99 protein-coding genes and 4 tRNA genes (2 of these 103 cut by a window edge) are annotated in these 114,120 nt (G+C 69.8%); 51 read left to right on the top strand and 52 right to left on the bottom strand.

Going from position 1 to position 114,120, the window contains the following annotated elements; genetic code table 11:
- Nucleotides 1–510 carry the 5' portion of an ABC transporter ATP-binding protein gene (locus tag AB0F17_RS40465; protein ID WP_358034280.1) on the bottom strand. The gene continues 297 nt to the left of window position 1, outside the view, so the window shows 510 of its 807 coding nt (coding positions 1–510); its start codon is at nt 508–510; its stop codon lies off the left edge, out of view.
- A 57-nt stretch (nt 511–567) separates the two neighbouring features.
- Between AB0F17_RS40465 and AB0F17_RS40460 the strand changes: the two genes are divergently transcribed.
- The 6 genes from AB0F17_RS40460 (at nt 568) to AB0F17_RS40435 (ending at nt 3,939) form a co-directional block, all read left to right on the top strand.
- Nucleotides 568–1,182: a TetR/AcrR family transcriptional regulator gene (locus AB0F17_RS40460; RefSeq protein ID WP_358034277.1), complete on the top strand. Its 615-nt coding sequence runs from the start codon at nt 568–570 to the stop codon at nt 1,180–1,182.
- A 207-nt stretch (nt 1,183–1,389) separates the two neighbouring features.
- The gene (locus AB0F17_RS40455) at nt 1,390–3,471 is read left to right on the top strand and encodes an N-acetylmuramoyl-L-alanine amidase (RefSeq protein WP_358034273.1); all 2,082 of its coding nucleotides are present in this window, start codon (nt 1,390–1,392) and stop codon (nt 3,469–3,471) included.
- 85 nt (nt 3,472–3,556) lie between these two features.
- A tRNA-Gly gene (locus tag AB0F17_RS40450) sits at nt 3,557–3,628 on the top strand.
- Between the two features lie 16 nt (nt 3,629–3,644).
- A tRNA-Cys gene (locus AB0F17_RS40445) sits at nt 3,645–3,715 on the top strand.
- Between the two features lie 55 nt (nt 3,716–3,770).
- A tRNA-Gly gene (locus AB0F17_RS40440) sits at nt 3,771–3,842 on the top strand.
- A 22-nt stretch (nt 3,843–3,864) separates the two neighbouring features.
- Nucleotides 3,865–3,939 (top strand) — tRNA-Val (locus AB0F17_RS40435).
- A gap of 48 nt (nt 3,940–3,987) precedes the next feature.
- Here the strand turns inward: AB0F17_RS40435 and AB0F17_RS40430 are convergent.
- Complete coding sequence (locus AB0F17_RS40430) at nt 3,988–4,944, bottom strand: amino acid permease (RefSeq protein ID WP_358034271.1); 957 nt, start codon at nt 4,942–4,944, stop codon at nt 3,988–3,990.
- Nucleotides 4,860–5,378: an amino acid permease gene (locus tag AB0F17_RS40425; protein WP_358034269.1), complete on the bottom strand. Its 519-nt coding sequence runs from the start codon at nt 5,376–5,378 to the stop codon at nt 4,860–4,862. The genes AB0F17_RS40430 and AB0F17_RS40425 overlap by 85 nt, the downstream gene beginning before the upstream one ends.
- Nucleotides 5,379–5,607: 229 nt before the next feature.
- On the opposite strand from AB0F17_RS40425, the gene AB0F17_RS40420 reads away from it, so the two are divergent.
- Complete coding sequence (locus AB0F17_RS40420; RefSeq protein ID WP_358034266.1) at nt 5,608–6,780, top strand: cytochrome P450; 1,173 nt, start codon at nt 5,608–5,610, stop codon at nt 6,778–6,780.
- Nucleotide 6,781: 1 nt separating this feature from the next.
- Here the strand turns inward: AB0F17_RS40420 and AB0F17_RS40415 are convergent, their stop codons facing one another.
- Together AB0F17_RS40415 and AB0F17_RS40410 are read right to left on the bottom strand one after the other, a co-directional pair.
- A complete protein-coding gene (locus tag AB0F17_RS40415; RefSeq protein WP_358034264.1) occupies nt 6,782–7,609 on the bottom strand; it encodes an SAM-dependent methyltransferase in 828 nt (275 codons plus the stop codon).
- 124 nt (nt 7,610–7,733) lie between these two features.
- The gene (locus AB0F17_RS40410; protein ID WP_358034262.1) at nt 7,734–10,097 is read right to left on the bottom strand and encodes a LuxR C-terminal-related transcriptional regulator; all 2,364 of its coding nucleotides are present in this window, start codon (nt 10,095–10,097) and stop codon (nt 7,734–7,736) included.
- A 225-nt stretch (nt 10,098–10,322) separates the two neighbouring features.
- Between AB0F17_RS40410 and AB0F17_RS40405 the strand changes: the two genes are divergently transcribed.
- Nucleotides 10,323–12,386 carry an NB-ARC domain-containing protein gene (locus AB0F17_RS40405; RefSeq protein ID WP_358034260.1) on the top strand — a complete coding sequence of 688 codons (2,064 nt, stop codon included), beginning with the start codon at nt 10,323–10,325 and terminating at the stop codon, nt 12,384–12,386.
- A 231-nt stretch (nt 12,387–12,617) separates the two neighbouring features.
- On the opposite strand, the gene AB0F17_RS40400 is transcribed toward AB0F17_RS40405, so the two are convergent.
- Nucleotides 12,618–13,088 carry an ATP-binding protein gene (locus AB0F17_RS40400; protein ID WP_358034257.1) on the bottom strand — a complete coding sequence of 157 codons (471 nt, stop codon included), beginning with the start codon at nt 13,086–13,088 and terminating at the stop codon, nt 12,618–12,620.
- A gap of 341 nt (nt 13,089–13,429) precedes the next feature.
- On the opposite strand from AB0F17_RS40400, the gene AB0F17_RS40395 reads away from it, so the two are divergent.
- From AB0F17_RS40395 to AB0F17_RS40360, 8 genes are all read left to right on the top strand, one after another.
- On the top strand, nt 13,430–13,696 hold the full coding sequence (locus AB0F17_RS40395) for a hypothetical protein (protein WP_358034255.1): 267 nt from the start codon (nt 13,430–13,432) through the stop codon (nt 13,694–13,696).
- A gap of 446 nt (nt 13,697–14,142) precedes the next feature.
- Nucleotides 14,143–15,288 (top strand): FAD-binding oxidoreductase, encoded by a 1,146-nt coding sequence (locus AB0F17_RS40390; RefSeq protein WP_358034252.1) that lies wholly within the window; start codon nt 14,143–14,145, stop codon nt 15,286–15,288.
- 82 nt (nt 15,289–15,370) lie between these two features.
- Nucleotides 15,371–18,424, top strand: coding sequence for an amino acid adenylation domain-containing protein (locus AB0F17_RS40385; RefSeq protein WP_358034249.1), 3,054 nt, complete (start codon nt 15,371–15,373; stop codon nt 18,422–18,424).
- Nucleotides 18,425–18,447: 23 nt separating this feature from the next.
- A complete protein-coding gene (locus tag AB0F17_RS40380; protein ID WP_358034246.1) occupies nt 18,448–19,431 on the top strand; it encodes an aldo/keto reductase in 984 nt (327 codons plus the stop codon).
- Complete coding sequence (locus AB0F17_RS40375) at nt 19,428–20,138, top strand: hypothetical protein (RefSeq protein WP_358034243.1); 711 nt, start codon at nt 19,428–19,430, stop codon at nt 20,136–20,138. Before AB0F17_RS40380 ends, AB0F17_RS40375 begins: the two co-directional genes overlap by 4 nt.
- A gap of 12 nt (nt 20,139–20,150) precedes the next feature.
- Nucleotides 20,151–21,011 (top strand): family 3 encapsulin nanocompartment shell protein, encoded by an 861-nt coding sequence (locus AB0F17_RS40370; RefSeq protein ID WP_358034239.1) that lies wholly within the window; start codon nt 20,151–20,153, stop codon nt 21,009–21,011.
- A 99-nt stretch (nt 21,012–21,110) separates the two neighbouring features.
- The gene (locus AB0F17_RS40365; RefSeq protein ID WP_358034236.1) at nt 21,111–22,736 is read left to right on the top strand and encodes an AMP-binding protein; all 1,626 of its coding nucleotides are present in this window, start codon (nt 21,111–21,113) and stop codon (nt 22,734–22,736) included.
- Between the two features lies 1 nt (nt 22,737).
- Nucleotides 22,738–24,144 (top strand): DHA2 family efflux MFS transporter permease subunit, encoded by a 1,407-nt coding sequence (locus AB0F17_RS40360; protein ID WP_358034234.1) that lies wholly within the window; start codon nt 22,738–22,740, stop codon nt 24,142–24,144.
- A gap of 249 nt (nt 24,145–24,393) precedes the next feature.
- Here AB0F17_RS40360 and AB0F17_RS40355 read toward each other — a convergent pair whose 3' ends face one another.
- From AB0F17_RS40355 to AB0F17_RS40320, 8 genes are all read right to left on the bottom strand, one after another.
- The gene (locus AB0F17_RS40355; protein ID WP_358034231.1) at nt 24,394–24,558 is read right to left on the bottom strand and encodes a hypothetical protein; all 165 of its coding nucleotides are present in this window, start codon (nt 24,556–24,558) and stop codon (nt 24,394–24,396) included.
- 70 nt (nt 24,559–24,628) lie between these two features.
- A complete protein-coding gene (locus AB0F17_RS40350) occupies nt 24,629–25,420 on the bottom strand; it encodes a hypothetical protein (RefSeq protein ID WP_358034229.1) in 792 nt (263 codons plus the stop codon).
- 252 nt (nt 25,421–25,672) lie between these two features.
- The gene (locus AB0F17_RS40345) at nt 25,673–26,710 is read right to left on the bottom strand and encodes a hypothetical protein (protein ID WP_358034226.1); all 1,038 of its coding nucleotides are present in this window, start codon (nt 26,708–26,710) and stop codon (nt 25,673–25,675) included.
- A gap of 5 nt (nt 26,711–26,715) precedes the next feature.
- Nucleotides 26,716–27,294, bottom strand: coding sequence for a hypothetical protein (locus AB0F17_RS40340; RefSeq protein WP_358034223.1), 579 nt, complete (start codon nt 27,292–27,294; stop codon nt 26,716–26,718).
- A 194-nt stretch (nt 27,295–27,488) separates the two neighbouring features.
- Nucleotides 27,489–28,319 carry an ACT domain-containing protein gene (locus tag AB0F17_RS40335; protein WP_358034221.1) on the bottom strand — a complete coding sequence of 277 codons (831 nt, stop codon included), beginning with the start codon at nt 28,317–28,319 and terminating at the stop codon, nt 27,489–27,491.
- A 169-nt stretch (nt 28,320–28,488) separates the two neighbouring features.
- On the bottom strand, nt 28,489–28,692 hold the full coding sequence (locus tag AB0F17_RS40330; RefSeq protein WP_030475722.1) for a cold-shock protein: 204 nt from the start codon (nt 28,690–28,692) through the stop codon (nt 28,489–28,491).
- A gap of 210 nt (nt 28,693–28,902) precedes the next feature.
- A complete protein-coding gene (locus AB0F17_RS40325) occupies nt 28,903–29,364 on the bottom strand; it encodes a MarR family transcriptional regulator (RefSeq protein WP_358034219.1) in 462 nt (153 codons plus the stop codon).
- 65 nt (nt 29,365–29,429) lie between these two features.
- Complete coding sequence (locus AB0F17_RS40320) at nt 29,430–30,233, bottom strand: SAM-dependent methyltransferase (RefSeq protein WP_358034216.1); 804 nt, start codon at nt 30,231–30,233, stop codon at nt 29,430–29,432.
- Nucleotides 30,234–30,439: 206 nt separating this feature from the next.
- Between AB0F17_RS40320 and AB0F17_RS40315 the strand changes: the two genes are divergently transcribed.
- A complete protein-coding gene (locus AB0F17_RS40315; RefSeq protein ID WP_214638979.1) occupies nt 30,440–30,688 on the top strand; it encodes an SCO4226 family nickel-binding protein in 249 nt (82 codons plus the stop codon).
- Here AB0F17_RS40315 and AB0F17_RS40310 read toward each other — a convergent pair.
- The gene (locus tag AB0F17_RS40310) at nt 30,664–31,581 is read right to left on the bottom strand and encodes a LysR family transcriptional regulator (RefSeq protein WP_358034213.1); all 918 of its coding nucleotides are present in this window, start codon (nt 31,579–31,581) and stop codon (nt 30,664–30,666) included. The genes AB0F17_RS40315 and AB0F17_RS40310 overlap by 25 nt on opposite strands.
- Nucleotides 31,582–31,657: 76 nt before the next feature.
- On the opposite strand from AB0F17_RS40310, the gene AB0F17_RS40305 reads away from it, so the two are divergent.
- The 4 genes from AB0F17_RS40305 to AB0F17_RS40290 all read left to right on the top strand — a co-directional run bounded on the left by AB0F17_RS40305 (nt 31,658) and on the right by AB0F17_RS40290 (nt 37,677).
- Nucleotides 31,658–32,785 (top strand): aminotransferase class V-fold PLP-dependent enzyme, encoded by a 1,128-nt coding sequence (locus AB0F17_RS40305; protein WP_358034210.1) that lies wholly within the window; start codon nt 31,658–31,660, stop codon nt 32,783–32,785.
- A gap of 42 nt (nt 32,786–32,827) precedes the next feature.
- Entirely contained in the window at nt 32,828–34,543 is a 1,716-nt protein-coding gene (locus AB0F17_RS40300; RefSeq protein ID WP_358034207.1) for an APC family permease, read from the top strand.
- 30 nt (nt 34,544–34,573) lie between these two features.
- A complete protein-coding gene (locus AB0F17_RS40295) occupies nt 34,574–35,644 on the top strand; it encodes a Glu/Leu/Phe/Val dehydrogenase dimerization domain-containing protein (protein ID WP_358034205.1) in 1,071 nt (356 codons plus the stop codon).
- 77 nt (nt 35,645–35,721) lie between these two features.
- Complete coding sequence (locus tag AB0F17_RS40290) at nt 35,722–37,677, top strand: AAA family ATPase (protein WP_358034202.1); 1,956 nt, start codon at nt 35,722–35,724, stop codon at nt 37,675–37,677.
- Here the strand turns inward: AB0F17_RS40290 and AB0F17_RS40285 are convergent.
- The 8 genes from AB0F17_RS40285 to AB0F17_RS40250 all read right to left on the bottom strand — a co-directional run bounded on the left by AB0F17_RS40285 (nt 37,652) and on the right by AB0F17_RS40250 (nt 47,680).
- Nucleotides 37,652–39,565, bottom strand: coding sequence for an ABC transporter ATP-binding protein (locus tag AB0F17_RS40285; RefSeq protein ID WP_358034200.1), 1,914 nt, complete (start codon nt 39,563–39,565; stop codon nt 37,652–37,654). The two genes, AB0F17_RS40290 and AB0F17_RS40285, sit on opposite strands and share 26 nt — an antisense overlap.
- Nucleotides 39,562–42,459: a type 2 lanthipeptide synthetase LanM family protein gene (locus AB0F17_RS40280; protein ID WP_358034198.1), complete on the bottom strand. Its 2,898-nt coding sequence runs from the start codon at nt 42,457–42,459 to the stop codon at nt 39,562–39,564. The genes AB0F17_RS40285 and AB0F17_RS40280 overlap by 4 nt, the downstream gene beginning before the upstream one ends.
- Nucleotides 42,460–42,465: 6 nt before the next feature.
- A complete protein-coding gene (locus AB0F17_RS40275; protein ID WP_358034196.1) occupies nt 42,466–42,714 on the bottom strand; it encodes a DUF6229 family protein in 249 nt (82 codons plus the stop codon).
- 79 nt (nt 42,715–42,793) lie between these two features.
- Nucleotides 42,794–43,966, bottom strand: coding sequence for a 4-carboxymuconolactone decarboxylase (gene pcaC / locus AB0F17_RS40270; protein WP_358034193.1), 1,173 nt, complete (start codon nt 43,964–43,966; stop codon nt 42,794–42,796).
- Nucleotides 43,963–45,354, bottom strand: coding sequence for a lyase family protein (locus AB0F17_RS40265; protein ID WP_358034189.1), 1,392 nt, complete (start codon nt 45,352–45,354; stop codon nt 43,963–43,965). Before AB0F17_RS40265 ends, pcaC begins: the two co-directional genes overlap by 4 nt.
- On the bottom strand, nt 45,344–45,841 hold the full coding sequence (locus AB0F17_RS40260; protein ID WP_358034186.1) for a protocatechuate 3,4-dioxygenase subunit alpha: 498 nt from the start codon (nt 45,839–45,841) through the stop codon (nt 45,344–45,346). Before AB0F17_RS40260 ends, AB0F17_RS40265 begins: the two co-directional genes overlap by 11 nt.
- A complete protein-coding gene (gene pcaH, locus AB0F17_RS40255) occupies nt 45,838–46,506 on the bottom strand; it encodes a protocatechuate 3,4-dioxygenase subunit beta (protein ID WP_358034183.1) in 669 nt (222 codons plus the stop codon). Before pcaH ends, AB0F17_RS40260 begins: the two co-directional genes overlap by 4 nt.
- 19 nt (nt 46,507–46,525) lie before the next feature.
- Nucleotides 46,526–47,680, bottom strand: coding sequence for a 4-hydroxybenzoate 3-monooxygenase (locus AB0F17_RS40250; protein WP_358034180.1), 1,155 nt, complete (start codon nt 47,678–47,680; stop codon nt 46,526–46,528).
- 79 nt (nt 47,681–47,759) lie between these two features.
- Here AB0F17_RS40250 and AB0F17_RS40245 point away from each other — a divergent pair, with 79 nt between their 5' ends.
- From AB0F17_RS40245 to AB0F17_RS40230, 4 genes are all read left to right on the top strand, one after another.
- A complete protein-coding gene (locus tag AB0F17_RS40245; protein ID WP_358034177.1) occupies nt 47,760–48,515 on the top strand; it encodes an IclR family transcriptional regulator in 756 nt (251 codons plus the stop codon).
- 66 nt (nt 48,516–48,581) lie between these two features.
- Nucleotides 48,582–49,664 (top strand): Gfo/Idh/MocA family oxidoreductase, encoded by a 1,083-nt coding sequence (locus AB0F17_RS40240; protein ID WP_358034174.1) that lies wholly within the window; start codon nt 48,582–48,584, stop codon nt 49,662–49,664.
- Nucleotides 49,661–50,530, top strand: a complete 870-nt coding sequence (locus tag AB0F17_RS40235; protein WP_358034172.1) for a PmoA family protein — start codon at nt 49,661–49,663, stop codon at nt 50,528–50,530. Before AB0F17_RS40240 ends, AB0F17_RS40235 begins: the two co-directional genes overlap by 4 nt.
- Nucleotides 50,531–50,631: 101 nt before the next feature.
- Entirely contained in the window at nt 50,632–51,528 is an 897-nt protein-coding gene (locus AB0F17_RS40230; protein ID WP_358034169.1) for an NAD(P)H-binding protein, read from the top strand.
- On the opposite strand, the gene ligD is transcribed toward AB0F17_RS40230, so the two are convergent.
- Nucleotides 51,525–52,682 carry a non-homologous end-joining DNA ligase gene (gene ligD / locus AB0F17_RS40225; protein WP_358034167.1) on the bottom strand — a complete coding sequence of 386 codons (1,158 nt, stop codon included), beginning with the start codon at nt 52,680–52,682 and terminating at the stop codon, nt 51,525–51,527. The two genes, AB0F17_RS40230 and ligD, sit on opposite strands and share 4 nt — an antisense overlap.
- A 30-nt stretch (nt 52,683–52,712) precedes the next feature.
- Nucleotides 52,713–55,949: a BTAD domain-containing putative transcriptional regulator gene (locus tag AB0F17_RS40220; RefSeq protein ID WP_358034164.1), complete on the bottom strand. Its 3,237-nt coding sequence runs from the start codon at nt 55,947–55,949 to the stop codon at nt 52,713–52,715.
- A gap of 55 nt (nt 55,950–56,004) precedes the next feature.
- On the opposite strand from AB0F17_RS40220, the gene AB0F17_RS40215 reads away from it, so the two are divergent.
- Nucleotides 56,005–57,276: an FAD-binding protein gene (locus AB0F17_RS40215; RefSeq protein WP_358034161.1), complete on the top strand. Its 1,272-nt coding sequence runs from the start codon at nt 56,005–56,007 to the stop codon at nt 57,274–57,276.
- Between the two features lie 57 nt (nt 57,277–57,333).
- Here AB0F17_RS40215 and AB0F17_RS40210 read toward each other — a convergent pair whose 3' ends face one another.
- A complete protein-coding gene (locus AB0F17_RS40210) occupies nt 57,334–58,074 on the bottom strand; it encodes a crotonase/enoyl-CoA hydratase family protein (RefSeq protein WP_358034158.1) in 741 nt (246 codons plus the stop codon).
- Between the two features lie 122 nt (nt 58,075–58,196).
- On the opposite strand from AB0F17_RS40210, the gene AB0F17_RS40205 reads away from it, so the two are divergent.
- Nucleotides 58,197–59,426 (top strand): alpha/beta hydrolase, encoded by a 1,230-nt coding sequence (locus AB0F17_RS40205; RefSeq protein ID WP_358034155.1) that lies wholly within the window; start codon nt 58,197–58,199, stop codon nt 59,424–59,426.
- Nucleotides 59,427–59,481: 55 nt separating this feature from the next.
- On the opposite strand, the gene AB0F17_RS40200 is transcribed toward AB0F17_RS40205, so the two are convergent.
- The gene (locus AB0F17_RS40200) at nt 59,482–60,453 is read right to left on the bottom strand and encodes a GntR family transcriptional regulator (protein ID WP_358034153.1); all 972 of its coding nucleotides are present in this window, start codon (nt 60,451–60,453) and stop codon (nt 59,482–59,484) included.
- A 216-nt stretch (nt 60,454–60,669) separates the two neighbouring features.
- On the opposite strand from AB0F17_RS40200, the gene AB0F17_RS40195 reads away from it, so the two are divergent.
- The gene (locus tag AB0F17_RS40195) at nt 60,670–62,037 is read left to right on the top strand and encodes a carotenoid oxygenase family protein (RefSeq protein WP_358034150.1); all 1,368 of its coding nucleotides are present in this window, start codon (nt 60,670–60,672) and stop codon (nt 62,035–62,037) included.
- A gap of 386 nt (nt 62,038–62,423) precedes the next feature.
- On the opposite strand, the gene AB0F17_RS40190 is transcribed toward AB0F17_RS40195, so the two are convergent.
- Nucleotides 62,424–62,567, bottom strand: coding sequence for an SDR family NAD(P)-dependent oxidoreductase (locus tag AB0F17_RS40190; RefSeq protein ID WP_358034148.1), 144 nt, complete (start codon nt 62,565–62,567; stop codon nt 62,424–62,426).
- A gap of 196 nt (nt 62,568–62,763) precedes the next feature.
- Between AB0F17_RS40190 and AB0F17_RS40185 the strand changes: the two genes are divergently transcribed.
- Nucleotides 62,764–64,314 (top strand): LCCL domain-containing protein, encoded by a 1,551-nt coding sequence (locus AB0F17_RS40185; protein WP_358034146.1) that lies wholly within the window; start codon nt 62,764–62,766, stop codon nt 64,312–64,314.
- A gap of 252 nt (nt 64,315–64,566) precedes the next feature.
- On the top strand, nt 64,567–65,199 hold the full coding sequence (locus AB0F17_RS40180) for an IPT/TIG domain-containing protein (protein ID WP_358034144.1): 633 nt from the start codon (nt 64,567–64,569) through the stop codon (nt 65,197–65,199).
- Between the two features lie 83 nt (nt 65,200–65,282).
- On the opposite strand, the gene AB0F17_RS40175 is transcribed toward AB0F17_RS40180, so the two are convergent.
- From AB0F17_RS40175 to AB0F17_RS40165, 3 genes are all read right to left on the bottom strand, one after another.
- Nucleotides 65,283–65,831 carry an AbfB domain-containing protein gene (locus AB0F17_RS40175; protein WP_358034141.1) on the bottom strand — a complete coding sequence of 183 codons (549 nt, stop codon included), beginning with the start codon at nt 65,829–65,831 and terminating at the stop codon, nt 65,283–65,285.
- A gap of 87 nt (nt 65,832–65,918) precedes the next feature.
- Complete coding sequence (locus AB0F17_RS40170) at nt 65,919–66,530, bottom strand: DUF2637 domain-containing protein (protein ID WP_358034139.1); 612 nt, start codon at nt 66,528–66,530, stop codon at nt 65,919–65,921.
- Nucleotides 66,531–66,755: 225 nt separating this feature from the next.
- Nucleotides 66,756–68,453: an acyl-CoA dehydrogenase family protein gene (locus AB0F17_RS40165; protein WP_358034136.1), complete on the bottom strand. Its 1,698-nt coding sequence runs from the start codon at nt 68,451–68,453 to the stop codon at nt 66,756–66,758.
- A 30-nt stretch (nt 68,454–68,483) separates the two neighbouring features.
- Between AB0F17_RS40165 and AB0F17_RS40160 the strand changes: the two genes are divergently transcribed.
- Nucleotides 68,484–69,200 (top strand): PaaX family transcriptional regulator C-terminal domain-containing protein, encoded by a 717-nt coding sequence (locus AB0F17_RS40160; protein ID WP_358034133.1) that lies wholly within the window; start codon nt 68,484–68,486, stop codon nt 69,198–69,200.
- A 29-nt stretch (nt 69,201–69,229) separates the two neighbouring features.
- Here the strand turns inward: AB0F17_RS40160 and AB0F17_RS40155 are convergent, their stop codons facing one another.
- From AB0F17_RS40155 to AB0F17_RS40145, 3 genes are all read right to left on the bottom strand, one after another.
- Nucleotides 69,230–70,246, bottom strand: a complete 1,017-nt coding sequence (locus tag AB0F17_RS40155; RefSeq protein WP_358034130.1) for a hypothetical protein — start codon at nt 70,244–70,246, stop codon at nt 69,230–69,232.
- A gap of 78 nt (nt 70,247–70,324) precedes the next feature.
- Nucleotides 70,325–71,722 (bottom strand): glutamate--cysteine ligase, encoded by a 1,398-nt coding sequence (locus tag AB0F17_RS40150; RefSeq protein ID WP_358034128.1) that lies wholly within the window; start codon nt 71,720–71,722, stop codon nt 70,325–70,327.
- Between the two features lie 35 nt (nt 71,723–71,757).
- Nucleotides 71,758–72,468 carry an SDR family oxidoreductase gene (locus AB0F17_RS40145; protein ID WP_358034126.1) on the bottom strand — a complete coding sequence of 237 codons (711 nt, stop codon included), beginning with the start codon at nt 72,466–72,468 and terminating at the stop codon, nt 71,758–71,760.
- 112 nt (nt 72,469–72,580) lie between these two features.
- Between AB0F17_RS40145 and AB0F17_RS40140 the strand changes: the two genes are divergently transcribed.
- The 3 genes from AB0F17_RS40140 to AB0F17_RS40130 all read left to right on the top strand — a co-directional run bounded on the left by AB0F17_RS40140 (nt 72,581) and on the right by AB0F17_RS40130 (nt 75,169).
- Nucleotides 72,581–73,411 carry a helix-turn-helix transcriptional regulator gene (locus AB0F17_RS40140; protein ID WP_358034124.1) on the top strand — a complete coding sequence of 277 codons (831 nt, stop codon included), beginning with the start codon at nt 72,581–72,583 and terminating at the stop codon, nt 73,409–73,411.
- A 1-nt stretch (nt 73,412) separates the two neighbouring features.
- A complete protein-coding gene (locus AB0F17_RS40135; protein WP_214639523.1) occupies nt 73,413–74,450 on the top strand; it encodes a zinc-dependent alcohol dehydrogenase family protein in 1,038 nt (345 codons plus the stop codon).
- 113 nt (nt 74,451–74,563) lie between these two features.
- Complete coding sequence (locus tag AB0F17_RS40130; protein WP_358034121.1) at nt 74,564–75,169, top strand: response regulator transcription factor; 606 nt, start codon at nt 74,564–74,566, stop codon at nt 75,167–75,169.
- Between the two features lie 19 nt (nt 75,170–75,188).
- On the opposite strand, the gene AB0F17_RS40125 is transcribed toward AB0F17_RS40130, so the two are convergent.
- From AB0F17_RS40125 to AB0F17_RS40100, 6 genes are all read right to left on the bottom strand, one after another.
- The gene (locus AB0F17_RS40125; protein WP_358034118.1) at nt 75,189–77,180 is read right to left on the bottom strand and encodes a prolyl oligopeptidase family serine peptidase; all 1,992 of its coding nucleotides are present in this window, start codon (nt 77,178–77,180) and stop codon (nt 75,189–75,191) included.
- Nucleotides 77,177–79,003, bottom strand: a complete 1,827-nt coding sequence (locus AB0F17_RS40120) for an ABC transporter ATP-binding protein (protein ID WP_358034115.1) — start codon at nt 79,001–79,003, stop codon at nt 77,177–77,179. Before AB0F17_RS40120 ends, AB0F17_RS40125 begins: the two co-directional genes overlap by 4 nt.
- Nucleotides 79,000–80,721 (bottom strand): ABC transporter ATP-binding protein, encoded by a 1,722-nt coding sequence (locus tag AB0F17_RS40115; protein ID WP_358034113.1) that lies wholly within the window; start codon nt 80,719–80,721, stop codon nt 79,000–79,002. The genes AB0F17_RS40120 and AB0F17_RS40115 overlap by 4 nt, the downstream gene beginning before the upstream one ends.
- Before the next feature lie 107 nt (nt 80,722–80,828).
- Nucleotides 80,829–80,960, bottom strand: a complete 132-nt coding sequence (locus tag AB0F17_RS40110; RefSeq protein WP_214639519.1) for a SapB/AmfS family lanthipeptide — start codon at nt 80,958–80,960, stop codon at nt 80,829–80,831.
- Nucleotides 80,961–80,962: 2 nt separating this feature from the next.
- Nucleotides 80,963–83,521, bottom strand: coding sequence for a class III lanthionine synthetase LanKC (gene lanKC / locus AB0F17_RS40105; protein WP_358034109.1), 2,559 nt, complete (start codon nt 83,519–83,521; stop codon nt 80,963–80,965).
- Nucleotides 83,522–83,594: 73 nt separating this feature from the next.
- Nucleotides 83,595–84,698, bottom strand: a complete 1,104-nt coding sequence (locus tag AB0F17_RS40100) for a histidine kinase (protein WP_358034364.1) — start codon at nt 84,696–84,698, stop codon at nt 83,595–83,597.
- Nucleotides 84,699–84,921: 223 nt separating this feature from the next.
- Between AB0F17_RS40100 and AB0F17_RS40095 the strand changes: the two genes are divergently transcribed.
- Both AB0F17_RS40095 and polX read left to right on the top strand, forming a co-directional pair.
- On the top strand, nt 84,922–85,944 hold the full coding sequence (locus AB0F17_RS40095; RefSeq protein WP_358034107.1) for an aldo/keto reductase: 1,023 nt from the start codon (nt 84,922–84,924) through the stop codon (nt 85,942–85,944).
- A 369-nt stretch (nt 85,945–86,313) separates the two neighbouring features.
- Nucleotides 86,314–87,996 (top strand): DNA polymerase/3'-5' exonuclease PolX, encoded by a 1,683-nt coding sequence (gene polX, locus AB0F17_RS40090; RefSeq protein WP_358034104.1) that lies wholly within the window; start codon nt 86,314–86,316, stop codon nt 87,994–87,996.
- Between the two features lie 201 nt (nt 87,997–88,197).
- Here polX and AB0F17_RS40085 read toward each other — a convergent pair whose 3' ends face one another.
- Nucleotides 88,198–88,791 (bottom strand): dihydrofolate reductase family protein, encoded by a 594-nt coding sequence (locus AB0F17_RS40085; protein WP_358034101.1) that lies wholly within the window; start codon nt 88,789–88,791, stop codon nt 88,198–88,200.
- Nucleotides 88,792–89,161: 370 nt separating this feature from the next.
- Between AB0F17_RS40085 and AB0F17_RS40080 the strand changes: the two genes are divergently transcribed.
- Entirely contained in the window at nt 89,162–89,932 is a 771-nt protein-coding gene (locus AB0F17_RS40080) for a hypothetical protein (RefSeq protein WP_358034099.1), read from the top strand.
- 113 nt (nt 89,933–90,045) lie between these two features.
- Here the strand turns inward: AB0F17_RS40080 and AB0F17_RS40075 are convergent, their stop codons facing one another.
- Entirely contained in the window at nt 90,046–90,456 is a 411-nt protein-coding gene (locus AB0F17_RS40075; protein WP_358034096.1) for a hypothetical protein, read from the bottom strand.
- On the bottom strand, nt 90,453–91,655 hold the full coding sequence (locus AB0F17_RS40070; RefSeq protein WP_358034093.1) for a hypothetical protein: 1,203 nt from the start codon (nt 91,653–91,655) through the stop codon (nt 90,453–90,455). The genes AB0F17_RS40075 and AB0F17_RS40070 overlap by 4 nt, the downstream gene beginning before the upstream one ends.
- Nucleotides 91,656–91,857: 202 nt before the next feature.
- Here AB0F17_RS40070 and AB0F17_RS40065 point away from each other — a divergent pair, with 202 nt between their 5' ends.
- Nucleotides 91,858–92,952 (top strand): winged helix DNA-binding domain-containing protein, encoded by a 1,095-nt coding sequence (locus tag AB0F17_RS40065; RefSeq protein ID WP_358034091.1) that lies wholly within the window; start codon nt 91,858–91,860, stop codon nt 92,950–92,952.
- 264 nt (nt 92,953–93,216) lie between these two features.
- On the opposite strand, the gene AB0F17_RS40060 is transcribed toward AB0F17_RS40065, so the two are convergent.
- The gene (locus AB0F17_RS40060) at nt 93,217–93,807 is read right to left on the bottom strand and encodes a TetR/AcrR family transcriptional regulator (RefSeq protein WP_358034088.1); all 591 of its coding nucleotides are present in this window, start codon (nt 93,805–93,807) and stop codon (nt 93,217–93,219) included.
- 78 nt (nt 93,808–93,885) lie between these two features.
- Here AB0F17_RS40060 and AB0F17_RS40055 point away from each other — a divergent pair, with 78 nt between their 5' ends.
- Nucleotides 93,886–94,302: a VOC family protein gene (locus AB0F17_RS40055; RefSeq protein ID WP_358034085.1), complete on the top strand. Its 417-nt coding sequence runs from the start codon at nt 93,886–93,888 to the stop codon at nt 94,300–94,302.
- 33 nt (nt 94,303–94,335) lie between these two features.
- Here the strand turns inward: AB0F17_RS40055 and AB0F17_RS40050 are convergent, their stop codons facing one another.
- Nucleotides 94,336–94,536 (bottom strand): hypothetical protein, encoded by a 201-nt coding sequence (locus tag AB0F17_RS40050; protein WP_358034082.1) that lies wholly within the window; start codon nt 94,534–94,536, stop codon nt 94,336–94,338.
- Between the two features lie 54 nt (nt 94,537–94,590).
- Nucleotides 94,591–95,208, bottom strand: coding sequence for a hypothetical protein (locus AB0F17_RS40045; RefSeq protein WP_358034079.1), 618 nt, complete (start codon nt 95,206–95,208; stop codon nt 94,591–94,593).
- 511 nt (nt 95,209–95,719) lie between these two features.
- Here AB0F17_RS40045 and AB0F17_RS40040 point away from each other — a divergent pair.
- Nucleotides 95,720–96,766: a sulfite oxidase gene (locus AB0F17_RS40040; protein ID WP_358034076.1), complete on the top strand. Its 1,047-nt coding sequence runs from the start codon at nt 95,720–95,722 to the stop codon at nt 96,764–96,766.
- A 142-nt stretch (nt 96,767–96,908) separates the two neighbouring features.
- A complete protein-coding gene (locus tag AB0F17_RS40035) occupies nt 96,909–98,432 on the top strand; it encodes a wax ester/triacylglycerol synthase family O-acyltransferase (RefSeq protein WP_358034073.1) in 1,524 nt (507 codons plus the stop codon).
- On the opposite strand, the gene AB0F17_RS40030 is transcribed toward AB0F17_RS40035, so the two are convergent.
- Both AB0F17_RS40030 and AB0F17_RS40025 read right to left on the bottom strand, forming a co-directional pair.
- Nucleotides 98,370–98,915, bottom strand: coding sequence for a helix-turn-helix domain-containing protein (locus AB0F17_RS40030; RefSeq protein ID WP_358034070.1), 546 nt, complete (start codon nt 98,913–98,915; stop codon nt 98,370–98,372). The genes AB0F17_RS40035 and AB0F17_RS40030 overlap by 63 nt on opposite strands.
- A 224-nt stretch (nt 98,916–99,139) precedes the next feature.
- Entirely contained in the window at nt 99,140–99,322 is a 183-nt protein-coding gene (locus tag AB0F17_RS40025; RefSeq protein ID WP_358034068.1) for a hypothetical protein, read from the bottom strand.
- Between the two features lie 89 nt (nt 99,323–99,411).
- Between AB0F17_RS40025 and AB0F17_RS40020 the strand changes: the two genes are divergently transcribed.
- The 9 genes from AB0F17_RS40020 to AB0F17_RS39980 all read left to right on the top strand — a co-directional run bounded on the left by AB0F17_RS40020 (nt 99,412) and on the right by AB0F17_RS39980 (nt 109,680).
- Nucleotides 99,412–100,341 (top strand): aldo/keto reductase, encoded by a 930-nt coding sequence (locus AB0F17_RS40020; protein ID WP_358034065.1) that lies wholly within the window; start codon nt 99,412–99,414, stop codon nt 100,339–100,341.
- Nucleotides 100,342–100,482: 141 nt separating this feature from the next.
- Nucleotides 100,483–101,844, top strand: a complete 1,362-nt coding sequence (locus tag AB0F17_RS40015) for a cytochrome P450 (RefSeq protein WP_358034062.1) — start codon at nt 100,483–100,485, stop codon at nt 101,842–101,844.
- Nucleotides 101,841–102,731 (top strand): terpene synthase family protein, encoded by an 891-nt coding sequence (locus tag AB0F17_RS40010; RefSeq protein ID WP_358034059.1) that lies wholly within the window; start codon nt 101,841–101,843, stop codon nt 102,729–102,731. Before AB0F17_RS40015 ends, AB0F17_RS40010 begins: the two co-directional genes overlap by 4 nt.
- Nucleotides 102,728–104,269 carry a prenyltransferase/squalene oxidase repeat-containing protein gene (locus AB0F17_RS40005; protein ID WP_358034057.1) on the top strand — a complete coding sequence of 514 codons (1,542 nt, stop codon included), beginning with the start codon at nt 102,728–102,730 and terminating at the stop codon, nt 104,267–104,269. The genes AB0F17_RS40010 and AB0F17_RS40005 overlap by 4 nt, the downstream gene beginning before the upstream one ends.
- 191 nt (nt 104,270–104,460) lie before the next feature.
- On the top strand, nt 104,461–106,755 hold the full coding sequence (locus AB0F17_RS40000) for a nitrate- and nitrite sensing domain-containing protein (RefSeq protein WP_358034053.1): 2,295 nt from the start codon (nt 104,461–104,463) through the stop codon (nt 106,753–106,755).
- On the top strand, nt 106,752–107,168 hold the full coding sequence (locus tag AB0F17_RS39995; protein ID WP_358034050.1) for a roadblock/LC7 domain-containing protein: 417 nt from the start codon (nt 106,752–106,754) through the stop codon (nt 107,166–107,168). The genes AB0F17_RS40000 and AB0F17_RS39995 overlap by 4 nt, the downstream gene beginning before the upstream one ends.
- Nucleotides 107,165–107,557, top strand: a complete 393-nt coding sequence (locus tag AB0F17_RS39990) for a DUF742 domain-containing protein (protein WP_358034047.1) — start codon at nt 107,165–107,167, stop codon at nt 107,555–107,557. The genes AB0F17_RS39995 and AB0F17_RS39990 overlap by 4 nt, the downstream gene beginning before the upstream one ends.
- On the top strand, nt 107,538–108,125 hold the full coding sequence (locus AB0F17_RS39985) for an ATP/GTP-binding protein (RefSeq protein ID WP_358034043.1): 588 nt from the start codon (nt 107,538–107,540) through the stop codon (nt 108,123–108,125). The genes AB0F17_RS39990 and AB0F17_RS39985 overlap by 20 nt, the downstream gene beginning before the upstream one ends.
- A gap of 55 nt (nt 108,126–108,180) precedes the next feature.
- The gene (locus tag AB0F17_RS39980) at nt 108,181–109,680 is read left to right on the top strand and encodes an APC family permease (RefSeq protein WP_358034040.1); all 1,500 of its coding nucleotides are present in this window, start codon (nt 108,181–108,183) and stop codon (nt 109,678–109,680) included.
- Nucleotides 109,681–109,704: 24 nt separating this feature from the next.
- On the opposite strand, the gene AB0F17_RS39975 is transcribed toward AB0F17_RS39980, so the two are convergent.
- Entirely contained in the window at nt 109,705–111,315 is a 1,611-nt protein-coding gene (locus AB0F17_RS39975; RefSeq protein WP_358034036.1) for a cation acetate symporter, read from the bottom strand.
- The gene (locus AB0F17_RS39970) at nt 111,312–111,641 is read right to left on the bottom strand and encodes a DUF485 domain-containing protein (protein ID WP_358034033.1); all 330 of its coding nucleotides are present in this window, start codon (nt 111,639–111,641) and stop codon (nt 111,312–111,314) included. The genes AB0F17_RS39975 and AB0F17_RS39970 overlap by 4 nt, the downstream gene beginning before the upstream one ends.
- Nucleotides 111,642–111,910: 269 nt before the next feature.
- Between AB0F17_RS39970 and AB0F17_RS39965 the strand changes: the two genes are divergently transcribed.
- Nucleotides 111,911–113,005, top strand: coding sequence for a helix-turn-helix transcriptional regulator (locus AB0F17_RS39965; protein ID WP_358034030.1), 1,095 nt, complete (start codon nt 111,911–111,913; stop codon nt 113,003–113,005).
- A gap of 6 nt (nt 113,006–113,011) precedes the next feature.
- On the opposite strand, the gene AB0F17_RS39960 is transcribed toward AB0F17_RS39965, so the two are convergent.
- Nucleotides 113,012–113,827, bottom strand: coding sequence for a carbohydrate ABC transporter permease (locus AB0F17_RS39960; protein WP_358034027.1), 816 nt, complete (start codon nt 113,825–113,827; stop codon nt 113,012–113,014).
- A protein-coding gene (locus tag AB0F17_RS39955; RefSeq protein ID WP_358034024.1) for a sugar ABC transporter permease crosses the window boundary here: on the bottom strand, nt 113,824–114,120 show its final stretch. 606 nt of this gene lie beyond the right edge of the window; only the last 297 of its 903 coding nucleotides appear in the window; its start codon lies off the right edge, out of view; the stop codon is at nt 113,824–113,826. The genes AB0F17_RS39960 and AB0F17_RS39955 overlap by 4 nt, the downstream gene beginning before the upstream one ends.

Raw genomic sequence — 114,120 nt, 5'->3', positions numbered from 1 at the left:
GCCGTTCTTCGCCCGGCGGCGGACGGCCGCCAGCAGGGCGGCTCGCGTCTCGGGGTCGGCGCCGACCGTCGGCTCGTCCAGCAGCAGGACGGCGGGGTCGGCGACCAGCGCGGTGGCGGCCTGGGTGCGGCGCTGCTGGCCGCCGGACAGGATGCTCACCCGCCGATCGAGCTCGCCCGTCAGCAGCATCTCCTCGGCGATCCGGTCGATGGCCCCCTTGAGCGCCGTGCGGCGGAGCCCGGCCAGTCCACCGAAGAAGCGCAGCGTCTCGCGGACGGTGACGCCCGGGTAGAGCGCGAGCTGCTGCGGCGCCACCCCCACCTGACCCTTGATCACGATATTTCCGGCCTCGGGGCTGAGGAGACCCGAGGCGATCTCGAAGAACGTCGTCTTGCCCGCGCCGTTGTGGCCGACCAGGCCCGCGATCTCCCCCGGCGCGACGTCCAGGCAGAAGCCGTCCAGCGCGGTCACCTCATGGAAGCGCTTGACGAGTCCCGTCGCCTTGAGCATGTCCCCTGCCTCTCTCCGGTCTACGTTGTAGACTGCTCTACAGCGTAGACTGACGCGGTGCGGAAACTCAAGACCGAACGGCAACCGGAAATCCTCGACGCCGCCCTCGCGATCGCCGACGAGCACGGGCTCGACGCCCTGACCATGCGAGCGGTCGCCGAGCGCATGGGCGTGACACCCATGGCCATCTACGGATATTTCCGCAACAAGAATGAGTTGCTGGACGGGCTCGTCGGGCGGTTGCTGATGAGCCTCCCGCAGGCCCTGCCCGGCGAGTCGTGGGATCAGCGGCTCGGCGCGTTCGCCTGGGCCACCAGGCGGCTGGCCCGCGATCATCCCGGCGTCTTCCCGCTGCTGTTCGCCCGGCCCTCGGTCACGCCGGACGCGGTCGCGGTGGTGGACCTGATCTACCAGGCGCTGATCGACGCGGGTGTGCCCGACGCCGACGTGCCGAGGATCGAGCGCCTGATCACCACGTTCGTGCTCGGTTTCGCAACGTCCGAGGCCAACGGGCGGTTCTCGGCGTCCGGCGACGGCATCCGGTCACGCCGGGCCCGCAGCGACTTTCCCGCGCATCAGCGGCTGATGGCCCATCTCGACTCGCCGACCGACCTGGACGCCGAATTCGCCGCCGACCTCGACGACCTCGTCCGTATCATCCGCCCCGTCTGACACACCCCTATCAGGGAATGGTTACGGTGAGTAGCGTCGCCGTTCCTTTTCGTGGGGGTCGCCATGTTGCTGTGGGTCGTCGTCGGTCTCACCGCGTCCGCCGTCGCCGTTCCTGGACTGCCGAGCCAAGACGGCCGGGGGCCTCAGGCTGACGTGGGACATCGGACCGACTTGAGACGCCAGGCCGACGTGGGGGGTCAGGCCGACTTGAGGCGTCAGGAGGACTTCGCGGCGGCGGCGCGGGAGTTCGGGGTGCCGGAGAGCGTGCTGCTGGGCGTGTCGTACCTGGAGTCCCGGTGGGACGCGAACGCCGGGGCGCCCAGCGTGGCCGGAGGTTACGGGCCGATGCACCTCGTGGACGCGCCGCTGCGGCTCGCGCAGCGGCTCACCGGGCTGCCGCCCGCACGACTGCGTACCGACCCCGCCGCGAACATCCGAGGCGGCGCCGCCCTCCTCGCCTCTTACCAGCGACGGCCCAGCGCGAACCCCGCCGATTGGTACGACGCGGTCGCGCGCTACTCGGGCGCGCCCGGCCCGCACGCGGCTCGCGCCTTCGCCGACGAGGTGTTCGCGGTGCTCCGCACCGGAGCCGCCCGCCACACGGACGACGGACAGCCGGTACGACTGGCGGCCATCCCCGCCCTCTTCCCACCCACTCCCCCCAACCCTCTCCACCCCCGCCCTCTCGGCCCCAGCCTTCTCACCCCCAGCCCTCTCGACCCAGACGCGAGCTATTCGGCAGCCCGCGTAGCGGACAGAGCCCCTTCAACATCACCCGAAACCGATAGAGATCCCTCAGCCTCCGAAACCGACGCGCAGGACCCAGCGCAGCCCGTTCCCGACCAAACGCAGCCCGCAGCCAACCCGGCGCCGCCCCCGGCAGACCAGACACGCCCCGCAGCCGACCCGGCGCGACCCACGACCGACCCGGCGCGGCCCGCAGCCGACCAGACACGGCCCACGGCCGGCTCGGGGCGGTCCGCCGGTCTGACGCAGCTCGCATCCCAGGGAGACCCATCGCCGCCCCCCGAGACGGACGCGGACCGGCCGGCGGCACGCGATGGCCACGCGAGTTCCCCCACCCCGCCCAGAAACCCGAACATCGAATGCCCTGCCTCGCTGGCCTGCGAGTGGATGCCCGCCGCCTACAAACGCACCGACACGGGCGGCTACGGCAACCACGACACCCTGAACCACACCAGACGCATCGACTACATCGTGATCCACGACACCGAGGGCACCTACGCGGGCGTCCCGTCGATGGTGCACGACCCCAAGTACGTGAGCTGGCACTACACGATCCGCTCCAGCGACGGTCATGTCGCCCAGCACGTACGTACGAAGGACATCGCCTGGCACTCCGGCAACTGGGACGTCAACGCCCGCTCCATCGGCATCGAACACGAGGGCTACCTGGCCAAAGGCGGCACCTGGTACACCGAGGCCATGTACATCGCGTCGGCCAAACTCGTGAAATATCTGGCCGCCCAACACCACATTCCACTCGACCGCGCACACATCCTCGGCCACGACAACGTACCGGGCTCGAACCCGACAACCGTCGCGTCCATGCACGAGGACCCGGGCCCGTACTGGGACTGGGCACACTACTTCGACCTGCTGGGCAGCCCCCTCAAAGCGGCCAAGAAGGGCACGTCAGTCATCATCCGCCCCAGCTACGACGCCAATCAGCCGCAATTCACCGGCTGCACGGCCAAGTCCGGCAAGTCCGGTAAGTCCTGTCCCCCGCACGGAGCCTCCACGGTGTGGCTGCGCACGGAGCCCCGCGAAGACGCCCCGCTGGTCGACGACATCGGCAAACGCGTCGGCAAACCCAGCACGTACAGCGTCTACGACCACAGCGCCCGCGCCTCGACCGGCCAGCGATACGCCGTGGCGGGCAGGGCGGGCGACTGGACGGCCATCTGGTACCTGGGCAGCAAGGCCTGGTTCTACAACCCCGCCTCCGCCCCCACCGCCCTGCCGGCGAGAGGCCCGCTGGTCACTCCCCTCAGGAAGCACGTCAAGGTGTACGGCCTCGCCTACCCCGGACAACCCGCGTATCGCCGCAGGGGCGTCACCTACCAGGCCCCGACCCCGCTCGACTACGTCATCCAGCCCGGCCAGTACTACTCGCTCGGCCTCACGCTGCACGGCACCTACCAGGCGGCGGGCTCCTTCAACCCGGCCGGGCACGTCATGGTCAGGGGCAAGGCCCGCTACCACCAGATCCAGTTCGGCCACCGGGTCATGTACGTCATGGCCAAGGACGTCCGCGTGACCCGCTGAATCTCACCCGCACGTCCGCTCACCGCACACGTGCACTCTCCGAAGGCGATATGGTTTTCCCGTGGCCGGTCATCGCCGGAAACACGCGGAAGTGGCTCAGTGGTAGAGCATCACCTTGCCAAGGTGAGGGTCGCGGGTTCGAATCCCGTCTTCCGCTCGGAGTTCAATCTCCTGGTGGAGTGGCCGAGAGGCGAGGCAGCGGCCTGCAAAGCCGTCTACACGGGTTCAAATCCCGTCTCCACCTCGGTCGCCGGACAGCGGACCCTCCCGGGTCCGCTAAAGTTAAAACGTAGCGCCACGCGGAAGTGGCTCAGTGGTAGAGCATCACCTTGCCAAGGTGAGGGTCGCGGGTTCGAATCCCGTCTTCCGCTCGGAGTTTCTCCAACTCGACAAGGACGATTAGCTCAGCGGGAGAGCGCTTCCCTGACACGGAAGAGGTCACTGGTTCAATCCCAGTATCGTCCACCACCACAGCCCCAGCTCACCTGAGTCTGGGGCTGCTTGTTGTACCGGGTGCTATTGCGACTCCAGCACAGAGTGCCGACGGCTGTAACCGAAGTACACGATCAGCCCGAGCACGAACCAGACGACGAACCGCAGCCACGTGACCGGCTCCAGAAAAGTGATCAGCCAGAGGCTGAAGATCACCCCGACGGCCGGCACCACCGGCATTCCCGGCGTCCTGAACGAGCGGGGCAGGTCGGGCTGCCGGTAGCGGAGCACGATCACCGCCACGCAGACGACCACGAACGCCAGCAGGATCCCGATGTTCGTCAGCTCGGCCGCCTCCCGGATGGGCAGGAACCCGGCGATCGCCGCCGAGGCGACGCCCACGATCCAGGTGACCCGCGACGGCACCCGCCGCACCGGGTGCAGTTTGGCGAACCACTGCGGCAGCAGCCCGTCCCGGCTCATCGCGAACCAGACCCGGGTGACGCCGAGCATGAAGGTGAACATGACCGTGAGGATGCCCACGATCGCCCCCACCGCGATCACGGACGCCAGCCCGGACAGCCCGACCGAGGCGAACGCCGAGGAGAAGCCGCTCTCCGGGTCGATGTCCCGGTAGTTCTGCATGCCGGTGAGCACGAGTGTGGCCAGCACGTACAGCACCATGGAGATGATCAGCGAGTAGATGATCGCCTTCGGCATGTGCCGCCGCGCGTCCCGCGACTCCTCGGCCGCGGTGCTCATCGCGTCGTAGCCGAACACCGCGAAGAACACGGTGGCGGCCCCGGTGATCGCCCCGCTGATCCCGAACGGGAAGAAGGGGTGGTAGTTGGCGGGGTTGATGTGCAGGGAGCCGACCACGATCACCAGCAGCACGACGGCGATCTTGATGGCCACCACGAACGTCTCGAACCTGGCCGCGGCTTTGATGCCGAGGTTCAGCAGGAAGGCGATGAGCAGGCACAAGACCACCGCGAACAGGTCCACCACGTGCCCCGCGCCGGTGCCGGGCGAAGCATCCACGCGGGCAGCCGGAACCCGAACTCCTGGACGAGGAAGCCGAAGTAGCCGGAGATGCCGATGGCCACGACCGCGACGATCGCGGTGTACTCCAGCAGCAGGTCCCAGCCGATGAACCAGCCGACGATCTCCCCCAGGACCGCGTACCCGTAGGTGTAGGCGGATCCCGCCTTCGGGATCATTCCGGCGAACTCGGCGTACGAGAGCGCCGCGGCGGCGCTGGCGACCCCGGCGATGAGGAACGACACGAGCACGGCCGGTCCGGCGGTCTGGTTGGCGACCGCACCGGCCAGGGCGAAGATCCCCGCCCCGATGATGCCGCCCACGCCGATGGCGGTGAGCTGCCACAGACCGAGTGACCTGGACAGTTCGCCCTCGTGTTCGGTGGCGATCTGCTCCACCGGTTTACGCCTGAAGACGCCTCGCGAAGTGACCATGACGCCCCCCTTGACTGATTGTCGGCCCCGTGCGTCCGGTCTTCCCGCACAGGGCGTCCTTAAGCCCACGCGCCGAAGCCTTGGAGGTCGCCGGGCCGTACATGGTTGTCGATTCACGTACTGTCCGCGAGCGCTTGGTCAAATGGGCGCCACGCGGTCTAATGACGGGTGTGAGCTCTCGCGGAGTGGTGCCGCTGGAGCTTGATCGTTGGCGCCTTGTGGAGGACAGATGACCGCATCGGCGGTGGACATCCTGGCGAACATCGACTTATTCGCCGACGACCAGCGTGAGCATCTCCTCGCGGCGCTGGCCGTCGCGCGCGAGGAATGCCCGGTCGTGCACACGCACAGCGACGGTGGCTACTACCTGGTCACCCGCTACGAGGATGTCCGCACGGTCTGCCTGCGACCGGCGATCTTCAGTTCGGCGCAGCCGGGACTGCGCGGCGTACCGGTCCGCCTGATCCCGCTGGACGTCGACCCGCCGGATCACCGCCAGTACCGCAGGCTCCTCGACCGGTACTTCTCGCGCTCCTTCCTGCTCCGCTACGAGGAGCAGTTACGCGAGATCGCCCGGGACGCCATAGCGGGATTCATCGGCGACGGCCGGATGGAGATGGCGCGTGACTACTCGGTGCCCTTCATCGCCGGGTCACTGGCCCGCGTCGTCTTCGCCACCGACGATTTGGAGCTGATGAGCCGGGGGGTGGCGGCGGTCAAGCGGTGTGCGTTGGAGAGCACGCCCGAGACGTTCGAAGCGGTCGCCCTGCTCGCGATGGAGGCGGTCGCCAAGGCAGGCGACCGGCCGGCGGATGACCTGAATGTCCTCGGCGCCCTGGCCGGGGCGAGCATCGACGGGCGGCCCCTGACCGCCGGGGAACGAGTGGCGATCGTCACCACGCTGCTGCTCGGCGGCCTGGACACGACGCGCGGCGCGATCGTCAACATCGCCTACCATCTGGCCACCCGCGAGGATGTCGAGCCGGTCCTGCGGACCCCGGATTGGTGGCGCGGGCCGCTGGATGAGTTCCTGCGCTTCGAGACGACCGTGGCGTTCATGGCCCGTACGGTGACTCAGGACACCGAACTCGCCGGGACCCCGTTGAAACCGGGAGATCGGGTCGTCGTGCAGTTCTACTCGGGCAATCGCGATGCCGCGCGCTTCGACCGCCCCGACGAACTGGTCTTCGACCGGCACCTCAACCCGCACCTGACGTTCGGGGCGGGCGTGCATCGCTGCCTCGGCCAGCACTTCGCCCGGATCCAACTGATGATCGCCTTCGAGGAACTGCTCAAGCAGGCGACGAACTTCCGGCTCGAGGAGGGCGCCGACATCCCGCGTCAGGCCGGCGTGCCCTTCGGCAGTCCTGCCGAGCTGCACCTGACCTTCGACCGGCGCTGAGCTAAGGGCGAGGCGGTGGCCCGGCCTTGCGGCCGACGCCGACGATCACCCACGCCTTGTCCGGCCTCTCGGACAGGAACGGGCTCTCGGGCCGCCACTCACGGACGTACACCAGACCGGGCTCGACCAGTTCGAGTCCGTCGAAGAAGGGCAGCACCGTCTCGCGCGTACGGGCGCCGCCATCGGCCTGGCCCAGCATCTTCCGGTAGATGTTGACGATCGGCTCCGCGGCCTCCGGGCGGGAGTCGAAGACGACATGCGTGATGACGATGTGGCTGCCGGCCGGCAACGCGTCCCGCAGCTCGGCCACGCGCCGGAAAGGGTCACTGCCGTCCGGGATGTACTGCAGGACGCCGAACAGCAGCACCGCCACCGGCTGGTCGAGGTCGATCACCTCTCGCAGGTCGGGGTCGGCGAGCAGTTCGGCGGGGTGCATGATGCCGCCCTTGACGACGGCGGTCCTGGGCCCCTTGGCGAGGATCGCCCTGCCGTGAGTGAGCACCACCGGGTCGTTGTCGACATAGACCACGCGGGCGTCGGGGGTGCGGGATCGGGCCAGTTCGTGCGTGTTGAGGTCGCTGGGGAGCCCCGAGCCCAGGTTGATGAACTGGGTGAGGCCCTGCTCCACGAGAAACCGGATCACGCGGACGTGGAACGCCTGATGCTCCTGCGCCATGACGCGCACTTCCGGCGCGGTGGCCAGCACCGCCTCCGCCGCCTCTCGGTCGACGGCGAAGTTGTCCTTGCCACCGATGAAGTAGTCGTGCATCCGGGCGAGGTTTGGTGTGCTGGAATCGATACCTGCGGACCACCGGGCCTCGTCACTCATGCGTTGCACCCTCCACAGGTCGGATAGCTCCTTGATTATGCCCAACGACAGCAAGCTACGCCGCCGACAAGTGACCAGAAAAGCCCCAGAGGCCGATGAATCAGCAGGCAACCCCCGGATTCGGTCAGCCGCGCGCGTCCCCGGACTCTTCATCCGCGGCTCGGGCCTGTTCCCCGAACCACACGGCGATCTGGGCGCGTGAGTTGAAGCCGAGCTTGTTGAGGATGTGCTCGATGTGCGCTTCGGCGGTGCGCTGGGCGATCACCAGTGCCGCGGCGATCTGCTTGTTGGTCATCCCTTGGGCGACCAGCGCGGCGATCTCCCGCTCGCGGCGGGTGAGCCGCGCCGGGTCCGGCTGTGCCTTCTCGTCGGGGGGAGTGTCCTCCTGGAGCGCGTAGCCGAGCGCCTCATCGTAGGAGAGCCGGGCACCTCGCTTGACCGCGGCGTCGAAGGCCGACTCTCCGAGAGCATGGCGCGTCCGGCTCTCGCATTCATCGTGATAGCGCACAAGGTGCCCGTATCCGGACAGCGGCGCACCGATCGAACGCCAGACGGTCTCCAGGATCCCCAGCAGCCGGGCGGCCCGCTGGTAGTGCTTCTCCGTCGCGGCGATCCAGGCCAGCACCTCGAGATTGACCCCGACACCCAGCGGATCGTCGAGCGAGCGGTTGAAGATCAGGCTCTCCTTCTCGAGTTCGGTCGCGCGGTGGAGGTCTCCCTGCCGCCACACCTCCACGCCGAGCGCCATCATCGTGTACGCCTTGTGCCAGCCCTCCCCGTAGGCGTCGCACACGGCCAGGCAGTCTTCGCCTAGAGAGATGGCCTGCGACGAGTCGCCCAGGTAGGAGTGCGCGAGGGACAGCCGGATGAGGGCCAGGGCCAGACCGACCGGGTCCTTGGTGGTGCGGTGCCGCGCCACCGCCTCTTCGTAGAGGCTGATCGCCGATTCGGCGTCGCCGCGGTACATGGCGGTCATGCCCGAATAGAGCGCGACATAGCCGCGGACCAGGTCGTCCCCCAGCTGCTCCCCCAAGGCCCGGCTCTCGTCCAGCATGGCCGTGGCGGAGGTGATGTCGGCCTGGATGATGGCCAGCCAGCTGTTGGCCCACAGCGCTCTGGCGCGTACCTCGCCCGGTTCGGTGTCCAGGGCCAGCCCTCGGTCCAGCCAGCCCCGGCCTTCGGCGAGGTAGTAGCTGGTGATCCAGTGATAGAGCAGGTCGGCGGCCATGCCCAGGCCGGCCCTGACCTCCTCTGGGTCGCCGTAGTAGCTTTCGAGAGCGGTACGCAGGTTGGCGTGTTCGAGCTGCAGCCGGGCGAACCAGGTCACCTGCGACGGCCCGAACAACTCCGCCCGCGCCCGCTCCGCCAGTGCCCGGTAATAGTCGCGGTGTCGCCGTTGCAGCGCCATCTCCTGGCCCGAGGCGATGAGCCGTTCGCGGCCGTACTCGCGGATCGTGTCCAGGAGCCGGTACCGCACGCCGGGACGGTGCTCCTCCCGGAGGAAGACGGACTTGTCGACCAGGCCGATCACCAGGTCGATGACGTCCTCGCGGCTGATGCCGTCGCCGGAGCAGACCGCCTCAGCCGCCTCCAGGTCCAGGCCGCCGGTGAACACCGACGCGCGCTCCCACAGCAACTGCTCCTGCTCCGTACACAGGGTGAAGCTCCAGTCGATCATCGCGCGGAGCGTCTGGTGGCGGGGCAGCGTCGCCCGCGACCCCGCGGTGAGCAGCCGGAACCGGTCGTCCAGCCGGTCGAGTAGCTGCCCGACCGACAGCGCCCGCAGCCGGACCGCCGCCAGCTCGATGGCGAGCGGCAGGCCGTCCAACCGGCGGCAGATCCGCAGCACGGCGTCCTGGTTGTCCTCGGTGATGGCGAACGTCGGCAGGATCGCCCGGGCCCGCTCCGAGAACAGCTGCAGCGCGTCGCACTGCATGAGCGCCTCGATGGGCATCCCCGGATAGTCGGAGACCGGCAGCGGAAGCGTCGGCACGGGCAGCGTCTGCTCGCCGGTGATCCCCAACGCCTGCCGGCTGGTGGCCAGGATCCGCAGCTCAGGGGCGGCACGCAGGAGCGTCTCGGCCACCACGGCGCACTCGTAGACCAGGTGCTCGCAGTTGTCGAGGATCACCAGCGCCTGCTTGTCGCGCAGGTGGCCGATGAGCACCTGCATGGGCGGACTGACGGTATGGTCGCGAATCTCCAAAGTTTCGGCCACGACCTGGGCGAGCAGGTCCGAATCCGTCAGCGCGGCGAGTTCGACCAGCCACACGCCGTCGCGGAACGCCCGCCTCACCTCGATCCCCACGCGTACGGCCAGCCGGGTCTTGCCCACCCCGCCCACCCCGAGCAGGGTCACCGCACGGGATGTGGACAGGAGCTGTTTGACCTCGGCCACCTCGTGCCGACGTCCGACGAAACTCGTCACCTCGGCCGGCAGCCAGCCGATCTGCTGCCGCCGGGCGTTGCCCGCTACCACCGTTGCCATCGACGCCTCTTGTCGGCCCGGTCAGCAGGTCACCAAAGCGCGGTATCCGGGCCCTTCACTATCCAGATTATGCCCAGGCCGATTCCTGCGCACAGCGCCGCCGGCGTGGTGGTGAATCTGGACGCGTGGACATAACCTGGTGGTGATGGCGCGGTTACCGATGCATCAGGTGACCCGCCTACGACGCAGGGTGAATGTGGTGGTGACAGGCACCAAGAGCCGACCATGCCGAGTCCACTGGTAGACGGACCCGGCCTCATCGGGCGCAGGCACGAGATGTCGGCGGTGCGGCGCATGCTGGCCGGCACCCGGTTGCTGACCCTGACGGGCACCGGCGGAGTCGGCAAGACCCGGCTGGCCATGCAGGTGGCCAAGGCCCTGCGGCGGACGTTCGCGCACGGGGTGGAGCTGGTCGAGCTGGCCTCCCTCGAGGACGGCGACCTTCTGGAGCCGACCGTCGCCGCCGCGCTCGGCTTGCGGGAAATGGCCCCCTCCTCCATGACCACGCTGGTGAACTACCTGGCCGACCGGCGGATGCTGCTGGTGCTGGACAACTGCGAGCACCTGCTGGAGGCGTGCGCCCACCTGACGAGCTGCCTGCTGCGCGGCGCCCCGCGGCTGCGGATCCTGGCGACCAGCCGGCAGGCGCTCGGCGTGTACGGCGAGCAGGTGCTGAACGTGCCGCCCCTGTCGGTACCCGATCCCGGCGCCGCGGTACGCGACATCCTCCGCCACGACGCGGTCCGCCTGTTCGCGGAGCGAGCGGCTCAGGTACAACCCGAGTTCGCCGTCGACGCGGCCAACGCCGAGACCGTGGCCCGGCTGTCCCAGCGCCTTGAGGGCATCCCGCTGGCGATCGAGCTGGCCGCGGTACGGCTGCGTACGACGCCGGTGGAGCAGCTGATGCGGGAACTGGACCAGCACTTCGAGGTCTCGGCCGAGAACGCCCGCTCCGCGCTGCCACGGCACCAGTCGCTGCGCGGGACCCTGGACTGGACTTTCGGGCTGTGTTCCCCCGCCGAGCAGCGGTTGTGGAGCCGGCTGTCGATGTTCGCCGGTGGCGTCGAGCTGGAGTCGGCGGAGGCGATCTGCTCGGGAGCGGAGATCGACCAGCCGGATGTCATCGATCTGATCACCGGTTTGGTGGACAAATCCGTGCTCATCCCGCAGCAGCGAGAGGTCGGGGTGCATTACCACATGCTCGACAGCATCCGCGCGTACGGCCGTGAGCGGCTGACCTCCGCCGAGACGAAGGTGCTGGGCAGCCGATACATCGAGCATTACCGGCGCTTGGTCGAGCGGCACCGGTTGGATCGGCTCTCTCCCCATCAGCTCGAGGGCCTCAGGACGCTGCAACTGGAGAGTCCCAACGTGCGCGTCGCGCTCGACCTGTGCTTCGGCCGGGCGGGCCGGCCCGCTGTGGGGCTGGAGATCGCCTCGGCGCTGTGGGTCTTCTGGATCATCGCCGGCTCCATCACCGAAGGCCGGCACTGGCTGGAGCGTGGCCTGCACCTCATGCCGGAAGCGAACACCACGCGGGCCAACGCCCTGTGGGTCGACGGCCTGCTCGCCCTCCATCAGGGCGACCTGAAGACGGCCATGACGCGGCTCGCGGAATGTCATGCCTTGGCCCGGCGGCTGGGAGACACGTCTGCTCTCGCGTTCGCCACCCAGGTATCGGGGATCGCCGCGTTCTCGGCAGGTGATCCCAAGCAAGGTCTCGCGCTCCTGGAGGAGGCCCGCGCCGAACACCTGGCCTGCGGAGACATCGACGCCGCCAGCATCAATCTCTTCTACGCCGCCTGCTATGGCTCGGCCGAGGTCCCGGAACTCGGCATCCGCCTGAGCGAGCGGTTCCTCGCACTGTCCGAGGCGCGGCACGCCCAGGTGTCACGCGGGTACGCGCTGTTCGCCTTGGGCATCGCCGCGTGGAACCAGGGTGACTGGCGCAGGACCGAGTCCCTGATGAGGGAGGCGGCCGAGTTCCGAAGCTTGATCAACGACCGGTGGGGCCTCACGCAATGCCTGGAGGTCCTGGCCTGGACCGCCTGCGCGCAGGGCCGGTACGAGCGCGCGGCCCGGATACTCGGCACCGCCCACCCGCTGTGGCGGTCGATGGGCGCCTCACCGACCCGGCTGTTCCCGCACGTGCGCGGGCACGAGCAGTGCATGGCGCGGGCACGTGAAGAACTGGGTGGGCGGGTGTTCTCGGCGGTCTTCCGCCAAGGGTCGCGGCTCGGGGTGGAGCGGGCGATCACCTATGCGATCAAGCAGTCCGACACCGAATGACGGCTGCCCGAGATCAGAATGGAACGCCGGGCCGATCTCGGCGGTGACCGATCGGCTCCGGCGTTCCTTCTGAGGGGGTTCACTATGGTTCATAGATCAGTACGGCAGCCGCCGTCCTGACGGCGTCCGCAGATCTGGCCGATGGTCTGTGGGGCGGACGGGGCGCTTTCGGACCTGGATCTGACGCATGGAATCTCTCTCGTTGCCTTTCAGGAGTGCGAGCTCGCGGGCTCAGGCCTCGGCGATGGCGCAGGCCGGCAGTTCGAACCAGACGACCTTTCCCCGGACGGTGCGGACGGTGCCCCAGCAGCACGACAGCATGTCGACCAGGCCGAGCCCGCGTCCTCTCTCGTCGTCCGGGTGGGGTGTGCTCACACGCGGCAGTTCGGGATTGGTGTCCTCGACCTCGATACGCAGCAGCCCGTCCTCAGCGGAGAAGCTGAGGTCGACGGTCCCCTTCACGTACTTCAGCGCGTTGGTGACCAGCTCGCTGACGAGCAGTTCGGCGACATCGCCCTGGCCGGGGTATCCCCAGTCGCTCAGCAGTTCACGGGTCAGGTGGCGCGCCTTGGGCACGGAGCAGGGCTTGTGCGGGAGCCTCCATGAGGCCGCACGTCGCGCTCCGGCGAAGCGGTCATCCTCCGCCGCGGACCTGAAGCTGTGTCGGCCATGCACACCATCCCCGGGCAGCGCAGACCCCATCCCTGCTCCAAGCAGTAGACGTCGAAGCGTCGCGCCTCGCGTTCGGGAACCTAGGGGGGCGGACTTGGGGGGCTGGTGCTTATACATGGCGCGGAGCCTCGATCCTCACTTCCGGGTGGAACTGGTACTTGTCCACCAGCCTTCCTCACACCCCGCAAGGACGAGATGTGAAAAATCCCCATATAACTACCTATTTCTTCCTACGTAGGTACCTACACGACGGTGAACCCGCGCAGGAGCAGGAGGACAGCGCGACAGCCTTCTGTAGTCGAACAGTTACGTTAGGTAGTTTTCCCGCTGGGAATCGGTGCAGAGGACTTCTCCCGACTGGAAGGCAGCCGATGCGCATCCCCACCCGCGCGGCATCATCACTCGCCATCGCGGCGTTGCTCGTCTCGGTCACCACCGCACTTACGGCCGCGCCGGCTCAGGCCGCCGCGACACGTTCATGCCTACCCGCGTCCCTCCAGACAGCCCACGCCACATCAGCGTCGCGGGCCGCCGCGGTCGCGCCGGTCTACTTCGAGATGCGCACCATCGAGAACGCGCCGTTCGCCTTCCAGCTCACCGACCCCGCCAAGATCGAGCACGAGGTCGCCCCCGCCTGACCACTGCCCCGCACGGCGCCGGGAAGCCGGCCACAAGCCACCCTCCGCACAGCCGAAACCTCCGCGGTCACGCCCGCGGAGGTTTCGGTCTGTAAGGGCCGGCAACGGGCTGACGAACCGCGTCCAACTGCCGCTTGACTGCTTCGTCGAGATAAACAGCCCTCAGGAACGCTCCATAACGCCAGAATATTCAGCATTCTCTAAAACCCACTAAAAGACGTCCATATCCCCCAACGGGGGGTTAGTCACCTTTCAAGCCGTTTATCTCATTTGACCATAATCGGTTTCGGAAGGTCACATCCCGCTTAATGTCGTGCGCCATAACTGTGACCTGCGCCTATCGCACGCGGGCCGCGCCACCCAGCGCACTTCTGGACAGTCGACAAATAGTCAGGAAACGGAGAAAATATTTGCGAATCCAGCCCGAAATATGATCGATTACCAGCGTGAGAGATTTTCTCGTCGTGGGCGGCGGGGTGGCCGGTGCCAGCGCGGGATACTTCCTCGCTGAGTCCGGCAGTGTGACGCTGCTCGAGATGGAGCACGCCCCCGGCTATCACTCGACCGGACGATCCGCAGCGCTCTTCTCCGAGTATTTCGGCAACCAGGCCGTGCGAGCGCTCACCGCCGCGAGCCGCCCGTTTCTCACCACACCACCGCCCGGCTTCGCGGACGGTCCGCTGCTGACCCCGCGTGGCGTGCTGACGTTGTGCCCGGCCGACTCGGTGGACGCGGCGGAGCGGTTCGCCGAGATGCTGGCCGACGGGCTGTCGGCCCCCACCCCGGTCCGTGAGATCGATCCGGACGAGGTGCGTCGGCACTGCCCGATCGTGCGGTCCGGATGGTACAGCCGCGCCATGCTGAAACCCGCGGCGATGGACATCGACGTGGACGCGCTTCACCAGGGCTTTCTCCGCGGCATCCGGGCGCGCGGCGGCCAGGTGATCACCTCGGCGCGGGTGCGGAGTCTGTCCCGGCGCGGCGGGCTCTGGCATGCGGCCACCGACGCGGACGAGTTCGCCGCGCCGATCGTGGTCAACGCGGCCGGGGCGTGGGCCGACGAGGTGGCCGAGCTCGCGGGGGTGCGGCCCGTCGGCCTGCGGCCGCTGCGCCGCACCGCCTTCCTCGCCGAGCTGCCCGGCGGACTCGACGCGACCCGCTGGCCGATGGTCACCGACGTGGCGGACACCTTCTACTTCAAGCCCGAGTCGGGACGGCTGCTCATCTCGCCGGCCGACGCGACGCCGGTGCCGCCCGGTGACGTCCGTCCCGAGGACCTTGACGTCGCGATCGCCGTGGAGCGATTACACAAGGCCACCACGTTGGAGATCCGCAGTGTCCGGCACGCGTGGGCCGGCCTGCGTAGCGCGGTGGCGGACGAGACGCCGGTGGTCGGCGAGGCACCGGACGCGCCGGGCTTCGTCTGGCTGGCCGCGCTCAGCGGGTACGGGGTTCAGACCGCACCGGCCGTCGGCCGGATCGCCGCCGCCGCGGCGGCGCGGCGCACGCCGCCGGATGGCGCGTACGCCCACCTCTCACCGGAACGCCCCCTGCTTGACCTGCGCACATGGAACGACATGGAACGCCTATGAGTAAGGCGCCATGGGCGTGGCACCGGCTTAGGTTCATAAGGGGCCCAGTCGGCATGGGGGCATTTCTTGGGGAGAGGTGCAGATGACCGGACTCCGGGGTTTTGCCGGCCAAGCAGTTGACTTCGGTGCGTTCCATCCGATCTGGGCGCTGATCGAGGAGCAGGTGGACCGCCATCCCGAGCGCCCGGCGGTGTCGTTCGACGGCCGGATGCTCACCTATCGGCGGCTGGACGAGCTGGTGAACGGCCTGGCGGTCACGCTGGCCGAGCACGATGTGGGTAAAGGCGACGTGGTCGCGGTCCTGCTGGTCAACTCTCTGGAACTGCCCGTCACCTACCTGGCGCTGATGAAGCTGGGGGCGGCCTTCGTACCGCTCGACCCGTCGTGGCCGGAGGACCGGATCCGCAGCACCTTCGGGGTGTTGCCGCCCGGGCCGATCCTGTGCGCCGACGCCGATTCGCTGCCGAGGGAGTTACGGCATCGCGCGGTCACCGTCGAGGTCGGCCGGATCGACCCGACGCCCCGGCGCGCGGGGGTGGCGGTGGGCCCCGATGACCTGATCTACGGCTACTTCACCTCGGGCACCACAGGCACGCCGAAGTGCGCGATGAACCGGCACGCGGGGCTGACCAACCGGTTTCACTTCATGACGCGGTACTTCGGCGCGACCGGTGACGACGTGGTCCTGCAGAACAGCAGGCACACCTCCGACTCCTCGCTCTGGCAGTTGTTCTGGCCGCTGACCACGGGCGGCCACACCGTCCTGCCCGTGCAGGGTGAGTTCCTCAACCTGCAGCACACCATCGACCTGATCGCCGAGTACGGCATCACGACCGCGGACTTCGTGTCGAGCGTCTTCAACGCGCTGGTGGCCATCGTGGACAGCGACGAACAGGCGCTGCGGAAGCTCTCGTCGCTGCGGCGGCTCGTCGTCGGCAGCGAGGCGGTCAACTCGCGGGCGGTGCACCGGCTGATGACACTGCTGCCAGGCCTTCAGGTGACCAATGGCTACGGGCCGACTGAGGCGTCCATCGGGATGGTCTTCCACCGCGTGTCCGCGACCGATGGGGACGCGATTCCGCTGGGCCGCCCGATCGACAACTGCTATGCCGTGGTGGTCGACGACGACCTGCGTCCGGTGCCGCCCGGCGCCACCGGCGAGATCGCCATCGGTGGCGCCTGCCTCGGCGAGGGGTACTTGGGTGACCCCGCCGCCACCGCCAAGGCGTTCGTCCGCAACCCGTTTCCGGCGGACATCCCTGGAGACCGGCTCTACCTCACCGGCGATCTCGGTCACCTGGATGACGAGGGCCGGTTGTTCTTCTCCGGGCGCAAGGACTTCCAGGTCAAGATCCACGGTGTCCGGATCGAGCTGGGCGAGATCGAGGTGGCGACCGAGCAGTGCCCCGGCGTCCGGCAGGCCGAGGTCCTGGTGGCCGAGCAGGCAGGGACGAAGGCGCTGGCGTTGTTCGCCTCCGGCGGCGGCCTGACCGAGGCCGGGCTCAGCGAGCACCTGCGCCGCACCCTGCCCAGGACCAGCATGCCCCGCTACTTCTTCCTGCTGCCGGAGATGCCGCTGAACGACAACGGCAAGGTCGACCGCGGACGGCTCCAGGCGGTCCTCGACGGCCGGCTCGCCGAGGACACCGCCCGGCTGGCCGAGAGCGCGCCGACGGCGACCCTGGCCGACCAGGTCCTGCGGACGCTGCGATCGGCGCTCGGCCGGCCCGGCCTCACGGCCGAAACGCACTTCGCGGAGGCGGGCGGCGACTCCATCCAGGCCTTGTCCGTGGTGCACATGATCACCGCGGAGTGCGGCGTACGGGTCGACGTCAAGGATCTGTACGACCACCCCACCGCGGACGAGCTGACCCCCCTGATCGAACGGCGGCGGCGCGACGGCGTGGCCATCGAGGACGAGTCCGTGCTCATGGCCCGCGACGCGGCGGTGCCCGAGGGCGAGCCCATCCGGCCCGCCGACCGGTCGGGGAGGCTGCGGACCGTCCTGGTCACCGGGGCGACCGGCTTCGTCGGCAGCCGCCTGGTCCATGAGCTGCTGGCCCGTACCGACCTGCGGGTACGCTGCCTCGCGCGGGCCGCCGACGACACCGGCGCGACCGCGCGGGTCGTCGACGCGCTCATCGAGCGGGGTCTGTGGGAGCCGCGGTTCGCCGACCGGCTTGAGGGATACGCGGGCGACCTGGCGTTACCGGGCCTCGGGCTGGCCCCCCGTACCTGGGAACACCTGGCACGCACCTGCGACCTGGTGCTCCACAACGGCGCCCTGGTCAACTTCCTGTTCGACTACCGCGCCCATCGTCAGATCAACGTCCGGGGCACCATCGAGCTGGTCCGGCTCGGGATGGCCTACCGGCCCGTACCGGTGCACTATGTGTCGACGCTCGCGGCGCTCCAGGACGAGGCGCTCCGGCACGACGACCGCCTGCCCGAGGACTACGAACCGTCCCTCGCCAGGACGCCCGTCGGCGGGTACAGCCGGTCCAAGTGGATCGCCGAACGTTACCTCGCCGAGGCCCGGCGCCGGGGCGCGCTGGTCACCGTGCTCAGGCTCGGCGAGGTGATGCCGAGCGCGGACAACGGATATCCGAATCCGGTGGCGTTCACCCATCTGCTGCTGTCGGCCTTCCTGCGGCTGGGCGTCCGGCCGGACGTCGCCACGCGGTCCGACTACACCCCGGTCGACTATGTGGCGGCACGCGTGGCGGCGGCGGTGTGCGACCGCGCCGCCTGGGGCCGTACCCTGAACGTCTTCCGCGCGGAGAGCGTCTGTTTCGACGACGTCCTGCTGCGCGCCGGCGCGGCCATCGCACCGATCCCGTGCGCGGACTTCGTGACGCTGGTGCGCGAGGCGGGCCTGGCGACCGCTGACCGCGAGCTGACCACGCTCGCGTCGCTCCTGCCCAGCCCGCAGGGCACGGACGAGGACGGACTGAAGCGGGCGTTCGCCGGCCTGCTGACCGACAATCCCGCGCTGTTCCGCAAAGACGAGTGCCGCCGGCTCGAGCAGCGGTGGCAGCTCGACGACGGCAGCCTGGACGGCTCGATCACCGCGTACCACGCCCGGCTGGCGAGCGGCCGCGCGGTGAAAGGACATCGACAGGTCCCCACCGGCTGAGCACAAGACAGAGGGTTCAAGGAATGCGACACCGCAAGATGGGAAACCTCGGCTGGGAAGTCAGCGAGGTCGGATATGGCATGTGGGGCATCGGCGGCGGCCCCGGCAACTTCACCGGCTGGGACTACGACCTCGCCCCGCGCTGCCTCGACGAGGCCGTCGAGCTGGGCTGCACCTTCTTCGACACGGCCTGGGTGTACGGGCGGGGGATCAGCGAACAACTGCTCGGCGCGCTGCTCCGCCGCCATCCCGGCCGGAGGCTGTACGTCGCCACGAAGATCCCCCCGAAGAACCGCGAATGGCCGCCGGGACCCGACGACACCCTCGACGACGCCTACCCCGCGGACCACATCAGGGAGTACACCCACAAAAGCCTGGAGAACCTGGGCGTGCCGCGCATCGACCTGCTGCAGTTCCACACCTGGGAGGACCGGTGGGCGGGCGACGAGCGCTGGCAGGAGGCCGTCGCCGACCTCAAGCGTGAGGGGGTCATCGACGCGGTCGGCATCAGCGTCAACCGGTGGGAACCGGCCAACTGCTTCGCCGCCCTCGACACCGGTCTCATCGACGTCATCCAGGTGATCTACAACATCTTCGACCAGGCGCCGGAGGACGAGCTGTTCGACCGCGCGCTGCGCGACGGCATCGGGATCATCGCCCGCGTCCCGTTCGACGAGGGCACGCTCACCGGCACACTGAGCGCCGGCAGCACCTGGCCGGAGGAGGACTGGCGCAGCACCTACTTCGGCGCGGAGAACCTCCAGCCGAGCGTCGAGCGGGCCGAGCGCCTCAAGGCGGCCGTCCCCGAGGGCACGTCGCTCCCAGAGCTCGCCCTCCGGTTCATCCTCAACCATCCGGCGGTCAGCACAGTCATCCCGGGCATGCGCAGACCCGCACATGTACGGGCGAACCTCGCCGTCAGCGACGGCCGGCCGCTCGATGACACGCTGCTCCAGGAGCTCCGCAGGCACCGCTGGGACCGCGTCCCCGCCTGGTGGTCCGGGTGAACCCCGTGATCACCATGTGGGCGCACTCGCGCTCGGCCTCGACGGCGTTCCTGCGCATGATGATCGAGCGCGGCGACGTGGCCGTCCTGCACGAGCCGTTCCTGGCCCTGACCGAGGAGGGAGCGGTCCCGCTCGGCGGCCAGACGATGGCGCACTCGGAGAAGGACCTTCTCATGGGCCTCAAGGAGCTGGCCCGCGTGCGGCCGGTGTTCGTCAAGGAGGTCCTCGACTACGAGTACGCCTACCTCTTCGACCACCCCGACGAGCTCGCCGGGATCGTCCACACGTTCATCGTCCGCGACCCCAAGCCGACCATCAGCTCGCACTACGCGATCAAACCGGCGGTGACCTGTGCGGAGATCGGCTACGAACGCCTGTACCGGCTGTTCGAGCTGGTCTGGTCGGTCACCGGGCGCAAACCGCTCGTCATCCGCACGGAGCGGCTGGTGCGGGAGCCGGTGAAGGTGGCCGAGGTCTTCTGCGCGTACGCCGGCCTGCCGTTCCTCCCCGAGGCACTCACGTGGGACTCGGGGGATCGGCCCGAGTGGCGGCGAACCCGCCGATGGCATCTCGACGCGAGCAGCAGCGCCGGCTTCGAGGACCGCCGGAACGCCTACCCGGACACCGTCGACAACCACCCCGCCCTCAAGGCCTTCTACGACCACCATCTGCCCTTCTACCAGCGGCTCATCCAGCACGACTTCTGAGCGGGAGCACCCATGTCAACGGACACAGCCCCAGCCGGCGCGCCGACCGTGCAGCAATCCCCGGGCGAGGCATTCGCGCGGGCGTTCGCGGCCGATCCCCGCCACGCGGAGGTGACCTTCGACTACACCATCACCGAGGCACACGAGCCGACCAAGGAGCGGCCCCGGCTGACCGTGCGCAACCTGCTCAAGGTCCGCCCCGCCGACGACGTCGTCCGATTCTGGACGGAGTCCCCGCCCAGCGAAGAGGAGCGGAAGGCGGTACGCGACTCCGGCGTCCGCCGCGAGGCGGCGTTCAGGTTCGGCATGGCCGAGGCCGGGGTGCACCCGATCCAGGCGTGGGTGCAGATCCCCGACGGGCTGGCCGACGACCCGGCCGCGCTGGGCACCTTCCTCGACTACCGATTACTGGTACGGCTCGCCACCGCGGAGAACCTCGCGCTGACCGACCACCTGCTCCACCACCCGGAGATCGCCCGGCTCCCCTACGACACCGACTACGTCGCCGGAGTCCTGGCGGCCTGTGACGAGGTCGAGCAGTCGGGAGCCACCCCGCACGCGATGATCATCAACCCGACCGACTACTACCAATGGCTCGTCGGCCGCAACGGCCTGCTGGCGGACCTGGCGACGGGCAACGGCATGAAGATCTGCCGCAACCGGTGGATCAGCCCGGGGTCCGCCCTCGTCGGTGACATCTCCGTGGCGGCCAGGCTGCTCGACGGGCGTCGCTCGGTGATCCGCGTGGCCGAGCCCCCACCCGGCACGTTCGCCCGGCCGGGAGTGGCCGTGTGCGCGGAGGTGTACGAGGGGGTCGCGGTCCATCTCCCCACCCTGTTCTTCCTCGTCACCCCGGCGGAGAAAGCCGGATAACACAGTAGGCGAAGAAACGCCCTATATGCCGTATTTTGAATTTCGTGCGGATCAGAAGCCAAGGGCGTCTGCGGGGCGCCTGACGAAAGGCGGGCGAGCGTGACGGACACACACGAGGAGTATCGGCGCAACGGTTGGTGGCGAAGCGCGACTTTCCTGGATGACCTTCGGCATAACGTCGCGACATTTCCTGACAAACATGCACTAATCACTCGACGTGTCGCCGATGGCCGGACCGACGTCATGAGTTACGCGGAGCTGGACCGGCTGACCGACCGGATCGCCCACGGCCTGATCCGGCTGGGCGTCCAGCCGGGAGACTATGTCGCCATCCAGTTACCCAATCGCAGGGAGATGCTGCCGCTGACGCTGGCCTGCATCAAAGTCGGCGCGCGTATCGCGCCGCAGTTCCCCATCTACCGGCATCGCGAGCTCGACTTCATGATCCGGCTGACCGAGGCGCGTGTCTTCATCACCGTGAACCGCCTCGGTGACCTGCCGACCGCGGAGACCGCGATGACGCTCGCGAGCGAGATCCCGACCCTGGAGCACGTCGTCGTCCTCGGCGGCGACGGCCCGGCCGGATCCATCGGATTCGAGGAACACCTCCTCGACCCCGAACCCGGTGACCCCGCGGAGCTGGCCGGGCGCGCGCTGGGTCCGGACGATCCCTTCCTCATCCTGTTCACCTCGGGGACGACCGGAGAGTCCAAGGGCGCGCTGCACAGCCAGAACACCCTGCATGCCGCCATCCGCGGCTACGGGGACGCGTACGACCTGGACGACAGCCTGGTCATCATGACGGCGCAGACCTCCATGCACTATGTGGGCCTGGTGATGACCTACCTTCAGGCGTTGATGCTGGGCGGCACCGCGGTCACGGCCGACCTCTGGAACCCCGGCGTCTACCTCGACCTCATGGCCGAGCACGGCGTCACGATGTATTACGGCACGCCGCCCTTCGCCCGGGAGATCAGCGAGGAGCAGCAGGCCGACCCGCGGAAGATCCCCACTCTGCGGATCTTCGTGTCCGGCTCGGCGCCCGTCCCGCCGCACCTGGTGGAGCAGGTGAGCGAGATCCTCGGCGTACGGGTGTACGCGCTGTGGGGCATGACCGAGAACGGCGGCGTCACCATGACCCGGCCCGAAGACCCGCCGGAGCGGGCGGGCGAGAGCGACGGCACCGTCGTGGCCGGCATGGAGGCTCGCATCGTCGACGAGGAGAACCAGCCGGTCCCGGCCGGCGAGATCGGCGCGTTGCAGGTACGCGGCGCGGCCCAGTGCCTCGGCTACTACCGGCGCGACGAGATCTACGCCAAGTCGCTCACGCCGGACGGCTGGTTCGACACCGGGGACCTGGCCCGCGACGACGGGTACGGCGGGGTGCGCATCTCCGGCCGGACCAAGGACATCATCATCACCAACCTGTGTCTCAAGCTACCGGTGAGCGACATCGAGGCGCTGCTCGGCAGGCATCCCCGCATCCGCGACATCGCGCTCATCGGCATCCTGGATCCGACGCTGGTCGAGCTGGTGTGCGCTGTGGTGACGCCGTCGGGCGAGCCGCCCACGCTTGAGGATCTGCGGACGTACCTGAAGGACGCCGGCGTGAACAACTGGTTCTGGCCCGAGCGCCTCGAAGTGGTCGAGGCGATGCCGCGGACCATCACCGGCAAGATCCGGAAGGTCGAGCTCAGGGAGCGGTTCGGCGCGGCGTCCAGCTGAGATGCGCGGATCCCGGGCGCTCCCGCTGGCGGTGCTGTGCGGGAGTGCCTTTCTCGGTGCGATCGACGTACAGCTGGCGAACATCGCGTTCCCCGACATGCTCCGGAGCTTTCCGAGCAGCGGGCTGCCGGAACTGTCGTGGGTGTTCAACGGCTACGCGATCACGTTCACGGCGGCGCTGCTGCCGGCGGGCGGTCTGGCCGACCGGTTCGGCTATCGCCGGGTCTTCCTGGCCGGGCTGACGGTGTTCGTGATCGGCGCCGCCCTGTGCGCGATCGCCCCCTCGGCCGGCATCCTGATCGCCGCCAGGGTCGTGCAGGGCGTGGGCGGCGGCGTGATCACCCCGCTGACCCTGGCCCTGATCCTGCCGTACTATCCGCCGGAACGGCGCGGCACGGCGATCGGGCTGTGGAGCGCGACGCAGTCGGTGGCGACCGCCTCCGGGCCCTCGCTCGGCGGTCTGCTGGTCGGCGTCTGGGACTGGCGCACGGTGTTCTTCCTGCACCTGCCGGTCGGGCTCGTCGTGCTGGCCGGCGCGTGGCGGACCCTGGCCCGCACGCCTCCGTCCACCCCGTCCCGGCTGCCGGACATCGTCGGCCTGATCCTGCTGGTGGCGGCGATCGGCCTGCCCTCACTGGCCATCGTGCAGAGTGACGCGTGGGGGCCGGGCAGCCCGGGTACGATCACCGCCCTCGCCACGGGCGTCGTCGTCGGCGTGCTGTTCATCCGGCGTGCGCGCTCGCATCCCGCGCCCATCGTGGACCTGAGAATCCTCCGGGCCCGGAGCACTCAGCGGGCCAACCTCGCGATGTTCCTGCTCGGCCTGGTGATATTCGCCCTGCCGCTGGCCAACATCCTGTTCCTGACCAGGATCTGGGGATATTCCGTGGCCCAGGCGGGGCTCGCCATCACTCCCGGAGCGGTCGCGCAGGTCCTCACCGCGCCGATCGCCGGACGGCTGGCGGCGAGAACCGGGCATCGCAGGCTGGCGCTGTGCGGGGTCGTGCTGCTGTCGCTCGCCACGGCCTACCTGGCGGTCGCGACCGGAGGCGGCCAGGCCTACCTCACGGTGGTCTTCCCCTCGGTCGTCGTCACCGGGGTGGGCATCGCCGTGCTGGTCACCTCGCTCAGCGGGGCCGCCGTCGCCGAGATCCCGCCCGCGCGGCTCGCCACCGGCACCGCCTTGTCCGTCACCTCCCGGGCCTGTGGCGCGGTCATCGGCGTGTCGGCGCTCGTGCTGGTCCTGTCGGGGAACCGCGTCGGTGAGATCGGCGCCTATCACGGCGTCTGGGCGACCATGCTCGGGATCTGCGCCTTCATCGCCGTCGCCGCCGCGGGCCTGCGCAGCCCGGAGGCACCCGCCACGGCGAACGCCGGTCAGCGCGAACCCGGCACGGAGCCACCGTGACCGGCGAGTCCCGCGCCCGCGTGGCGCCGCTGCTCGGCCTGCTGGAAGAGTGATCCGCGACACGAGTCGCCGATGTCGAAAGGGTCCGCGCGATCCAGCTGAAGCCCGCCGCCGCCGAGCGGTCCGGCTGAGTCGGGCGACGAAGAACGAGGTGAGTCAGCCTCAACGGTATGGACCGCAACTGCCTGCGCTGCGTAGTCGTACCCGTTGAATCCAAGGAGACGCCGCCGCCCGGGGGACTTCCAGCGATCAAGCTCCGGTGGCCCGCCAGCGAAGTCGAAGTCTCGCGCGGCGCCTCTTGACTTCCTTCTCCACCAGCAGGACGGCGCGTCGTTCGACGTCCGTGTAATACTCGTCCACATCAAGCCGCTCGTCCGCGACCTGCTCGGCTCTTTCGATGACTTCGTCACTCACAGTAGGTCCGTTTTCCATTTAGGCTCCCTCCCTGCATTGACTGCCTCTTCGATGCGCTGCCATCAAAGTCTCACAGACCACGAACATGCGCCAGACCTGCCGCCAGCGCCCCGCCGAGCAGTCTGAGCGCCTCTACATCCGAATCTTCGAACGCTTTCGCCTCGGGTGAGACCACCACGAGCAGCCCTTCTTTGAGACCGGCCTCCTTGACGCCGACAGAGCTGGCGATACAGCTCTTATACCGGGGCTTCCCCATCTCCAGGACGTCGAGGAAGGAATCCTCCCGGCTAATATCATCTACGCGCTTCACCCGCAGATGGTTCGATGCGAATTGCAGGAGATCTCTATCGTGATCACCATCGACACCTAACCTGCTCCGAGGCGAGCCGACTCCCCAAAGCGCGCTTACCAGTTGAAGATACCCATCTGGCCCGAACTTATAGTAAGCAGCCCGCGTCAAGCCTGGCTGCTTGGCGTGGCTGCAGGTACGCCTGGCTGCGGCGACGATCTGGTGGATTAAAATATCGGCTGCGGCTTTCGCCTCGATTGCGTCGTTCTTACTGCACAGCCGGCCGAGAGCGACGATGACCGGGAGCCCGCCGCCGGAGAGCGTCCGGGCCAATCGGGCGGCGACCTCTTTGTAGCCGCCATCGCCGGTGTGCCGCAGCCATATCGAAAGTCCGCCGAGCGCCGCGCAAATCAATAAGGACAGGACAACGGCATCATGAGCCTGGTCATCGACAAGTGTCACCGCGACGCCCAGGCCCGGAACCGCCATTCCAAGAAGTGCCGTGACGGGAAGGTTGAGGAGCGCCTTGTCGGCGAAATTCCTCATGACCTGCCAGGTGCGCTTGCTTTTCATCAGCCGACGTCCTTTGCCGATCTTGAGCTACCGGTCCACGGAAGTATCCGCCGTGACAAGATAACGTGAGCCGGGCGCTGTAGCCACAAGAACGTTCATAGACAGAGGATCATCACCAATCCGACACCACGGTGATCGGACATCTCTCCTATAAGCCGCCTAAGTGATTAGTCGGGCTCGACATCGCGTGAATGAAAAACAAATGAAGGCACTAATCAATTCGGGCCCTATAATCTTGGGGCACGGGAAACCTCACGTCGGACTCGGCCGACGCGCGCGGAAGCGACGGAACGCGACGAGGAGGATCACCCCGGCGATGAGGGCTATCAGCCCGGCGACCGCGAGGGCCAGCGTCCAAGGAGAGTCCAACGACCCCGGCACTCCCCACGTTCCAGGCTTTTCGGGGAAGGTGAGCGTTCCGGTCGCCGTGTGGCTGACCCGGCCGCTGCGAAGGGTGAGGTGAAACTTCCACGGCCCGGCGGGGAGGTCCTTGCCCATCAGTGCGATGACGTTTCCCTGGTCGCCGGGCGCCAGGGTGGTGTCGCGATTGACCGGGAAGGGGCCGGCGCGCAGAAAGCTCGGCCCGTCCGACAGCGACAGCTCTCCGTCGAAGTCGAGCGCGCGTTCGCCGGTGTTGGAGACGTCCACCACGATCTTCAGCTGTCCGTCTTCGGTGCGCCCCGGCACCACCCCGCCGATCTCGAAGTCCGAAGGCGGCTCCCCGCCCAGACCCACGTCGAGATAGGAGCGGATCCCGACACGATGGACGAGTTTCACGTTCCCCTTCGATCCAGGCCTGTCCGAGGAGACCTGTGCCCATACGACGGCGTACCGCTCTCCTTTGCCGGCCCATTGCGGCACGGCGACGGTGGCCTTCACCCGTGTCCTGCCGTTCGCCGGCAGGTCGACGGACGAACGGTTGAGCCTGACCCACTCGCTCAGCTCGTTGGAGGTGCGGTCCGGCGCGAAGGTGTAGCGGCCGTCCCTGATACCGGCGGCGGCCGCGTACAACTCCACGTGCTGAGGCTCGTGTGAGGTGCTGTAGACCTCGAAAATCCGGGTGAAGGTGGTGCCGGGATTGACATGGTCGACGATGAAGACGCGCGAGCGCGGGTCGTCCATCCGATTGGCGGGAGCCTCCAGCAGCTTGATGCCGATGCTGTCCCTATCGCTCGAACTCGCCCCATCTCGGCTCCCCGAGTCCGCGACCGCGGGAGCGCTGATCACCACATGCAGCAGGAGCGCCATCAGCGTCGTGTAGACGGGCCTGCGCAACAGCGAGGTAGGCATATGAGCTAGGCGACGGAGTGGTTCACCGTGCCGGTATAGGTGCCTTCCACCGCTTGGGCGGGGAGGTTGATGACGATCCACGGGTTCCATGTGGCGGAGTTGTCACCGGAGCCGGTGATCTTGCTGTAGGCGGTGCGCGATACGTTCAGCGATTGCGCGGCCGCCGCGGTGGCCTGGCCCGGGACGAAGGTGCCGGTACCGGTGGTGGCGGTCGCGGTGCCGGACCAGTACAGAACATCCGTGTTGGGAATCGTCTCAGCGGGGGTGCCACCGCCCGTCGTGAAGCCACCCGCCGAGGCGTCCACCGACGCCACCCAGGTGGCGACGAGCGCGGCCCGCTCGTCGGTCACGGTGACCGGGCCAAGAACTCCACTGACCTGCTGGCCCCCCCAGCCATCTCCGATGAGCTTGGAATCCGGCACGCTGACCTTCAGGCCGTCCTTGGCGGTCACGGTGAAGGTCACCGTGGTGGGACAGGTCGTTGAGTCCGGGCACTCATCGGCCTGCGAGGGAAGGGCCACCATCGTGGCGGCCAGCACACCGGCGGCACCGACCAGCGGGATGCGCAGACAGCTCTTGAACATTGCCGATTCCTTCCGTAGAAACCCGGCGTCCTGTCTGGATGCGCTCCCGGGTGATCTCATCCTGCTCCGCGATCACTCGGCTGAAACGGCCCGAGCAAGCATCTATCAACTCTTTGTGATCATATGATGACTATATGTAATCATCGGAGAGACGGTTTGCGCTGCCCGGGCCTGGGTGGTCGTGAGTCGGTTGTTCAGTCGGAGTAGCGCCGCTGTCTCACGCTGGCGGCCAGCGCGGCGGCTCTGGCCGCCTCCGCCGGCGTGAACGGCAACGCGGGGCGACTGACCAGGAGCGCCCGTTCGGGATGAACGGAGATCACCATGGTGGTGCCGGACTCGCCGCCGCCGGCGACGGTGTCTCCGGGAAGTCGCCATTGGACGTCCGCGGCGCGCAGGAGTTCCGCCATCGCGTGAGGCAACTGCTCGGGATCCTCACTGACGGCGTGGGCCAGGACGAGGGCCTGGACACCGGGATCGACGAGGTCTTTGACGTACGCGCGGACGATGACGATGTCGAGCCCGCCGGCCTTGCCGACCGCTGAGCGCAGGTCCTTCTCGCTCAGCTCGGCGGGCGCCTCGACCACGAACTCGTCCAGCGCGTCGCAGCCGGACGGAGAGATCGCGCTGCTGCCCGTCGCGGCGATGTGCAGGGCCAGGACGTTGCAGTCCAGCCTGGCGAACGCCGCGGCCAGCTCCGCCAGACGGCCCGGACGGTCGACCACCCGAGTGCGGATACGCCACAGCTTCATGGGCCGGCCTCCCTCGATATCGATCACCTCGGCGGCGGGACGCCGGGTTCCGCGCCGCGTGCCGAGCCGTTTGTGGACGAAGGCGCAGACGATCAGCCCCGCACCGAGTGCGATCAGCACCGCGGGGCCCGGGGCGGAGTGCCCCATAAGAGTGGCGAACAGGTGGGCCAGACCGACCGCCACGAACAGCACCGCCAGCTCTACGACCTCACGCTTCCACGAGGCGGTGGCCTGCTCAGGAGTGTGCGCCCGATCTACATCTTTCGCATCGCTCATGGAGGCAGGATGGCAGCCGGCTGTTTCGCGGCCACGTGACGTGCGGTTTCGCCGACATTAATCCTCACGGGGCGCCGCGCCCGCGATGCGGGGGCGACTCGGGCCCGCAACGCGACGAGCCGGGGCCCGCACCTGTTCAGGTGCGAACCCCGGCTCGTTGTGCGTAACGTCAGGCGGGAACGATGTTCTCGGCCTGCGGGCCCTTCTGGCCCTGGGTGATGTCGAAGCTGACCTTCTGGCCTTCCTGCAGCTCGCGGAAGCCCTGGGCGGCGATGTTCGAGTAGTGGGCGAAGACGTCAGCGCCGCCGCCGTCCTGCTCGATGAAGCCGAAGCCCTTTTCTGCGTTGAACCACTTCACGGTGCCAGTCGCCATGTCGATCTCCTCTTGGATAGGCGCAGTAGTCAGAACCCGCACGTCACGGGCCCCACGTCGCCGAAATGACCCATCCGGAAATGACCGGCAAACAAAATGCGCCCGAGGGCTACGTCCCGTCAGGCGCACACAAAGTTCATTGGGTACCAGAACTGCAACTGAGTTCAGGATAGCACGTACCCCCCGCCGATGGGCCGACACGCGACCGCGTCAGCGGCCGACGCGGCGGTCCGCCGAGCAGGTGTGGTGGTCGAGGACGCGGCCCAGCAGGTCGACCAGCCGCTCGCGGTCGGCGGGTGACAGCGGGGCGAGCAGGTCGCGCTGGACCTCGCCCAGCACGGCGTCCAGTTGATCGAGCCGCCGGCGGCCCTCCGGGGTCATGGTGATGACGTTGCGCCGCCGGTCGTCCGGATCGGGAGCGCGGAGGACCAGCTGCTGGTCGGCGAGTTCGTTGACCATCGCGACGGTGTCGCTGCGGTCGATCCCGCAGCGCTGGCTGAGGCTCGCCTGGCTCGCGGGGCCGTACTCCTCCAGCGCGGCGAGTATCGCGAAGTGGTAGCCCCGGGCGTCGATCGGGCTCAGCCCCTCGGTGATCAGCCGGTGCGCGTGCAGCGAGGTCTTGTTGATCAGCCAGCTGGCTTTCCCGCGCAGGCGGCTGGGGGCTGTCTCCATGCGGGAAGTGTAGCCAACCCGTTGGGGCTACCCACGATTTCCGTTACCGTCGGCCCAGCAGCGGGTCAGGGCTTCCTGGCGATGCCGCCGTACATGAGGCGCTGACCGACGCTGAGCACCTCGGGGACGGTGTCCTCGGGACGCCACAGGGGCAGCGGGACGACCCCCGGCTCGAGCAGGTCGAACCCGTCGAAGAACCCGGTGATCTCCTCGGGGGTCCGGAAGCGGCCGGTGCCGAGCAGCGCGAGGAACTTCTCCTCCGCGTCACGCGCGTCCTGGGTGGCGGAGCAGAAATGGGTGATGAACAGGTAGCTGCCCGACGGGATGGCCGCCATGTAGGCATCGACGATGCCCTTCGGGTCCTCGCCGTCGTGCAGGTGGTGCAGGATGCCGACCAGCATCAGGCCCACGGGCCGGTCCAGGTCGATGAGCCGCTTGACCGTCTCGTCTTTCAGGATCGCCGCCGGGTCACGCAGGTCGGACGTGACCACCCCGGTCAGGTCGTTCTCGGCCAGGATCGCCCGGCCGTGGGCCAGCACCATCGGGTCGTTGTCGACGTAGACCACGTGCGACTCCGGATTCGCCCGCTGCGCGACGTGATGCGTGTTCTCCACCGTCGGCAGGCCGGAGCCGAGGTCGATGAACTGCGTGATGCCACGCTCGGCGAGAAAGCGCACGCCCCGGCCGAGAATCTGCCTGTTGTACGTGGCCACATCGTAGATCTCGGGGACGACCTTCACGATCTCGGCGACGAACGCGCGGTCGACCTCGAAGTTGTCCTTGCCGTTGAGCACGACGTCATAGGCCCGGGCGATGCTGGGCCGCGTTGTGTCGATGCCATTTGCCCACAAGTCCGACTTGTCGGTCACGGTGGACTCCTCGCGAGGTCGGAAACAGTCTTGATGATCATATCCGGAAAGATGAGGGAGACGCGGTTTTGAGGCGATATGCGGGCCGCTAAACCTCGGGCAAGCAACCATTCCCTGACATGCCGTTTGATGAATCTTGGGGTGATTAATGGCGTATGTCGGATTTAGGCTGGGAGGGATTTCGCCGTCTACCGCAGGAGGAACCCATGACGAGGTTCATGGACGTCCACCACAACATGGTGGGCATCACTGACGAGCAGTTCCGTGAAGCGCACGAGGCCGACCTCGCGATCCAGGGGGAAGAGGGAGTCTCCTTCGTGCAGGCCTGGGCGGATCCCGACGAAGGTGTCATCTACTGCCTGTCCGACGCGCCCAGCGCGGAGGCCGTACAACGGATTCACCAGCGCTCGGGCCACCCCGCCGACGAGATTCACCCCGTGCCGCTGGCGCTCTGATCGCGCTTCAGGAGCAGATCCCGGAGCGCCTTGGCGGCGCCGCTGAGGAAGCCGTGGCGTCGTTGGATGAGGACGACCGGGATCGAGAAGGCCGCGTCCGCCAGATCCAGGATGCGGACCCGGCCTGAGCCGAGTTCGTCCTCGACGCCGCTGCGTGGCAGGAGCGCCAGGCCGAAGCCGGCTTCGACCATCTTGATCTGTGCCGTCAGACTGTCTATCGGCACGATCTCCGTCGTGGTGAGCGCGTCCCGGCCCAGCAGCCGTTCCAGTGCGTCGGCGTAGGGCTGGCGGGCCTCGCCGGGGCGCGGCGGAAAGGTGATCCATGGGTGCTCGGCCAGTCGCCGGGGATCCAGGTGGTGCCCGCCGACGAGCGGGTGGTCGGGTGCGGCGACCGCCACCAGTTCCTCGTCGTACGTCTTCGTCGAGATGATGTCCGGGTGGTTGTCGTCGTCGTAACGCAGGCCGAGCACGGCTTCGCCGCGGCGGACGAGGTCGCTGACGCCGTCGCTGGTGGCCGTGCGAATGCGCAGCCGTACACCTGGATGGCCGATGCGGAAACTCCGTAGCCCTCGGGTGAGGCTCGTGCTCGCGAGGGTGCCGACGAAGGCGAGGACGACCTGCCCGGTGCGCCCGCCGCTGAGCTCTCGAACCGAGCCGAGGCTGTCCCGCATGACGGTGAGCAGCGTCTCGGCGTAGGGCAGGAACGCCTGGCCGGCCTCGGTGAGCAGGACACCGCGCCCCACGCGCTCGAACAGGGGCGCGCCCAGCTCTTGTTCGAGCAGGCGGATCCGCCGGCTGATCGCCGGTTGGGACACGTGCAGCGCCTCCGAGGCCCGGGTGAAGCCGCCGTACCGCTCGATGGCGAGGAACGTCGCGATCTGGTCGACCTCCATGCCATCAGATTAGCTGATGTATTACTTCAAACCTATGCATTGGACACATATCCCCTGGTCTTCCTAGGGTCGCGGTGTGCCGAAAACACGCCCTTCTCCATCCGCGGCAGCGGTTCGTGAGCTGTTTCTGCTCGATCGGGCGGTCACTCACCTCAACCACGGCGCTTTCGGCGCCTGCCCGCGACCGGTCTTCGAGGCTTATCAGAGCTGGCAACGCGAGCTCGAGCGCTCGCCGTCCTTGATGTTCGACGTCCGCCTCCACGGCCACCTGGCCCATGTGCGGTCGGTTCTCGGCGCGTACGTCGGAGCCGACGCCGACGACCTGGCCTTGCTGTTGAACGCGACCGTGGCCTTGAACGCGGTCTTCCGGTCCCTCAGGCTGTCGGCCGGAGACGAGGTACTGACGACGGAGCACGAGTACGGAGCCGTTCTCAACGCCCTGGACTCCGTCGCCGCGCGGACGGGAGCGCGCGTCGTGCGCGCGGCGGGCAGCACCGCGGACGAGATCTGGGCGGGAGCGACCGAACGGACGAAGGCCCTGGTCGTCAGCCATGTGTCATCGCCGACGGCGTTGCTGATGCCGATCGAGCGGTTGTGCCGGCTCGCGCGCGCGGCCGGCGTCCTTTCGATCATCGACGGCGCCCACGGCCCGGGCCAACTGGCCGTGGATCTGACCGCCATGGGCGCCGACATCTACGTCGGGAACTGCCACAAGTGGTTGTGTGCGCCCAAGGCCGCCGCGTTCCTCCACGCGCGCCGTGACGTCCAGTCCGCGCTGGTCCCGCCGGCGGTCGGCTGGGGATTCGGGGAGACGCGGTACGAACCGAGCCAGGATTGGCGAAGCGCGCGTGACCCGTCGGGATATCTCGCGATTCCCGCCGCGATCGCGTTCGTCGAAGTCAACGGGCGCCATGCCGAATGCCGCGCCATTCTGCGCCGCGCACGCACGGTGATGACCGAGGCGGGGTTCGCGCCTTTTGCGGATGAGCAGCCGATCCAGCTTGCGTATTTTCACGTGCCCGACTGCGATCCGGCGGCCGTCACCGCCCGTCTGCGCGAGGAGTTCGCGATCGACGCGCCCGTTCGCGTGTGGAAGAGCCGGCCGATGGTCCGGGTATCGGTGGCGCCTTACAACACCCTTCAGGACGTTCACCGCCTCGCCGACGCGATGTCCACGATCTTCGCGAGCGCTCGGCGCTCATAGCCCCCGATCTCGCACCGCCCACCTTCTACGTCAGGAAGCCCCATGACAATCCCCTCAGGCTCGGTCGGCGACGGCTCAGGCCAAAGACTCCGCCGCGACGTCCGGCTCGTCGGACTGCTGTTCACCTCGGTCGGCGCCATCATCGGCTCAGGCTGGCTGTTCGGAGCCCAGAGCGCGGCGAACACCGCCGGCCCGGCGGCCGTCTTCTCCTGGATCATCGGCGGATTCATGATCATGACGATCGCTCTCGTCTACGCCGAGCTTGGGACGATGTTCCCGCTCTCGGGAGGAGTGACGCGATTTCCCCACTACGCGTTCGGCTCGTTCGCCAGTTACGGGTTCGGCTGGATCCTGTGGATCACCTGCGGATCGGCGGCGGCCATCGAGGTGGAGGCCGCCATGCAGTACAGCTCGGTGCATTTCCCGTCGCTGATGCACGAGGTGGACGGCGTTCCGGTGCTGACCTTTCCGTTCGGGTTCGTGATCGCGGTTCTCCTGATGGGGGTTCTGACGGCGGTGAATCTGTACGGGATCAAATGGTTCGCGCGGGCGAACAACGCGTTGGTCTGGTGGAAGCTCGCCGTCATCGTGGTAGTGATCGTCGCCTTCGCGGTCACCGCCTTTCACAGCGGGAACTTCAACCTGGCCGACTCCGCCGCCGGAGGCCATGGCGGGTTCGCCCCCTTCGGCCTGAAGGGGATATTGACCTCGATCGCCACCTCGGGTGTCGTCTTCTCCTACCTGGGCTTCCGGCAGGGAATCGAGTTGGCCGGCGAAACCGACAATCCTCGCCGCAACATTCCCATAGCCGTCGTCGGCTCGGTCGTGCTGACCGGAGCCCTCTACATCCTGCTGCAGATCGTGTTCATCGGGTCGCTCTCTCCCGACGCGCTGGCCGCGGGCTGGGGCAAGATCTCGCTCGCGTCGGGTTCCACGAGCGTCTTCGGCCCCCTCGCCGCGCTCGCGACGATTCTCGGACTCAACTGGCTGGCGGTCGTTCTTTATCTCGACGCCGTGGTGTCACCCGCCGACAGCGGGTTGATCTACACCACGAGCACGTCCCGGGTCACCTACGCCATGGGGCGCAACAGGAACGCCCCGTCCAACCTGAGCCGCCTCAACAGACGCGGAACGCCGTGGGTGAGCCTGCTCCTCACCTTCTTCGTCGGCGTCATCTTCTTCCTGCCGTTCCCGGGGTGGCAGTCGCTGGTGGGGTTCGTGACCGCGGCGACCGTGCTCTCGCTCGGATCCGGCGCGCTCGCCTTGGCCGCCTTCCGCCGGTCCCTTCCGGATCACCCGCGGCCCTTCAAGATCCCCGGCAAAGACGTCATCCCCTTCCTGGCCTTCTACTCCTCGAACCTCATCATCTTCTGGACGGGTTGGCAGACCGGCTGGAAGTTGTACGTCGCCGTCCTCATCGGCTATGCGGTGTTCGTCGTCACCCATCCGTTCATCAAAGACGGCCCCGCCCTCGAACTGCGTTCGTCCTCCTGGTTCTTCCCCTGGCTCGGTGGCCTCGCTCTCATCGGCTACCTGGGCGACTACCCCGACCAGAGCCAGGCGGCCGGCAACCTCGGACTGATCGGCTTCGGATGGGGGTTCGTCGTCGTCCTGGTGTGGACCGCGGTCATCTACGGATGGGCCGTGAGGACCCGGCTCTCCGATGCCAAGGTCGCGCGGATGCTCGCGTCGGGTTTCGTCGGAGAGGAGGACGCCCTGGACCATGCCAAGGACGATGGCGCCGCGATCGCGCGCTGACCCCGACCCCGAGATCAAGACAGGAGAGACATGGAAGTGAACGTCGCGGCAGTGGGATCTCGCAGCGGTTCCGAGCTGTTCGACCGCATCGAGGAGTACGGCGCGGAACAGGTCGTGTTCGGGAGTGACCCGGCCACCGGGCTGCGCTCGATCATCGTCATCCACGACACCACGCTCGGGCCTTCGCTGGGCGGGGTGCGGATGTGGCCGTACGCGAGCGAAGCGGAGGCGCTCGCCGACGGCCTGCGCCTGGCACGGGCCATGACGCTGAAGGCCGCGGCCGCGGGGCTCGGCCTCGGCGGCGGCGCCGCCATCGTCATCGGCGATCCGGCACGCGACAAGTCCGAAGCTCTCCTGCGTGCCCACGGCCGGTTCATCGCCACGCTGGGCGGCCGGTTCATCCCGGTCAACGACGTCGGAACCGTACAGGCGGATATCGAGGTCATCGGCCGCGAGACCGCGCCCGTCTGCGACAAAGGCGACCCTTCTCCGTACACGGCGCTGGGGGTTCTCGCCGCGATCCGGGCCGGGCTGCGCGCCGCCCACGGCTCCGGCGAGCTCGCCAGAGCGACCGTGGCCGTTCAGGGAGCCGGCAACGTCGGATCCCACCTGACCCGCCTCCTGCGCGCGGAGGGCGCCGAAGTGGTGCTCGCCGACCTCGTCGAGGAACGCGCCCGCGACGTGGCCGGACGGTACGGCGCGCGGTGGATGTCGCCGCAGGACATCGTCTCGGCCCCCTGTGACGTGTTCGCGCCCTGTGCTCTCGGCGAGGTGGTGACGCAGGAGACGCTGCCCCGGCTGCGGTGCCGCGTCATCGCCGGGGGCGCGAACAACGTGCTCGCCGAACCCGGACTCGCCGACGCGCTCGCCAGGAGGGGCATCCTGTACGCGCCGGACTTCCTCGCCAACGCCGGAGGGCTGGTGTATCTGGAGGGTCAGCTCCTCGGTCACGACGACGCCGGCTCGACCGCGCGCGTCGAAGGCGTGGGAGGGATCGTCGGCGACGTCTTCGAGCGGGCGGACCGCGAGCACATCACCACGGTCGAAGCCGCCACCGCGATCGCGCACGCGAGACTGGCGGCACGGAGCCTCGACGACTGACGTCGATCGAGGTGTTCACGCCGTGGAACATCCTGTCACGCCTCCTAGGTGGGGAGACGGGAGGCGGCGGGAACACCATGATCAATGGGACAGGCGGAGGCGAGAGCAGAGTGCTGATCCGGCTGGTGGGGTCGTTCGCGGTCGAGCGGGACGGCCTGCGCGGGACGGTCGGCGGCCGGGCCAGGACGCTCCTGAAACTGCTCGCGGTCGAGCGCGGCCACGCCGTGCCCACCGACCGCGTCGTGGAGGCGCTGTGGGGCGACCGCCCGCCGAAGCGGCCGGCGGAGAACGTCGCCACGCTGGTGAGCAGGCTGCGCAGGACACTCGGCCCGCAGGCCGTGACGGGCGGCAGACGGTGCTACCGCCTCGGCGAGCCGCCGGCGGTGAGCGTGGACCTCGACGAGGCGACCGCGCTGATCGCGGAGGCGGAGGGCCGGCTGGCGGTGGACGAGGCGGCCGTGGCCGTCGCCGCGGCGACGCGGGCGATCCAGCTGCTCGACGGCGGTGCCGTACTGGATGGGGAATTCGACGCGCCTTGGGCGGCGGCGGCGCGGGGCGAGGCGGCCGGGCTGCTCAGGCAGGCGCGCCACGCGGCGGCCACGGCGGCGCTCCGGATCGCCGAGCCGGGGCGGGCGCGGCGGGCGGCCGAGGCGGCGGTGGCCGCGGACCCGTTCGACGAGGCCGCGCAGCGTCTGCTGATGCGGGCGCATACCGCGGCGGGCGAGCCCGCGCGGGCGTTGCTGGCCTACGAGCGGCTGCGCGACATCCTGGCGGCCGAGCTGGGCACGGACCCGGCGGCCGAGACGCGGGCCGTGCACCTGGCGATCCTGCGCGAGCAGCCGGTCGCTCCCCTGACCGCGGCCGCGAGGGAAGGGGGCTCCGCGCTGCCGGGGCGGGCGGTGGAGGTGGCCGGGATCTCCCGGTCCTGGGCGGCGTCCGTGGCGGGGCGGACCGCCGTGCTGCTGATCGTGGGCGAGGCGGGCATCGGCAAGTCCCGGCTGGCCGACGAGGCGGTACGGGTCGCGCGGGCCACCGGCGGGATCGTCCTGCGGGCGCAGTGCCACGAGATCGAGCGTTCGCTCTTCCTCCAGCCGTTCGCCGACGCGTTGGCGTCGCAGGTCACCCGGCTCGCCGGCCCGGTGCTCCGCGACATGGTGGGCGATGGGGCGCGGGCGCTGGCCAGGCTGATCCCGGAGGCGGCGCCGGCGCTGCGGCAGGAGGGCGAGGGGCCGGGCGGGGAGGCCGGGCGCCGGTCCGCGTACGAGGCGGTGGTCGCCTTCCTGCGGGCCCTGGCGGCCGGGAAGCCGGTCCTGCTGGTGCTGGAGGACCTGCATCTCGCCGGGACGGCGACCGTCGAGCTCGTGCACTACCTGGCCCGCCGAGTCTCCGGCGCCCGCCTGCTGGTCGTCGCGACGGCGCGCCCGGCGGAGGACACAGCGGAGGACACGGGCGGCGCGGCGGCGGGCCCAGCGGCAGGCGCGGCGGAGGGTGCGGCGGCGATGGACGCGCTCGGGCGCGCGGCCGTCCGGCTGGAGCTGGGGCCGCTACCCGCGCAGGTGGTCGCGCGGCTGGCCGCCGAGGCCGGCCAGGGCCGCTGGGCCGACGAGGTCCTCCGTCGGACGCGCGGCCATCCGCTGTTCGTCGTCGAGCTGCTGCGCGGCCTGGCGGCGGGCGAGCGCGGGGTGCCGGAGGCGCTGCGCGCGGCGGTGCTCGCGCGGGTCCGCCGGATGGGCCCGCTGGTGGAGCGGCTGCTGCGGGCCGCCTCCGTGCTCCGTTGCGCCTTCGATCCGGCGCTGCTGGGCGAGCTGCTCGGCCTCTCGCCGCAGGTGGCGGCCGAGCAGTGCGAGCGCGCGCTGCGGGTGGGGCTGCTCGTGGTGGTGGGCAGCAGGTACGAGTTCGCCAACGAGCTGACGAGGGAGGCCCTGTACTCCGCCACACCCGCCCCGACCCGGCTGGTCTACCGCCGCCGGGCCGCCGAGCTGCTCGGCCGCCGCGCTCGGGCGGCGGTCAACGGCCGGAGCCGCTGCCCCTAGCCCGACCGCCGCTGAGGGGGAGTTCGTCGGCGTACATCCGGGCCTGCAACTCGTACAGCTCGGCGTACCGGCCGGATCGGGTGATCAGCTCGTCGTGCGTGCCCTGCTCCGCCAGCTCGCCCTCGTGCAGGAGGTAGATCCGGTCGGAGTTGCGCACGCTGGCCAGCCGGTGCGTGATCAGGATGACAATCCGGCCGGGGGCCAGGCGGCGCAGCGACTCGTACACGGCGAACTCGGCCTTGGCGTCCAGCGGCGCGGTCGGCTCGTCCCAGATCAGCACGGGCGCGTCGCGGAAGACGCCGCGGGCGACGGCCAGCCGCTGCCACTGCCCGCCTGACAGTTCCCGGCCGCCGCGGAAGTACTTCGACAGCAGCGTCTCCCAGCCGTGGGGCAGGTCCGCCACCACGGTGTCGGCGCCCGCCAGCTCGGCGGCGGCACGCAGTGCCAGGTCACCGGGGTCGTCGCGGTCGTGCCGGCCGGCTCTGACGTTGGCGCGGGCGGTGTGCGGCCATCGGATCGGGTCCTGGAGCACCATCATGATCCGGTCGCCGACGCTGTGCGGGTCCAGCTCGCGGATGTCCACGCCGTCCCAGCTCACCTGGCCGCCCGTGGGCTCGTAGAGGCCCGCCATGATCTTGGCGAGCGTGGTCTTGCCGGAGCCGTTCTCGCCGACCAGGGCGATGGTCTGGCCCGCGCGGACGGTGAGGTCGATGCCGCGCAGCGCGTCGCCGGTGCCGCCCGGGTAGCCGAACTCGACGCCGCTCAGCGTGATCACCTGCGGCGCGGCGGGCGCCAGCCGGGTGGTCGCCGCGGGGCTCCTGGAGGCGGCGTCGTCGACGAACTCCTGGTAGTCCGCCACGTACATGCCCTGCTCCAGCAGTTGGTGCGCCGAGTGGACCAGCCGGCTGAGCGCGGCGTTCGCGGTCCGCACGGCTATCACCGCCCCGCCGGCCACCGCCAGCGGGATCCAGCCCGCCTGGAGCAGCAGGCCGAGCACGGTGAACGTGATGCCGGCCATGAGCCCGGTCAGCGCCCGGCCGACGGTGCCGACGCGCACCTGGCCGGCCAGCACGCGTACCTCCTGGTCACGCAGGGGGTCGGCCACCTCGGCGTACTCCCGCAGCAGGAAGTCCTGGGCCTGGCAGGCGCGGATCTCCGGGGCGGGCTCGCGCTGCGTGCCCAACTCGGTGATCATCTGGACCCGGCGGTTCAGGGTGACCGTGCGGGTCATGTGCGCGTACGCCAGCCGGGCCGAGCGCTGCACCGTCCAGGCGGCCGGGAACACGCCCAGCACCAGCACCGGGAGCAGCGCGGCGTGCAGGACGGCCAGGCCGGTGAACGCGGCGGCGAACGCCAGCGCCGCGCCGATGAGGTCGACCAGGTTGTCCACGGCCCGCGCGAGGTGGAACAGGCCGCGGTCGCGGGCCCGCTGCATCCGGTCGTAGAAACCGGCGTCGTCGTAGGCGGCCAGCTCCACGCGGAGCCCGGCCGCGAACAGCTCGCCCTCCGCCATCCGGCGCACCGCGGGCGTCAGCCGGGCGTACGCGGCCGCGACGGCCATCTCGACCGCGCCCCGCAGCACGTACGCCCCCGCGACGAGCACGAGCATGGGCAGCGCGGCCGCCACCACGTCCACGGTGGGGCCGGCGGCGAGCAGCCGTTCCAGCGCCCCCGTGGTGGCGAGCAGGCCGAAGGCCGTGGCGGCGCCCGACACGAGCTGGAGCAGCACGACCGTGACGGCCTGCCGGGGCGCCGCCCGCGCCACGATCGAGAGCACCGCCCGGCTGGTGGCCGGCAGCCGCCGGCACATCCGCCAGAAGCCCATGTCGCCGGCGTCGTCGAGCTGCCAGTACGGCGACACCATCTGGGCGTCGGCGGATGCGCTCAAGACGCCACCACCGGACCGGGATCGGGCAGCAGCACCGAAGGCAGCGTGCATTCGGGATGCATACGGAGCAACTGGTACACGATTCCGCCGAGGCCCGGCATCAGCCCCGGGATGAAGGCGTCCCTGGCGAACCCGCTGACCGGCCCGTGCCTCTCGACGCTGCCGAGCAGGTGGGCCTCCAGCCGGGGCCGGTCCAGCCCGCCCGCGCCGAGCCCGGCGGTGACGGCCAGGTCCAGCACCTCCCAGGCCCCGAAGTCGCCGTGGCACAGGGTGTGGTTCCAGCCGATGCCGTCGGCCTGGCTGGACTGCGCCGCGCGCCGCAGCAGATCACGCAGCGGCTCGGGGTCGCCGCGGCCGACCATGAGCCGGTCGGCCGCGACGGCCGCGATCCCGACGGAGCCGTGGCACCAGGCCGCCCCGATCTGGTCCGGCCCGCGCAGGTCGCGCCAGCTTCCGGTCTCCGGGACGTACAGGGTCTCCTCGTAGGCGAAGGCGGCCTCGGCGACGGTGGCGCAGTCGGTGTCACCGGTGGCCGCCGCCAGCCGGTCCAGCGCCCAGCCGATGCCAGTCGCCCCGTGCGCCAGGCCGCCGATCCCGTCCGGGAAGCCGTCGACCGTCCAGCACGCGGTGTCGCCGCGTACTTGCGCCGCCGACACCAGCTTGCGGCCGATCTCCCCGGCCAGCTTTCCCGCGTCGGCGTCGCCCGCGCTCTCGTGGAGCCGCAGCAGCGGCACCACCGCTCCGGCCATGCCGCGTACCAGGTCGAGTGACGGGTCGGAGTCCAGCGCCGCGGGCAGCTCGCGTACCAGGTCGGCCGACCGCGAGAACGCCTCGGCCGACTCGATCACGCCGAGCCGGACCAGCAGCAGCCAGCCCCAGATCCGCGACGCGAGGCCGAGGTAGCCGCCGGCGGGCGCGGGCCGGCGCGTCCGGATCTTCGCCCGGTCCTCCGCCCACTGCTCCTCAGCCATCCGTATCGTCCGCAGCACGTCGGCCAGCAGCGGCGCGGCCTCCGGCACCGGGTCGGCCCGTCCCGCCTCCATCTCGCGCAGGTAGCCCGCCAGCAGCACGGCGATGCCCGCCGCTCCGCCGTACATGTCGAGGCCGAGCGGCATCACGGCCCATCCGGTCGGGTTGAGCACCGGCGCGATCCACGTGACCGTGCCGTCCTCGGCGCGCACGGCGGCCTCGGACAGCGACCGCATGATGCCGGCCGCAAGCGCCCGCCGCCTGCGGTCCAGGTCGCCGGTGTCCAGGCCGGCCGGGAGCAGGCGCCGCTGGTCGGGTACGCCGCCCTCGTTCAGGTACGCGCTGACCAGGGCGGACTGGATCACCTGGTGCTCCAGCGCGAGGTCGGCCGACCGCCATCGGCGCAGCGTCCCGGAGATCAGGTCCTGGGTGGGGCCCCACAGAGTGCCGCGCGGCCCGGTGAGCCGGCCGCGGCGCGGCGTGGTGGCGAAGAACGGCACGTCGCCGTCCAGCAGTTCCTCGACCTCCGCCTCGATCACCACGGGGTCGTCCGGCCGGCCGGGCGCGTTGGCCGCCTGCTTGGCGAGCAGGTCCGCCGCGCGCCGCCGGGCGGCGGGCTCGTCGTGCAGCGCCTGCGGGTGCCAGAGCATCCGCTGCAGCTCGGCGTAGCTCTCGGTGGACCTGAGCACCACCCGGATCGGCAGGTCGGCGAACTCCTCAAGCCGCCCCTCCAGCTCGCCGCCCTCGTCGATCTTCCTGAGCCGCCTGGTCACCTGGGTGAACCCGGCCACCACCAGGTCCCAGTGCTTGCTCAGCACGGGTTCCGGGCTCGGATGGTTGAGCGAGAGCGGGACGCTCACGGGCGCGAAGCCGATCCGGGCCTCGTCGGTGCCGACGCCGAGGATGACGGGCAGCTCCGTGACCGGTTGCTGGCCGGGCAGCGAGCCGATGGCCGACATGTCGACGCCGCGCCAGCCGAGCGCCAGCCCCCGGCCCGGCAGCAGCCCGGTGCCCAGCACCGAGCCGCCGATCAGCCTCCCCGCCCGGTCCGCCGCGAGCCCGTACCCGGACACGCGCTCCGGCGAGTGGGGCGTGAACAGCGCCTCGCAGTCCACGACGGTCGGGATCGGGCCCGCGGCGATCAGGTTCTCGGCGTGCAGGTCGGTGCCGCCGATCAGCCGCATCACGGCCAGCCAGTGCCCGAGGCTGCGGTAGAAGCAGCGCATCTCCTCTTCGTCGGCGCAGTAGCGGTGGGCGACGTGCTCGGCCCAGCCATAACCGTCGCCGTTCACCACGTCGGGGACCCTGATCCGCGTGCCGGCGGGCTCGTCGCCGAGCAACTGGTTCAGCAGCCGCGTCACGGCGAGGTCCACGGCGACGGAGCGCGGCTTGTAGACGACCTTGCCCGCGGCGCAGCTCAGGATCGCCACGCTCTGCCCGCCGCGATGGCTGTCCCCCGCGCCGAACTCGACGCTCACCAACTCCCCCGGCTCATCCCCCTCGAACGGCCGGAGCAGTGCCATGAGCAGCAGCCGGTCGGCGGCGAAGCGGCGGGCCAGGCTCATCGCCGCCGCGCACCTGTTGCCGATCAGCCGGCGCAGGCGCGGGAGCATGGTCGGGTAGTGGCCGCCGAGCGACTCCCAGAACTCCTGGTTCGCCGCCTGGGACTCCCAGTCCCGCCACCTGGCCTCCGAGTCGTCGCCCGTGAGCCTCCCGGTGATCCTGGCCGCGTTCAGCTCCAGGAGCAGCACCCGGTTGGTCCTCAGGCGCACGGTGTCCAACAGCGCCTTGGCGGCGCCCGCGTGCACGGCCCGGCGTTCCGTTTCCGCCAGGCCCGCGACGGACCCGAGCCGGGCCGCCAGCCGCTCCAGTGAAGGTTCGAGCAGGCGGTCCAGCACGGTGTCGCTTACGGTGTACTCCCCCATGTCAGGTCAGCAGCACAAGCGCCCGGCGGAGCCCGTGCACGCCGTACCGCAGCCGCCCACGGTCTGGTCGGGCGGAGGAGGAGGCGGGTTGCAGCCCGACGCGGCGAGGATGGATTCGAGGGTGATGTCCGCTTCCGCGTACTCACCGCTGGCGAACAGCGGGCCCGCCGGGTTCTCCCACCCGTCGATGAGCTGAGTGCCGCTCCGCCAGCCGGCCACGATCCGGTCGGCCTGTTCCGGGGTCAGTTTGGGCATGAGATCGGTCCCTTTCCTTGAGCCGAACAATCCGCTCAAGATGCTGCCAACCGGCATTGCAATTCCGTTGCAGCCAGGATCAGCCTTCGGCCAGGACCCGCTGGGCGACAGCGAAGGCCGCGTTGGCGGCCGGGACCCCGCAGTAGATCGCCGTCTGCAGCAGCACCTCGCCGACCTCGTCGGGCGTCAGGCCGTTGCGCAGGGCCGCGCGCACGTGCATGGCCAGCTCGTCGAGCTGGCCGCGGGCGACCAGCGCGGTCAGGGTGACGCAGCTACGGGTACGGCGGTCGAGACCGGGGCGGTTCCAGATCTCGTCCCAGGCGTAGCGGGTGATGAGGTGCTGGAAGTCGCGGGTGAAGCCGGTGGTGGCGGCGACGGCGCGGTCCACGTGGGCGTCGCCGAGCACCTCACGTCTGGTACGCATCCCGGCCGCGTGACTCGAATCGCCGCCCAGGTGCTGGACGATCGCGGGCGTGACGGCGTCGGCCCGCTCCACGCTGGCCAGGTGCGCCGCACCGGGCACCACGCGCAGCAGCGCCCCCGGGATGCCTTGGGCCAGCGTGAGGGCCTGGCCGAGCGGGGTGGCCGGGTCGTCGGCCCCGGCGACGATCAGGGTGGGGGCGGTGATGGCGGGCAGGCGTCCGGTCAGGTCGCAGGACGCGATGGCCTCGCAGCAGGCGGCGTACGACTCGGCGTCCACGCGTTCCAGCATGTCCGTCACCCAGCGGCCGTCGTAGCCGGCGGTGAACCAGCGGGCCGCCAGGGCTGGGGCGAGCTGGGCCACGCCGGAGGCGCGCACCAGCGCCGCCCGCTCCAGCCACGGCCCCGGCTCACCGAACCGGGCCGACGTACAGCACAGCACCAGACTGCGCACCCGGCGTCGCGGTCCCGCCGCCTGTGGTCCTGACGCTCGCTGTCCTGCCTGCTCTCCTACCTGCTCTCCTACCTGCTGTCCTGCGGCGATCGTGGTGGCGATCGCGCCGCCGAGCGAGATCCCGCCGACCGCGAACTCGTCTTCCGTCGCGTCGACCAGATCGAGTACGGCCTGCGCCAGGTCGTCGATCGTCAGCCCGGAGGCGGCAGGGGCCGAGCCACCATGGCCCGGCAGGTCGTACCGCAGCACCCGCCACGACGCGGTGAGCGCGCTCAGCTGCGGCTCCCAGATGTCGAGCGTGGTGCCGAGCGAGGGCCCGAGCACCAGCAACGGCGCTCCGGTGGGGCCGTCGACGCGGTGATGCAGCTTCATGCTCATGATCGCTTCCGGTAGTCGGCGAGGATACGGTCGACGAGTTCCGGCGCGGCGCCCAGATAACCCTCGGGGTCGAGCAGCTCGTCCGGCCCCTCCAGCGGGCCCGGACGGCTCAGCGCCTCGTCGAGGGCGTCTCGGCCCAGGTGGACCGCGAGCCGTTCCGACACGATCCGCCCACCGGTCAGGCCGGCGTTGTCCCGCATCCTCTCGGGGAACACCTGGAGGCCGGCGACCAGCTCGGCCGCCGTCTCCGCCGCGCCACCGGTCAGCCGGAGGCATTCGCGCAGCGGCAGCCACTCCGCCTGCCAGGCGCCCGCCGCCCGCTCGTGCTCCCCCGGCTGTCCCAGGAGCTGGGCGTACACGGGCACCTGGAGCGCCGCCGACCGGATCAGCACCGACAGGGCGGGGTTGCGCTTCTGCGGCATGGCCGAGGAGTTGCCTCGAGACGACTCGGCCACCTCGCCGACCTCGGTCTGGGCCATGAGGATCACGTCGGTCGCCACCTTGCCGAGCGCACCCGCCGTACCGGCCAGGGCCGCGCCCAACTCGGCGACCACGGACCGCTCGGCGTGCCACGGCACGAGCGGGGCGACCAGCCCGAGCTCCTCGGCATACAACTCGACCAGCCGAAGCACCCGCGCCTGCGCGCTCTCCCCCTCGACGACCCGAACCGCCTCGCCCCCGACCGATCCGACACCGTCACCAGGCGATCCGGCGGTCTTGGCGTCGGTGGAGCGGGCGGTTTCGACGAGGGCGGCGAGGGTGCCTGCCGCGCCGCCGAGTTGGGCGGGGAGTCGCAGGCAGCGCAGGCGGTCGCGGGCCCGCAGGAGGCCGGACAACCAGCCCGCCGCCTTCAGCCCGAACGTCGTCGGCACCGCCTGCTGGGCCAGCGTGCGAGCCGCCATCAGGGTGTCGCGATGCCGCTCCGCCAGCCCGGCGAGCACGCCCATGACCGTGTCCAGATCCGCCGTGATCAGGCTGACGGCCCGCGCGGCGACCAGCATGGCCGCCGTGTCGAAGATGTCCTGGCTGGTGGCCCCCCGATGGACGAATACGGCGGTGGCTCCGGGAGCGCCAGCGGTGACGGGGGTTTCGGCCATAGCGGTATCGGCGGCGGTGACGGCTTTGCGTAGGTCGGCGACCAGCGGGACGACCGGGTTGGCGGCTTGTCGGGCGCGCTGGGCCAGGTCCGGCAGGTCGGCGGTGAAGCCCGAGGCCACCCGGTCGATCAGCGCGGCCGCCGCGCCGGGGATCAGCCCCGCGCGGCCCTGCGCGCGGGCCAGCGCCGCCTCGGCGTCCAGCATGGCCCGCAGCCAGGCCGCGTCCGAGGTCGCCGCCTCCACCCGGGTACCGGCCCGCACGGGCGCCAGCAGCCCGCTGTCAGAAGTCAAGGAACACCGTCTCCCCATCCCCCTGAAGCCGCACGTCGAACTCGTACCGGTCCAGGTCCCCCGACCCGGTCGCGATCAGTGTCCCCCGTCGTTCCGGCTCCAAGCCGTCCAGCAGCGGATCAGGCCGATCCTCCAGGTACACACGGGTCAGCAACGACCTCAGCAACCCCCGGGCGAACACCTGCAACGACAGATAACCCCCCTCAGGCCGTACCGTACGAAACCTAAACGAACCATCTGGAGCCGTGGCGCAGCGCCCGAAGCCGGACACCTGCCCGTCGCCCCGCAGCAGCGCGCCGCGGTCGCCGGCGTGCCCCAGCCAGAGCTCCAGCAGCGCGTCCGGTACCGGCTCGCCGGCGCCGTCCAGGACGCGCCCGGTCAGCGTGATCGCGCCCGGATGCCCGGGAGGAACCAGTTCCCAGTCGTGCGGGTACGGCAGCGCGTGGCTGAAGAACGGCCCCACGGTCTGTGAGGGGGTGAGCTTCATGACGACTCCATCGGGGTGCTGCCCAGCACGATGTCGAAGGAGTAGCCCAGCGCCCATTCGGGCTCGGTCAGCTCCATGGAGAAGGCCGAGACGAGCCGTTGCCTGGCCGACTCGTCGGGGACCGACTGGAGGATCGGGTCGAAGGGCATCAGCGGGTCGCCGGGGAAGTACATCTGGGTGACGAGCCGCTCGGTGAACGCCCGCCCGAACACGGAGAAGTGCAGGTGCGCCGGCCGCCACGCGTTGTGGTGGTTGCGCCAGGGGTAGGCGCCGGGCTTGATCGTGACGAACCGGTAGCGGCCGTCCTCGTCGGTGAGGCAGCGGCCGGCGCCGGTGAAGTTCGGGTCGAGGGGGGCGGGGTGCTGGTCGCGTTCGTGGGCGTAGCGGCCTGCGGCGTTGGCCTGCCAGAGCTCCACCAGCGTGCCGCGGATCGGCCTGCCGGAGGAGTCCAGGATGCGGCCCGTGACGGAGATGCGCTCGCCGAGCGGCTCCCCGGCGTGCTGCCTGGTCAGGTCGGCGTCGAGCGCGCCGATCTCGTGGTGGCCGAAGACCGGGCCGGTCAGCTCGATCGCGTCCGGATCGCTCTTGAACGTCACCGGCGGCCGCGCGGGCGCGCGCAGGACCGTGCTGCGGTAGCCGGGGCTCAGGTAAGGAGGATGGGTCATGGCCGTCCTTCGAAGTTGATCATGGCAGTCCCACGTAGTTCTCCGCCAGCGTCGTCGCGGCCGCCTCGGAGGAGGTCACGTAGTCCAGGTAGGACAGCTGCAGCCGCCTGCCGTAAGCGTCGTCGGAGTCGAACGTGTGCAGCAGGGTCGTCATCCACCAGGAGAAGTGCTGAGCCCGCCAGACCCGCTTCAGACAGGACTCGGAGTAGGAGTCGAGCAGGTCGGCCGCGCCGGTGGAGAAGAACCGGTCCAGCGCGTCGGTCAGGACGCGCACGTCGGCCACGGCCAGGTTCAGCCCCTTGGCTCCGGTGGGCGGGACGATGTGGGCGGCGTCGCCGGCGAGGTAGAGCCGGCCGTACTGCATGGGCTCGGTGACGAAGGCCCGCATCGGCGTGACGCCCTTCTCGAAGATCTCGCCGGTCTCCAGCGTGAAGCCGGGGACGGTCTCCAGCCGCGCCTTCAGCTCGGCCCAGATCCGCTCGTCGGGCCACTCGTCCACACTGGCGTCGGGCGGGACCTGGAGGTAGAAGCGGCTGACCATGGGCGAGCGCATGCTGTGCAGCGCGAAGCCGCGCTCGGTCCTGGCGTAGATGAGCTCCTCGGACGAGGGCGCCACCCTGGCCAGGACACCGAGCCAGGCGAAGGGATACTCCCGCTCGAACAGCTGCAGAACACCCTCCGGGATCGACGGTCTGGACACGCCGTGGAAGCCGTCGCAACCGGCGATCACGTCGCAGTCGAGCCGCTCGCCGCCGAACGTCAGGTACGGCTCGGTCTCCAGCGAGTGCGCGGCCACGTCGTCGATCTCGAACCGCACGTCACCGCCCGCCTCCAGCCTGGCGGCGATCAGGTCCTTGACCACCTCCTGCTGGCCGTACACGGTGATGGACCGGCCGGGCACCAGCTTCTCGAAGGCGATGCGGTGGCTCTGCCCGTCGTACCTGAGCTCGATGCCCTGGTGCGGCAGGCCCTCGCGCAGCAGCCGCGCACCTACGCCGGCCTCGACCAGCGTGTCCACCGTCCCCTGCTCCAGCACGCCGGCGCGCACGCGGCGCTCCACGTAGGCGCGGCTGCGTCTCTCCAGCACCACCGAGGAGATGCCGCGCAGATGGAGCAGATGGGACAGGAGCAAGCCTGCGGGGCCCGCCCCGATGATCCCTACCTGAGTGCGCATGACGGAAGCATCCTGCTTAGGCGGCCGATTATCCGAGCTATCCCTTCCACTCAGCGGAAGAATTATGCAAGATTGCTGCATGGCAGGCGGATCCCGCGAGGCGGGACGCACGGTGACGTCCAAGGTGCTCGCCATCCTGGGCGCGTTCGACGCCGGGCACCAGCAGCTCACACTGACCGACCTGGCCAGGCGCAGCGGCGTGCCCCTGAGCACGGTGCACCGGCTGGTCGGCGAGCTGGAGGAGTGGCAGGCGCTGAGCCGCGCGCCCGACGGGCGGCTCCGCATCGGGCTGCGGCTGTGGGAGCTCGGCCAGCTCGCGCCCGCCAAGCTCCAGGACCTGGCCCATCCCTGGTTGCAGGAGCTGTTCGCGAGCACCGGCGAGAACGTGCATCTGGCCGTCCGCGACGGCCTGGAGGTCCTGTACGTGGACAAGGTGGCCGGCCGGCGGGCTGTGCCGATCGTGTCCAGGACGGGCGGGCGGCTGCCCATGCATCCGACGGGCGTCGGCAAGGCCCTGCTCGCCTTCGAGCCCGACTGGTTCGTCCGCTCCTACCTGGACCGCGTGCTCGAACGGCCGACCCCGCACACGATCACCGAGCCGGGTCGGCTGGCCCGCGAGCTGGCCACCGTACGGGCTCAGGGGTACGCGCTGACGTACGAGGAGATGACCCTCGGCTCCTGCTCGGCCGCGGCCCCGATCCTGGTCGACGGCCGGGCCATCGCCGCGCTCGGCATCGTGCTGGCCGCGAGGCGCGCCCGCGAGCTCCCCCGGCTGGTCGAGCCCCTGCGGAACGCCGCGAACGGGATCGGCAGGGCCTGCGCCGCGGCGGCGTAGCCCTTGCCCAAGGGTACGCTCGCACCATAACGTGCTCCGGTAAGCGCTTTCCAAAGGAGGCAGTCAGTGCCGTCCCCCCTCCGCGTCGCCGTCGTCGGCGGCGGCGCGATCGCGAGCTCTTCGCATATGCCCGCGTTCCAGGCGCTGCCTGACGAGATCGAGGTGGTCGCCGTCGTGGACGCGACCGCCGAGCTGGCCCAGGCGTTCGCCGACCGGTTCGGCCTGCCGTACGCCTCGGACGATCTCGAAGGCATGCTCGCCGAGGTACGCCCCGACCTGGTCGCCGTCTGCAGCCCGCCCTCGCTGCACGCCGCCCAGGTGGCGGCCGCGCTGCGCGTGGGCGCGTGGGTGTGGTGTGAGAAGCCGCCGTGCCTGTCGCTGGCCGAGTACGACGCCATGACCGCGGCCGAGCAGGAGGGCGGGCCGTACGCGGCGATCGTGTTCCAGCAGCGGTTCGGCTCCGGCGCGCAGCACCTGCGGCAACTGATCGCCAAGGGCGCGCTGGGCGCGCCGTACGTCGCGCACTGCCAGACCACCTGGTTCCGCGACGACGCCTACTACGCCGTGCCCTGGCGCGGCCGCTGGGAGACCGAGGGCGGCGGACCCGCCATGGGCCACGGCATCCACCAGATCGACCTGCTGCTGGAGCTGCTCGGCGAGTGGAGCGAGGTACGCGCCATGGCGGCCAGGCTGGCGCGGGACGTCGAGACCGACGACGTCACGACCGCGCTGGTCCGCTTCGAGTCGGGCGCGCTGGCCACGGTGGTCAACAGCGTGCTGTCGCCGCGGCAGGTCAGCCACCTGCGCATCGACCTCGCCGACGCCACGCTGGAGCTGACCCACCTGTACGGCTACGCCAACGACGACTGGACCTGCACCCCGGCCGAGCACGCCGGCGAGATCGACTGGCCGCCCGCCGAGGACGTGCCCACCTCGCACCTGAAGCAGCTACGCGACCTGGTCGCGGACCGGCGGGCCGACCGGCGGCCCCGGGCCAGCGGGCAGGACGGGCGCCGGTCGCTGGAGCTGATCACCGCCATGTACAAGGCGGCGCTGACCGGCGGCACGGTACGCGCGGGCGAGGTCGGCCCCGGCGATCCCTTCTACCGCAGCCTGCACGGCGACACCCCCGGCTGGAGCCCTTCATGAGCGCGATCATCTTCGAGGCGCACGGCGTGGAGCTGATGCGCTACGTCCACGAGCCCGACCCGCAGCCGTTCGAGGCGCCCAAGCCGTACATCCACCCGCTGCGTACGCTGGCCGGTGACGTGGTGACCTCCTACCGGCCGCACGACCACCGCTGGCACAAGGGCCTGCAACTGACCGCCTCACACGTCTCCGGCCAGAACTTCTGGGGCGGCGGCACGTACGTCCGCGAAGAGCAGCGCTACATCGACCTCGACAACAACGGCACGATGCGCCACGACACCCTGGACGTCCGCCAGGACGGCCTGTCGGGGCAGCTGACCTGGCGCAGCTCGCGGGGCGAGCCCTGGGTGGAGGAGCGGCGCGAGCTCACCATCGAGGCGGTCGATCCGGAGAACGGCTCCTGGGAGCTGGTCTGGCACACGACGCTCACCGGCCTGCGCGACGAACCGCTGCGCTTCGGCAGCCCCACCACGCACGGCCGTCCCCTCGCCGGCTACAGCGGCCTGTTCTGGCGCGGCCCGCGCTCGTTCACCGGCGGCGAGGTGCTCGGCCCCGACGGGCTCGGCGGCGAGGAGATGATGGGCCAGCGGGCCCGCTGGCTGGCCTTCCAGGGGCGGCACGACGAGGTGGACCGGTCCTCCACGCTGGTGTTCGTGCCGGAGCCGGGGCCGGAGTCGCACTGGTTCGTGCGTAGTGGCCCGTTCGCCGCCGTCAACCCGTCGTGGGCCTTCCACCGGGAGTTCGAGCTGGCGCGCGGCGAGACGATCGCCCGTAAGTACCGGATCGTGCTGGCGACCGGCTGGTGGGGCACCGAGCGGATCGAGGAGCACCTGGCCAGTCGCCGAGCCGCAGAATCCGGTTCTTGAACAGGGCGGCGGCGCTGGCAGATACAAACCCTTTGACTAAGCTTGCGATGAATTTCGTTGTCATTTCGGGAGAATTCTCAGCCTGAGGGTAGGGGCGGAGAATGCACATTCTGGTCACGGGGGCAACCGGCACGCTGGGCAGGGCCGTGGTGCCCGCACTCGTCAGGACGGGGCACTCGGTGCGGGCGTTGAGCCGCGAATCGCACCCAGGCCAGGACGTCGAATGGGTGTGGGGCGACCTGGCCTGGGGTAAAGGCGTGCACGGCGCCGTGCGGGGCGTCGATGCGATCATCCACCTCGCCACATCCGCCCGCAAGAGCCACCGGGCTGATTCCGTCGACATCGCGGGCACCCAGTGGCTGCTCGACGCGGCCACGGACGCCGGTGTGCCCCACCTGGTGTACGTCTCGATCGTCGGCGTCGACCAGGCCGCGACCGGATACCTGGAGGACAAGCTCGAAGCCGAGCGGCTGATCAGGGAGAGCGGGGTCGGCTGGACGATCCTCCGCTCCACGACGTTCCACCAGCACCTCGAGGAGCTGCTCCACGAGCTGGCCGCCTACCCCGCGATCCCGGTGGACCGCTCGATCCCCTGGCAGCCGGTCTGCACCTCCGAGGTCGCCGCGTACCTGATCGACCTGGTCGCCGCGGGCCCCGAGCGGGGCGTGCTCGAGTATGGCGGGCCCGAGGTGATCGGCATGGACGACGTGCTCAAGCCCTGGCTGCAAGCCAGGCACCTGCGCCGCCTGCTGCTGCCGATGCGCTATCCGGGCGGCAGGTGGGCCGCCCAGCGGGCCGGCTGGCACACCACGGACGCCACGCCGCTGGGGCGGATCAGCTGGCGGAGCCACCTCTTCCCCGACCCGCCCGAGCCGTCGGACGACTTCGCCATCGAGCACACCGCCTCGCCGACCAGCCCGGCCACCCAGCCCGACCTCGACCCGAACTCGCACGTATATGGCGGCGACGAGGGCTACGAACGCCCGACCCGCCTCTAGGTCCAGGGGTCGTAGTCGACCTCCAGCGGCTCCTGACCGGGCCGCTGGGCCTCCGGGACGTGCTGGAGGTTGACCCGGATGCGGTACCAGACGCTGCTGCGCCCGCGCATGCCGTCGACCAGCACGTCGGCGGGCTGGAGACAGGCGGCCACCTCGGGATGCCGGGCCTGCCACCGCTCGAACCCCGCCTGCGCCTCCTCCTTGTGCTGCGCCCTGGCGATCTCGACGACGGGCAGGTCTTCGCGCTCGGGGGCGGGCCCCTGCGACTCGGCCAGCTCCAGCAGCGACTCCAGGCCGCCCACGTGCAGATCCATGTCCTCCCACGGGTCACCGAGCTCGGCGAACCGCTTGGGCACCGTGTCGATCGTATGGTCGGCCGGCCGGCAGCCCGGCACCTCCTCCCAGGTCAGCGGCGTGGAGACGCGCGCGTCGGCGACCGGCCTGACCGAGTAGGCGGAGGCGACCGTACGGTCATAGGCGTTCTGGTTGTAGTCGACGAACACGCCGTGCCGCTGCTCCTTCCACCACCGGCTGGTGGCCACCTCGGGGGCCCGCCGCTCGACCTCGCGGGCCACGGCCTCGGCCGCCCGGCGCACCTCGGCGAACGTCCAGCGCGGCTCGATGCGGGCGTACACATGGAAGCCCCGCGATCCCGACGTCTTCGGCCAGGCGGTCAGGCCGTGGTCGGCCAGCACCTCGCGGGAGACCTGCGCCGTGCGCAGCACGTCACCCCATCGCACGCCCGGCACCGGGTCGAGATCGATGCGCAGCTCGTCGGGGTGGGCCAGGTCGGCGGCCCGCACCGGGTGCGGGTTGAGGTCGACGCACCCCAGGTTGACCGCCCACACGACATGGGCCAGCTCGGTCGCGACGACCTCCTCGGCGCTGCGCCCGGAGCGGTAGCGGAGCTCGGCCACCTCGATCCAGTCGGGTCGCTTGGCCGGGGCGCGCTTCTGGAAGAACGCCTCCTCCTCGATGCCGTGCACGAACCGTTTGAGCACCATCGGCCGCCCGTGGATGCCACGCAGCGCGCCCTCGCCGACCGCCTGGTAGTAGCGGATCAGGTCGAGCTTGGTGTGCCCGCTGCCGGGGAACACCACCTTGTCAGGGTTGGTGATGCGCACGTCGCGCCCCGCGACCTCGATATCAGGCATGAGGTCACGATACGCGGGGCCTCTGACACTTCACGTGAGGCTCCTGGCCTCCCAATAGGCCAGGCCGAGCCGCCGGTGCGTGGCGATCGCCAGCCGCCGGTGCTCGTCCGCCTCCCCGGTACGGCCCAGCCGTGCGGCCAGCGCCGCGAGGACGTGGCGGATCGAGCCCCAGGCGCCGCTGCCCATGCCCATGACGATGAACTGGTCGGCCACCGGCAGCAGCCGCTCGTACAGCGCTTCCGGGTCCGGCGTGCCGAGCCGGGCGGCGATGAGGCCCCAGATCGGGAACAGGAAACCCCCCGACCAGTCGTCCCGCAGCTCCGTGCCCCATCGCGCGATCAGCGCCCTGGCCAGCTCCTCCTTGCCCACGTCGAGGGCGGCCAGGATGGCGAGCGGCCGCATCGGGATCATCTGCGGGAGGTCGCTCGCGGCGATGAGGTCGTCGACGATCTCGGCCACCCGGCCCTGGCCACGTCTGCAGGTGTAGAGCGTGGCCAGTTTGCGGGCCTCCGCACCCCACGGGCTGGCGCCGTACTTGAGGTCGGGGAAGTCGGCGACCAGCGCCTCCGCCTCGGCCCAGCGGCCGTGCAGGGTGTGTCCGCCCGTCTGCGCGACCCGGACCATGGCTTCCAGCTCGGGGCGGCGTACCTCCGCAAGGACCCGCTCGCAGCCGGCGAGCTCGCGCTCCCACTCGGCCAGATCTCCCGCGCGGAGCAGGCAGGACATCCGCAGCCCCCCTGCCACCAGACGGGCCTCCCTGGTCAGCCCCGGAATGGCCAGCATCTCGTCGGCGGCGCGCAGCCGGTCGGGGTTGCGGCTCATGACGAACCCGGCGATCAGGTAGTTGTTCAGCGTCCTGGCCAGCAGCGCCGGGTCGCCCAGCGCCCGGGCCAGCTCCACGGCGTCCGCGGCGAGCAGCTCGCCCTCGGCGCGGCGGGGGCCGTAGTGGAGCTCGACGCCGAGCGTGCCCAGCAGCGTGGCCCTGGCGTGGTCGTCGAGCGGGCCCGCGAGCAGGTCCTCCAGGACGGACACCATCTCCTCGTCCACCATGCCGTACGGCCGCCAGTTCCACACCGACAGCCCGCCGAACGCCGAGACCGCCGTCACCAGCGCGTCGTGGTCGCCGAGCCGCTTGGCCGCCGCGATCGCCTCCGTCAGGTCGCGCAGGGCGCCGTCGGCGTCGCCCACGGTACGGCGGGCCTGGCCGAGCTCGGTCAGCAGGTGGCAGCGGTCGGCCGAGTCGCCGGGCGGCAGGTGCGCGACCGCCAGCTCCCAGAACGTGACCGACTCGGTGTAGCCGTGCCGGGCGACCGCCTCCCGAGCCGCGGCGACGGCGTAGGCCGCCGCCCGGTCCGCGCCCCCCAGCTTCGCGGCCGCGGCGAAATGGCCGGCGAGCAGGGCGGGGTCGGTGCCCGGAACCGTCTCCAGGTACGTGCCGGCCCGCAGGTGCATCCGGGCCTTGGCCAGCTGGGTGAGCCCCGCGTCCAGCGCCTGCCGTACGAGGGCGTGCGAGAACCGGTAGTCGCCGAGCTGGGCGGTTTCGGTCAGCAGGCCGACGGCCAGGGCGGGCTCGGCCAGGACCATGACCTCCTCGACCGGCCGTTCGGTCAGCGCGGCCAGCAGGTCGAGTGCCACCTCCCTGCCCGCCACCGCGGCGGCTCTGAGCAGGTCCTGCGTGGCGGCGGGCAGCCGGGCGAGCCGCCGGTCGATGACGTCGCGGGCGCCGGGCGGGACCAGGTCGCGCTCGCTCTCCGGCAGGCGGAGCAGCTCGGTCAGGTAGAACGGGTTACCGCCCGAGCGGTCGAGCATCGCCACCGGATCCGCGTTCACCTGGCGCCGGCGCAGGTAGTCGAGCACCTCGGCGGCGTCGAACGGGGCCAGCGGCACCCGGTGGCTCTCCCGGGCCAGCGCGCCCAGCGTCTCGCGCAGTTGCTCGGGGTGTTCGCCCGGCTCGGGCCGGAGCGTGACGAGGACGAGCGCGGACGTACGGGCGAGCTCACCGGCGACGTGGCCGAGCAGTTTCAGCGACGAGACGTCGGCCCAGTGCACGTCCTCCAGCACCAGCAGGAGCGGGCCGCCGCGCAGCCGCGACACCACGCCGTCGTACAGGTCGAACAGCTCGGCCTGCGGTTGCGCGGGGATCAGCCCCGTCTGGGTCCAGGGCCAGAAGGACGGGGCCGTCTCGCCGTCCAGGCAGCGTCCCCAGGCGGTCTGGAAGCCCCGCGCGGCGGCCACCTCGGCGGCGGCCCGCGCCAGGCTCGTCTTGCCGATGCCCGCCTCGCCGGTCACCAGCAGCAGGCCGCCCCTCCCCCGGCGGGCCTCGGCCAGCAACTCCTCGACCAGCCGCAACTGACCGTCCCGCGCGACAAGCCACTCACCGGCCACGTCCGTACCGTGACCACCGAACGACCCGTCCGCCGATGTACCGGTTCGAGCGGCGGTGCCCCATGAGTCGGGTGCGGGGGTGGTGAAGGCGGTGGGGGCGGTGAGGCCGGGTGCGGTGAGGGTCATCAGGTCGGGCGACTGGTCGAACACCGCCTGTTCCAGCCGCTTCAGCTCCGGCCCCGGCTCGATGCCCAACTCGCCGTCCAGCAGCGACCGTACCCGGCGCAACGCCCCGAGCGCGTCCGCCTGCCGGCCCGCCCGGTAGAGCGCCAGCACCAGCAGCCCCCACGCCCGCTCCCGGTAGGGATAGGCCTCGACCAGCGCCTCCAGGTCCGTCAGCCCGGCCTCGCCGAGCGCCAGGCGCGCCTCGAACCGGTCCTCGGCCGCCCCCAGCCGCAGCTCCTCCAGCCGGTGTACGGCCCGCCGCGCGAAGTCCAGGTCGGCGAACTCCCCCAGCAACTCCCCCCGCCACAGCCCGAGCCCCCGGTCGAGCACCTCCAGCGCCTCGGCGTACCTGCCGCCCTTCAGCACGCGCCGCCCGTCCTCGGCCAGCGCGGCGAAGCGGCCCGCGTCGACCTGCCCCGGCGCGATGTCGAGCAGATAACCGGGCTCGCGGGTGAGCAGCAGCCGGGGCGGGGTGCGCGGCTTCCTGCCGGGTTCCAGCACCCGGCGCAGGTGGGAGACGTACGCCTGGAGGGTCGCCGTCGCCTTGGCCGGCGCCTCCCCGGCCCACAGCTCCTCGATCAGCCGGTCGAGCGGCACCACGCGTCCCGGCGACAGGGCCAGCACGGCGAGCACGGCCCGCTGCTTGCGCGTGCCGAGATCGAGCCGAACGCCATCACCGGAGTCAACCTCAAGCGGGCCGAACAAACGTACATCCACAAACCCCAAGTCAACCCCAAGTCCCCCTCAAATGGGAAAACGCACACTTGACCTCATGAACACCATCAACATCAACGGCAAAGTCCTACTCCCCGGCGACGCGGGCTTCGACGAGGCCCGCAAGCCCTGGAACCTGGCCGTGGACCAGCCGGTACGCGCGGTGATCGAGGCCGCCGACGCCGACGACGTGGCCGCCGCGGTGAGCTACGCCCGGCTCAACGGCCTGGCGGTCACCGCCCAGCCGACCGGCCACGGCGCCTCCGGCGACACCGACGGGACGATCCTCCTCAAGACCGCACGAATGAACGGCCTGACCGTCGAGGACGGGATCGCCAGGGCCGGCGCGGGCGTGAAGTGGGGCGAGGTTCTGGCCGCCGCGAGCCCGCTCGGCCTCACCGGCCTGGCGGGCAGTTCGCCGGTGGTGGGCGTGACCGGCTACACGCTCGGTGGCGGTTTGAGCTGGTTCGGGCGTAAGTACGGCTTCGCGGCCGACAGCGTGCGGGCCTTCGAAGCGGTCGGCGCCACCGGTGACCCCGTCAGGGTGACGGCGGAGTCGGATCCGGAGCTGTTCTGGGGGCTGCGGGGCGGCGGCGGCGACTTCGCCCTGGTCACCTCGGTGGAGTTCGACCTGCGTCCGGCCCCCTTTCTGTACGGCGGGCGGATGATGTGGCCGGTCGAGCGGGCCCGGGAGGTGTTCGACGCCTTCACGGAGACCACCGCCGAGGCGCCGGAGGAGTTGACGGTCTGGTTCGACCTGCTGAAGTTCCCCGGCGGGCCGGGGTACGTCGCCATCGACTCCACCTTCCTCGGCGAGCACCCCGGCGACCTGCTGCGCCGCTTCGACCGGATCGGCGGGATGATCAGTGACACCCGGCGGCCGATGCCGGTGGCCGAGCTGGGGTCGATCTGCGCCGAGCCCACTGATCCCAGTGCGGGGATGGGGCGGTTCGAGCTGCTCACGGGGTTGGACGGGGTGGCGGACGTGCTGCTGGGCGCGCCGATCGACCCGCTGATCAGCGTCCAGATCAGGCATATGGGCGGGGCGCTGGCCCGGCCCGCCGAGGGTGGCGGGGCCGCGGGGCAACTGGCCGAGCCGTACTCCGTCTATATGTTCGGGTTGCCGTCGCGGGAGACGACCGAGCGCATCGCGGACCTGACTAAGGCGCTGGTGCCGTACACGAGCGGGCGCAAGCCGTACACGATGCTGGCCCAGGGCGAGCAGGCCGCGTCGGCCTTCCCGGCGAGCACGCTGGCCCGGCTCCGCGACCTCAAGCGGACCCGCGACCCGCACGGCGTGATCCGCGCGAACTTCCCCGTGCTGGCGTGAGCACCCCTGCTGTCGCGAGGACCGCGCAGGCACGAGGACCGGCGTTGGGGCGGGTCGCTAGAACTCGCCGTGCCGGCCCGCGCCCGCCGCGAAGCGGGCGGCGCCGCCGACGGCGTCGGGCAGCGACACCAGCCCGTGGCGCAGCTCGTTCCTGATCGCGTCCTGCTCCGGCAGCCCGTCCTGCTCCAGCGCCGACAGCCGGTCGCCGCGCAGGCAGGTCTGCGGGAAGCCGGCGATGTCGCGGGCCAGTTCCTCGGCCTGCCGCCTGGCCGCACCAGCGGGGACGACGCGATTGGCCAGACCCATCTCGTACGCCTCACGGGCACCGACCGGACGCCCGGTGAGGATCATGTCCATCGCCCGGGAGGCGCCGATGAGCCGCGGCAGCCGCACGGTGCCGCCGTCGATGAGCGGCACCCCCCAGCGCCGGCAGAACACGCCGAACACCGCGTCCTCCTCGGCCACCCGCAGATCGCACCAGAGCGCCAGCTCCAGCCCACCCGCGACGGCGTGCCCGGCGACAGCGGCGATGACCGGCTTGGACAGGCGCAACCGGGTCGGGCCCATCGGCCCGTCACCGTCCTCGCCGACGTGGTTGTCGAGCGTCTTGAGATCGGCGCCCGAGCAGAACGTGCCGCCCTCACCCCAGAGCACCGCCACCGCGGCATCGGACTCCTCGAAAGCCCTGAACGCGTCGATCAGGCCGTCGGCGGTCTTGCGGTCGACCGCGTTGCGGACCTCCGGCCTGCTCAGTATTACGGTCGTGACCTGGCCTTCTCGCTCCATGCGTACGGTCATGGCTGCCTCCGTGATGGGTGGTCGCCGGAACGTGAGCGTACGGCGGCACCGGAGGTCACGCCAGCGCCGAGATTCGCTTCTTTATGCCCTGAGATTATATCCGCAGTGTATAGTCCACCCGCATGATCGAACCCCCGAACCGGGCCACGCCGGACGACGGCCATGGCGAGCCGCGCGAACCCCGCAGGCGTGGCCGACTGGCCATCATCACCGGACTCGTCACCGTCCTGGCCGCCGCCGGACTCGTCCAGGCCCTGCCGGCCTCAGCGTCCCGGACGGTCACGCCGTTCCTGCCCGCCCCGACCGGCTCCCAGCCAGTGGGCACCACATCCCTGTACATGAAAGACACTTCGCGTCCCGACCCCTGGGTTCCCACCGTCAAGTACCGCGAACTCATGGTCTCGCTGTGGTACCCGGCCAAGTCGCCAGGCCACAAGCGAGCGCAGTACATGACGGCGAAGGAGTCCGAGCTGCTGCTCAAGGACGGAAAGATCACCACCATCTCGTCCGACACGCTGAGCAAGACGCGCACCAACGCTTTCACCGACGCCCGTCCCGCCGGGCGCAGACACAGCCTGCCCCTCGTGGTGCTCTCTCCCGGGCACAGCAAGCCCCGCAGCGAGCTCACGGGCCTCGCTGAGGAACTGGCGAGCCGGGGGTACGTGGTGGCCGCCATCGACCACACCTACGAGAACGTCGCCACGACCTTCCCGGACGGACGGGTCACCACCTGTGTCACGTGCGAGATCACCAAGGAGAAGGGCTGGTGGGCGAAGCTGGAGAAGAGCCGGGCCGCTGATGTGTCCTTCGTGCTCGACCAGCTGACCGGCGCGCACCCGAAGTGGAAAGGCGCCGGCCTGATCGATACGTCGAAGATCGCCATGGCCGGTCAATCGGCCGGCGGCGCGAGCGTCGTCACCGCCATGCTGGCGGACTCCCGGCTGCGCGCCGGCATCGACATGGACGGAACCGTGGAGAGCACCGTCCCCGCATCCGGGTTGTCCCGCCCGTTCCTCTTCCTGGGCAAACCCGCGACCTACACGCCGGGCAAGAGTACGGAGGCTGCCTCGTGGGAGCGCGTCTGGACGGGGCTGACCGGCTGGAAGCGCTGGCTGCTGATGACCGGAGCCGTGCACCTGTCCTTCACCGACCTGGGCGTGCTGGTCGACCAGGTCGGCATCGAAGACGGCTCCGACATCGCCGGCGCCCGCGCCATGAACATCACCCGCAGGTACGTCACGGCCTTCTTCGACCAGCACCTGCGCGGCAAGCCTCAGCCCCTGTTGAACAAGCCCTCAGCGAGCTATCCCGAGATCACGTTCTGCAGCCCGCAGGAGAAGACCTGCGCCTGACGCGATCGTGCCGCGCACCAGCGGCGGATGCGCGGGGGCATCGCGAAGCGCGTTCCTACGGTAGGCGCTGCCGGCCGATCAGCACGGCGACTCCGTCCAGTAGGAGCTGCAGGCCGCTCTCGAAGAACCCGTTCAGGTCGAAGGCCGACTGATCACCCGCGGGCGCCACGCGCGTGGGGAGGGCGCCGGAGGGCAGGCCGGCCTGGAATCTCGGCATGTGGGCGGAGTACCACTCCCCGGTGGACAGGCCCGTATGCCGCTCCGATTCGGCCTGCGGCTCCAGGTTCGTGGCCGTCCCCCGGACGTAGTTGGTCACCGCCCACCACACGAACCGGCCGGCATCCGGATCGATCCCCAGCTCGCGCACGACGCCCATCCCCCAGTCCCCGTACCTGAGCATGTTGGGCGTGGGCTGCGGGTGGGTGAGCGAGACGAGCCGGGGCAGCCAGGGGTGCCGCAGATAGAGTCGCCACTGCAGGCGGGCCGCGAGTTCCAGCCGCCTCCGCCAGCCCGCCGGGGGCGTCGCCGGAAGCTCCAGCTCGCCGAACGCGGTGTCGGCCATGAGCGCGGCCAGCTCCTCCTTGCCGCGGACGTGCCCGTACAGCGACATGGTGGGGATGCCGAGCGCGGTCGCGACGCTGCGGATGGACACCGTGTCGAACCCCTGGGCGTCCGCGATGGCGATCGCCGTACGGACCATCCGCTCCCGCTTGCCGTCGTGGACGGTCGAAGGGGCGGGCTGTCGCCGTTCCTTATGTCGCGAGGCGCTCGGCACCCTGGGGGGCGGGAACGAGCGGGGCGCGGGCTCCGCCACGACGGTGCCGACGCGGGAAATGGCCATCACCACTCCCTCCTGCCGCAGCGTGTTCAGCGCCTTGGCGGCGGTGGCGGGGGCCACCCCCCATTGCTCGGCGACCTGCCTGGTGGAGGGAACGCGGTCGCCGGCACGCAGCTCGCCGGCCTCGACGCGCCGCTTGATCTCACTGACGATCCGCAGGTACGGCGGCGCAGTGCCGGAGCGGTCCATGCTCGATCGTCTCCTCATGCCGGAAGGGGCTGCTGTCCTAGTACAGAGGGTACGGCTGTCCCCCCGCGAAGGACGCCATCACCTGCCTGGTGGAGGCGGTGAAAGCGCTGAATCGTGGCCTAGCACAGGAGCGATTGCCGCCCGCTGAACCGCTGGTCACCACGTATGCGCAGGGTACCGTTCCGTTCGTACGCCGTACCGTAGAAAGGGAAGAGCGTGCAGAACGCCACCGAAGACCGACGCGACCGCTACTTCGAAGGCCACTTCGCCCCTGTCAAGGAGGAAGTCACCGCCTACGACCTGCCCGTGACCGGCCGCCTGCCCGCGGACCTCGAGGGCCGATATCTCCGGATGGGGCCCAATCCACTAGGTGTGGAGGATCCCGCCACCCACTTCTACGCCTTCGGCGCCGGCATGGTGCACGGCGTCCGCATCCGGGACGGCCGCGCCGAGTGGTACCGCAATCGCTGGGTCCGCTCGACAGAGGTCGCCGACGCCCTGGACAGGCTGCGGCGCGGGGAGGAGCCGCCCGCGTTCCTGCCTCCGTCCCCGAACGTCCACGTGATCGGCCACGCCGGCCGCACGCTCGCCCTCGTCGAGGCCGGCGGGCTCCCGCACGAGCTCGGCTACGAGCTGGACACGATCGGAGCGTGCCCGATGGCCGCCACGCCCGAGGGCTCCAGCGCCAACGCGCACTCCAAGGTAGACCCGCGCACCGGCGACCTGCACTCCCTGGCCTATGTGATCGGACGGCCGTTCGCGCAGTACATCGTCACCGACCCCGCCGGCACGGTGACCCGTGTGACGGACATCCCGCTGTCCGGCGATACCCCGTTCCTGCACGACTTCGCGCTGTCGGAGAACTACGTCATCGTGTTCGACATCCCGCTGACGTTCAGCATGACAACGATGCTGTTCCGGTGGGATCCGGGGCACCAGGCGCGCGTCGGCGTGCTGCCCCGGACGGGCGGTGGCATTCGCTGGCTGCCGGTCGAGTCCTTCTATGTCAGCCATGTGCTCAACGCCTACGACGACGGCTCCGCGATCACGGTCGACCTGATCAGGTCCGAAGGGCCGGTCGACGTCACCGATCCGGGCGCGATCGCGCCGACGCTCGACCGCTGGACCATCGATCCGGTGAGCGGCAGGGTGGACCAGCGCCGCGTCGACGACCGGGCTCAGGACTTCCCCCGCGTGAACGACGCCTTCGCCTCTCGCCCGTACCGCTACGGCTACTCCGCGGTGAGCCCGGTGTACGGGGTGCCGTTCACACCCGACGGCCCGCACCCCGACGAGGCGTTCACCAACGCGCTCATCAAGCACGACCTCCGGCGTGGCATGACGGAGGTGCACGGTTTCGCACGCGACGCCGCTGTCGGGGAAGCGGCGTTCGTCGCCAACCCGTCCGGCGGCGGAGAGGAGGACGACGGCTACCTGATGGCCTACGTCGCCGATCCCGAGCGGGGCGCCTCCGACCTGGTGATCCTTTCGGCCCAGGACTTCACAGGACCGCCCGTGGCCCGGGTCCACCTGCCCGTGCGTGTCCCGCTCGGCTTCCACGGCAACTGGATTCCCGACGCCTGAAGCCGAGCGACGAACGCCCCGGCGAACTCGCGACCGACCCCATCAACCACAGTCGAGGACCATGACCAAGCCCTGCCATTTCGACCATGACACAACCTCGCCCATGCCTACGCGCGCGCGACCCCGAGGTCGTGGCTGCCCAGGCCGATGGCCACATCACACCGGCGCAGGTCGTGGTGCATCTGGTGGTAATCCCAGATCGCGCGCGTGCCGCCACTGCTCGTCGGTGATGACCTGCTGCTTGACGCTCTGTCGACCGGGCCGAAACGCTGCTCGGCCGCCTGTTTGAGTGCTTCTCGGTCATTCTCTCGCGACAGGTCGGTGGCATGGGCAAACGCGGTGCCGCCGGCCGCCTCGATCTGCGCGGCGGTGTCGCCGATCGTCCCTTAGAGACGGCTCTGCGACGCCTCCACAGTACGGGCGGCGATGACGACCTTCGCACCCTCGGCGGCCAGCCGTCCGGCTATCGCGGCGCCGATGCCTCTGCTGGCTCTGGTAACGACTGCTACCTTGCCTTCCAGTACGTCCATGGCTGTTCTCTCTGGGATCCTTGCCGGCTCAGGAATCTCCTACATGAGACGAGAACGACATTTCAGAATATGGCCGAAACCTCGGCGTGTGGGCAGCGCGAACTCGCCATCAGCCGGAGCGCGAATGCAGGGCTGGCGGCATGTCATGGCGATGGGCATGCTCGGACTGTCCATGCCTGGGAGTGGAGGGTGGCGCATGATCGTTCCAGGGCGAGTGCTGGCGGGGCGGTACCGGCTGGTCCATCCGCTGGGCGCGGGCGGCTTCGGAGAGGTCTGGCAGGGCGTCGACGAGCGTCTGGAACGCGAGGTAGCGGTGAAGATCCTGCTGGGGGCCGGAGACAGGGACGGGCAGGCTGCTCGGCTCTTCGAACGCGAGGCCAAGCTCGGGGCGAAGCTGACGCATCCAGGGATCACCGTGGTGCACGACGTGGGGGTCGACGTCTCCTGCCGGTTCGTGGTGATGGAGCTACTCTCCGGCCGCAACCTGGCAACGGTGCTGGATGCGAACCCCCGGGGGCTGGAGATCGACGAGGTCGCGGACTGGGGTGCACAGGTGGCGGACGCGCTGGCGGTGGCGCATGCCGCAGGGATCGTGCACCGTGACATCAAGCCCGCCAATCTGATGTTGCTGGACGGCGGGCGGATCAAGGTCTGCGACTTCGGGATCGCGCGAGCCGCCGGGGCCACCACCAGCGTGACCGCCCAGGGGTTCGCCTCCCTGCTCTATGCGGCTCCCGAGCAGCTCTCGAACGAAGCAGTAGACGGGCGTGCGGACCTGTACTCGCTGGGCTGCACCCTGTACCACCTGCTGACCGGGCAGCCGCCGTTCCCCGGAGAGACCCCTGTCGAAATTCTGGCGGGACACCTGTCCCGGCTGCCCGTCCCGCCGGCTGCACTGCGCGCCGAAATCCCCGCCGCGTTGGCGGAAATCGTCATGGAGTTGCTGGCCAAGAGCCCCGCCCACCGTCCGGACGACGCCACCGCGCTCGCCGCCCGGCTACGCGCCGCCTCCCACGAGCAGCACCCGCCCATCGCGCGGACACGGCATATGGTGCCGGCGGATGAGCCGGTGGCGGGGACGACTTACCTCGGCGCCGCGAACTGGAACGTCACGGCGGCCGACCTTCGGGGCCGCGACTACGAAGTGTTCACCCTCGTCTACCCACCCGGCGGAACACGCAGTGACGCCGGAGACGTCTGGGGAGACGAAATCTACACCGACGACTCCTCCATAGGCCTCGCCGCCGTCCACGCCGGCATCATCACCCTCCAAAACGGAGGCCCTGTCACCTTCGAAATCCGCCCCGGACAAGAAAGCTACGACTCGGCGAAACGCAACAGCGTCCGAAGCTCCACCTGGGCACAATGGTCAGGCAGCTTCGTCTTCTCCGAGCAGCAAGGAAGAGCGCACCCGACTTCGTTGGAGCCAGCGGCGGTCTACCTCGGCACTGCGAACTGGAACGTCACGGCGACCGACCTTCAGGGCCGCAACTACGAAGTGTTCACCCTCGTCTACCCACCCGGCGGAACACACAGTGACGCCGGAGACGTCTGGGGAGACGAAATCTACACCGACGACTCCTCCATAGGCCTCGCCGCCGTCCACGCCGGCATCATCACCCTCCAAAACGGAGGCCCCGTCACCTTCGAAATCCGCCCCGGACAAGAAAGCTACGGCTCGGCGAAACGCAACAGCGTCCGAAGCTCCACCTGGGCACAATGGTCAGGCAGCTTCGTGTTCCCCTGAATGCCCATTCATGGACGGAGATGATATGCACTCTCCCTACGAGAGACGAGGACCATCACCCTCCGGCCCATCCGCAGCAGGTCGTTCACCTGCCCCCGCAGCCGACGTCAGGCGTCGCCGTCGCCAGCCTCATCATCGGGCTCGTCGTCCGCTGGTGCCTGTTCGGCATCCCGTCCATCGTGGCCATTGTCCTGGGCCATGTGGCAGATGCCGAGATGACGTAAGCCGCCAGGTCGTACATCCTCCCGCCCCATGGACTCGGGGATCTGGTGGCGTGTCGGCTTCGTGATCGGTGCCATGATCGGCGCGGCGCTCCTGCTGCTCTACATGACGCTGTGGGCGCCGCGCGTGGTCGTCCTGGTGCCGACCGACCCGCCCGCCACCCCCACACCACAATCGGGGGTAGAGATGACCTTGTACGCCAAGAGCGGCAACGCCTACGCGCAGCTCAACAAGACTGCGGCAACCGCCAAGACGGCCGCGTTCACTGAGCTGGACCCGCTGATCAAGGTCAGTGAGGACCTGTACGAGGGGACGCGGCCGGACGGCACAGCGTTCCCGGAGGGCCGCATGAGCGTGCGGTTCACCGCGGGCAGCGTCGTACGGAAGTCGGTGTTCGACTGGTGCTTCGCCGACGCGACCATCGAGTCGGTGTCCCCGGCGACGGGCGCGGTCGCGGGCGGCACCGACCTCACCATCAGGGGCCGCAGCTTCACGCCCGGCTCCACGGTTACGGTCGGCGGTACGGCCGCCACCAACGTGGTCGTGGTGGACGACACCACGATCCGGTGCAAGACCCCGGCGCACGCCGCTGGCGCGGTGGCCGTCCAGGTCACCACGGACGCAGGCCCGGCGTCGAAGGCGAACGGCTTCACCTACGCCTAACCACTGGTGCGGAGCCGGGACGCGCGGCTCCAGCCGCACGGCGGCCCCGTCTCCTGGAGGCCGGGCCGCCTGCATAAACCCTCTTACGGGGCGGCGACCACCTGGAAGGTCGCATCGTTGGCGAGGTTCCACGAGGTCTGCTCAGATATCCACAGGTGGTAGTCGGAATGGCGTAGCCATTGCGTGGGGTAGTTGCACGACCTGAAGGACACGCCGCCGGACGCGCCCGACAGCCCGGGCTTGCGGTAGAACGAAGCGTCCATGGCGAAGAGGGCGTACGAGTCATCACCGCCGGAGGGCACCTGGGCGAGCTTGATCCGGCCGTACTCGTGCCGCAGATACCAGCCGGGGAAGTTCTTCGACTCGAACGAGATGAGGCCGTTCGTGTCACTGACGATGAACCTGGCCAGCCCTGGCACCTGCCGGAAGGCGAAGTCCGCATCGGAGCCGGTGGGGCAGGGCGAGATCTCGCCTAGCCAGTAGGCATGCCGTATGCAGTACCCGGGGATGTTGGCCGGCTTGAACATGGTGTAGTTCGCGGCGTGGGCGGCGGTGGGCATCCACAGGGTCGCTCCACTGGCGCATGCCACGACCGCCACGACGAACTGGCGCCATGAGATGTGAGAGGACATCACGAAATCACCGTTTCCTGTTGATCGGTTGATTCCCGAGGTCATCTTGGGGCGGCGGCGTCTCTCCCGGCATGAGTAATCCCCTACTCAAATCAAATGAGGAAGGATGCTGTGTCGCGCCAACCCATACTGGGCGTCCGGCGTTGTTGGTGATCTTGGAGAACACCGGGGCTGGCGCCAGGGGGCATTGCGATTCCCCTCGTCGACGCCCCATGAGCGCGGTATGGCCGCTCCGGCCTCAGGAACGTCCAATCCTCCGGCCGCAAGCGTCTCCTCGCGGTCCTGCACACGACTCGAGGTCACTGAAAGCCGACGGACCTGGGACATCAACAGCTCATAGCTGCCGATAAGAGCGGCACTCGGCCAGGCAGCGATGATGTGGCCGATCATGCCGGGCTCGGCAACCGCGATGTTCGCGCCGAGACTGGCCAGGCTGGCGACCACGAGAAGGCCCCAAGCCAATGCACCGCCGCGGGAGCCGTACCGGTTGGTCAGGAGGATGGACATCGACGCGACAACGATGGCGCCGTCCACCGCGAGCGGGATGAGCACCGCCGCGAAATGGTCCTCACCATGACGCAGGCACAGCTCATGCATGTGACGGAAAGAGACGACGGCCGCGATCCCGGCCAGCAGCACAACCCCGCCGATGGTCGTACGCTGGATATTGCGCACCGCAAGAAGGTCCGGCTCCACCATTCACCCCTGGCCCAACAGGAACTTGGTGGTGAGGGTGAAGTGGTGTGCAATTGGTTCGACTCCCCCCTCCGGCTTGAACCCCTATGCCCGCCGCCCGGGACCCGGCCGCATGCGGAGTCATCGCCAGCACCAACATTGGCGTGCGCTCACCGCGCTGACTGTCCCGCTGCGGCGACGCCACCCGTGTGGCCAAGCGCCAAGGCCACCGGATTTGACGACCCGATCTCAGCCCGTGAACGTCCCAGAAAGAAGATCGTCGAAGCGCTCCAGATCCTCCGTCGGCCGGTCGATGCCGCGCAGCGGACCCTTGTCCACAAGGTGCGATTCGACATACTGCCGAGCCACCAGAGCCTTCCGGTCGCCGAAGCCGGCCCGTTCCTCCCACCCCGCCTGCTCCAGCAGCACAGCCGCCGCGTACACATCGGCCATGAGCTGGGCCAGCGGATAGAGCCGTGCCTCGGCCACGGGAGCATCCAGGGAAGACCAAGCGGTGATCGCCTTCCGCAGGTCATCGATCCCGCCGCGAACCAGATCCACGGTCGCGGAATCGCCCGCCGGGCCCTGATCGACAGCGACTGCCAGCCGGTCAAGGAACGGCTCATGGGCCCGCTCGCGCACCATGGCCCGCCGTACATCGAGGCAGAGGATGTTGTCGCCGCCCTCCCAGATCGGGTTGACCTGGGCGTCGCGCAGCAGCCTGGCCACCGGCCACTGCTCGATGTAGCCGTTGCCGCCGTGCACCTCGATCGCGTCACTGGCCGCCGTGACGCCGAGCCGGGCCGCCCGTAGCTTGATCAGCGCGGGCGCGAGCCGCAGGCGCGGGCCGACCAGGCCGTCGAAGACGAGTGCCTGGGCCGCCTCGACCTCGACGATGAGCTCGGCCAGCTTGCGGCGCATCAGCGGCTGCTCGATGAGCGGCCGGCCGAACGCCTCGCGGGCCCTGGCGTAGCAGAGCGACTCGACCAGCGCGCGCCTGGCCACGCCGAGGCCCATCATCGCCACGCCGAGCCGGGAGGAGTTGGTGAGTTTCATCATCGTGCCGAGCCCCGAGCCGGAGCCGCTCCCGGCCAGCAGGAACGCCTCCGCGTCGGCGAACTCCACCTCGGCCGACGCGACAGAACGGGTGCCCAGCTTGTCCTTCAGCCGCCTGATCCGCACCCCGTTGCGCGAGCCGTCCCGGCGCTCCCACAGGACCAGCAGCGGCGCGACGGCGCCGTCGGGGAGCCGGGCGAGCACCACGAAGGCGGAGCCGTTGGCGTTCGAGGCGAACCACTTGAACCCGGACACCAGCCAGGAGTCGCCGTCGGGCACGGCCGTCGCCTCCAGCGCGGCCAGGTCGGAGCCGCCGGTCCGCTCGGTGAACATCTGAGCGGCCTCGCCGGAGTAGAAGCCGTTGGCGAAGATCGCCCGCACCCGTTCCCGCACGTCCTCGGGCGCGTGCCGCTCGGCCAGGGAGACCACCATGTCGCCGCCGGTGCCGAGCGCGCAGCCCATCCCGATGTCAGCCTGGTCGAGCAGGTACGTCCAGGCCGCGGCGAGGGCGGCGGGGTTCGCGCCGTTCGCCCGGGCTTCGTCGGCGAAGGCCGGGGAGGTGAAGTTGTTCGCCATGAGCGCGTCGCGGGCCGTGTGGAAGGAGGGCGGCATGACGACCTCGCTGACGTCCCTGCCCCACTTGTCGTACTTCTCCAGCCGCGGCGGGTTGCGGTCGGTCGCCTCCGCGCATTCGGCCACCGTGCCACCCATCAGCGCGCCCAGCTTCTCCAGGTAGGGAGTGGCCCAGGCGAAGCCGTCGCCCAGGTGGCGCCGCATGAGCAGGTGCAGCGTCGGATCGCAGCTCCACCAGTTACGCCCCGCCGCGCCCTGATAGCGCTCGGTCGCGTAACGGTCGCTGCTGTCGAACGATTCGATGAGATAACGCCCCATGCTTCGGACATTACATATACTCGACACGCGATGGAAGAGCGTAACAATCTCAGTGCTCGGTCGGCCGTGCTGAGCGCGCTGCTCGGCAGCCATCCGCCGCAGCTGGCCGCCCGCCATCTGGTGCGCATCGGCGCGCTGTTCGGCATCGCCGAGGGCACCGTGCGGGTGGCGCTGTCGCGCATGGTGGCGGCGGGCGACCTGGTCCAGTCCCGCGGCCGATACACGCTGTCCCATCGCCTCATCGAGCGCCAGGGCCGGCAGGACGAGAGCCGCGACCCGCACACCAGGCCGTGGGACGGCACCTGGGAGATCGCCATCGTCACCGCCGAGCGCCGCGCCCCCGCCGACCGGGCCGCGTTCCGGCACACGATGACCGCGCTACGCCTGGCCGAGCTGCGCGAGGGCACCTGGCTGCGCCCGGCCAACCTGCTGCGGAAGTGGCCGGAGAGCGTCGCCGCGCAGTGCACGCTGATCGACGGCCGCCCGCACGGCGACCCCACGCCGCTGCTGTGGGACCTCGACGGCTGGGCGGCCGAGGCACGCCGGCTGGAGAGCGCGCTCGACCAGGCCGGGGACCTGAGAGAGGGGTTCCTGCTGTCGGCGGCGGTGGTACGCCACCTGCTGGCCGACCCGCTGCTGCCCGAGGAACTGCTGCCCGGCGACTGGCCGGGTGGCCGGCTCCGCGCCCGGTACGACGACTTCGACCGCCACTACCGCGAACTGCTCTACCAGCACCTCACGGACTGACGGCGAGGCACCCCACGCGGCGAGGAGCCTCACAGGTTGACGGCGAAGATCACCCGCTTGTTCCTGAACTCGGTGACGCTCCACAGCCTGCCGCCCTGGATGGTCAGGTCCTCCGGGCCGATCGGATAGGGCCGGGTGACGAGCTTTCCTGGGGTGCTGACGTGCAGCTTTCCGTTGGTGTTGCCGTCGGCCGCCTGGCTGAGGTACCACGTGTCGCCGGCCGAGACCGCGCCCTGGATCTTCGGCTGGCCCATGACGTAGGCGTCCCTGGGCACGCCGCCGAGCTCCAGGTCCCATCGGGCGACCCGGCCGTTGGGGTCGTTCTCCCGGTATTCGCCGGAGATGAGGGTGTGCGGGGTGGTACTGCGGTCGATGGAGACGAACGAGAAGATGGGGCCGCTCGTGACGACGCGCCACGAGTCGCTCTGCGGGATGACGTAGCGGTAGCCGAACGCGTGATACTTGCCGCCCTGGCGGCCGATACGCGTCGGATCGCCCAGGTCGTTCTGGGCGGTGCGCAGGTCGAGCAGGTGCTTGACGTCGAAGACCCGCAGTCCCTTGGAGGTGTCGGCCACGTAGAGCAGGTCGCCGTGCCAGCCCACCCCGCCCGCGTGGATGTTGATCGCCGCGTAGGACCCGTCCGGCTTGGCCTCGACGAGCAGCGCGTGCTGGTACTTGAGCGTCCGCGGGCTGAGGAAGCTCACTCTGATCCCGCGTTCGACCACGGGCGGCTCCGGCTTGAAGTACCAGGTGGCCACGAACACCGGCACCCCCACCGAGCCGGACTCCTCGCCGCAGGTCAGGCCCTGCGGATACCAGTCGGTCGTGTCCTCGTCCTTGGCGTCGAAGGCGTACCAGTCGACCGGTTTGGGGCTCATCGAGCCCAGCGCCCCCGACGCCCCCCGGCGCACCCCGGTCCTGTTGGCCTGGGCCAGCACCGCCTCCACGGAGACGGCGCCGATGCCGCCGGCCAGCTTGGCCGCTCCCTCGGCTAAGGTGCCCGTCGCCCTGCGTAAGGTGAAGGGCGTCTTGTCGATCGGAACCATCCCCGCCTCAGCCATACCTTCCTCGCTTCTCCGTCTACACGTGGTGTGTTCGACGGACAGGGGGGCGAGAAAGTTCGGCTAACTCCAGGTATGCACGGGTTGCCCCGATAGGGCGAGCTCGCGATAGCGCCGTACGAGTTTCTCCCTATCTCCACCGAACTTGGCCAGCGTTTCACGTTGCCAGACCGATCCGGTACGGCGCAGCCGGGTCCGCTGCCGGATGATGTCGAGCGCGTTGTCAGCGTCGGACGGCGTCACCCCGGCCCCGAGCAGCCCCTCCCTGGCCTCGGGCAGCAGCTCGAGCACCAGGTCGGCGGCCGCGAACTCGCCGTCCCTGCCCGGCCAGGACAGCTTGGCGTCGAGCCCGTGCATGGCGGCGCGGTAGAAGTTCTGGTAGGCCTCACCGAACCGGTATGCGGTGAGATCCCGCTCCGACTGCGCCAGCGTCAGCCCGATGAGGAACGCCGTGTTGGCCGCCATGTCCGCGCACGACGGACCGGCCGGCAGGGCGCGCATCTCGATCCGCAGGTGGCCGCCGCCGGACGGGTCGTAGACGGGCCGGTTCCAGTGCCAGACCGTGCCCTGGTGCAGCCGCAGCTCGGGCACGTCGAGCGGGTCGGTGTTGTCCGTCAGCTCGGGCAGGACCGGGTCGTAGTCCCGAACGTACCGCTCGAACAGCTCGTAGGCCCCCTCGCGCACCCAATCCGAGCCGAAGGTGACCCGGCCGTCCTTCCGATAGCGCCGTTCCACGTCCCGGTCGTCGGCCGCCTCCTCCATCAACGCGATCCTGGTCTCCTCCCGCAACTGCCTGCCGAGGAAGAACGGCGAGTTGCCGCAGGCCGCCAGCACGGGCCCGGTGGCCAGCTGCGCCGCGTTGAACAGCCGGGCGAACCGGTCCGGCGGAGTGCGGATGTGCACCTGCCACGAGGTGTTGGCGCTCTCCAGGATGACGTCCTCGACCGCCAGCTCCAGGTCGTCGATCTTGACCACGAACGGCTCCAGCCGCAGCCGCCGGAGCCCCCGGCTCATCGCCCGGTAGCGGTTCTGGTCGCTGATGGCCTCTTTGGTGAAGTCTTCGGGGCTCAGCGTGGGCAGGATGCCGATGGGCACCGCCCCGCCGCCCTCGACCGCCCGGTCCACGCTGGTCAGGGTCTCCTGCACCTCCGCCGCCAGCCGCTCGAACGGGCGCCCCTCCAGCGGCAGCGGGGTCAGGTTGACCTCCAGGTTGTAGCGGCCGAGCTCCAGCACCACGCGGGGGTCGCCGAGCGCGTCGCGCGTCTCCGCGTTGCGTGGCAGCGGGCGGCCCGCCTCGTCGACGAGGAACAGCTCCAGCTCCGCGCCGATCGTCGTCGGCCCCTCACCGAACCCCGGCCTGTCGAGCAGCTCGCGCAGCACGCCGAGTTGTTCATGGAGACGTTCCCCGAAACGGGCGTACTCCGCCTCGGAAAACCGCTCTTTGCCCAAATCTTGTCCCATGCCTCCCTACTGTCCGGAGACACCCCTTCCACACCTCACCAGCTCAGCGAGCCCTCATCCTGCATGTAGGCGCCGGTCGGGCCGTCGGCGTCGAGGGTGGCCAGCCGTACGGCGATCGCCGCGCCCTGCTCGGCCGTACGGAAGCCGGAATGGGCGTTGAGGTCGGTGGCGCAGTAGCCGGGGTCGGCGGCGTTCACCTTGATGGGCGTGTCCCAGAGTTCCTTGGCGTAGGACACGGTGATCATGTTGAGCGCGCTCTTGGAGGAGTTGTAGGACAGGTAGTTGTGCTGCCACGTGGGGCCGTCCGGGTCCATCGCCATGGACAGGGAGCCGAGCCCGCTCGACATGTTCACGATCCTGGCCGCCTCGGCCCGGCGCAGCAGGGGCAGCAGCGCGTTGGTCACGGTGACCACGCCGAACACGTTGGTCTCGTAGACCTCCCTGAGCGCCTCCGCCGCGGTGGCGCTGGGGCGCCCGTCCTCCTGCCAGACCACGATCCCCGCGTTGTTGACCAGGATGTCGAGCTTGCCGTACTCCTGCTCGATCCACTTGGCGGCGGCCTGCACGCTGTCGGCGTCGGTCACGTCGATCCGCACGTACGGCTGGCCGAGCCGCTCGGCGGCGGCCTTGCCGCGCTCCTCGTCGCGGGCCCCCACGATGGCGGTGACGCCGCGCTCGCCGAGCAGCCGCGCGATCTCGAAGCCGATTCCCTTGTTGGCACCTGTGATGAGGGCTGTTGTCGTCATGCCTCAACCTTCATGCGGGCCGGGCCGGAGCGTGAGAGACCTCCCTAACCTGGGATCGGCGGTACCACCCACGGCTCCGCGAGCAGGCGGGAACCTGACGGAGGATAGAGGTATGAACCGCAACGAACTCGCCGAATTCCTCCGCAGCAGGCGCGCCCGCGTCACGCCGCAGGACGTCGCGCTGCCGAACAACGGCCGCCGCCGCACGCCGGGCCTGCGCAGGCAGGAGGTCGCGCAGCTCGCGGGCATGTCGATCGACTACTACATCCGGCTGGAGCAGGGCCGTGGCCCGCACCCGTCGCGTCAGGTGCTGAACGCGCTGGCCAGGGCGCTCATGCTCAGCCAGGACGAGCGCACCCACCTGTTCAACCTGGCGGGCCAGGCGCTGGAGACGCCGCGGATGAGAGGCGACGTGCCCGCCGCCGTCCGGCACCTGATCGCCTTCCTGGAGGAGGTGCCCGCCTACGTGGTCGATGCCAAGTACGAGATCCTGGTCTGGAACCCGCTCGCGGGCCTGCTCCTGGGCGACCTCGACTCGCGGTCGCGCGAGGACCTCAATGTCATCCGCTGGCTGTTCCGCTCCCCCGACATCGGCCAGCGCCTCATCGACGAGGAGAAGGGCCGCTTCGCCCGCGGCTCCGTGGCCGACCTGCGCGCCGCGGCGGGCCGTTTCCCGGACGACCCGGCCATCCAGGCGCTGGTCGCGGAGATGCTGGCGCTGAGCCCCGAGTTCGCCGAACTGTGGGCCAGGCACGAGGTGCAGATCCGCAGGGAGCATCTCAAGCACGTCTTCCATCCCTCGGTCGGCGTCATCGAGACGACCTGCCAGGTCCTGTCCATCCCCGAGCGCGAGGACCTGCGGCTCGTCCTCTACACGACCGAACCCGGTTCCGCCGCCCACCAGGCCTTGCGCGAGTTGCGGCAGTTCACCCTAAGCTCATGAGATGCGAGCCGTTGCGTTTGACCTGTTCGGCGGGGAACTCGACCTGCGCGAGCTGCCCGACCCGTCGCCGGCGCCACACGGGGCGGTGATCAGGGTCGAGGCGACGGGCCTGTGCCGCAGCGACTGGCACGGCTGGCAGGGTCACGACCCCGACATCCGCGTCCTGCCCCACGTACCCGGGCACGAGCTCGCGGGCGTCGTGGAGGCGGTCGGCGCCGACGTGCGCGACTGGCTGCCCGGCGCCAGGATCACCGTCCCGTTCGTCTGCGCCTGTGGATCCTGTACGGCCTGCGCCGCCGGCGAGCAGCAGGTATGCGAGCGGCAGACCCAGCCCGGCTTCACCCACTGGGGCTCCTACGCCGAATACGTGGCGATCGACCACGCCGACGTGAACCTGATCCCGGTCCCTGAAGAGATGGCCTACGTGACCGCGGCCGGTCTCGGCTGCCGTTTCGCCACCGCCTTCCGGGCCGTCACGCAGGTGGGCGCGGTGCGTCCGGGCGAATGGGTGGCCGTGCACGGCTGCGGCGGGGTCGGCCTGTCCGCCATCATGATCGCCACCGCGGCCGGGGCGCGCGTGGTGGCCGTCGACATCAGCACCGACGCGCTCCAGCTCGCCGAGCAGGCCGGCGCCACGCACTTCGTCGACGGCTCGGCCGGTGACGCGGGCGCCCAGGTCAGGGAGCTGACCAGGGGCGGGGCGCACCTGTCGCTCGACGCGCTGGGCAGCGCCCAGACCTGCGTGGCCTCCGTCGAGAGCCTGCGCCGCCGTGGCCGGCACGTGCAGGTCGGCCTGCTGCCCGGCGGGGCGACGCCGGTGCCGATGGACCGGGTGATCGGGTACGAGTTGCGGCTGCTCGGCAGCCACGGCATGGCCGCGCACGCCTACGCGCCGATGATGGAGATGATCCGGGCCGGGATCCTGCACCCCGACCAGCTCATCACCAGGACCATCGGACTCGCCGACGCGGGCAAGGCCCTGGCCTCGATCGGCACCGTGCCCGGCGTGACGATGATCACCCCCCGCTTTCCCCTATAGGGGGTGAGTGGGATCCGACCGGCCGCTTGGTACGTCGCCGGCCGCTTTGCAGCGAGTGCCGGATAGGTCAGACTTGTGGCTCACAGGCTTGCTGGCTGACCGTGAGGACAACAGTGATCCGAACCTTGCTCGCTGAAGACATGCATCTGGTGCGAGGAGCGATCGTGGCATTGCTGGCCTATGAGGAGGATATCGAGATCGTCGCGGAGGTCGACCGGGGTGATCACATCCTCCGCACCGCCAAGACGGTCCGGCCCGACGTGGCGGTGCTCGACATCGCGCTGCCCGGCAAGGACGGGCTGGAGGCCGCCGGCGAGCTGCACGACAATCTGCCGGAGTGCGGCGTGCTCATCCTGACCGGCGTCGGCACTCCCGGACTGCTGAAGCGGGCCCTGGACGTGCACGTGCGGGGGTTCATGGCCAAGGACGCGCCGCCCGGCCAGCTCGCCGACGCCATCAGAAGGGTGGCCGACGGGGAGCGGGTCATCGACTCCGAGCTGGCGATCGCCGCGATGAGCCCGCCGGAGGCGCCGCTGACGGAGCGCGAGCTGGACGTGATCGGGGCCGCGGCCGAGGGGGCCACGGTGTCGGAGATCGCCGCCTCGCTGTTCCTCGCGGAAGGAACGGTCCGAAACTACCTCTACCGCAGTACGGCGAAGCTGGGGGCGCGCAGCCGGATCGACGCGATCCGCATCGCCCGCGAGTCCGGCTGGATCTGACCGCTGGTTTCAGGCTCGCTTACGGCGTTGGTTTCAGGCCCGTGTGGGTGGCGGCGAAGGCGAGCACGTCGGCGGCCAGGCTGATCGACCTGCTGACCGCTCTCGCGCCGTGGCCGACGTCGCGCTCGTGGCGCAGCAGGATCGGCTGTTCTCCCGCCGTCGCCCACTGCAGGGCCGCGCACATCTTGCGGGCGTGCATCGGGTCCACCCGCGAGTCGGCGCCGGAGACGGTGAACAGCGTCGCTGGGTAGCCGGCCCCCTCGCGGACGTGGTGATAGGGCGAGTAGCCGAGCAGCCAGCCCAGCTCCCCGGGATGATCCGCGGAACCGTACTCACCGGCCCAGGTCGCCCCGAGCCCGGACCTCTCGTACCGCACCATGTCCAGCAGCCCCGCGGAGCACACGACGGCGCCGAACAGCCCAGGCCGCTGCGTCATGGCGGCCCCAACGAGCAACCCGCCGTTCGACTCGCCCCAGACGGCCAGCTGGCCGGGCGTCGTCCATCCGTCGGCGATCAGCTTCTCGGCGGCGGCGATGAAATCCTCGAAGACGTTCTGCTTGCGGTCCAGCATGCCGTCGCGGTGCCAGGCCTCGCCTTCCTCCCCGCCGCCGCGCAGGTTGGCCACGGCCAGCACGCCGCCGGACTCGACCCAGGCGAGGGAGTCGGCCGCGTACCCGGGGGTGAGCGACATCCCGAAACCGCCGTAACCGGTCAGGATCGTGGGCCGGGGGCCGCCGGAGTGTGGGCCCGCGACGACCACCATGCGGACCCGGGTCCCGTCGGTGGAGTCGTACTCGAGCTGGTGGCTCTCCACCCGAGAGCCCTTCTCCACCACACTTGGAGCCTGGCTGGTGGCGGCCGATGACCAGAGGGTGGTCGTTCCCTCGCGGGCGTCGTAGCGCCAGACCTCCACCGGGGTGGCCGCGTCCGTGTAGGCGAACCACGCCTCGTGGCCGCCGCCGGGGCGGGAGGTCAGCGAGGCGATGGAGCCGCTGCCGGGCAGCGGGACCGTGCCCAGGCGTTCGCCGGTGGCGGCGTCGTGCAGCGCGATCTCGCCGACCGCGTGGCGGGTCCTGGCCACGAGGAGCCGGCCCCCGTCGAGCAGCGTGAACGCCCCGAGCACGGCCGCGGGATCCTCGGGAACGAGCTCCTCCCACTCGGCGGGCGTGGCCGGGTCGGCGACGCAGAGCCGACGCCGGGGCGCGTCGTGGTCGGTGACGATGTACAGGCGGTCGTCCGGGCCCACCGCCGCCGCGCTGCGCGCCGCCACTCCTTCCTGGATCACCTTCTGGCCGAGGTGCTCGGGCGGGCCGGCGGACAGGTCGGCGAGGTAGAGGTCGTTCCGGGCGGGGGTGCCCGCCGAGATCACCAGCCAGCGCCCGTCCGCGCTGATCTGCAGGCCGTACGAGAGCGCTCCGCGGGTGAAGACCTGGACGTCGCCGCCGGGCCGGTGCAGATATACGCCCTGGTGGAAGCGGACGTAGAAGAACTCCCTGCCACCGGGCAGCCAGGCGACCGGTGAGTAGCGGCAGCCGCCGATCGGGCCGTCGACGATCTCGCGGGTGGCGACGTCCATGACGTACAGGTCCGCCCGCTCGTCCCCGCTCCTCGACACCTGGTACGCCAGCAGCCGCCCCTCCCAGTCGGGCTGCCAGTCGTCCAGCGTGGTGAGGCCGGTGGCGTCGAGCTCCATGGGATCGAGCAGGGGCCGGTCTTCGCAGTACAGCACCGGGTGCTCCTGCCCCGCGGACTGGGACAGGTGGAAGCGCCTGTCGCCGCGCCACACCGGCGGAGTGCTCATTCCGGTGACGCTGAGCTCGGTCAGGCGCTTCTGGAAGTGTTCGCGGAGGGGGAGGCGGGTGGCGTGGTGCCGCCAGAGCCGGTCCTGTTCGGCCAGCCAGGTGCGGGTGGCGGGATCGGCGGCGTCCTCCAGCCAGCGGTAGGGGTCGGTGACGAGGTGGCCGTGGAGCTCCTCGACGAACGACAGACGTGCTGCGTCCGGATATTTCATGATACGGGCTCCGGTTGCCAGTGGCCGGACAGGTCGGCGTACGTGGGTGAGCGACGGACGAGCTCGTCGTGCGTGCCGACCACGGCCTGTCCGGCGTCCATGAGCAGGATGCGGCGGGCGCGCGTGGCCGAGGTGAGGCGGTGGGCGACGACGATCAGCGTGCCACCCCGCCGCGCGAAGGCGGCCTCCACCCGCGCCTCGGCCGCAGGGTCGAGATGGCAGGTGGCCTCGTCCAGGATGACCAGGCGAGCCGGGGCGAGGTAGGCGCGTACGAGGGCGATCAGCTGCCGCTGCCCGGCGGACAGGGCGCCGGGGTCGAGCTCCGCCGGGCCCGTCATCAGGCCGGTGGCGCCGAGCGCGGCGATGGCGGCCTCGACCTGGTGGGGTGGCGCGTCGCTCAGGTACGTGAGGTTCTCGTGCGTCGAGCCGCGGAAGACGTACGCCTCCTGGGGGATCAGCACCCGCGCGGCGGGAGACACGTCGGCGGCGGGGACTCCGCCGATCCGGACGTCACCGGTGTCCGGCTGGAGAAGGCCGCTGATCAGGGCCGCCAGGGTGGACTTACCGGCGCCGCTCGGCCCGACGACCGCCAGATGGTCCCCCTCGGGGATGTCGAGATCGAGACCGTCGATCACCGCCTCGGAGTGCGGGCCGTAGGAGAACGTGACCCCCCTCAACCGCACACCGCCCGCGGACGACCGCCCCGAACCCGCCGTCCGGGCTTCGGCCTCGGGCGAGCGCCCCACGCCCGCTGAGGGGGCTGCTTCCAGAAGGCCCGCAGACAGCTGCCCCGGACCCGCCGTCAAGGCGTCGGGCGAGAGCCCTGAGCCCGCTGAGGGGGCTGCCCCCGGGGCCGCGGACGGGACCAAAGGGCCGGAGGTGGCGATGCGGCGGAGGGTGGTCACCAGGCTGACGCCGCTGACGCCGAGGCCCTGGACGAGGCCGTTCAGGGCGGGGGCCAGCGACTGCGTGACGTAGGCCAGGGCGCCCACCACGACCCCGGCACCGGCGCCGCCGCTGAGCAGCCAGGGCGTGCCGCCCAGGACGAGCACCACGGGCAGCCAGGCGCCGACGGCGAGCGCGATCGTGCGCGCGGCGGTCACGCGGGCCAGGCCGCGCGCCGCCGACGCCTGTGCCTCGACCCGGTCGGCCAGCGCGGCGCCCACGCGGTCCTCGGCGCCGCAGGCCACGATGTCACGCAGCCCGCCGGCCATGCCCGTCATCGACTCGGCGAGCCGTTCGTCGGCCATCAGGAACGCCCGCTGCCGCCGCGCCAGAGCGGGCAGCGACACCAGGAACAGCCCCAGCCCGGCGGCGAACGGCGGCAACACCAGCAGCGCCGCCTGCGGAGCCAGCGTGAGCAGCCCCAGCACCACGCTCACCACCGTGAACGCGAACCCCCGCACGGTGGTGACCACCGCCGCGAAGGCGTCCCTGGCCAGCTCGACCTGGAGCCCGGCCCGGGTGACGGCGGCGGTGTCCGGGCGGGCGGACAGCGAGTTGGCGGACATCGAGTGGGCGGCGCGGCGCATGGCCCCGCCGACGACGTGGGCGAGCAGATCGTCCCGGAACGGCTCGGCGATCGCCGCCACGGCCAGGATGACCTGACGGGCGGCGACCGCGGCCACCAGCCACGTGCAGCCGAGCGCCGCCAGCCAGGCCAGCCCCACGGAGGGGCGGGCCACCGCGAAACCGTCCTCGATGGCGCGGGCGATGGCCTGCCCGATGAGGAACGCGGGCCCCGCCTCCAGCACCGACCACAGACAGATGCGCACCAGCGCGTACGGCCGGCGCCGCAACGCCCGCCACAGCAGCGGCCTCATGAGACCTCTCCCTGGAACACGGCCCGGTAGCGTGGGTCCCGCCACAGCTCGTGGTGCGGCGCGTGGCCGAGCACCGTGCCGTCCTCCAGCCAGACGACCCGGTCGGCGCGGGACGCCGTGGTGAGCCGGTGGGCCACGATGAGCCGGGTACGTCCCCGGGACTCGGCGGTGAGGGCGTTGCCGACCTGGCGTTCGGTGACGGTGTCGAGGCTGGAGGTGGCGTCGTCGAGCACCAGGAGGCGTTCTCCTTGCGCGAACGCCCTGGCCAGGCCGATCCGCTGCCGTTCGCCGCCCGAAAGCGGGGTGTCCGCCATGGAGGTCGTGTATCCGTCGGGCAGGCGGCGGATGAACCCGTCCGCGCACGCCGCCGTCGCCGCCGCGGGCACGGCCCCGTGGTCGTCCGTACCGAGTCCGATGGCCTCGCCGACCGTGTCGCCGACCAGGACCGGCCGTTCGAAGGCGTACCCGATGGCCCGCCGCAGCTCGGCGCGGTCCAGCTCCGGCAGCGGTACGCCGTCCAGCAGCACCGTTCCCGCGGCGGGGTCGGCCAGGCGCGCCGCGAGGGCGGCGAGCAGCGACTTGCCGGAGCCGGAGCGCCCCACCACGGCGGTGACCGATCCCCCGGCGATCACCAGCTCGTCCACGGCCAGACCGGCCGCCGTGACCCCCCGAAACTCCACGGCCCCGAGCCCGCCGGGCCGCGCATCGACGAGCGGAGCTGCGTGGGGGGCCGGGGCCGTGTGCGGGGCGGGGAGGCGGCGGGTGCCGTATCCGGTGGTGGGCAGGGCGAGGAGTTCGGCGACGCGTCCGGCCGCCGCGCGGGCCCTGGCCAGGCCGCCGATGTGGCCGAGCGAGGTGCTCAGCGCCGCGCCCAGTACCGCGTACCTCGCCGCCGCGTACAGTTCGCCGATCGTGAGGTCGCCCGCAGCCAGCCGGAGCCCGCCCACGGCGAGTACGGCCACCTCCACCAGCGGCACGATGAGGCCCGCCTGGATGCCGGCGGAGGCGTTCGCCCGCCACAGCTCCATGCCGTGGGCCCGCAACCGGTCCAAAGGCCCCAGGACCCGGCGCGTCTCGCGGTCGGCGGTCCCGGCGGCGGCGATCGTCCGGGCGCCGCCGAGCGCGTCCACCAGCCGGGCGGCGATCTCGCCCTGGACCTCCTGGTAGCCGCCCGCGATCGTGGTCGTGGCACGCAGGAAGGCCCGCAGGACGGGCAGGATGAGCGCGATCCCGGCGACCAGTGTCGCGGTCAGCGCGGGGTCGATGAGCGTGAGTGCCACCAGCGCGCCCACCGTGGGGACGAGCAGCGCCAGCGCGCCGGTCACGGACTCGGGGGCCCGGCCGACCTCCTCGGCGTTCAGGCCGGCGCGGGTGACCAGCTCCCCTTCGGGGAAGCGGCGGGTCGCGGCGGGGCCGACGCCCAGCACGTGACGCAGGACCGACAGACGTAGCCGGGCGGCCGCGTACGCGCTGCTCGCGCCGCGCGCCCAGACCCCGGCGCTCTCACAGAGAATGATCACGGCGACGATCACCGCGCAGGCCGCCAGCCAGGACGTGGTCTCAGACCGGGCGGAGACGAAGCCGTCGACGGTCCGGCCGACCGCGTAGGGCAGTGCCAGTTCACCGGCCGCTCCCGCGATCGCCGTGACCGCCAGAACGACGGGCCACGGGCCGCTTCGGCGTACCGCGTCCATCACCAGCCGGTCTCCGGCCCGCACGACGGTCTCCCTCCACATGAAAAGCCCGCATCAGAGCGCCAAAGCGATCCCCGCGCCGCGGTGAGCGGCGCGGGGATCGGCGCCTCTTATCAGTGACAACCTGTGTATCAGTGACAAAGTGCGACACTGAGGTTGCTCGGGTGGCCTGACTGACACGTCAGAGCGGTCAGGGTGCTGCCGCCGCTGGCGACGTCGCTGCTGGCCGGGGTCTCGAGACCCTGCAGGTCGAGAAGTACCATGTTTACACCTCCTTCTGGGGCTGGTCGGAGACAGGCCGCCGTTCGGCGACGGCCTCGAGGAAGGGCAGGCGTCCCGGCTGTTCGCCCATCACTGTGCCGAGGGCGAACAGGACGCCTGCCGTTCCGGTCGCGAAATCCATGGAGAAGCGGAGCAGTTGGTCGCCGGGGAAGGCCAGACCGCCGCCGTACGGCAACGCGTGCCAGCGCATGCCCTTGACCTGGGCGTCGGCCGGGCCACCAAGCCCGCAGCCGAGCGCGGCGACGATGCCCGCGCGCCCGGTGAACAGCCCCGGCTGGACGAAGAATCCGGAACGCGCGACCAGCCGCAGATCGCGTAGCGCGGTCTCGAACGTCTCGTCTTCCCGGTGCGCCAGGTAGCGGGCGAGCACCAGGCCGATCCCGACGGATCCCTCGTCCAGGTACGGCAGCAGCCGCCAGCCCTGGTTCACCTGGAGCGAGCCGTCCTCGGCCGCGCGGCAGCGGCGCAGGTCCTGCCGGAGCGCGACGGCGGCCAGGTCGAGCAGCGCCGTGTCACCGGTGCGTTCGTAGGCGTGCAGGAACAGGAGGGCAGGTCCAGAGGAGCCGTACATGAGCCCGGCCCGTGGATTCGTGCCGCCGCTGGTCTCGGGGACGTCGTCGGCGCCGCCGAGCCGGTCCGCGCAGATGTCGACGGCCCGGAGCGCGCTCCGTTGCAGTTCGGGTTCGTCCAGGTGGAGGAGGTTCAGCCCGATGCCGGACAGGCCGGAGAAGAGCGCCGATTCCAGGCGGTCCCACTTCTCGCGCAGGCTGATCTCGATCACGTCGAGCGCGTCCTGCCGGTGGCCGAGCAGGTCGAGTACGTGGGCGATGCCGTGCAGGCCGTCGTAGAAGCCGAGGCCGGAGCCCGGCGCCGGACGCTTGGCCCGCGAGAGCAGCCAGTTCTCGTACTCGGGGAAGCGTCCGGCTCCGGTCGTCTCCAGGGCGTACAGGACGCCGGCGGCGCCGTACGCGAAGTTCAGTCCGCCGCCCGGCCGGAACTGGGACACGTCGCCGGGGAAGAGCCGGTCGTCGCGTTCGGGTGTCGCGGAGGCCCGGACGGCCCGCCACATGGCGGCACGCAGTTCGGGCCAGGGGGCGCTCCCAGGCATCGGCAGGGCGCTCATCTCGCCGTCGTCGCGCTCGTCGCCGGCGATCGTGGACACGGCCGGCGCGATCTCGGGGGTGAACGTGTCGCCCACGATCTCGCCGAGGTGCCGGATCTTGGCCCGGTGCAACGGCAGCATGATGGTGCACTGCGGGGCGAACAGCCCCAGCCGCAGGCAGGCCATCGCGTACCTGTCGACGTCGACGCCCTGCCGGTCGGCCGGCGCCACGTACGCGGGGTGGGCCAGCGCGGCGCGGCTGCCCTCCTCGGCGAGCGTGGCCACCTCGTAGTCGATGAGCACGACGCGGCCGCTCTCGGTCAGCAGGATGTTGTCGGGGTGCAGGTCGCCGAAGACCACGCCGCGCTCGTGCAGCGACCCGAGCGCCTGCTCGACCCGGTCCAGGGTGTCGAGGGCCCAATCCGTGTAGCCGGCGATGCCGTCCGGGGTGCAGGTCGCCCGGGTCATGGGGTACCTGTGCACCAGGCGCCGTTGCAGCGTGGTCCCGTCGACGAACTCCTGCACCAGGAAGTGATGCTCGCCGAGGGTGAAGTAGCCGAGCAGGTCCGGCGCCGCGGGCAGCCCGGCCAGGCGGTGCAGTATGTCGCGCTCGTGCGTCAGCCGCGCCACCGCGTCGCGTCCCGCCGTGTCTAGCCCGGCGTGCGGCCTGGCCTCCTTCAGCACGACCCGTTCGCCGGTCCGCTGGTCACGGCCGAGGTAGACGCCGCCGCCGTTGGAGAAGTGCAGCACCTTCTCGATCTCGTACGGCAGGCCGGTCGTGGTCACGGCGTTGCGCACGGCGAGATGGGGTTCCAGGAACTCGGGCAGCGTCGCCCAGGGTGGCACCGAGAACGTGGCGCCCCGCACGTCGGGCACGAGCTGCCCGCCGCCGTCCTCGATGGCCAGCACCCGCTCGCCGCCGCCGGACAGGCAGTGCCGCTCGGCGAAGCCGCCGTAGCGGACGAACAGCGGCCCCTCGCCGTAGCGCAGGTCGCTCAGGATGTACGGGCCGCGCACGTCGCGCAGCAGCTCGTCCAGCTCTTTGAGGACGAGTTCGAGCTGGCCCTCGTCGCGGGGGTAGATCGTGATCAGTTTGCCGCTCGACGCCCGAGAGGCCGCCTTGGAGTTGAGCATGACGTGGACGGGAACACCGCGCAGGAACTTGAACGCGATCCCGCGTGGCATGCAGTAGTCCCAGACGGTCTCCACGGCCCGTTCGGCGTCGTCCACGCGGGCCGACACGTGGATCTTCCAGCCCTGGGAGGGCAGGGGCGCCACTCCGCCCGGCGCGTAGTAGCACCAGGTCTCGGTCGCCTCGTGCAGCCATCCTTCGGGAACCGGCCGGCGCACGATGGGGAAATCGGCGTCCTCGGCGGTGCTGTGCTCGAGGGTGTCGTAGAAACGACCGTCCGCGAGGCAGTACAGCTCGTATTGGCTCATCCGACGCGACCTCCCGTGCGTTGTCAATTAGAGAATGACAACCGGCGAAGAAGGCGTCTAGTAACACACGACATTACTGAGGCGTGCTTATCTCATATGCGTTTGTGCGTTTTACACGTTTGGCCATCTGAGGAACATAAACCGAAAAGGTGAATTGGTCGCTGCGGACCGCGGTGATCTCCAGCCACCCGCCCAGTCCGGACACCCGTTCGGTGAGGTTCATCAGGCCTTGGCCGGACTCTCCCGCCCTGCGTACCGGGCGGACGCCGTCGTTCTTGATCGACAGCCGGACCAGCTGGTCGCCTTCGAGCAACTGGATGGCGCAGTGTCGCGCCTCCGCGTGACGCAGCACGTTGGTCACGCCTTCGCGCAGGGCGTGGGTGAGCGCGTCGGCGATGTCCCGGGGCAGCTCCCGGCACCTCACCCGGATCTGGCAACGCACCCCGACCGACTCCAACAGGGCGCGGGCCGAGCTCATCTCCCGTTCCAGCGAGGAGCGGCGCTCGCCGTGGGCGACGGCCCGCACGTCCCCGGCCAGGGTGCGCAGCAGTTCCAGCGTCTCGCCCACCTCCAGCTTCGCCTTCTCGTTGTCCTCCTCGACCAGCCGCTCGATGAGCTGCGTCTTCAGCACCAGGGCGGTGAGCCGGTGGCCCACCAGGTCGTGCAGGTCCCTGCTGAAGCGGCGCCGTTCCAGCGCCACGGTCGTACGGATGGCGTCGGTCCTGGCGGCGGCCAGTTGCTGCGCCCGCGCGGCCAGGCTCACCAGCGCGAACTCCATCAGGCCGAGCACCGTGCCGGCCAGCGCCCACCCCCTGTCCATGAGCGCCTCGTGGGGAGCCGCGAGCAGGACGGGCCCGCAGCACACGGCCAGCGCCACCAGCGCCGTCGACCGGATCCGCTCGGCCATCAGCAGCAGCGCGCCGGCCAGCAGCCCGCACACCGGCGTCCACGCCGCGCCGAACAGCGCCAGCGGCAGGTACGTCAGCCACGCCTGCACACCGACCAGCCACCACGCCGCGGACCCGCGCGCCAGAATCCCCAACACGAACTGCGCGTGAACGGCCAGCAGGACGAGCAACGTCACCGAGGCCGTCAACGAGAATCCAGAACCGGCCAACCCCCACTGCACCGGAACCGAAAGGGCGAGGAGCCCGGCCGTGAAGGCCAGCCAGGCCATGTTCAAGGGGGAAGAGGGAACGATTCCGAGTAAGCGCAGCCGGGGAACCGGCTGGCTTCCTGATTCATTCACGCGTCCCCCGATACGCTGCGTCGCGAGCACCGAACCGACCATCTTCTCTTTTTCACGTGGATTCTGAAAAGCTTCTTGTCCACTTCGAGCACCACTCCCTGCCCGCCCCCACCTGACTTAGGCCGCGCAGCGTGGTCCTAGGGTTACCGCTATGGATTACAGACGACTTGGTGACACCGGCTTGCGGGTCTCGCGGATCTGCCTGGGCATGATGAGTTACGGCGATCCGGCCAGGCAGGAATGGGCGCTGCCCGAGGACGAGGCCGAGCCGCTCGTGCGCCGGGCCGCCGACGGCGGCGTCACGTTCTTCGACACGGCCGACGTCTACAGCGCCGGCGCGAGTGAGGTCGTGACGGGGAACATCCTGCGCAAGATCTTCCCCAGGCGCGAGGACTATGTGCTGGCCACCAAGGTCTATTTCCCGATGGGCAAGGGGGCCAACGACCGGGGCCTGTCGCGCAAGCACATTCTCGACTCGATCGACGCCTCGCTGCGCCGGCTGGGCACCGACTATGTGGACCTCTACCAGATCCATCGCTGGGACGACGAGACGCCCATCGAGGAGACCATGGAGGCCCTGCACGACGTGGTCAGATCGGGCAAGGCCCGCTACATCGGCGCCTCGTCCATGTGGGCGTGGCAGTTCGCCAAGGCACAGCACGTGGCGCAGGACAACGGGTGGACCAGGTTCGTGTCCATGCAGAACCACTACAACCTGCTGTACCGGGAGGAGGAGCGGGAGATGCTCCCGCTCTGCGCGGACCAGGGCGTGGGCGTGATCCCGTGGAGCCCGCTGGCGCGTGGCGTACTGGCCCGCGCGGGCGCGCCGGGGCCGACGACCGGCTCCAGCGCGACGGGGTCGACAATCGGCTCCAGCGCGACGGAGGCGACGACGAGGGCGGGCTCCGACGCGCGCATCGACGCCCTCTACGATCCCGAGAACGACCGGCTCATCCTGGACCGGGTGGCGGAGGTCGCGCGTGAGCACGGGCTGCCGGCGGCCCAGATCGCGCTGGCCTGGCTGCTGCGCCAGCCGGCCGTCACCGCTCCGATCGTCGGGGCCACCAAGCCGGGCCACGTGGACGACGCGCTCGCCGCGCTGTCCGTGCCGCTGTCCGACAAGAACCTGGCGTCCCTCGCCGACCCGTACCGGCCCCGCGACGTGCGTATGTGAGCTTCTTTGATGAGCTGAGTCTTCTTCTTTACGGCCGGCACGGGAGGACCCACCCGCCCTCCGGTGCTGGGGTCTCTCCAGGGGAACGCTCCTCCGGTGGAGGTGGCCAGGCGCCGTAACGTGCGTGTTCTTGACCATCTGGGTGGTCGCTTCGTGGCCGCCTGGACGGTCGGCCTCGCGTGCGGTCCCGATGGGCTTCCATGGACACTGTACGCGTCCGATCCGTCACTGTCGCGTATCACCTCTAATGTCACTTAGCGGTGAAAGGCTTGGGCTTCTTTGAGCTCACGTCGGCTCTGTCGAGATCTTGGCCTTTCGCCGAGGTGCCCGTGTTCTCCGTTTGTCGGAGTGGATCCCTAAGCTGACCTCATGGCTAGGGCTAACGATGATGCGGCGGCGGCGCTTACCGAATACGCGGAGCTGTTCGCGTTGACCGGTGGTGACGCGTTCCGGGTGCGGAGCTATCAGAAGGCCGCCAAGGCGATCGCCGGGTTCCCCGAGGACATCTCGGTGGCCGACGTACGCGGCGTGCCGGGCGTGGGCGAGGCGATCGCCAAGAAGATGGAGGAGTTCCTGCAGCGCGGGAGTTTCCGCCAGCTCGACGACCTGCGCGGCCGGGTGCCCGACGGGGTGCGGCGGCTGACCCGCGTGCCGACCTTGGGGCCGAAGACGGCGATCATGCTGTTCGAGGACTACGGCATCGACTCCCCCGCCGCACTCGGCGAGGCGATCACCTCGGGGCGGCTCGACGGCGTCAAGGGTCTCGGCCCGAAAACCCTCGCCAACCTGCTCAAGGGCATCGAGCAGCTCGAACAGTCGGGCCGCAGGGTGCACATCGGCGTCGCCATGTCCCTGGCCGAGCAGGTGATGACGTCACTGAAGGCCGAGCGCGTCGCCTACGCCGGGTCGCTGCGGCGGATGAAGGACACGATCGGCGACATCGACATCCTGGCCGTGGCGCCCGAGTCCATCATGACGGAGTTCCGCGCCCAGCCATATGTCGCGGAGGTCATCGCGGCGGGCGACAAGAAGACGTCGATACGCACCACATCCGGCCTCCAGGTGGACCTGCGGGTGGTGCCCGCCGAATCGTGGGGCGCGGCGATGCAGTACTTCACCGGCTCGAAGGAGCACAACGTCGCCATCCGGGAGATGGCGGTGAAGAAGGGGTGGAAGCTCTCGGAATACGGGCTGTTCGAGGGTGAAAGGGTGATCGCCTCGGAGTCCGAGGAGGACATCTACGCCGCGCTCGGCATGCAGTTCGTACCCCCGCCCATGCGCGAGGACGGCGGCGAGGTGAAGGCGGCGCTCCGCGGCGAGCTGCCGGCCCTCGTACAACTCGCCGACCTCAAGGGCGACCTGCACACGCACACCAACCTGACGGACGGCATCGCCTCGCTGGAGGACATGGTGGCGGCGGCCCACGCCCGCGGCTACGTCTACTATGCGGTCACCGACCACGCCCCTGACCTGGCCATGCAGCGGATGACCCTGGACAAGGCGCTGGAGCAGCGGCAGCAGGTGGCGAACCTGCAACAGAAATATCCCGACATGCGGCTCCTGCACGGCACCGAACTCAACATCGCCCCCGACGGCTCCGTCGACTGGCCCGGCGAGATCCTCCGCGAGTTCGACGTGTGCGTGGCCTCGGTCCATTCGCACTTCAGCATGTCCCAGGATGAAATGACCCGCCGCTTCATCGCCGCCTGCGAAAACCCCTACGTCGACATCATCGGCCACCCGACCACCCGCAAGATCGGCAAACGCCCGCAGGTGGACGCCGACTGGGAAGCCGTCTTCCGCGCGGCCGGCCGCACCGGGACGGCCATGGAGATCGACTCGTTCCCAGACAGATCGGACCTGCCCGCCGACCTGGTACGGCTGGCGAAGCACCATGGGGTGAAGTTCTCGATCGACAGCGATTCCCACGCCATCCCCCACCTGACGAACCAGCGGTTCGGCATCGGGATCGCCCAGCGCGCGTGGCTGACCACCGAGGACGTCATCAACACCTGGCCGTTGGAGCGCCTGCTCGCATTCCTCGGCCGGTAGGCACGGCCATCGCCCGATCCGGCGCTGGCGGCGTCCTGCGCTGGCGGCGTCCGGCGTCGGACGGCGTCCGGCGTCGGACGGCGTCATCGGCGTCATCGGCGTCATCGGCGTCATCGGCGCCAGTCGATGCGCCGTGAGCCCTGTGCGGCGGGCTCAGGCGCGGTGATCTCTCAAGACACCCGCCTGAGCCGCCGCGCCGCGCTACTTCTTCGTCACCTCAAACCTCAGGTGCGTGGCGAACGGCGACTCCAGCACCCGAGTCCGCCGTAACCGGACCGGCTCACTCCCGATCTCGAACAACCTGATCCCTTCCCCCAGCAGCACGGGCGCCAGATGGATCTGCAGGTCGTCGACGAGCCCGGCACGGAGAAACTGCCGCCCCACATCGGCCCCGCCACCGATCGCGACGCCCCGATCTCCCGCCACCGCCCGAGCCTGCGCCAACGCGCTCTCGACACCGTCGGTGACGAACGTGAACGGCGAGCCCTCCCTGACCCACTCCTCCGGCGGCCGATGAGTCATCACAAAACAGGGCAGCCCACCCGGCGAATGACCACCCCAAGCCCCCGACACATCGAACATCCTCCGCCCCACGATGATCGCCCCCACCTCAGCGACCAGCTCACCCAGAACCTCCGCGTCGATCCCCTTCGCCCCGAAGCTGCCCCACTCGCCACCATGCACCCAGTCGTGCAGAACCTCCCCGCCCTCCCCGAGCCCCCGCCCAGGCTCGTCGTTCGGCGCGGCGATGAAGCCGTCGAGCGACATCGATATCGAGAAGATGACCTTTCCCATCAAGCCCCTCCAACCACTCGTGGTCGCGTTCCGTCCCCTGTGAACGCCGCCCGGCTGAAGACCGCCCGGCGCCTCAAAACTCATCACACGAGGGCCCATCCGGCTACCCCACGAGGGCGATCCCCGTGAAAGCGATCCCCGTTAAAGCGATCCCGAAGGCGATCCCCGTGTAAGCGATCCCGAAGGCGATCCCGAAGGCGATTTTCCGAAGGCGATCCCCCGAACGACGTGCCGCCACGGCTCAACCCGCCCACAGCCCAACCCGCCCGCAGGTCATCCCCGAGGATGACCACCCACAGGTTGATGTAGCCGCCCGCGGAATACGAAAAAGTAATCCCCACCACCATCACCCCACGGAAGGACGGCGATCATGCCACCGGCACCCAAGCGGTCGAGAGCCCGCAGGATCTGGACCCGGGCTCTCGCAGCGCTGGCCGTGCTGCTCGTCGCCGCCGTCGCCGGCGTGGCGCTGGCCTACCCGTCCGTGGCCGCCACCACCTGCCCCGGCTGCTATGGCCTGACAGAGCTCCGCCCAGGCGTCTACATCGAGCACGACCTGTCGCCCCAGCAACGATCACAAGTCAGCCAGACGGTCGACGCCGCCACGAAGAGAGTAGACACCTTCTACGGCGGCAGAAAGAGCGCACCCAGCCTGCTCATCTGCACCACCGAGGAGTGCTACCAGCACATCGGCGGCCACAAGGAGCGTGGCATCGCCGTTCTGGACCGCTCGGTGATGCTGTCGCCCCGCGGCCTCGACACGGTCATCGCCTCACACGAGATGTCCCACGTCGAGCTCCACACCCGCCTCACCTCCGGGGCAGAGGTCCCGCAGTGGTTCGACGAGGGCCTCGCCGTAGTCGTCTCCGACGACTCCCGCTACCTCGCCCCGCGAACGACCGGCGACCGCTGCCTGGTCCCACCGACCGCGCCGCTGCCGGTCTCCTTGGACGAGTGGCTGAGTACGGCCAGCAAGGAGCCGAACACGTATGCCAAGGCCGCCTGCCAAGTAGACCGCTGGCTCCGAGCCAACGGAGACCGGCAGGGCTTAGAGTCCCTCATCCAGCACCTCAACGCCGGCCAGACCTTCGACTCACCGGGCCCGAGCGCCGAGGTTCAGCGGTCAGATGATCCGCTCTGAGTGACGAACGACTTAGGTCGGGTCGCCCGAGGGCATCGCCCGGGGTGCGATCCCCAGACGACCCAACCTAAGCACTGCGGGATGTCGTCGGAATCTCCGGGCCGTACCCGGCCTCAGGCGCCGAAGGCCGCAGCGTTCTCCCGCACCCACTGAGCGAAGGTCCGTGCGGGCCTGCCGGTGACCTTCTCCACGGTGGGCAGCACGGTGTAGCCGGCCTGCGGCGGGTTGGTCCGCATGGTCAGGAAGAACTCGATGTCCTCGTCGGAGTAGCCAGTCTGGCGCCACTGCACAACGATCTCGTTCTTGGTGAGTTCGATGTAGCGCACATCGCGACCGAGGACGTCGCTGATCGTGCGCACCTTCTCCGGCGGGGTCAGCGCCTCCGGCCCGGTGAGCCAGTACTCCTGGCCGGCGTGGCCGTCGGCGGTCAGTGCGGTCGCGGCGACCGAGGCGATGTCCGCCTCGTGGATCATCGCGCTCTTGGCGTCGGCGAACGCCTCGCGGACGATACCTTCGGTTTTCACGTGCTCGGCTCGTCGAAGATGAAGGTCATCCCGATAAGGCTGCTGCCGAGGTGGCGCACCATCTTCAGCCGCTGCGCCTCGCCACCGGATAGCGACGTGGTCGGCCGGTCCAGGGACAGGTAGCCCAGGCCGATCGCGTCGATGCGCTCGAGTGCGGTGCGGACTCCGTCGGCGATCGGCGTCGCCACCGGGTCCTCGATGGCGTCGAGGCGCTTGATCAGTTCGCTGATCTCCATGCGGGACCAGTCCGCGATGGAATGGCCACCGATCGTCGTTGCGAGTGCGGTCGGATTCAGTCTAGTTCCCTCGCAGGCGGCGCAGTCGCCGAGGGTGATGAACCGCTCGACGTTGGCCCGGCCACGTTCGCTCAGCGAGCTCAGGTCCCGCTTGAGGTTGGTCCGGGCGAAACGGTCCACGATGCCTTCGAAGGCGAGTGTCATCGTGCTGTTCGCCGTGCTCACCGTCACCTTTCCGCCGCTGCCGTGCAGCAGCATGTGCCACTCGGCATCGCTGTAGTCGCACAGTGGTTTCGACGCGTCGAAGTGGCCGCAGTTGGCGTACTGCTGCCAGTCCATGCTTCCGACCTTGTGGGTGGGCAACCGGATCGCTCCGTCGTCGAGTGACTTCGTCCGGTCGAGCATCCGTTCCACATCGACGCATCGCTCCTGGCCGAGACCGTCGCAGCCGGGACACATGCCCTGCGGGTCATTGAAGGAGTACATGGCGGGTGGGTTGTACGGCCTGCCATGGCGGGAGAACAGTATGCGGATCATCGAGTAGACGTCGGTCATCGTGCCCACGGTCGAGCGGGCGTTGCCGCCGACCGGCTTCTGGTCGACGATGACCGGTGCCGTGAGGTTCTCGATGGCGTCCGCGTGCGGCCGTCGGTACTTCGGTAGCTGGTTGCGGATGAACCAGCTGAAGGTGCCGTTCAGCTGGCGCTGCGCCTCGACGGCCAGGGTGTCGAAAACGATGGAGGACTTACCCGAGCCGGAGACCCCGGTGAATACAGTGATCTTGTTCTTCGGTATCCGCAGTGACACGTCCTTGAGGTTGTGCTCACGCGCTCCCACGATGCGGATGTCGTCACGGTTGGCGATGCGCGCCTGGTCCGTCCAGCCACCAGCCGACAACGATTGGGCAAAGGAGTGGCCCGCGTCGCCGGTCGCCGGAACGGTCACGGAATCTTCTTGCGTCATGGCAGCCGACGCTAGGAGCGTTCGCGGTCAGCATCCGTCCGCGATCGGTGCCAGGGTCACGTGGCGGCCAGCATCCGCACCATGCGCCATGGGTGCGCTGACACCGTCGAAAGTGCCTGGAAGACGCCAGAGTGCTCACCTGCCGCTGGCTGCTCTCCCGGGTCTGGCCGGATGGCGACCCGCCGACTCTCATGGGGACGTTATGACAATCCTTACCCGCCGAAGCCTCAACCGGGCGACGTTGGAACGGCAATTGCTCCTGCGACGGGCGGACGTGCCCGCGGTAAACGTGATCGAGCGCCTTGTCGGTCTGCAGGCCCAGGATCCCGACCCGCCGTACATCGGGCTGTGGAGCCGGATCGCGGCCTTCCGTCTCGATGATCTGACCCGGCTGCTGTACCAGCGGAAGGTGGTACGCGCGACGCTGTTCCGGGGAACCCAGCACCTGGTCACCGCTGAGGATTACGTGTGGCTTCGGCCGCTGTTGCAGCCGATGCTGGATCGCTGGCAGAAGGGGGCGTTCGGCAAGTTCACCGCTGGACTGGACCTCACCGAGCTGGCCGCCGCAGCGCGGACGGCCCTCGGTCAGGACACGCTGACCAGACCCGAGCTCGGCAGGGCACTGGCTGAACGGTGGCCCGGACGCGACCCCGTCGCACTGGCCCGGTCGGCGCAGGGGCTGCTGCCGGTGGTGCACCCGCCGCCCGACGGCACCTGGGGACGGCGAGGCACGACTCCCTTCACGCTCGCCGACCAGTGGCTCGGCCGGCCGCTGACCGACGCCCCCTCAGCACACGGACTGATTCTGCGCTACCTCGCATCCTTCGGTCCGGCCACGGTGAAGGACATCCAGGCATGGAGCGGAATAACCCGGCTGCGCGAAGTGGTCGAAGCACTCCGGCCGCAGTTGCGTGTCTTCCGAAACGAGGCCGGAGGCGAGATGTTCGACCTCCCGGAAGCGCCACGGCCCGACCCGGACGTGCCGGCGCCCGTCCGTTTTCTGGCCGCGCTCGACAACGTGGTGCTCGGCCACGCCGATCGGAGCCGGATGATGACCGACGGACAGCGCAGGCACACCATCGTCGAGGCGACGATGACCGTGGACGGCTTCGTACACGGGCTCTGGAGCATCAAGCGGCACAAAAGCACGGCGACGTTGGTCGTCAAGCTCTTCGAATCCCTGCCCAGGGGCGGCGAGGCCGCCGTGATCGAGGAAGGTGCTCGCCTCCTGCGCTTCGCGGCGGCGGAAGCAGACAACCATGACATCCGGTTCCACCCCGTCGACGACATCCCCTGAGCGGTAGGTGGTGGCTGGCGTGGAGGGCGTCGATCAGGGTCTGCGATTCAGCGGACCACCTGGCCGACACCCATACAGGGTTCTACGCCGACCAGATCACCGCGGCCGTCCAGGGGCTGAAGGGTGCTGTCGAGGTAACGGAGGAAACTGGCCGCCAAGGCCAAGGTCTACGAGGCGTCCCCAGCCCGGGGGCCGGTAGCCCGGCCACGACATCGTTTCGAGGGACTGTGGGAGCTGGGCTGCTTCGGGCCGGCTATGTGGAATTCACTTGTGGCGCAGTGCCTCGAGTATCCGTGAGAGTGCGGCCCAGGTAGCGGCCAGGTCGTTGGGGTTGGTTGATGTGGCCAGCCACAGGGCGGCCTCGTTCATGGCGCCGGACAGCAGGTGGGTGAGTGGTTCGACCGGTTGAGGGGCGATGGTTCCTTGTTGGATGAGAGTGGTGAGTGCTTCGGCTAGATGGTGTGCCGACGCGCTCTCGTCCATCGCGCGCCATTCGCTCCAGCCGAGCACGGCGGGGGCGTCGATGAGCATGATCTGTTGGACGTCCGGGTCGGTGCTCGCGGTGAGGAACGCCCGGCATCCGGCGGTCAGCTGTTCCCAGGGGTCGTCATGGGCTTGTGCGGTCGCGGCCACTTTCTGGGCGACCTCCTGTTGCACCTGTTGGAGGATCGCGCGGAACAGGTCGGTCTTGCTGTCGAAGTGGTGGTAGAGCGCGCCCTTGGTGACTGCGGCGGCGTGCACGATCTCGGCCAGACCGACCGCGCCATAGCCGCGGCTCGCAAACAGTCGGCGGCTTTCGCGCAGCAGGGTGCGCTTGGTCTGCTCGCGCTGGCGGGCCCTGGCTCCGTCGGTCATCACATCTCCCTTTGACGTACCGATGGTAGGTCAAGTAGCGTATCTGTACATACCATCGGTATGCGAAGGAGAGCTTCCATGATGCTGACCAGCTTCTATCCGGTCATCGGCACCTCGCGGTTGGCCGAGTCCCATGACTTCTACACCCGGCTGTTCGAGTTCGAGACGACCTTCGAGGCCGACTGGTACGTGAGTCTGCGGCGGGCGGGGACCCAAGCGTATGAGCTCGCGCTGCTCGACTATGCTCACCCGACGGTGCCGGAGGGATATCGCGCCCGCGTGCAGGGATTGCTGCTCAACTTCGAGGTGGAGGACGTGGACGCCGAGTGGGAACGGCTCGTTGTCGGCGAGGGGCTGCGAGCAGAGCTCGAACTGCGCAGCGAGGAGTTCGGGCAGCGGCACTTCATCGTGGCTGACCCCAGCGGCGTTCTGATCGATGTCATCACGCCCATCGCGCCGTTTGGAGCTTTCGGGGACCAGTACGTCACCGCGTGAGCCAGGATCTTCGCCAGCGTTTCTGAGTTGTTGTCATCGAGGCGAGACGTCCATTGACGTCGTGTCGGGGAGGGCGACGCGAGCACCCTGATAAGCCTGTATCACGTCGTCGCCAACAATGACGCGAACACGCCACAAGAGGCCGACGAACGGGTCCGAGCGCTCCTGTCCCCCTTCAGCCGCAGCCCCCACGAAGACATCCGGTACATCGTGAAACTGCTCGCCGAGCGTCATGACCTCCTCGACCTGGCGGAGGCCACCGAAGCATGACCCAGAGGGGCGGAAACCTCAGACAGCCTGAGGAGGCGAGTACAACCACGGGTCGCGCAGGTCGAAGTAGGTGGGCTCGCCCTCGAACAGCCCCTTCCACGCCTCGAAGAGCTCCCGCATCTCGGCCGGGAGCTGCTTGCCCTCGCCTTCTCTGGCCGCCTGCTCGGAGGTGAAGTACGCGACCTCGGTGTATCCGCCGTCCCCGTGCAGGGCGGCGAACCCGCCGATGAGGTCGGGCCGGAACTCGGCCAGGCCCTGCTCGCCCCGGGCGATGATCTCGCGCATCCGCTGCGGGTCCCGGATCCGTCCCTGCATCACCTGGACGAATCCCGCCGAATCTGATCCGCCCTCCAGGTAGGTGTACGCCTCGGTGCAGTCATGGAAGGCCACCTCGCCACTGAAGAGCTTCGCGGTCTCGGCCCACCACTGACCCTGCTCGGGCCGCTCGCTGTTGCGCCGTGCCACCTCCTGCGACTCGAACCGCGCGGTGTTCACGAACATGCCGTTGTCCGTCACGCCGGCGGTCGTGCCGAGCCAGCCGTCCACTCCCGGCGCGAGTTCGGCATGCCATCGGTCCAACGCCGTCCGCATCTCGCCGATGTCCGTGATCTGTCCCTGAATGACCTGGATGAACATCGCGGCCCCCTCGCTGTGTACCTCAGCACCACGCTAGGAGCCCGCCCGTGATGGTCGAGATGTCAGGGCCCCATGCCATGTCCAAAACTTGCTGTCGCCCCTTGACCATGGCGACCAGACACCACCCGCCGCCCCTTCCTATCGACCACCCAGGAGCCACCCGCCGACCAGTCAGCCCTTCTTGCAGCCTCGCCGACATGCCTCGATGGCCCGGTCGTCATGGCCGGTCGTCATGGCCGGTCGTCACGGCCAGTCGTCACGGCCAGTCGTCACGGCCCCGCCGACACGGCCCCGCCGACACGGCCAGTCGTCACGGCCCCATCGCCACTGCCCCGCCGCCATAGCCATATCGCCACTGCCCGCCGTCACGGATCCATCGCCACGGCCCCATCGTCATGTGCCGCCGTCTCGAATCGCGGGCATGTTCTCACCGGGACTGGCTGGAGAGAACTCCCGAGTCACGATTAAATGGTTTCCCAGTAGGAAATATGGACTATGGAGGTGACGCCCCATGGAGCAAGCTCTGGCGACGATCATCAAACCGCTGCCCGCCCACCTGTTCAGAGTCCACGACGGCAGCGCCGAGATGCGGTGGGAAGCCATGGCCGGGCAGGGATACCACACCCCAATAGACCGATTTTTCGTGCGGAATCATACGTACACCCCCAACATCAACCCCACGACCTGGCGGCTCCGGCTCCACGGCCCCGGGCTGCGATGTCCTGGCGAGTACGACTACGACCAGCTTCGTGCCATGCCGTCACGGACCATCGACGCCGCGATCGAGTGCGCCGGAAACGGTCGGCGGCTGTACGGGACGCAGCAGCACCATCCGGCCCCGGGCACGCAGTGGGGACTGGGCGGGATCGGGGTGGCGCGGTGGCGCGGGGTGCCGCTCAGCTACCTGCTCCAGTACGCGGGCCTGCGGCCGGACGCCGTGGATCTGCTGCCGAGCGGCCTCGACGCGCCGTTCGAGGACTACGGGCACGTACGCAGGCCGCTCCCCGTCGGCAAGGCCATGGACGACGTGCTCGTCGCCTACGAGATGAACGGCCGGCCGCTCCCGCCCGACCACGGATTTCCGGTACGCCTGGTGGTGCCGGGATGGGTGGGAATAGCGTCCATCAAATGGCTGGGTGACATCGAAGTGGCGACCCGCGAGCTCACGTCACCGTGGAACACCGTCTTTTACCGCGACGTAACAACCCAGCCGGTGAAGAGCGCTTTCGAGCTCGCGTGGAATGCGCGGCTGCTGGCCGACCGGCCGTACATCCTGCATGGCAGGTCGTGGTCGGGACAGGGACGGATCGTCCGGGTCGATGTCAGCATCGACGGCGGGCAGAGCTGGCACCAGGCCGAACACCACGGTCGCCACCTGGTCAGCGCCTGGTTGCCGTGGCACATCGAGTGGGCGCCCAAGCCGGCGGGGGCGTACGAGCTGATGGCGCGGGCGACCGACGAGACGGGCGTGACGCAGCCGCTGACGACGCCGCACCACCCGTTCGGATATCACTTCGGCGCCGTCGTGCGACACCCTATTTCCGTTGTCCACGGATAGATAATTGTCACCGATCCGGTGTGAGCTGCGCATTGACTAAAGGGTCGTACGGCCCACCTGAATTCATCTGAAAGACTCTCGCGGAAACGTCGCGGCAATCCTCACATGTGATGGTAGCCACATTCCGAGAAAGGGAGAGCAGATGCGCCAGCTCACCGCCCTCGACGCCCAGTTCCTCAATGTCGAGTCCGCGACCACCGCCGCTCACGTGGCGGGCCTGGCGATCCTTGATCCCGCCGACGGCTACGTGACCCGGGACAACCTCGCGGCCCTGCTGCTGGAGCGGCTGCACCTGTCGCCCGCGCTCAGCCTGCGACTGGCGGAGGTGCCGCTCGGGCTCGACCGGCCCTACTGGGTGCCCGACCCCGATTTCGAGATCGGCAACCACCTGTTCGAGATGACGCTGCCCGCGCCCGGCGGTGAGCGGCAACTGGCCGAGGCGGTGGCCGCCATCCACGCCCGCCGGCTCGACCGGGCCCATCCACTGTGGGAGATGCACCTGATCAACGGGCTGGCCGATGGTCTGGTCGGCGTCTACACCAAGGTGCATCACGCGGCCATCGACGGCGTCTCGGGCGCGGAGACACTCGCCACGCTGCTCGACCTCTCCCCCAACGCCCGCCATGCACTCCCGCCCACCTGCAAGCCGGGTCAGACACCGAACAAAAAGCAGCAAAGGGAGCTAAGGGAGCGGACGGGCCAGACGCCCAGCCTGGTGAGCATGCTGGCGGGCGCCGCCGTACAGACCGCCACCCACCCCGCACGCGCCCTCCGCTCGGCCGTCAAGGCGGCCGGTGACCTCGACGCGATCCCCCTGGCCGCCACCATCCCCGGCTCGCGGCTGATCGCCAAGGCGGCCAGGTTCGTCGCCCGCGACGGGAAGCGCCGCCCCGAACTACCCGGGCTGACCGTCCCGCGCACGCCGTTCAACGGGCCGATCAGCGGACGCAGGCACCTGTCGTTCGGTTCGGTCTCGCTCAAGGACGTCAAGAACGTGGCCAAGGCCAACGGGATGAGCGTCAACGACATCGTCATGGCGCTGTGCACGTCGGCGCTGCGGTCGTGGCTGGAGGAGCGTGACGCGCTGCCCGACGAGCCGCTGATCGTCGCGGTCCCCGTCGCGGTCCGTACGGCCGGCGCCGGGGAGGTGGTGGGCAACCAGATCTCCGCCATGGTCACCCCGATGCCCACGAACGTCGCCGATCCGGTGCGGCGGCTGCGGGCCGTCGGCGCCACGATGAGCACCGCCAAGCGGCGTTTCGCGCTGGCGCCGCCCGCCTGGCTGAACGAGCTCTGCTCGCTGCTGCCCGCGCCCATCACCAGCCTGGCGACCCCGGCGATCTTCCGGCTGGCGTCGGTGACGTTCCCGCCGATCAACCTGATCATCAGCAACGTGCCCGGGCCGCAGTTCCCGTTGTACCTGTGCGGGGGACGGATCCTGTCGTACTACCCGCTGTCGGTGCTGACCGACCTGAGCGGCGGCGTGAACATCACCTGCTTCTCCTACGACGGCATGCTCGACTTCGGCGTGGTGGCCTGCCCCGAGCGGATGGACGACGTATGGGGGTTGCTCTCCCACCTGCAGTCGGCCCTCGACGAGCTGTCAGATGAGCGAGTGGGCGATGAGTTCCGCGACCGCGTCGGGATCGATCTGGTGGCCGGTTAGCTGGCAGAGGTTCTCCTGGTAGAGCAGTACGGCCGCGAACGTGGCCGCCGCCACCTCCAGCCGGGCCGCCCCGCCCCGCGCGCCCGGCAGCGCCAGTTCGAGCGCGAACCTGGCCCGGCTGATCAGCTCGCCGTTGAGGCGGCCGAGCCGCTCCTTGACCGAGCCGTGCGTGTCGGCCTCGCGGAACAGGATGCGCCGCATCGCGGGTGAGGCGTGCAGCGGCAGCCTGCGGGCCAGCCGCGACAGCGTGCCCGCGGGGTCGCCGGGCACGGCGTCGACCTCGTGCCCCTCTTCGACCAGGGTGCGCTCGTCGATCAGCGCGACCAGGACGTCGATCTTGCGCGGGAAGTAGTGGAAGATGAGCCCTTTGGGCACCGCGGCCAGCCTGGCGATGAGCGCGGTCGGCGTGGCCTCGTAACCGCCACCGGCGAAGAGTTCCTCCGCCGCGTCCAGGATGCGCGTCCGCGCGTCGCCGCCCTCCACAGCCGCACCCTAGCGTCACCTATAACCCCCCGGTAATGCCGTGAAGGCGAGAGCCTCGTACGTGCGGACCACCAGTCGGAGTAGCTGCCGCACTTGCCGCCGTCGGGCATCACCGCCCGGAGTCCCGGGTGAGCGCGTCGACAGTCGGTCCTGGCGGTCCACGAGGCGTAGTCGTCGAGGCCGCCGTGCAGCAGCCAGAGCACCGGCCAGTCACGGCGCGACTCTCAGCCCGCGGGGAGCAGCAGGCGGACCTTCGTGGTGCCGGCCAGCGCCCGCGACCTGATCGTCAGCTCCATCCTGCGCTCGTCGAGCCGCTTCTCCTCGACCACCTCGGCCGCTCGCGTGCTCCTCGACGGAACCGGCTGAGGGGCGGGCTCGACAGCACGATGGAGCAGGAGTACGGCCATCGCGCCCAAGGCGAGAAGGCCGCCAGCGACGACCGGGTAATCGGGATGCCACCGGAGCCTCCCTTTTCGATGCGCGGATAATGGCGAAGATGAGATCGATAGCCACCACGGATCTGACCGTGTTCCCGATATGTCTTGGCGCCAACGTCTTCGGCTGGACCGCCGACAGGGCGGCGTCCTTCGAGGTGCTCGACGCGTACGTCGAGGGCGGCGGCAACTTCATCGACACGGCCGACGTCTACCCGTACTGGGCCACCGGCGAGTCCACCTCCGAGATGATCATCGGCGACTGGCTGGCGGAACGCGGCAACCGCGACTCGATCGTGCTGGCCACCAAGGTCGGCATGCTGGCAGGTCTGGAGGGCCTGGCGCCCGCGACCATCCGCACCGCCGTCGAGAACTCTCTGCGCCGGCTGCGTACCGACCGGATCGACCTCTACTGGGCGCACGTCGACGACCGCGACACCCCGCTCGCGGACACGCTGGCCACGTTCGGGGCGCTGATCGAGGAGGGCAAGATCCGCCACATCGGCGCCTCCAACTACGGCGCCGACCGGCTGGCGGAGGCGCTGAAGGTGGCCGACGACGAGGGCCTGCCCAGGTATGTCGCGCTCCAGCAGCCGTACAACCTGGTCGAGCGCTCCTATGAGGGTGAGCTACGGGACGTGGTGGCCAGGGAAGGGCTGTCCAGCACGCCGTACTTTTCGCTGGCCCGCGGCTTCCTGACCGGCAAGTACGCCCGGGGGGTCACGATCGACAGCCCGCGGGCAGGACAGGCGGCCTCATACCTGGAGACGGAGCACGGGCCGCGGGCGATCGACGCCCTCACCAAGGTGGCCGCCGAGCGGGGCGTCGAACCGGCGGCGGTGGCGCTGGCCTGGCTGGCCGCCCAGCCCACGATCACCGCGCCGATCGCCAGCGCCCGCGACGTCGGCCAGCTCCAGCCGCTCCTCACGGCGGCCGCGCTCACCCTGACGGCCGACGAACTACGCCTCCTGGACGCGGCCTCCCGCCCCTGACCATGGAAAACCGACCAGAATAATGGGAGCTCCTACCCGGGTGCGATCTTGAATCCGCACCCAAGATCATGTGATACTCCACAAGATTTCTTACTCTTGTCATGAAATGTCCGTTAGTTGAGACGGGCAATGGAGGAGCACGTGTCAGCCGGCGCCGCGAGCCGTGAAGCCAGGACCGTACCCTTTCTCCGATCGCTGACCAGGCACGCGCGCACCCCCATCCGCGCCTTCGAGGAGGCGAGCACGCGGGCCCGCGGCGAGCTCGTCCGGCTGAACATGGGACCGTTCCGCCCCTACCTGGTCACCCACCCCGACCACGTCCAGCACGTACTGCGCCGCAACCAGTCCAACTACCTGCGCGAAGGTATGTTCTGGGACCCGCTCGCCCCGCTCATCGGCAACGGCATCCTGTCCGACGGCCCCGCCTGGGCCGACAGCAGGGCGATCCTGCAACCCCTGTTCACCGCCAAGTACGTCGACGCGCTGGCCGGACGGATGGCCGGGATCATGACCGAGCTGATCGAGACCGTCATGGTCCCCGGGCGCCCGTTCGACATCGCCGAGAGCGTGTCAGCCCTTGTCCACCCGACCATCGTGCGGCTGCTGCTCGGCGCCAAGCTCCCGGAGGCGGACGTCAACCGGCTGGCGCCCGCCTACGACACCGGTGTCACCGCCAGGTCCATCCGGCTGCTGCTGCCGTTCGTGCCCCAGGGATTCCCGCTCCCCGGCGACCGGGCGTTCAAGCGGGCCATCAGGACCATCGACGACGTGGTGTACCCGACGATCCGCCACGCGCGGGCACAGGCGCAGGAGGACGGCGACGTCGTCTCGGCGCTGTGCCGGGCCCGCCACGGTGACGTGGGCGTCGACGGCGACAGGCGGATCCGCGACGACCTGGTGGCCATCCACGGGGCGGCCACCGAGACCTCCGCCACCGCGCTGACCTGGGTATGGCCGGTGCTCGACGCCCATCCCGAGGTGGCGGCGAAGGTGTACGAGGAGGTCGAGCGCGTGGTCGGAGCCGGCCCTGTCACCACCGACCACCTGCCGCGGCTGACGTATCTGCGGATGTTCCTGGACGAGTTGCTGCGGCTCTACCCGCCGGGTTGGATCCTCCCGCGTACGGCCCGCGCGGACGACGTCATCGACGGGATCGAGATCGAGGCAGGAAGCACCATCGTGCTCAGCCCGTTCCTGACGCATCGGCTGGCGGAATGGTGGAACCGGCCGCTCGACTTCCTGCCCGAACGGTTCGCGCCAGGGGACTCGGGTCATGGCGGGGGCAGGCGGCATCGCTACGCCTACTTTCCCTTCGCCGCCGGACCGCACGTCTGCCTGGGGCCACATCTGTTCATGATGGAGGCGCTGCTGCTGGTGGCCGGGATCCTCAGTAAGTACCGGCCGGTGCTGGGCAGTAGAGGACCGGTCACCCCTCGGCTGGCCTCGACGCTGCGGCCGGCAACCGGCCTGTCGATGACGCTCGTACCGGTCGGACACCGATGACGCGCTCCCAGACGGGCGCCGAACTGGGCAGGACATGCGCGCTGGCCGTGGAGTGCGCCCGTGACCTGTCCAGGCATGCCCGGCGGTACGGCGAGCTCTTCCCGGCCAAACCGTTCGACCCGGGCTTCTTCCATTCGCTCGGGCTCGTCGGCGCCTTCGGCTCGCCCTGGGCCACGGCCGCCGAGCTCCGGGCGGTCAGCCGGGCGGCGCTGTGGGTGTTCGCGATCGACCTGCGGATCGACCACGCCGCCACGTCACGTGAGGAGGTCGCCGCCCTGGTCGGCGACTGCCTGGACGTGGCCGACGGCGCCACGCCCCTGAGCCCGATCACCCGGTTCCTCGCCGATCTCCGCCACGGCCTCCGCTACGGATTCCACGACGATCCCGAGGAGGGACGCGACGGATCCTGTGGCGCCCTCCAAGAGGAGCCGGCCCACGCCGCCTGGCGCGCCCAGCTCGCGCGGATGCTGGCCGCGATGGCCAAGGAGTGGGATTGGCGCGCCACCGAAGCCAGGCCCGGCCTGGAGGAGTACCTGGGCAACGCGGACGGCACCGGCTCGTCCTTCGTCAACCTGTCGCACTGGATCTCCACCGGCGAGCCGGTCGAACCGGCCACGCGGGCCGGCGACGAGGTGCAGCGCTACCTGCGGCTGCTCAACGACCTGGCGACAGCCGGCAGGGAGGCCCGATGGGGCGACGCGAACGCCCTCACCTTGGGCGCCGGACGTGCCGAGGTGACCGAGCGCATGGCCGGGATCGCCGAACGGGCCGCCGAGCTGATCCAGCCGCTGCGGGCGACCAGCCCGCGCACCGCCTACTACCTGGAGCGGCAACTGACCTTTAACACCGGCTTCTACGGCATATCCGACTACTGGGGTGAACTTTGAACTACACCCGCGAAGCCGATGAACTGGTCGCCACACTGATGGCCAGACCGTGGGGGCAGGTCTCCGCCTCCATCTACGAGACGGGCCGGCTGGTCACGCTGGTCCCCTGGCTCACCGGCCACCGGGAGCGGATCGAGTATCTACTGACCACTCAGGGTACGGACGGCTCGTGGGGGGCACCTGACGGCTACGGCCTCGTCCCCACGCTGAGCGCCACGGAGGCACTGCTCACCGCGCACGCCACCGGCCCTCAACTCAAGACCTCACCGGCCGCTGACCCGGAACGCCTCGGGCGTGCCGCGGGCAAGGGGCTTGACGCGCTGCGTCGCTGGCTGTTGCACCCCGTACAGGTGCCCGACATGCCGGCCGTGGAGGTGATCGTCCCGTTCCTGGTCGCCCTCATCAACATCCACCACCTCGGCGAACCGCTGCCGTTGCCGGCGGGCATGGACTACTCGCGCGTCGACCGCATCAGGCAGGCGGTGGCGTCGGGCGTGGAGCTGCCGGAGAAGCTGTTGCACGCCTTGGAGGTGGCGGGCCCGGCGGCGGGCGGCGCCCGCGCGGTGCGGCCGACGGCGATCGGCACGATCGGCGCCTCGCCCGCCGCCACCGCTGCCTGGCTCGGCAGCGTCTGGCGGCGCACCCCCGACCGGCCGGGTGTCGCGCCGCTGGACACCACTCAGGCCAGATCCCACCTGGAGGCCGTGGCCACCCGCTACGGCGGTCCGGTCCCGGTGGGGCTGCCCATCACGGTTTTCGAGCGCGGCTGGGTGCTGAGCTACCTGGCCAGGGCGGGCATCCCGGTCGAGGTGCCGCCGGAGATGGTGGCCGACCTCAGGGCGGCGATGGGTCCCTCGGGCACGCCCGCCGGTCCGGGGCTGCCGGCCGACGCCGACACGACGGCGGTGGCACTGCACGCGCTGGCGCGGCTCGGCATGCCGTACGACCCGGAGATCCTGATGGCATTCGACACGGGGCAGCATTTCTGCACCTGGCCGGGCGAGAACGGCTTCTCCATCAGCGTCAACGCGCACGTGCTCGACGCGTTCGGGGCGTACACGGCCGTCCGGCCCGAGCGGGCGGGCTCGTACCGGCCGGTCAGGGCGCGCCTGACCGCGCTGCTGGCCGAGCGCCAGCAGCCCGACGGGAGCTGGGACGACCGCTGGCACGCCTCCCCCTACTACGCGACGCTGAGCTGCGTACTGGCCCTGGGCGAGTACGGCGGGCGAGACCGGACCGTGCCGATGGCCAGGGCGCGTGACTGGCTCCTGGCCACCCAGCGGGACGACGGCTCGTGGGGCCGCTGGGACGGCACGACCGAGGAGACCGCCTACGCCGTCCAGGCACTCCTGCTCCCCGGCTCGACCAGGACCATCCGGTACGAGCGAGCCGCCTCCCGTGGCCACGCCTACCTGCTCCGCGCAAGCTATATGTCGGACCATCCGCCACTTTGGCATGACAAGGACCTTTACAGCCCTCTAGCTGTGGTAAGGGCGGCCGTCCTAGCCGCACTCCATTTGGGTAGCAAAGTGAATTAGATAGGACAATAAGGGCATAACAGCATGTTCACGGATTGCACCGGTTTGAGTGCGCTTTGCGGCGTTGCTAAGGTATGCCGCGTGCTCGGACATTCACGAAGCTCATCAATGCCTTGACTCCGGGCTTTACACAATCATTTCTGCAGGATGGCTTCATAATGCGCTTCCGTAGCTCTAGCGTGCGGACAAAAGTGACAGCCCTGCTGGTGTCGCTGGTCGCACTGTGGGGGTTCGCCGCCTGGGTGACGCTGCGGGAAGGTGTGAACCTGATCGGCGCCGGCACCGTCGACAGCGGAGCCGTGCAGCCGGCCGAACGGCTCTTGGCCGAGCTGCAACGCGAGCGCCGCCTCACGCTGGTCTCCCTCGGCTCCGGCTCGCGGATGCCCGACCGGGCGGTACGCGAGCAGCGGTCGAAGACCGAGGCCGCCCGCGCCGAGTTCATCGAGTCCGCCACCAGCTTCAGCGTCGAGCTGGCCGCCGACGCCTTGCTGACCCAGCGCCTGTCCGAGACGTACCGGAGTTTGGCCGGCCTGGAGGCGGCCAGGAAGGCGATCGACAGCGGCCGGCCGGACCGCCGCACGGCGGCCGCCTCCTACAACGACATCGTCGACGCTCTCTACCGCATGTTCGACGGCGTGGCCTCGCTCGACGACAAGGAGATCGCCAAGGATGCCCGCACGGTCATCCTGGTGAGCCGGTCGAGCGAGTACCTGGCCCGCGAGGACGCGCTCGTCGCCGGGGTACTGGCCAGAGGCGCCTTCACTCTCACCGAACACACCGACTTCGTACAGATCGCCGGCATCTCCCGCTTCAACCTGGAGCAGGCCGCCCTCCAGCTCCCCGCCGACGACAAGACCGAATACGGCACATGGGTCAAGTCCAAGTCCGTCACCCAGCTGCGCGCACTGGAACAGCGACTCATCCAGCAGGTCGACACGAGCCTGCCGCTGCCCGTGACCGGCGCCGAGTGGCGAGCCGCGGCCGAACCGGCCCGCGCGGGCCTGGAGAAGGTCATCGCCGACGGCGGCGACCGGCTGGTCGCGCGGGCCGTTCCCGGCGCCGTCGGGGTCTTCCTCCGGCTGGTACTCGCCGGCGGACTCGGCCTGATCGCCGTCTTGGCCTCGATCGTCCTGTCCATCACCACCACGAGGCAGCTGCTCGCGCAGCTCAAGAAGCTGCGGGACGCCGCGCACGAGCTGTCCGACGAGCGGCTGCCCCGTCTGGTGGAGCGGATCGGTCACGGTGAGGAGGTGGACCTGGCGCGGGAGGCCCCGTCGCTGGACTTCGGCGACGACGAGATCGGGCAGGTCGGCCAGGCGTTCAACACCATGCAGCGCACCGCGGTCAGCGTCGCCGCCGAGCAGGCCGAGCTGCGCCGCAGCATCCGCGACATCCTGCTCAGCCTGGCCCGCAGGACCCAGGGCCTGGTGCACCGGCAGTTGACCGTACTCGACGTGATGGAGCGGCGTGAGACCGATCCCGAGGAGCTGAAGGAGCTGTTCCGGCTGGACCACCTGGCCATCCGGATGCGGCGCAACGCCGAGAACCTCATCGTGCTCTCCGGCTCCTCACCCGCCCGTACGTGGCGGCGCTCGGTGCCGATGGTCGACGTGGTGCGCGGCGCGCTGGCCGAGGTGGAGGACTACACCCGGGTGACGCTCATGCCGATGGGCGACGTCGTGCTGCTGGGCCGCGCCGTGGGTGACGTCGTCCACCTGCTGGCCGAGCTGATCGAGAACGCGGTCTCCTTCTCCCCGCCCTACACCACCGTCGAGGTCCGCGGGCAACTGGTGGCCAACGGCTACGTGGTCGAGGTCGAGGACCGCGGCCTCGGCATGAAGCCGGAGGACCTGGTGGCCGCCAACGAGCGCATCGCGGACCCCCCGGAGTTCCGCATCACCGGCACCGCGCGCCTGGGCCTGTACGTGGTCAGCCGCCTGGCCGCGCGCCATGGGATCCAGGTCGTGCTCAAGTCCTCGCCATACGGCGGGACCACGGTCGTTGCCCTGCTCCCCCAGCAGCTCGTCCAGCTCGGCGACGAGCCGGAGGAGGGTGATGAGCCGACGCGGCTGCCCCGCAGGAAGGCCGTCGCCACGGCGACGCGGCCGGCCGCGTCGACGACCGTGCGCCGGCTGACGGTGGCCCCGCCGCGCAGAGCCCCCGAACAGGCGCCCGAACGGGAGCGCGTCCTGCCGGAGCCAAGGCGCGCGCGACCGGAGCCCGAACGGGAGAACCCCGTGCCACCCGCCACCGAGTTCACCCCTTCAGGCCTGCCCCTGCGGGTGCCGCAGGCCAACCTTGCCCCCGCTCTGCGTGACGAGGCGTCCGCCGCGCGGCCGAACCCCGAGGAGGACGATGACGAACGCTCGCCGGAGGAGATCCGCGCGATGATGGGATCTCTGCAGTCGGGCACCAATCTGGGCAGGACCGAAGCGGCCAAAATCATGGACGGGCTCAAAGACGAGCAACCGGGAGGCGACACGTGACACCTGGTTCCGGCACGGATCTCAACTGGCTGCTCGACGATCTGATCGGCCGGGTCAAGGAGGCCGAGCACGCCATCGTGCTGTCCTCCGACGGATTGCTGATGGGGTCGTCCGCGGCGTTGGAGCGGACCGACGGCGAGCACCTGTCGGCGGTGGCCTCCGGGCTGCAGAGCCTGGCCAAGGGCCTGTCCGAGCACGTGGGCGGCGGCCCGGTCAAGCAGACGGTGGTGGAGTGGCGCTCGGGCTTCCTCATCGTGACCGTGGCGGGTGAGCGGGCGTGCCTGGCCGTCCTGTGCGCGCAGAACGCGGATATCGGCCTGATCGCGTACGAGATGGCCATGCTCGTCGCCCGCGTCGGCCAGTACCTCACCACGGGCAGCCGCGCCGAGGCCGTGGCCAGGGGTGATCGGTGACCACCTCCGACCACGGCCCCGTGGACGAGCCCTTGGAAGAGCACTGGGTCGATCCGGAGATCATCCGGCCCTACGTGGTGACGCGGGGGCGGACGCAGCCCACGCACGGCAAGTTCGACCTGATCTCCATGGCCCTGGCCATCGGCCCGCCGCCCGGCCCCGAGGCCGGGCTCGACCCCGAACATCTGTCGATCCTGCGGCTCTGCCGCGAGCCCAAGTCCGTTGCCGAGATCGCCGCCTACCTGGATCTGCCCGCGGGCACGATCCGGGTGCTGCTCGGCGACCTGTTCGACAGGGAACTCGTCTCGGCCCAGGAACCGCAATCCGAGGTGGACATGCACGATATGAAGATGTACAGGGCGGTGCTCGATGGCCTTCGATCGCTCTGACCGCCCGCGCCTGCCGACGGCGATCAAGATCCTGGTGGCCGGCGGGTTCGGCGCGGGCAAGACCACGCTGGTCGGCGCGGTCTCCGAGACCCGTCCGCTGCGGACCGAGGAGATCCTGAGCGACCGCGGCGTCGGCATCGACGACATCTCGTCGGTGGAGGGCAAGCGCACGACGACCGTGGCGATGGACTTCGGCCGCATCACGCTCGGCAGCGACTACGTGCTGTACCTGTTCGGCACGCCGGGACAGGAGCGGTTCTGGTTCGTCTGGGACGAGCTGGCCGAGGGCTCGCTGGGCGCGGTCGTCCTGGCCGACACCCGCCGCCTGGCCGACTGCTTCCCCTCGATCGACTACTTCGAGCGCCGCGGCACGCCGTTCGTGGTGGCGGTCAACTGCTTCGAGGGCGCGCAGACGTTCGAGCTCGACGAGGTACGGCTGGCACTCCAGCTGAACCCGTCGATCCCGATCGTCATGTGCGACGCCAGGAAGCGCGATTCGAGCAGGGAGGTGCTGATCACCCTGGTAAAGCATTCCGCCAAACTCCGCGTGGAGCCCGTGGCTCCTTGACGCCGGTCGGGATGCGGCGGATCTTGGCAGGTAGACGCTGCTGAGGGGGCGCCCCATGACGACGTCCGGCGACGACCTGCTGTCCGAGCGGGTGGCGGGCGGGATCCTGCCGAAGGTGCTCACCACGTTCGACATGGTCGCCATCTTCGTGGCGATCGTGCTGTTCATCACGAACGCCGCGGTGATCCAGAGCGCCGGTCCGGCCGCGTTCGGCTGGTGGATCATCGCGTTCGCGCTGTTCCTCATCCCGTGCGCGATCGTGACCGGGCAACTCGGCGCCATGTTCCCCGGCGAGGGCTCGATCTACCTGTGGACCAGCAAGGCTTTCGGACCGTTCTGGGGATTCTTCGCCGGGTTCTGCGCGTGGTGGCCGGGCGTGCTGGTGATGGTGGCCACGGGCACACTGACGATCTCGTTCCTCGGCTTCGTGTTCCCCGCCGTGGGCGGCCTGCCGGTGCAGGCGCAGGGCGGGCTGATCGTGGTGATCCTGGTGCTGGCCGCCGTGCTGGCCGTACTGAGGTTCCGGCTGACGCAGAACGTGGTCAACGTCGTCTTCCTCGCGTACGGCCTGGCCATCCTGCTGATCTTCGCGGCCGGGGTCGCCCACCTGCTGAAGGGCAACGCGGCGGCGACGAACCCGTGGGACTTCGCGGCCTGGAGCCCGTCGGCCGAGCACGGGATCAACTTCGCCAACTGGAGCTTCTTCGGCCTGGCGGTGCTGGCCCTGCTCGGCGTCGAGGTGCCGCTGAACATGGGGGTGGAGATCCGGCAGGACCGCGCGGTCACCCGCTACCTGCTGTGGGGCTCGCTCGCCGTGATGATCGCCTACCTCGCCGCCACCTGGGGCGTGATGGTCTCGGTCCCGGCGGACAAGTCCGCGCAGATCACCTCGGTGGCGGCCGCGGTCGGCATCGGGCTGGGCGACTGGGCGGGCAAGCTGGTGGCGCTCCTGCTGGCGGCGATGTTCTTCATCATCACCGTCGTCTACAACTACTCCTTCGCCCGGCTGATCTTCGTCTCGGGGCTCGACCGGCGGCTGCCCCAGGCCGTCTCGCACGTCAACGCGCAGAAGGTGCCGGACGTGGCGGTGTGGATCCAGACGGTGCTGGCCGCGCTCTTCACCGTGGTGGCGTTCGTCGTGGTGCCCTTCGCGGCGGCCGCACCGGCCGACGCGCAGACCGAGGTCTACAACGTGCTGCAGGCGGCGGTCACGGTCATCTGGTGCCTGTCGATCGTGGTGCTGTTCATCGACGTGCTCATCATCGTGCGCCGCTACCGGACCCAGTTCGAGGCGCGGCGGCTGGCCTCGCCCGCCGTCTTCTGGGTGGCCTCGATCATCGGCGCCCTGGCCTCGCTCGTGGGAGTGGTCGCCACGCTGTCGGGCTCGTGGACGCCGCTGATCTCCAACGACGCCGGCTCGTTCGTCCTGTTCGGGGCGCGGATCGCCTACGGCACGTGGTTCTGGCTGGTGGGCGGCATCGCCCTGGCCTCGCTCCTGGTGGGCGCCCTGTTGTACCTCCTCGGTGCGGGTGGCAGGCAAAAGGGCCCGGCCTGAGCCGGGCCCCTCGACCTGCGAGCGTCAGTGCTTGGTCGCCTGCTCGGCGCCGACACCGGTGAGGGAACGGACCTCGATCTCGGCGTACTTGGCCGCGTTGTACTCCTTGCTCAGGATCGTGCCGAGGTAACCGAACAGGAAGCCCAGCGGGATCGAGATGATGCCCGGGTTGCTCAGCGGGAACCAGTTGAAGGCGGCATCCTTGATCAGGGCCGTCTCCGACCCGGACACCACCGGCGAGAAGATGACCAGCAGAAGGGCGGAGACCAGGCCACCGTAGATGGCGCTGACCGCTCCCGCGGTGTTGAACCTCTTCCAGAACAGGCTGTAGAGGATCGCCGGCAGGTTGCCCGAGGCGGCCACCGCGAACGCCAGCGCCACCAGGAACGCGACGTTCTGCCCCTGGGCCAGGATGCCGAGACCGATCGCGACCGCGCCGATGACGAACGCCGAGATGCGGGCCACCAGCACCTCTTCGCGCTCGGTGGCGTTGCCGCGCCGGAAGACGTGCGCGTACAGGTCGTGCGCGAAGCTGGAGGAGGAGGCCAGCGTGAGCCCGGCCACCACGGCCAGGATCGTGGCGAAGGCCACCGCGCCGATCAGCGCCAGCAGGATCGTGCCGCCCGCCGAACCGAGGAAGATCTCGCCGACGGCCTTGGCCAGCAGCGGCGCGGCCGTGTTGCCCGCCTTGTCCGAGGCGGCGATCGCCTTGCTGCCGACCAGGGCCGCCGCGCCGAAGCCGAGGACCAGGGTGAGCAGGTAGAACACGCCGATGATGCCGATGCCCCAGAGCACCGACTTACGGGCGTCCTTGGCGGTCGGGACCGTGTAGAAGCGGATCAGGATGTGCGGCAGGCCCGCCGTGCCGAGCACCAGGGCGAGGCCGAGGCTGATCAGGTCGATCTTGCCGGCCAGGCCCTGCGCCGCCGTGCCGTACTTGAGGCCGGGGATGAGGAAGCTGCCGTTCTTGCCGCTCTGCGTCGCCGCGTCGCCCAGCAGGGACGACAGGTTGAAGCCGTAGTGCGCCAGGACCAGGATCGTGATCAGGGCGGCGCCGGTCATCAGCAGCACGGCCTTGACGATCTGCACCCAGGTGGTGCCCTTCATGCCGCCGAACACCACGTACACGATCATCAGGGCGCCCACCCCGACGATCGTCCACGCCTTGCCCGAGGGGCTGGTGATGCCGAGCAGCAGGCCGACCAGGGCGCCCGCGCCCACCATCTGCGCCAGCAGGTAGAAGATGCTGACCGTGATCGTGGACACGCCCGCGGCGGTCCTGACCGGGCGCGGGCTCATCCGGAAGGCCAGCACGTCGGCCATGGTGAACTTGCCGGAGTTACGCATCAGCTCGGCGACCAGCAGCAGCGCGACCAGCCACGCCACCAGGAAGCCGATGGAGTAGAGGAACCCGTCGTAGCCGGACAGGGCGATGATGCCGGCGATGCCGAGGAAGGACGCGGCCGACATGTAGTCGCCGCCGATCGCCAGGCCGTTCTGCACGCCGCTGAACGACCGGCCGCCCGCGTAGTAGTCGGCGGCCGTCTTGGTCTGCCTGCTGGCCCAGAACGTGATGCCCAGCGTCAGCGCGACGAAGGACAGGAACAGGATGGTGGCCAGGGTCTCCGACTTCACTTGACCTTCTCCTCGACCTCGTGGCGGAGCTTGTCGGCGATCGGGTCGAACCGCTTCTCCGCGTGCCTGGAGTAGGCCCACGCGATCGCGAACGTCGACACGAACTGGAGCAGGCCGAAGACCAGCGCCACGTTGATGTTGCCGAACAGCTTGATCCCCATGAAGTCACGTGCCCACCCGGACAGCACCACATAGAGCAGGTACCACGCCAGGAAGGCCGCGGTCATCGGGAACGTCCACCGCCGGAAGCGCCGCCTCAGGTCCTGGAATTCAGCGCTTGCTTGGATTTCTTCATAGACGGATGCGTCATGTTCTTTAGTCGTCACGAGCCCTCCACTGTGATGCGGATCACGCACAAGATAGGAGCGCAACCTACCCCGCGTGGAGGCCCGGGGACATGTGGTTCGACGAGCCGCCGCAGCTCAGCGCCTAGTTGGGGCGGGGATGCGATGAAAGGTCCTTTCCACGCGATGAACGGTTCGGGACGGTTCCGGCCCGCTCTGAACCGGGAGATTCTGACCTTACTCTACGTGCTCAAATGACTACCCTGAGCGGCGATTGTCGTGAGACCTTCCGGCATGCTGATCTGATCCGCGTGATTCCATCGCAGGATCGGCTGACCCGTGACCTCTACGCGGCGATGGGGCAGGGAGCGAACCCGGACGAACTGGGCGAGGCGATCTCGCGCGCCATCGCGAAGTGGGTGAGCCACGACGCGCTGCGGCTGGTCGGCACCAGCCCGTCGACCGGGCTGGGGCTCGGGTCCTTCAGCTTCTGGCACCGCTACGAGCCGGCACTCATCCGCGCGCTCGCGATGAGCCGCTACCTCGACGGCGATCCGTGCCGCCCGGCCGCGCTGGCCCGACTGCCCGTGCCGGTGGGCCTGGTGGGCACGGGAAGCATCGCCAGCTGCAAGCAGCACGGCGACGGGCCGTGCGACCTGCACGGCGACCGGCTGACGCGGGAGGTGCTGCTGGCGCACGGCGCGGGCTGCGAGCTCCGGCTGCTGCTGCGCGACTCCCACGGCGTGTGGGGGTTGCTCGGACTGATCCGCTCGGAGGGCGGCCGGCCGTTCAGCCCCGAGGACGCGGACAGAGCGGTGCGGCTGGCCCCGGCGCTGCTGGCCGCGCTGCGCCGCTATGTGACCGTCGCGCCGCTGACCCCGTCGTTCCCAGCGCTGCCCGCGGGCCTGATCGTGATAGGCCCCGACCACGCCATCCGCGCGGTCACGCCGCAGGCGCGTGCGTGGCTGGCGCAGATGTGGACGCCCGGCCGGTGCGACCTGCCCGGCTGGCTGGCCGACACGTCGATGGAATGCCTGTCACTCGACACGCGGACATACGCCCGCGATCCAGATTCCTGGCGGCCGCGGATCTGCGCGCCGGCGGCCATCTTCGGCCGCTGGACAATGATCGAGGGCCAGCCTCTCTCCCCCGACGGCGACGGCGACGTGGCCATCGTCATCCAGGCGGCCACCGGCCCGCTGCTGCTCCCGTCGTTCTGCGAGTGGTACGGCATCACGCCGCGCGAACGGTGCGTCGTGGAATGCCTGTACGACGGCGCGGCCCCCAAGCAGATCGCCCGCCACCTGGGCCTGTCGGTGCACACTGTCAACGACCATCTCAAGGCGGTGTTCCGAAAGACGGGCGCGAGCGGCAGAGACGAGCTCATGGCCGCGCTCACCGGCTGACGGCCGTCACCCCTTGACCGCACCGGCCGTGAGCCCTTCGACGATGTAGCGGCGGATCACGGCGAACAGCACCAGCGTCGGCAGCACCGAGACAACGGTGGCGGCGGCCATCGAACCCCAGTCGATGTCGTACTGGGTGATGAAGGAGTTCATGGCGACCGGGATCGTCTTGGCGTCCTCGCTGTCGATGAACGTGATCGCCAGGAACAGCTCGTTCCAGCACTGCACGAACGCGAAGATGAACGTCGCGGCGATGCCCGGCAGCATGACCGGGATCACCACCCGGACCATGGCGACCAGCCGGGACGCGCCGTCGACCTGCGCGGCCTCCTCGAGCGCCACGGGGATGCGCTCGTAGAAGCCGCGCATGATGATCGTGGCGAACGGCACCAGCATGGCGACGTACACGAGCATGAGCCCGGCGAGCCGGTTGAGCAGGTCGAGGTCGGACATCAGCAGATAGAGCGGGCCGAGCGCGATGAACAGCGGGATCATCTGGGTGACCAGGAACGCCAGCATGAGCGCTCCGCGCCCGGGAAAGGTGAAGCGGGCCAGCGTGTAGCCGCCGAGCACGCCGATCATGGTCACCGCCCCGGCGGCCACCAGCGAGACGAGCAGGCTGTTGAGCAGGTACACGCCGAAGTCGGCGAACGAGAACAGGTCCGCGTAGTGCTCGAACGTCACCTTGCCCGGCCAGTACCTGATCGGCAACGAGAAGATCTCGGCCTTGGGCTTGAGCGAGGTGATGACGATCCAGTAGAGGGGGAAGAGCGTGATCAGCAGCCAGACGCCGAGCACGATCGCTTTGGCCAGGCGTCTCATCGGGCCTTCTCGAATCGGGTGGCGTTGAGGTAGAAGACGGTGAAGGCGAGCAGCAGGCCGAGGATGAGCATGCCGACCGCGCCCCCTCGGCCGTAGTCGCCGCCGATCACCTGCTGGATGAGGAACGTGGTGATGATGTCGGTGCTCCCCGCGGGCCCGCCGCCGGTCATGGAGTAGATCAGGTCGGGGAAGTTCAGGATCCAGATGATCCGCAGCAGCACGATCAGCGCCAGCGTCGGCCGGATGTGCGGCAGCGTCACGTGCCAGAACTGCCGGATCCGTGACGCCCCGTC

Source organism: Nonomuraea sp. NPDC026600, from assembly GCF_040638335.1.
In the GTDB taxonomy this organism is placed as follows: domain Bacteria; phylum Actinomycetota; class Actinomycetes; order Streptosporangiales; family Streptosporangiaceae; genus Nonomuraea.
Note: the sequence above shows the minus strand (reverse complement) of the source record. Positions and strands in the feature narration are given on the sequence as shown.

What these genes read in the sequence shown, in the direction of transcription:
- AB0F17_RS40330 (WP_030475722.1), bottom strand. Translation starts at nt 28,692, where the DNA reads ATGGCGACTGGCACCGTGAAGTGGTTCAACGCAGAAAAGGGCTTCGGC.
- AB0F17_RS40260 (WP_358034186.1), bottom strand. Translation starts at nt 45,841, where the DNA reads ATGAAGCTCACCCCCTCACAGACCGTGGGGCCGTTCTTCAGCCACGCG.
- AB0F17_RS39960 (WP_358034027.1), bottom strand. Translation starts at nt 113,827, where the DNA reads ATGAGACGCCTGGCCAAAGCGATCGTGCTCGGCGTCTGGCTGCTGATC.
- AB0F17_RS40275 (WP_358034196.1), bottom strand. Translation starts at nt 42,714, where the DNA reads ATGCCCAAACTGACCCCGGAACAGGCCGACCGGATCGTGGCCGGCTGG.
- AB0F17_RS40185 (WP_358034146.1), top strand. Translation starts at nt 62,764, where the DNA reads ATGATCGTTCCAGGGCGAGTGCTGGCGGGGCGGTACCGGCTGGTCCAT.
- AB0F17_RS40370 (WP_358034239.1), top strand. Translation starts at nt 20,151, where the DNA reads ATGTCAACGGACACAGCCCCAGCCGGCGCGCCGACCGTGCAGCAATCC.
- AB0F17_RS40010 (WP_358034059.1), top strand. Translation starts at nt 101,841, where the DNA reads ATGACGCGCTCCCAGACGGGCGCCGAACTGGGCAGGACATGCGCGCTG.
- AB0F17_RS40120 (WP_358034115.1), bottom strand. Translation starts at nt 79,003, where the DNA reads ATGAGGCCGCTGCTGTGGCGGGCGTTGCGGCGCCGGCCGTACGCGCTG.
- AB0F17_RS40250 (WP_358034180.1), bottom strand. Translation starts at nt 47,680, where the DNA reads ATGCGCACTCAGGTAGGGATCATCGGGGCGGGCCCCGCAGGCTTGCTC.
- AB0F17_RS40060 (WP_358034088.1), bottom strand. Translation starts at nt 93,807, where the DNA reads ATGACCGACGGAGCCAGGGCCCGCCAGCGCGAGCAGACCAAGCGCACC.
- AB0F17_RS40095 (WP_358034107.1), top strand. Translation starts at nt 84,922, where the DNA reads ATGGATTACAGACGACTTGGTGACACCGGCTTGCGGGTCTCGCGGATC.
- AB0F17_RS40405 (WP_358034260.1), top strand. Translation starts at nt 10,323, where the DNA reads ATGCCGAGTCCACTGGTAGACGGACCCGGCCTCATCGGGCGCAGGCAC.
- AB0F17_RS40215 (WP_358034161.1), top strand. Translation starts at nt 56,005, where the DNA reads ATGAACACCATCAACATCAACGGCAAAGTCCTACTCCCCGGCGACGCG.
- AB0F17_RS40410 (WP_358034262.1), bottom strand. Translation starts at nt 10,097, where the DNA reads ATGGCAACGGTGGTAGCGGGCAACGCCCGGCGGCAGCAGATCGGCTGG.
- AB0F17_RS40040 (WP_358034076.1), top strand. Translation starts at nt 95,720, where the DNA reads ATGGAGCAAGCTCTGGCGACGATCATCAAACCGCTGCCCGCCCACCTG.
- AB0F17_RS40380 (WP_358034246.1), top strand. Translation starts at nt 18,448, where the DNA reads ATGCGACACCGCAAGATGGGAAACCTCGGCTGGGAAGTCAGCGAGGTC.
- AB0F17_RS40135 (WP_214639523.1), top strand. Translation starts at nt 73,413, where the DNA reads ATGCGAGCCGTTGCGTTTGACCTGTTCGGCGGGGAACTCGACCTGCGC.
- AB0F17_RS40200 (WP_358034153.1), bottom strand. Translation starts at nt 60,453, where the DNA reads ATGGACCGCTCCGGCACTGCGCCGCCGTACCTGCGGATCGTCAGTGAG.
- AB0F17_RS40045 (WP_358034079.1), bottom strand. Translation starts at nt 95,208, where the DNA reads ATGTTCATCCAGGTCATTCAGGGACAGATCACGGACATCGGCGAGATG.
- AB0F17_RS40125 (WP_358034118.1), bottom strand. Translation starts at nt 77,180, where the DNA reads ATGAAATATCCGGACGCAGCACGTCTGTCGTTCGTCGAGGAGCTCCAC.
- AB0F17_RS40290 (WP_358034202.1), top strand. Translation starts at nt 35,722, where the DNA reads ATGATCAATGGGACAGGCGGAGGCGAGAGCAGAGTGCTGATCCGGCTG.
- AB0F17_RS40340 (WP_358034223.1), bottom strand. Translation starts at nt 27,294, where the DNA reads ATGTTCAAGAGCTGTCTGCGCATCCCGCTGGTCGGTGCCGCCGGTGTG.
- pcaC (WP_358034193.1), bottom strand. Translation starts at nt 43,966, where the DNA reads ATGAGCATGAAGCTGCATCACCGCGTCGACGGCCCCACCGGAGCGCCG.
- AB0F17_RS40085 (WP_358034101.1), bottom strand. Translation starts at nt 88,791, where the DNA reads ATGGGAAAGGTCATCTTCTCGATATCGATGTCGCTCGACGGCTTCATC.
- lanKC (WP_358034109.1), bottom strand. Translation starts at nt 83,521, where the DNA reads ATGAGCCAATACGAGCTGTACTGCCTCGCGGACGGTCGTTTCTACGAC.
- AB0F17_RS40100 (WP_358034364.1), bottom strand. Translation starts at nt 84,698, where the DNA reads ATGGCCTGGCTGGCCTTCACGGCCGGGCTCCTCGCCCTTTCGGTTCCG.
- AB0F17_RS40055 (WP_358034085.1), top strand. Translation starts at nt 93,886, where the DNA reads ATGATGCTGACCAGCTTCTATCCGGTCATCGGCACCTCGCGGTTGGCC.
- AB0F17_RS40065 (WP_358034091.1), top strand. Translation starts at nt 91,858, where the DNA reads ATGACAATCCTTACCCGCCGAAGCCTCAACCGGGCGACGTTGGAACGG.
- pcaH (WP_358034183.1), bottom strand. Translation starts at nt 46,506, where the DNA reads ATGACCCATCCTCCTTACCTGAGCCCCGGCTACCGCAGCACGGTCCTG.
- AB0F17_RS39985 (WP_358034043.1), top strand. Translation starts at nt 107,538, where the DNA reads ATGGCCTTCGATCGCTCTGACCGCCCGCGCCTGCCGACGGCGATCAAG.
- AB0F17_RS40360 (WP_358034234.1), top strand. Translation starts at nt 22,738, where the DNA reads ATGCGCGGATCCCGGGCGCTCCCGCTGGCGGTGCTGTGCGGGAGTGCC.
- AB0F17_RS40210 (WP_358034158.1), bottom strand. Translation starts at nt 58,074, where the DNA reads ATGACCGTACGCATGGAGCGAGAAGGCCAGGTCACGACCGTAATACTG.
- AB0F17_RS40245 (WP_358034177.1), top strand. Translation starts at nt 47,760, where the DNA reads ATGGCAGGCGGATCCCGCGAGGCGGGACGCACGGTGACGTCCAAGGTG.
- AB0F17_RS40165 (WP_358034136.1), bottom strand. Translation starts at nt 68,453, where the DNA reads ATGGGGCGTTATCTCATCGAATCGTTCGACAGCAGCGACCGTTACGCG.
- AB0F17_RS39980 (WP_358034040.1), top strand. Translation starts at nt 108,181, where the DNA reads ATGACGACGTCCGGCGACGACCTGCTGTCCGAGCGGGTGGCGGGCGGG.
- AB0F17_RS40070 (WP_358034093.1), bottom strand. Translation starts at nt 91,655, where the DNA reads ATGACGCAAGAAGATTCCGTGACCGTTCCGGCGACCGGCGACGCGGGC.
- AB0F17_RS40415 (WP_358034264.1), bottom strand. Translation starts at nt 7,609, where the DNA reads ATGAGTGACGAGGCCCGGTGGTCCGCAGGTATCGATTCCAGCACACCA.
- AB0F17_RS40160 (WP_358034133.1), top strand. Translation starts at nt 68,484, where the DNA reads ATGGAAGAGCGTAACAATCTCAGTGCTCGGTCGGCCGTGCTGAGCGCG.
- AB0F17_RS40025 (WP_358034068.1), bottom strand. Translation starts at nt 99,322, where the DNA reads ATGGCCGTACTCCTGCTCCATCGTGCTGTCGAGCCCGCCCCTCAGCCG.
- AB0F17_RS40325 (WP_358034219.1), bottom strand. Translation starts at nt 29,364, where the DNA reads ATGGAGACAGCCCCCAGCCGCCTGCGCGGGAAAGCCAGCTGGCTGATC.
- AB0F17_RS40395 (WP_358034255.1), top strand. Translation starts at nt 13,430, where the DNA reads ATGCGCATCCCCACCCGCGCGGCATCATCACTCGCCATCGCGGCGTTG.
- AB0F17_RS40230 (WP_358034169.1), top strand. Translation starts at nt 50,632, where the DNA reads ATGCACATTCTGGTCACGGGGGCAACCGGCACGCTGGGCAGGGCCGTG.
- AB0F17_RS40420 (WP_358034266.1), top strand. Translation starts at nt 5,608, where the DNA reads ATGACCGCATCGGCGGTGGACATCCTGGCGAACATCGACTTATTCGCC.
- AB0F17_RS40295 (WP_358034205.1), top strand. Translation starts at nt 34,574, where the DNA reads ATGGAAGTGAACGTCGCGGCAGTGGGATCTCGCAGCGGTTCCGAGCTG.
- AB0F17_RS40170 (WP_358034139.1), bottom strand. Translation starts at nt 66,530, where the DNA reads ATGGTGGAGCCGGACCTTCTTGCGGTGCGCAATATCCAGCGTACGACC.
- polX (WP_358034104.1), top strand. Translation starts at nt 86,314, where the DNA reads ATGGCTAGGGCTAACGATGATGCGGCGGCGGCGCTTACCGAATACGCG.
- AB0F17_RS40205 (WP_358034155.1), top strand. Translation starts at nt 58,197, where the DNA reads ATGATCGAACCCCCGAACCGGGCCACGCCGGACGACGGCCATGGCGAG.
- AB0F17_RS40335 (WP_358034221.1), bottom strand. Translation starts at nt 28,319, where the DNA reads ATGAGCGATGCGAAAGATGTAGATCGGGCGCACACTCCTGAGCAGGCC.
- AB0F17_RS40425 (WP_358034269.1), bottom strand. Translation starts at nt 5,378, where the DNA reads ATGGTCACTTCGCGAGGCGTCTTCAGGCGTAAACCGGTGGAGCAGATC.
- AB0F17_RS40315 (WP_214638979.1), top strand. Translation starts at nt 30,440, where the DNA reads ATGACGAGGTTCATGGACGTCCACCACAACATGGTGGGCATCACTGAC.
- AB0F17_RS40400 (WP_358034257.1), bottom strand. Translation starts at nt 13,088, where the DNA reads ATGGGGTCTGCGCTGCCCGGGGATGGTGTGCATGGCCGACACAGCTTC.
- AB0F17_RS40310 (WP_358034213.1), bottom strand. Translation starts at nt 31,581, where the DNA reads ATGGAGGTCGACCAGATCGCGACGTTCCTCGCCATCGAGCGGTACGGC.
- AB0F17_RS40300 (WP_358034207.1), top strand. Translation starts at nt 32,828, where the DNA reads ATGACAATCCCCTCAGGCTCGGTCGGCGACGGCTCAGGCCAAAGACTC.
- AB0F17_RS40050 (WP_358034082.1), bottom strand. Translation starts at nt 94,536, where the DNA reads ATGACGCTCGGCGAGCAGTTTCACGATGTACCGGATGTCTTCGTGGGG.
- AB0F17_RS40035 (WP_358034073.1), top strand. Translation starts at nt 96,909, where the DNA reads ATGCGCCAGCTCACCGCCCTCGACGCCCAGTTCCTCAATGTCGAGTCC.
- AB0F17_RS40140 (WP_358034124.1), top strand. Translation starts at nt 72,581, where the DNA reads ATGAACCGCAACGAACTCGCCGAATTCCTCCGCAGCAGGCGCGCCCGC.
- AB0F17_RS40175 (WP_358034141.1), bottom strand. Translation starts at nt 65,831, where the DNA reads ATGTCCTCTCACATCTCATGGCGCCAGTTCGTCGTGGCGGTCGTGGCA.
- AB0F17_RS40180 (WP_358034144.1), top strand. Translation starts at nt 64,567, where the DNA reads ATGGACTCGGGGATCTGGTGGCGTGTCGGCTTCGTGATCGGTGCCATG.
- AB0F17_RS40145 (WP_358034126.1), bottom strand. Translation starts at nt 72,468, where the DNA reads ATGACGACAACAGCCCTCATCACAGGTGCCAACAAGGGAATCGGCTTC.
- AB0F17_RS40235 (WP_358034172.1), top strand. Translation starts at nt 49,661, where the DNA reads ATGAGCGCGATCATCTTCGAGGCGCACGGCGTGGAGCTGATGCGCTAC.
- AB0F17_RS40345 (WP_358034226.1), bottom strand. Translation starts at nt 26,710, where the DNA reads ATGCCTACCTCGCTGTTGCGCAGGCCCGTCTACACGACGCTGATGGCG.
- AB0F17_RS40350 (WP_358034229.1), bottom strand. Translation starts at nt 25,420, where the DNA reads ATGAAAAGCAAGCGCACCTGGCAGGTCATGAGGAATTTCGCCGACAAG.
- ligD (WP_358034167.1), bottom strand. Translation starts at nt 52,682, where the DNA reads ATGCCTGATATCGAGGTCGCGGGGCGCGACGTGCGCATCACCAACCCT.
- AB0F17_RS40280 (WP_358034198.1), bottom strand. Translation starts at nt 42,459, where the DNA reads ATGGGGGAGTACACCGTAAGCGACACCGTGCTGGACCGCCTGCTCGAA.
- AB0F17_RS40080 (WP_358034099.1), top strand. Translation starts at nt 89,162, where the DNA reads ATGCCACCGGCACCCAAGCGGTCGAGAGCCCGCAGGATCTGGACCCGG.
- AB0F17_RS40385 (WP_358034249.1), top strand. Translation starts at nt 15,371, where the DNA reads ATGACCGGACTCCGGGGTTTTGCCGGCCAAGCAGTTGACTTCGGTGCG.
- AB0F17_RS40150 (WP_358034128.1), bottom strand. Translation starts at nt 71,722, where the DNA reads ATGGGACAAGATTTGGGCAAAGAGCGGTTTTCCGAGGCGGAGTACGCC.
- AB0F17_RS40020 (WP_358034065.1), top strand. Translation starts at nt 99,412, where the DNA reads ATGAGATCGATAGCCACCACGGATCTGACCGTGTTCCCGATATGTCTT.
- AB0F17_RS40190 (WP_358034148.1), bottom strand. Translation starts at nt 62,567, where the DNA reads ATGGACGTACTGGAAGGCAAGGTAGCAGTCGTTACCAGAGCCAGCAGA.
- AB0F17_RS40110 (WP_214639519.1), bottom strand. Translation starts at nt 80,960, where the DNA reads ATGGTACTTCTCGACCTGCAGGGTCTCGAGACCCCGGCCAGCAGCGAC.
- AB0F17_RS40155 (WP_358034130.1), bottom strand. Translation starts at nt 70,246, where the DNA reads ATGGTTCCGATCGACAAGACGCCCTTCACCTTACGCAGGGCGACGGGC.